Raw genomic sequence first — 110,864 nt, 5'->3', positions numbered from 1 at the left:
GACCGGCTGCGGCTGCTGCGGTGGCGCCGGCTGCGGCGGGATCGGCTGCGCGGCAGCGGGGCGCGCAGGAGCCTCCTCGTGGCGCACCGGACGCAGGTGTGCGTGGGCGGCCAGCTCCCGGGCGGCGACCGCCGCCCACGACTCCTCGCGCGGCGGCTCCCGATGCACGGGCGCGCTCGGAGCCTGCCCGTGGCCGTCGTCGTCCCCGGCCCACCCGACGGGCTGGCCGGCCCGGGCCCGTGGGCGCCGCAGCATCGAGTCGGCGCGGGCGCGCAGCTCGCGGGGCCGGAACGGCTTGACGAGGTAGTCGTCCGCACCGGCCTCGAAGCCCTGCACGACGTCGATCTCGTCGGCGAGCGCGGTGATCATGATCAGGTAGGTGTTGCTGAACTCGCGCAGCCGCTTGGCCGCAGCGAACCCGTCCATGCCGGGCATGTTCACGTCCAGCGTCGTGATGAGCGGGTTGTGGGCCCGGACGGCCTCGACGCCCTCCATGCCGTTCTCCGCCACGACCGTCGTGAACCCGGACTGGGTCAGCACGATGTCGATGAGGTCCCGGACATCGGGGTCGTCCTCGATGATGACCGCTGTCCAGACGTCCCCCTGCATGAGCAGGAGCCTAGCAACGGCGGACCCCTCGGTCCCGCAGTCCGGCGGTCCGGCAGTCCCTCAGCCCGCCGTCACCAGCTGGGAGGCGCGTTCCGGCCAGAACTGGCCCGCCGGCGGGCCACCGTTGCACTCGCCGTCGCTCTCGCCGGGTGGCTTGATCCACAGGTACGCGTCCAGCCGGGTGCCGTCGTCGACGTACCCCGGCCGCTGCCCCAGCGCCTGCCCGGGCGGGTTGCACCAGTCCTCGGGGGAGCCCACGCCGTTGCGCCCGCTGTCGACGACGTAGCTGGCGCCTCCGGTGAGCCGGCTGAGCCGCTCCGCCCAGGCGACCTCGGCCGCGTCGGTCTGGTAGTTCGCGACGTTGGTGGCGAATCCGCGCACCTCGTCGACCCCCACCTGGCGCAGCAGCTCGGCGAGCTCGCGGGCGGGCACCCAGCCCGAGTGGCCGCCGTCCAGGTACGTCGTCACGCCGGCCTCGACGAGGACGTCGACCGCCTGCGACAGCAGCGCCACCCGCTCCTCGCGCCGGTCGCACTCGACGGCGGCCGCGAGCGCGTCCGGCTCGAGCACCACCACGGCCCGGTCGGCCCCGCCGGCCGCGGTGGCGACCTCCCGCACCCACGGGAGGTACGCCTCGGCGTCGAGCCCACCGGCCGAGAAGCCGCCGGTGCAGTCACGGTCGGGCACGCCGTAGACGACGAGGACGGGGACCCGTCCGGCTTCGTCGGCGGACTCGACGACCTCGGCGACGTAGCCGCCGACCTCCCCGGGCGGGTGCTCCTCCGGCGTCAGCCAGATGCCGGCCGGGACCGAGGCCAGCTCGGCGAAGGCCTCCGCCTCGGCGGTCCGGCCGTCGGCGCGCGCCTGGGCCGCCGCCTGGGCGGCACGCGACCCGGGGTCGGCGTACTGCGGCCGCTCGGCGAAGACGTTCCGCTCCTGGGCGCCCGGCTGGAACGGCCCGACCTCGAGGCCGCGCGCGGCGAGGACGGCGAGGAGCACGAGCACGGCGGCCGTCGCGGCGACGACCGCCACGAGGCCCGCGCGACGCGGGCGCCGGGGCCGCTGCGGCTCGAACGCGGCGTCGGACGGCACGCGGTCATTGTGCCGGGGCGGGCGTGAGCGATGCTGGGACCGTGCCGACCTTCGTGCTCGCCTCCGCCTCCCCCGCCCGCCTGACGACCCTGCGCAACGCCGGCCTCGACCCGGTGGTGATCGTCTCCGGCGTCGACGAGTCCCAGGTGACCGACGTGCCTCCGGCCGAGCTCGCCCTCCAGCTCGCCGAGCTGAAGTGTGCGGCGGTCGCCGGGCGCGCCGAGGTCCCCGCCGGCGCGCTGGTGCTGGGGTGCGACTCGGTGCTCGAGCTCGACGGCGAGGCGCTCGGGAAGCCGGCCGACGCCGAGGAGGCGGTCGAGCGGTGGCGGGCCATGCGCGGACGCAGCGGGGTGCTGCGCACCGGTCACTCGCTGCGCGACACCGCGAGCGGCCGGGTCGCCGCCGCGACGGCCTCCACGACCGTCCACTTCGCCGACGTCGGCGACGACGAGGTGGCGGCGTACGTTGCGACGGGCGAGCCCCTGCACGTCGCGGGCGCCTTCACCGTCGACGGGCTCGGCGGCGCCTTCGTGACCGGGATCGAGGGCGACCACCACAACGTGGTCGGGGTCAGCCTCCCGCTGCTGAGGGACCTCGTGGCGGAGCTGGGGCACTCGTGGACGGGTCTCTGGGCTCGCTGACCGGACCACCCGGCAGCTGGACACCGTCGAGGTCGGCCGGCTCCCCCGCCCCGGGGTGGTCGGGCTCCGGGAGCCGCGGCGGCCCGGCCGGGTCGTACATCTGCGTGAGGTGGATCGGCCTGCGGAAGATGAACCGCCGGAAGAGGTAGAACCGGAGCACCAGGCCGAGGACCAGCCCGATCACGTTCGCGGCGACGTTGTCGGAGACCGGGTCGTCGAGACCGAGCACGTTCCGGCTGAACCACAGGCAGGCGACCGGGATCGTCATGGTGATGACGTTGATGGCGACGAACGCCGTCCGCCCGCCGTCGGCCTGTGCCGGCGGACGGTCGCGGAAGGCCCAGGTGCGGCTGCCGCGGTAGCTGATGACCATGCCGACGGTGTTGGCGATGACGTAGGCCAGGATCGGCTGGTCGGGCAGCAGGGCGTGCTCGCCGGTGTTGAAGCCGTGCACGAGCAGGTTGAACAGGAAGAGGGCGACGACCGTCGCCACGCCGCCCACGGCGATGAACCGACCGGCCTCACCGAGGAAGCGCCGGTTCGACATGGCTCTCAGGCTAACGAATCCCCGCCCGGGCGGTCACTCCACGGGTAGGCCGAGGCCGCGGGCGATGAGCATCCGCTGCACCTCCGAGGTGCCCTCGCCGACCTCGAGGACCTTGGCGTCGCGGTAGAACCGGGCCACCGGGTACTCCTCCATGAACCCGTAGCCGCCGAAGACCTGGGTCGCGATCCTGGTCGCGGTCACCGCCGACTCGGTCGAGTAGAGCTTGGCCACCGCCGCCGCCTGCTTGAACTCCCGGTACGACGCACCGCCGTCGGCCATCGCGTCCTTGATCGCCGCGGCCCGGTAGGTGAGCATCCGGCTGGCGTGGAGCATCACCTCGAGGTCGGCGACCTGGAACGCCACGCCCTGCTTGCGGCCGATCGGGCCGCCGAAGGTCTGCCGCTCCCCGGCGTAGGCCACCGCCATGTCCAGGCAGGCCTGGATGCAGCCGACCGAGAGCGCCGAGATCGCCACCCGTCCGTCGTCGAGGGTGGCGAGGAACTGGGCGTAACCACGACCCCGCTCGCCGAGCAGGTGGTCGGCCGGGACCCGCGCGTCCTCGAAGGACAGCGGGTGCGTGTCCGAGGCGTGCCAGCCCAGCTTGTCGTAGGCCTTCTCCGCGGTGAACCCGGGCGTCCCCGCCGGCACCATGATCGCCGAGATCTCGGGCTTCCCACCCTCCCGCGTCCCGGTGCGCGCGGTGACCGTCACGAGCGAGGTGATCGACGACCCCGAGTTGGTGATGAACTGCTTCGCGCCGTTGACCACCCACTCGTCGTCGACCAGCTCGGCCCGGGTGCGGGTCGCCCCGGCGTCGGAGCCGGCCCCGGGCTCGGTGAGGCCGAAGCCGGCGAGCCGCTCGCCGGCGACCAGGGCCGGGAGCCAGCGCTCCTTCTGCGCGGGTGTGCCGTAGGTGAGGATCGGGTTGATGCCCAGGCCGACGGCCGCCTGCAGGGTGATCCCCATCGACTGGTCGACCCGCCCGATCTCCTCGATCGCGACGCAGAGGCTGGTGAAGTCCCCGTCCTCGCCGGCGCCGCCGTACTCCTCCGGCGCGGTGAGGCCGAAGAGGCCGAGCTGCCCCATCCGCCGCACCACGTCCACAGGGAAGTGGTGCTCGCGGTCCCACGCCGCGGCATGGGGCGCGATCTCCGCCTCCGCGAACTCCCGGACGCTCCGGCGGAACTCCTCGTGCTCTCGCGACAGCTCGAACGACGTCATGGCGCGATGCTAGCCGGAGTGGTTAACGGTTGTTAACCACTCCGGGGCCGTCGAGCCGGGTCCCGGCGTCTCGCGGTCGGGACCACCCGGTCGGTCCGCTTCGCGGGGCGATAGCCTGCCCGGCGTTCTGTCAGTACGACTGTCACGACCACCAGGAGTGCGCACGGTGCCGGAGAGCAAGCCCCTCACGAAGGTCCTCATCGCGAATCGCGGCGAGATCGCAGTGCGCGTCATCCGCGCCTGCCGCGACGCCGGCATCGGCAGCGTCGCCGTCTACGCCGAGCCCGACCGCGACGCGATGCACGTGCGCCTCGCCGACGAGGCGCACTCGCTCGGCGGCGCGACGCCGGCCGACTCCTACCTCGACATCGCCAAGATCATCGCGGTGGCGGAGAAGGCCGGCGCGGACTCGGTCCACCCCGGCTACGGCTTCCTGGCCGAGAACGCCGACTTCGCCCAGGCGGTCATCGACGCCGGGCTCACCTGGATCGGCCCGCCGCCGGCGGCGATCGAGGCCCTCGGCGACAAGGCCAAGGCCAAGCACATCGCCGACAAGGCGAAGGCCCCGCTGGCGCCGGGCACCAAGGACCCGGTCAAGGACGCCGACGAGGTCGTCGAGTTCGCCAAGGCCAACGGGCTGCCGGTCGCCATCAAGGCGGTCTTCGGCGGCGGCGGCCGTGGCCTCAAGGTGGCGCGCACCCTCGAGGAGATCCCCGACGCCTACGAGTCCGCGGTCCGCGAGGCGGTCACCGCCTTCGGCCGCGGTGAGTGCCTCGTGGAGAAGTTCCTCGACAAGCCGCGCCACGTCGAGACCCAGTGCCTGGCCGACCAGCACGGCAACGTCGTGGTCGTCTCCACCCGGGACTGCTCGCTGCAGCGCCGCAACCAGAAGCTGGTCGAGGAGGCGCCCGCGCCGTTCCTGACCGACGAGCAGCTGAGCGAGCTCTACGAGTCCTCCAAGCGCATCCTCAAGGAGGCCGGCTACTACGGGGCCGGCACCTGTGAGTTCCTGGTCGCCCAGGACGGCACCATCTCCTTCCTCGAGGTCAACACCCGGCTGCAGGTCGAGCACTGCGTCTCCGAGGAGGTCACCGGCATCGACCTCGTCCGCGAGATGTTCCGCATCGCCGCCGGTGAGGAGCTCGGGTACGACGACCCGGAGATCCGCGGCCACTCCATCGAGTTCCGCATCAACGCCGAGGACGGCGGCCGCAACTTCATGCCCGCCCCCGGCACCCTGTCCGCGTGGAGCCCGCCGAGCGGCCCCGGCGTGCGCCTCGACGGCGGCTACGAGAACGGCGAGACCATCCCCGGCTCGTTCGACTCCCTCATCGCCAAGCTCATCGTCACCGGCCGCGACCGCACGCAGGCGCTCGAGCGCTCGCGACGGGCGCTGGCGGAGTTCGTGGTCGACGGCATGCCGACGGTCATCCCCTTCCACCGCGCGGTCGTGTCCGACCCGGCGTACGTCGGTGCCTCGAACCCGTCCGGCGAGGGCTCCTTCGACGTCTACACCCAGTGGATCGAGACCGAGTTCGACAACCAGATCGAGCCCTACTCCGGGGACGTCGCCGAGGCCGAGGAGGCCGAGGAGCGCCAGAGCGTGGTGGTCGAGGTCGGCGGCAAGCGTCTGGAGGTCGTCCTGCCCGGCGGCCTCGGCGGCATCGCCGCCGCCGGTGGTGCCGGCGGCGCGAAGAAGCCGAAGCGCAAGAAGGGCGGCGGCAGCGGCGCCGCCGCCAGCGGCGACGCGGTCACCAGCCCGATGCAGGGCACCGTCGTCAAGGTCGTCGTCGAGGAGGGCCAGGAGGTCGCCGAGGGCGACACCGTGGTCGTCATCGAGGCAATGAAGATGGAGCAGCCCCTCAAGGCCCACAAGGCCGGCACCGTCACCGGCCTGCAGGCCGAGGTGGGCGCGACCGTCACCAACGGCGCGGTCATCTGCGAGGTCAAGGGCTGACGCAACCTTTCGAGGCCGCCGGGCGTCAACACCACATGACCATGACCCGTGCAGCAACGACCGCCGCGGCGGCACTCCTCGGTGGGGTGCTGGCCGCCACGACGGCGGCGCCGGCCGGCGCCGCCGTCGACGCCATCAAGGACCCGGCCGGCGACGCGAAGACCCAGTTCACCTCCGGCGACGTCACGAAGGTGCGGGTCAAGCACGCACCGAGGGCGCTCCGCCTGGCTGTGGTCCACGCCGAGGACAGCGGCCTCGCCGACGTCTACCGGTTCAACGTCGACACCGACGCCTCCTCCCCCGGCCCGGAGTGGGTCGTCTCGACCGGCACCGAGGTGGAGGAGTGGCGGGTCCTGCGCGCCGACGGCTGGGCGGGCGCCCAGGGTGAGGTCGTGTGCCGGGCCGGCAACGACATCGACTGGGACGCGCAGCGGATGCGGCTCGTCGTCCCCCGGGGGTGCCTGGGCTACCCCGACCGCCTGCGGGTCAACCTGGTGACCGCGAACGACTACCCCGGCACGCCGGTCGACCACGCGCCGGGCAAGCGTCGGTTCGGCCCCTGGGTCACCAGCGGCTGAGGCCGGGTGGCGCGACGGGGCCCGTGCGGACGGGCCGCCGGTCCCCTGGCTAGCGTGGCTCCGTGACCACCCCGCTCCTGCGTGACCCTGCCCACCGGGTGAGCCCTCGAGCCCGGCTGATGTGGCAGGTGACCGCGCTCGTGGAGGGCGGCGTGACGCTCGTCGTGCTGCTCCTCGTCGGCCTGGCCGTCGACGCGGTCGACGTGCGCTGGTGGATGGTCGCGGCGTTCGTCGCCGCGGTCGCGGCGTGGGTGCTCGTCGTGCCGCAGTGGCGCTACGTCGTGCACCGCTGGGAGGTGACCGACTCGGCGGTCTACACCCAGACCGGCTGGTGGGCGCGCGAGCGCCGGATCGCGCCGATGTCGCGCATCCAGACCGTCGACCACGCCGAAGGGGCGATCGCACGGCTCTTCGGCCTCGCGACCGTCACGGTGACCACCGCGTCCGCCGCCGGCGCCCTCACCATCGACGGCCTCGACCGCGAGCGCGCCCGCGCCCTGGTGGCCGAGCTCACGGTCAAGGCGGACGCCGTCGAGGGGGACGCCACGTGAGCGGACCGGGCACCCCAGCAGCGGACGGAGAGCCGCAGGAGGACCCGCCGCAGCCGCCGGAGGCGCCACAGGCGCAGTGGCAGCGGCTGGACCGCCGGATGCTCCTGGTCCAGCCGGTCCAGGAGACGATCAAGTTCCTGCCGGTGCTGCTCGGGCTCCTCGTGGCGGGCACCGCCTCCGGCGGACGCGGCTGGCAGGCCCTCGGGCTGCTCGTCCCCGTCGTCCTCGGCGTGCTGAAGTACCTCACGACCCGCTACCGGATCGGCGACGGCCGGATCGAGCTGCGGCGTGGGCTGCTGGCACGGCACGTCCTCACCGCCTCCGTCGACCGGGTCCGGACCGTCGACCTGACCGCCTCGGTGGTCCACCGGCTGCTCGGGCTGGTCACCGTGCGGATCGGCACCGGCACGACCTCGACCAGCGACGACGAGCGGCTCGACCTCGACGGTCTTCCCGTGGCCCGCGCCCAGGCCCTCCGCGTCCAGCTCCTCCGTGCGGCGCCCGCCGCCGCGCCGTCCGCCGAGGAGGCCCCGCCCGCCGCCCCGGTGGTCGTCCTGGACCCGACGTGGGCCCGGTTCGCACCCCTGACCTCGACCGGTCTCGCGATCACCGCCGCCCTGGTCGGTGTCCTCACGCAGCTCGCCGACGGCTTCGGCCGGCTGCGGGTCGACGACGACGACCTGTCCTCGTGGGGCGACCGCGTCGCGGGGCTCTCGGTGCCGCTCGCCGCGCTCGTGGCGGTGCTGGCGCTGGCGCTGGCGACCTCGGCGCTGGCGGTGGGCGGTTACCTCGTCGCCAACTGGGGCTTCACGCTCGTGCACCGGGACCGCGCCTGGCACCTGCGCCGTGGGCTGCTGACCACCCGGGAGACCAGCATCGACGACGAGCGCCTCTCCGGCGTGACCCTCGGGGAGCCGCTCGGGCTGCGCGCCGCCGGGGGCGGCCGGCTCTCGGCGATCGCCACCGGGCTGGACGGCCAGCAGGACCCCGCGCTGGTCCCGCCCGCGCCCCGGGCCGTGGTCGCGGAGGTCGCCCGATCCGTGCTCGGCGTCAGCGGTCCGGTCGACGCACCGCTCGTCCGCCACGGCCGTGCGGCGTCGCGGCGGCGCTGGACCCGGGCGCTGGGGCCCGCGCTCCTCGGCGCCGGCGCCTTCGCCGTGGTCGCCGTCACCCGGTCACCGTGGTGGTGGGTCGGCGCGTGCGCGCTGCCCGTCGCCGCTGCGCTGCTCGCGTTCGACCGGGTCCGCGCGCTGGGGCACCGGCTCGTCGACGGGTACGTCGTCAGCCGCTCCGGCAGCCTCTACCGCCGCCGTGACGTGCTGGCCACCGGCGACGTCATCGGCTGGACCTTCCGCGCCACCTGGTTCCAGCGCCGCACCGGCCTGGCGACGCTCGTCGCCACCACCGCCGGCGGACGCCAGTCGGTGACCGTCCTGGACGTACCCGAGGAGCAGGGCACCACCCTGGCCGCCGAGGCGGTCCCCGGCCTGGTCGAGCAGTTCCTCGAGCCCTCGGCCGTCTCGCCGTGAGGATCGCCGCAGCGAAGGCACCGGCCGCCCCCTAGCCTGTCGGCCATGTTCTCCAAGGTGCTGGTGGCCAACCGCGGCGAGATCGCGGTCCGTGCCTTCCGCGCGGCCTACGAGGTCGGCGCGCGCACGGTCGCGGTGTTCCCCTACGAGGACCGGTGGTCCGAGCACCGGTTGAAGGCCGACGAGGCCTACGAGATCGGCGAGCGCGGACACCCCGTCCGCGCCTACCTCGACCCGCAGGCGATCGTCGACACGGCGGTGCGGGCCGGCGCCGACGCCGTCTACCCGGGCTACGGCTTCCTCTCGGAGAACCCGGCGCTGGCCGAGGCCTGCGCGGAGGCCGGGATCACCTTCATCGGGCCCAGCTCGGAGGTGCTCGAGCTCACCGGCAACAAGGCGCGCGCGATCGCGGCGGCCAAGGCGGCGGGCGTGCCGACGCTGGCCAGCGTCGAGCCGTCGACCGACGTCGACGCGCTCGTCGCCTCGGCCGAGGCACTGCCGTACCCGCTGTTCGTCAAGGCCGTCGCCGGCGGCGGCGGCCGCGGCATGCGGCGCGTCGAGCGGCCCGGGGACCTCCGCGAGGCCGTGGAGACCTGCATGCGCGAGGGCGAGGCCGCCTTCGGCGACCCGACGGTCTTCATCGAGCAGGCCGTGGTCGACCCGCGCCACATCGAGGTGCAGATCCTCGCCGACGGCGAGGGCAACGTGATCCACCTCTTCGAGCGCGACTGCTCGGTGCAGCGGCGTCACCAGAAGGTCGTCGAGATCGCGCCCGCGCCGAACCTGGACCCGGAGCTGCGGGACCGGATCTGCGCCGACGCGGTGCGGTTCGCCCGGGAGATCGGCTACCGCAACGCCGGCACCGTGGAGTTCCTGCTCGACCCCCAGGGCAACTACGTCTTCATCGAGATGAACCCGCGCATCCAGGTCGAGCACACCGTGACCGAGGAGGTCACCGACGTCGACCTGGTGCAGTCCCAGATGCGGATCGCGGCCGGGGAGACCCTCGCCGACCTCGGCCTCTCGCAGGAGGGCATCGTGCTGCGCGGGGCGGCGCTGCAGTGCCGGATCACCACCGAGGACCCCGCCAACGGGTTCCGGCCCGACACCGGCGTCATCACGACGTACCGCTCCCCCGGCGGCGGCGGCATCCGCCTCGACGGCGGCACCGTCTACACCGGTGCGGAGGTCTCCGCCCACTTCGACTCCATGCTCGCCAAGCTGACCTGCCGCGGCCGCACCTTCGAGAAGGCCGTCGAGAAGGCCCGCCGCGCAGTGGCGGAGTTCCGCATCCGCGGCGTGTCCACCAACATCCCCTTCCTGCAGGCGGTGCTGGACGACCCCGACTTCGCCTCCGGCCGGGTGACCACGTCGTTCATCGAGACCCACCCGCAGCTGCTCAAGGCACGCGGCAGCGGTGACCGCAGCAGCAAGCTGCTGGCCTACCTCGCCGACGTGACCGTCAACCAGCCGCACGGCCGGGCTCCGGTCTCGGTGGTCCCCGCGAGCAAGCTGCCGGCGACCGACCTCGACGCCCCCGCACCCGACGGCTCCCGCCAGCTGCTGCTCAGCGAGGGGCCGGAGGGGTTCGCGCGGCTGCTGCGCGAGCAGATCGGCGTCGCGGTCACCGACACCACCTTCCGTGACGCCCACCAGTCGCTGCTGGCCACCCGCGTGCGCACGTGCGACATGCTCGCGGTCGCGCCGCACGTCGCCCGTACGACGCCGCAGCTGTGGTCGCTCGAGGCGTGGGGCGGCGCGACGTACGACGTGGCGCTGCGCTTCCTGGGCGAGGACCCGTGGGAGCGGCTGGCGGCGCTGCGGGAGGCCGTCCCGAACGTCTGCCTGCAGATGCTCCTCCGAGGCCGCAACACCGTCGGGTACACGCCGTACCCGACCGCGGTGACCGACGCCTTCGTGCAGGAGGCGGCCGCCACCGGCATCGACGTCTTCCGCATCTTCGACGCCCTCAACGACGTCGAGCAGATGCGCCCCGCGATCGAGGCGGTGCGCGCGACCGGCACGACCGTCGCCGAGGTCGCGCTGTGCTACACCGGCGACCTCTCCGACCCTGGCGAGCGGCTCTACACCCTCGACTACTACCTGCGCCTCGCCGAGCGGATCGTGGAGGCCGGCGCGCACGTGCTCGCGATCAAGGACATGGCGGGGCTGCTGCGCGCCCCCGCCGCGCGCACCCTGGTCACCGCGCTGCGCGACCGGTTCGACCTGCCGGTCCACCTGCACACCCACGACACCACCGGTGGCCAGCTCGCCACCCTGACCGCGGCGATCGAGGCAGGTGTCGACGCCGTCGACGCCGCGACCGCCTCGATGGCGGGGACGACGTCGCAGCCGCCGTTGTCGGCGCTGGTGGCGGCGACCGACCACTCCGGACGGGAGACGGGGCTGTCCCTGGCGGCCGTCAACGCGCTCGAGCCCTACTGGGAGGCCGTCCGCCGGGTCTACGCGCCGTTCGAGTCCGGCCTGCCGGCCCCGACCGGCCGGGTCTACCGCCACGAGATCCCCGGCGGGCAGCTCTCCAACCTCCGCCAGCAGGCCATCGCGCTGGGCCTCGGCGAGAAGTTCGAGCAGGTCGAGGACACCTACGCGGCGGCCAACGACATCCTGGGCAACGTCGTCAAGGTGACGCCGTCCTCGAAGGTGGTGGGCGACCTGGCCCTCTCGCTGGTCGGCCAGGGCGTCGACCCCGCCGAGTTCGCCGACGACCCGGGCCGGTTCGACATCCCCGACTCGGTCATCGGCTTCCTCAACGGCGAGCTCGGCGACCCGCCGGGCGGCTGGCCCGAGCCGTTCCGCACCAAGGCGCTGGCCGGACGCACCTGGCAGGCCCCGGACGAGGACCTGACCGAGGAGCAGCGCAGCACGCTCGCCACCGCCGGCGACACGCGGCGCCGGGCGCTCAACGAGCTGCTCTTCCCCGGGCCGACCCGGGAGTTCCTCGAGCTGCGCGAGCGGTACGGCGATGTCTCGGTCATCCCCACCGTGGAGTACCTCTACGGCCTGCAGCCCGGCGAGGAGCACCAGGTCGAGCTGGCCGAGGGGATCCGGTTGATCCTGGGTCTCCAGGCGATCAGCGAGCCCGACGAGCGCGGCTTCCGCACCGTCATGGCGACCGTGAACGGCCAGCTCAGGCCGGTCTCGGTGCGCGACCGGTCCGTCGCCTCGGAGGTGGCCGCCGCGGAGCGTGCCGACACCGGCCGCCCCGGCCACGTCGCCGCGCCGTTCCAGGGCGTGGTGACCGTGGTGGTCGCCGAGGGCGACCAGGTGGCGGCGGGTGACACGGTGGCGACGATCGAGGCGATGAAGATGGAGGCCTCCATCACCGCGCCGGTCGCCGGCCGGGTCGAGCGGATCGCCCTGGGCGGCACCCAGGCCGTCGAGGGCGGCGACCTGGTGCTGGTGCTCGCCTGAGCACGAGCACAGCCGGGGCGTCCGGCACGTCGGGGGCGACGAGCGTCCCCGTCGTCGCCGGTGTCGTCGCTGCGGTCGTCGGGTTCAGCAGCTCCTTCGTCGTCGTCCTCGCCGGTCTCGCGGCCGTCGGGGCGTCCCCGGCCGAGGCCGCGTCGGGGCTGGTCGCGCTCTGCGTCACGCAGGCGCTGGCGATGCTGTGGCTCAGCGTCCGGCACCGCACCCCGCTGACCCTGGCCTGGTCCACGCCGGGCGCGGCGCTCCTGGTGACGACCGGCGTGGTCGAGGGTGGCTGGCCGGCCGCCGTCGGCGCGTTCCTCGTCAGCGCGCTGCTCATCGCCCTCACCGGGCTGCTCCCGTGGCTTGGCGACGTGGTGGGCCGGATTCCCGCGTCCCTGGCGGGGGCGATGCTCGCCGGCGTCCTGCTGCCGCTGTGCCTGGCGCCGGTCACCGCCCTCGCCGACTCCCCCACACTGGTCGGCCCGGTGGTCGGGACGTGGCTCGTGGGCCAGGTCCTCTTCCGGCGCTGGGCGGTGCCCGCCTCGCTCGCCGTGGCCCTGCTCGTCGTCCTGCTCGAGGCGGGCGACGCGGTGGACGTGGCCGAGCTCGCCCCCACCCTCGCGTGGACCACGCCGGCGTGGACCCTGCCCGCGGTCGTCTCGATCGCCGTACCGCTCTACGTGGTCACCATGGCTTCCCAGAACGTCCCCGGCGTCGCGGTGATGACCGGCCACGGGTACGCCGTGCCGTGGCGCGAGGCGATGGGCGTCACGGGCGTCGGGACCCTGGTCGCGGCGCCGTTCGGCGGCCACGCCGTCAACCTGGCCGCGATCACCGCCGCGATGGCGGCCGGCCCGCTGGCCGGGCCGGAGCGGTCCCGTCGATGGCTGGCGAGCGTCAGCGCCTCGGGCACCTACCTCGTCCTCGCGGCCGGCGCGTCGGCGCTCACCGCGGTCGTGGTGGCGGCGCCCGGCGACATCGTGCAGGCCGCCGCCGGGCTGGCGCTCGTCGGCACCCTGGCCTCCTCGCTGTCCGGCGCGCTCGCCGAGGAGGACGGTCGCGAGGCCGCCGCCGTCTGCTTCCTGGTCGCGGCCTCCGGGGTCACCGTCCTCGGCGTCGGCTCCGCCTTCTGGGCGCTCCTCGCCGGCCTCGCGCTCCGCCCGCTCCTGGGTGCGAGGAACTGAGGCACGATCCGCGGGTTTCAGGCGCTGGTCCCCTGGGCAGCACGAAGGCAGCACGAGACAGCACGGCGCCGGCCGCGCACCACCGGAGGAGGCACGGTGCCCGACCACGTCGAGGATCTCGCGGTCCTGCGTGAGCAGAGCGACGTCCTGTTGCAGCAGACGGCCGGCGCACAGCAAGCGGTCGGGCCGGTCGAGGGCGCCGACGCCACCGGCGAGGTGGTGGTCCACCTCGACGCGGACGGCCGGCTCCGGGCCGTCCAGGTCGGCTTCACCTGGGACCGTCGCCTGACCGGCGCCAGGCTGCCCGGCGCCGTGCTCGAGGCTTTCGCCGGAGCCAGGACCGCCCGCCTGGAGGCGTACGCCGCGGCGGTGGCCGAGGCAGCCGACGGCCCCGCACCACGCGCGCGGCCCGGTCGCCACGGTTCGCTCTTCGTCGACGCCTTCCGGGACCGGCTCGCGGCCGCCGGCGAGACCCGAGCGCGGCCGGCGCGCTCGTGGAGCAGATGCTCGCCGACGTCCGGGAGGGCCTCGACGAGGCCAACCGGCTCCTCGACGACCACGCCTCGGTCCGGCACCAGGGCCGGAGCCGTTCGGGGCACGCCCGAGCGACCGTCAGCTCGGGCGGCGAGCTGCTCGACGTCGAGCTCGACCAGCGGTGGCTGCCCAAGGCCCACCCCGCGAACCTCGGTCGGGAGATCACCGACGCGGTGCTCGACGCGGTCGGGCGCTCGCGTCGACTGGGTCCCGTGGGGCCTCGGCTGGGCCGTGGACAAGTTCATGGCGCTCTGGGACGTGGCGATGGAGAAGATGGGCCAGTTCTGGGACAAGGTCGGGGAGTTCGTCTCCTACATCGGGGCGCCGTGGGACCTCAACGCCGCCGCGGACGACTGGGTCGGCGTCGGCGGCCCGGTCGCGGCGCGCGCCACCGAGGCCGACCGGTCGCAGAGCGAGGTGGACTACCAGTGGAAGGGTCGCGCCGCCGACCGGTACGCCTTCGCCCTCTCGGCGCAGCAGAAGGCGCTCACCGCGGTGCAGAGCAAGCTCACGGCGCCGATGGGCCCGGCGCTGAGCAGCCTGGCCACCGCGCTCTACATCTTCTTCGGCGCCGTGATCGCCGCGATCGCCATCCTCGTGGTCGCGATCGTCACCGCCACGGGCGAGGCGATCAGCATCCTGGGGCTCCCCGCGGTGCCGCCGACCGTCCTCACCGGCGCGGCCGCCGCCATCGCCGCCATCTCGGCGGCCATCCTCAACCTGCGTGGCGCGGCGAGCAGTGCCCAGGACGTGTTCTCCCAGGTCGCGTCCGAGACCGGGGACTTCGGCGCGCAGGGCTGGCCGGCCGCGGTCATCGGCTGATGCCGGAGACCCGTGACCCGGTCCGCACCGCCACCGGCCGCGCCGCGCTGGCGTCGGCGGCCGGCCACGCGGCCGTGGCCGCCGTCGGTGCGGTCGCGGCCGCCGACAGCACCTCGGACCGCCCGCTCTTCGTGCTCCTCACGGCGCTCGGCGCCGCCGGGGCCGTTGCGGCGCTGCTCGTCCGGCTGGGCGCCCGCAGCGCCTCGGCCGGCGGCCGGGGCGCCCTGGGCAGCGCCGCCGTCCTCCTCATCGGGTCGGTCGCGCTGGTCGTGGCGATCACGCTCCGTGAGCAGGGTTTGGCCGTGGCGGTGATCGGTGTCCTGCTCGTCGCCACGAACGGCGTGCTGCTCCTGCGGGCGGCCCGGGGTCCCGCCCCAGGGACCGGCGGGGACCTCAGCCGGCGGCCGGCTTGAAGGTGAGGTACGTCGACCGCAGTCCGAGCGCTGAGCGGAAGGCGTCGCCCGACACCGTCACGGTGCCGCTCGAGCCGGTGAGCCGCAGGGTCCGCACCCGGCCGCCCCACTGGCCGTTCCCGTCCCGAGCCACGACCTCGATCCGCTGCAACCTGCCGACGCCGGGCCAGGTCCGCTCGAGGCGGGCGGTCTCGACCTCGGTCGTCCAGGTGTGGACGGGGTTGCCGGCCCAGCCGTCGTAGGGGTCCTCCTGCGCCGTCAGGTAGGGCACCGAGCCGGCCGAGGTCCAGCCGCCGCTGCTCGAGGCGAACTGGGTGAACGCCGCCCGTCCGTCCACGGTGAGGATCTGACGCCGGGTGGCGTCGACGGCGGCGTTGGAGGCCGGGTGCTCGGCGGCGTACCCGCCGTAGACCTGGCACGACGTCGTGTCGCAGAGCTGGTAGTCCGTCGAGCGCGGGTGCGCTCGCTCGTGGGAGGCGTAGGTCCGGGCCGCGACCGCCTGTGCGCGCACGGCGGCCGGGCTCCAGGTCGCGGGGATCTCGAGCGGCACCACGCCCTTGAGGTAGCTCTCGAGGGTGAGGTCGTTGACCGTGTCCACGCCGCCGGGCACGACCGCTGCCCGGAGCCGGCCGCGGTAGGGGCGCAGCCCGCTCGGTGTCACGAGCGTGATCGGCGCACCACCGGCGTAGAACTCGCCCTCCCCCGCCAGGTCGCGCCAGCCGCGCCACTTGCGGGCGTGGTACGAGACGCGCAGGTCACCGTCGGGGGCGCGCTTGATCCGCCACCGCTTCGCGCCGTTGTCCGGGAGCAGGGTGCGCTCGCCGGTGGTGAGGTCGGTGATGCCGAGCCGGGTGCGCGGGAGCACCTCGACGTCGTCGGTGGTGTCGGCCGAGATCTGGACGGTCACCCGCCCCTTGCTCACGCCCCACCGGGTGCCCGGGTAGTAGAACTTCACGATCCGGCGGTGGCTCAGGCCCTGGCGCGCCGCGCCCTCGGCGCCGTACTGCGACATCCCGTGGCCGTGGCCGTAGCCGCGGCCGGTGATGGTCACGGTGTCGGCGCGGGCGACGCGCCAGCGGTCGGTCGAGGTGCTGGCGGAGGCGGCGCCTGCGGACACCCCGGTGAGCACCGGGACCACGAGGGCGCACGCCGCCACGGTCCGGAGCAGGCGCATGCACCAATGGCACCACCTGTCACAGGGCGCCGCAAGGTTGATCGTTGAACTACAGTGCTGTAGTTCGCGTCAGTGCCGGTAGTGCGGCTGCGACTGGGCGTTGAAGGCCCGCATCCGGACCTTGCGTGCGGAGGCGACGAGCGGGTCGTCGACGCGAAAGACCTCGAGCCCGCGCGTGATGTCGTGGCTGTAGACGCGCCCGTTGTACCAGTACGACGACCACGATCCACCGAGCACCAGCTCGGTGTCGCTGATCGCGCCTCGGTCGAAGTGGGCGATCTCGACGGGGTTCGCCGAGTCGGTGAAGTCGAAGACCGAGGTGCCGCCCTGGTACCACGCCTGCACCATGATGTCGCGGCCCTCCACGGGCACGAGGGAGCCGTTGTGGGCCACGCAGTTCTCGGTGAGGTCTTGGGCGCGCGGCATCTTGTAGTAGCTGCGGAAGACGAGCTGGCGGCCGACGATGTCGTAGATGCCGTTGGCCCCGCGCGTCGGGCCGAGCAGCGGGTTGCAGGTCGGGGCGGAGCCGCCGCCGAGCTCGTCGGTGAAGACGAGCTTGGTGCCGGCGTTGTTGAAGGTGGCGGAGTGCCAGAACGCGAAGTTCTGCTGGTCCTGCACCCGGTCGATCACCCGAGGGCGGGCCCGCCGGCTGATGTCGAGCAGGACGCCGTCACCCATGCAGGCCCCGGCGGCGAGGTCCTTGGCCGGGTACGCCGTGACGTCGTGGCAGCCGGTCGTCTCGCTCGAGCCCAGCGGGGCGGTCGTGCCGGCGTTGCCGCCGTCCGGGAACAGCACCGGCGTCGCGACCACCCTCGCCCGGGCCGGCCGTGCGACGGGGATCTTCACGACGCTGATGCTGTCGTGCGGCGGGCGGCAGTCGGGCTGGTCCGAGGCCGGGCCGTAGGAGGAGACGTAGACGAAGACGTTCCGGCCGTTGTCGGACGGCGCCAGGGTGTGGGTGTGCGACCCGCACGCGGTCTCGACCGCGGCGACGTACCGAGGTCGGGCCGGACGGGAGATGTCGAAGACCCGGATGCCCTCCCAGCTGGACTTCTCCGAGGCCGGCTGCGCCTGGCTGCGGCAGGAGTCGTCGCTGCGGCTGGAGTCGACCGAGAGCACCAGGAGCCGGCCGTGCACGGACACGTCGTTCTGGGCCCCGGGACAGACGACCTGCGCCACCCGGCGCGGCTTGCCGGGCCGCTTGATGTCGTAGACGGTGAAGCCGAGGTAGTTGCCGCCGAAGGCGTGACGCCCGCGGAAGGCGAGATCGGTGCCGTAGGCGCCCTCCTCGGCGAACGACCCGGCCGGAGGGACCGAGCCGACCAGCCGCATGTCCGGCGATCGGTCGACCTCGCCCGACGCCGCGGCCGCGGTCACGCCGTCCATGCGGGCGAGGAGCTGGCCGGGCAGGTGGCACCCGTCGGCGAAGTTGTCGCCCGCCGAGGCGAGCCGCCGGGCCTCCGTCGGCGAGCAGGTCGTCGGCACGACCTCGCCGCTCGCCGCGCCCTGCCCGAGCACCAGCCCGGAGGCGAGGAGGGTGGCTGCCGCCGTGGCGGCGAGGGTGGTACGAGCGGGACGCAGGTAGCGCACGGGGGTTGCCTTCCGAGGGAGCAGTGACCGGTGCAACCCGGCTCCGACCCGTAGGTTACGCCGGATTGTGGTCTCCTTGGCGCATGAGCACGCGGCGCGGATGGGTGGTCTGTGCGCTGCTCGCCCCTCTCGTCGGGTGCTCGTCGACCGCGGGGTCCTACTCCACGCCCGACCCGGCCGCCCCAGCGGCGACGGCGGCTACGGCGGCGGCCGACGCGCCGTCGGCCGAGGTGGTCGAGGTGCAGCCGGGAGGACCGGGCGAGCCGTCGTCCACCGCAGTGGTGCTGCCCGAGGAGCGCTGGAACCACGACGACCTGGCCTTCGTGCAGATGATGCTCGTCCACCACCGTCAGGCCCTCGACCTGGCCGCGCTCGCGCCGGCCCGCGCCGCGGATCCTCGGGTGCGTGCCCTCGCCGGGCGCATCGAGGCGGCGCAGGCGCCCGAGATCCTCGTCATGGCGTCCTGGCTGCGCGCCCGCGGCGTCGACGTGCCGCAGCCGGGCGAGGACCCGCGGCAGTACGACCACGCGGAGCACGGTCACCGGGGCATGGTCGGCATGCTCGGGCCCGAGCAGCTGCAGGCGCTCGAGCAGGCCCGAGGTGCCGGCTTCGACCGGCTCTTCCTCGAGGGGATGATCGAGCACCACCTCGGCGCCGTCGCGATGGCCGCCGACGTCCGCCGGCACGGCACCAGCCTGCGCGTGGGCGAGCTGGCGCAGGACGTCGAGGCCGGCCAGGCAGCGGAGGTCACCCGCATGGAGGCTCTGCTCGCCTCCCCCGCCTGACGAGTCGGGACCTGTGACGGTCGAATCGGGACCTGTGACGGTCGAATCGGGACCTGTGACCGTTCAATCGGCCGATTGAACCGTCGAAACCCCCGACTGAACGGTCAGGGGTCCCGACTCAACGGTGGTCAGAAGCGGTGGTCAGAAGCGGTGGTCAGAAGCGGTGGAGCCGCCGCGCCGCCTCGGCCAGCGAGCCGGACATCGACGGGTACACCGTGAACGCCTGGGCGAGCTGGTCGGCGGTGAGCGACTCCGCCACCGCCACCGACACCGGGTGGATCAGCTCGCTGGCCCTCGGGCCGACGACCACGCCACCGACGACGATGCCCGTGCCGGGCCGGCACAGCAGCTTCACGAAGCCGTCCCGGACGCCCTGCATCTTGGCCCGCGGGTTGCCCGAGAGCGGGAGCATGACGACCTCGGCCTGCATCTCGCCGGCGTCCACGGCCTCCTGCGACCAGCCCACGGTGGCGATCTCCGGGGCGGTGAAGACGTTCGAGGAGACCTTCTTCAGGTCCAGCGGGTGCACGGTGTCGCCGAGGAAGTGCCACATCGCGATCCGCCCCTGCATCGCGGCCACCGAGGCCAGCATCAGCACGCCGGTGCAGTCGCCGGCGGCGTACACGCCCCGGGCGGAGGTGCGCGAGACCCGGTCGACGTTGACGAAGCCGCTGTCCTTGAGGATGACGCCGGCCTCCTCCAGGCCCATCCCAGCGGTGTTGGGCACCGAGCCGAGGGCGAGGATGCAGTGCGAGGCCTCGACGGTCCGGCCGTCGGTGAGCGCGACCCGCACCGTGTCACCGTGCCGGGTGACCGACTCCATGCGGGACTTCGAGAGCACCGTCATGCCGCGTCGGCGGAGCACGTCCTCGAGCACCGCGGCCGCGTCGGCGTCCTCACCGGGCAGCACCCGGTCGCGCGACGAGACCAGCGTGACCGGGATGCCGAGGTTGAGGTAGGCACTCGCGAACTCGGCGCCGGTGACGCCGGAGCCCACGACCACCAGCTCGGTGGGCACCTCGGTGAGGTCGTAGACCTGCTCCCAGGTGAGGATCCGCTCCCCGTCGGGCTGGGCCGTCGGCAGCGTGCGAGGCGCCGCGCCGGTGGCGACCAGCACGGCGTCGCCCTCGATGACCTGCTCGGAGCCGTCCGCGGCCCGGGCCACGACGCGCCCGGGTCCGTCGAGCCGACCGACCGCCTCGACCACGTCGACGCCGTCCTTGGCCAGCCGCCGGGCGATGTCCTCGGACTGGTCGGCCGCGAGCTGCTTGACCCGCTGGTTCACCCGGGCCAGGTCGACCCGGATGGACGTCGCCGCGTCGCCCTCGTCGTCCTGGAAGACCACGCCGAGCTCGGCGGCGCCCGAAAGGTCGCTCATCACCTCCGCGGTCGCGATGAGGGTCTTGCTCGGCACACAGTCGGTGAGGACGGCCGAGCCGCCCACGCCGTCCCGGTCGACGACCGTGACGCGTGCCCCCAGCTGGGCGGCCACGTGGGCCGCCTCGTAGCCGCCGGGCCCTCCTCCGACGATGACGACGCGATCGGTGCTCACGGCGACTGCTCCTCTCAGGTCACTGGGTCTCGACTCGCCGGACCGCGACTTCGTTCCTCAGTCGCGCCGGCGGCTCGACCTGGTCGAGCCACACCGCCCGCTCGTTCCTCGCGCGCGGCTGCTCGACTCAGAAGTTGATCATGTGGCCGGCGATGCCGTGCACCGCTTCCTTCACGGCCTCCGACAGCGTCGGGTGGGCGAAGATGTTGCGGGCGACCTCGTCGGCCGTCAGGTCCCACTGCTGGGCCAGGGTGAGCGCCGGCAGCTGCTCGGTGACGTCGGGGCCGATCATGTGGGCGCCGAGGATCTCGTTGTGCTCGGCGTCGGCGACGATCTTGACGAAGCCGACCGCGTCGCCGAGGCCCTGCGCCTTGCCGTTGGCCGAGAACGGGAAGGTCGCCGTCTTGACGTCGTAGCCCTTCTCCTTGGCCTGCTGCTCGCTGTAGCCGAAGGAGCCGATCTGGGGCTGGCAGTACGTCGCCCGCGGGATCATGTCGAAGTCGATCTCCATCGTCTCCGCACCCGCGATCGTCTCGGCCGCCACGATGCCCATCGCCTCGGCGGCGTGGGCCAGCATCATCTTGCCCGTGACGTCGCCGATGGCGTAGACGTTCTCGACGTTGGTCCGCCCGCGGCCGTCGACCGCGATCGCCCCGCGCTCGGTCAGCTCGACACCGATCGCGTCGAGGCCGTACCCCTCGGTGCGCGGCTGGAAGCCGATCGCCTGCAGCACCTTGTCGGCCTCGAGCACCTGCTGCTCGCCGTCCTTGGAGACGGTGACCTTCACCTTGTCGCCGGAGTCGTCGATGCTCTCGACCTTGGTGGAGAGCAGCACCTTGACGCCGAGCTTCTTGTAGTGCTTCAGCAGCTCCTTGGAGACGTCGGCGTCCTCGGTGGGGACCATCCGGTCGAGGAACTCCACGATCGTCACGTCGACGCCGAAGTTCTTCATCACGTAGGCGAACTCGACGCCGATGGCGCCCGAGCCGGCGATGACGATGGAGCCGGGCAGCTCGTCGGTGAGGATCTGCTCCTCGTAGGTCACGACCCGCTCGGAGAGCTCGGTCCCGGGGATCAGCCGGGTCTGCGCGCCGGTGGCGACGATGAGGTGGTCGAAGGTGTAGGAGGTGGTCTCGCCGTCCTTGGCCACGTCGATCGAGGTGGCGGAGGTCAGCGTGCCCCAGCCGTCGATCTCGGTGATCTTGTTCTTCTTCATGAGGAAGTGGACGCCCTTGACGATGCCCGCGGAGACCTGGCGGCTGCGCTTGTGGGTGGGTCCGAACGCCATGGTGGCGTCGCCCTCGATCCCGAACTTCTCCTTCTCGTGCGCCAGCACGTGGGCCAGCTCGGCGTTCTTGAGCAGCGCCTTGGACGGGATGCACCCGACGTTCAGGCAGACGCCGCCCCAGTACTTCTCCTCCACCACCGCGACCGACTTGCCGAGCTGTGCGGCGCGGATCGCTGCGACGTAGCCACCGGGACCGGCACCGAGGACGAGGACATCGAAGTGTGAGCTCACGACGGCCAGCCTAGTTCCGTCGCACGGGCCACCCCAACTGGGGCAGCGGACCGGCACTACCCTGCCCTCGTGACGCTTCACCCCACGCCGCTGCTCGCTGCGCTCGCACCGCCGCAGGGACCCCGATGACGCTCTACGCCGCCTACGGGACCAACCTCGATCCCGCCCGGATGGGCGAGCGGTGCCCGCACTCGCCGATGCGGACCACCGGCTGGCTGACCGGCTGGCGGCTGACCTTCGGTGGCGAGGAGCACGGCTGGGACGGCGCGCTGTCGACGATCGTGCAGGACCCCCTCGAGCAGGTCTTCGTCGCGGTCTACGACGTCACCCGCGAGGACGAGCAGCAGCTCGACGGGTGGGAGGCGGCCGACTCGGGCCTCTACCGGAAGACGAAGGTGCGGGTCTCGACCATGGACGGCGAGGTCGTGGTGTGGACCTACGTCCTCGACGCCTACGAGGGCGGCCTGCCCTCCGCCTCGTACCTCGGCGTGCTGGCAGATGCGGCCGAGGCGGCGGACGCACCCGCCGACTACGTCGCGGCGCTGCGCCGCCGCCCGTGCCGCTCGACCGGTCTCTGACCACCGCCCCGCGGCGACCAGAACCCACGGACGCCCGACCACCAGGCGTCGTCGCACCGACGCGCGGGTGATGCACAGGTGACGCGGGGATGACACAGGGGCGAGCCCCCGCGGGCACCGCAGCCGCGGCCGACGTAGGCTCGGCCCCTGTGAACCACGAGCAGCCTTCCGACCCCTACGCGCTCGCCCAGGAGGCGGCCGGGGTCCTCGCGGACCGCACCGGCGTGGAGCGCCACGACCTGGCGCTGGTGCTCGGCTCGGGCTGGCTGCCCGCCGTCGACGCGCTCGGTGAGGTCACCGCGGAGATCGCCACCACGGACCTGCCGGGCTTCACCGCCGCGGCGGTCGCCGGCCACTCCGGACGGATCCGCTCGCTCCGGGTCGGCGACCCTTCGACAGGACAGAGCAAGCACGTGCTCGCCTTCCTCTCCCGCACGCACTACTACGAGGGCCGCGGCGTGGCCGCGGTCGTGCACGGCGTCCGCACGGCGGCCGCCGCCGGCTGCTCGACGGTCGTCCTCACCAACGGCTGCGGCGGCCTCAAGGAGGGCTGGACGCCGGGGACCCCGGTGCTGATCTCCGACCACATCAACCTGACCGGCCGCTCCCCCATCGTCGGGCCGACCTTCGTCGACCTCACCGACCTCTACTCGGGCCGGCTCCGGGCGCTGTGCCGTGAGGTGGACCCCACGCTCGACGAGGGCGTCTACGTCCAGTTCCCCGGACCGCACTACGAGACGCCGGCCGAGATCGGCATGGCCCGGGCCATCGGTGGCCACCTGGTGGGCATGAGCACCACACTGGAGGCGATCGCTGCCCGTGAGGCGGGCATGGAGGTGCTCGGCATCAGCCTGGTGACGAACCTGGCGGCGGGGATCAGCGGCGAGCCGCTCAACCACGAGGAGGTCCTCGACGCCGGTCGCGCCGCGGCCTCGCGCATGGGCGAGCTCCTCGGCCGGATCGTCCCGAGGATCTGACATGCCCCACGCAGCCGACGACACCCGGAAGGCGCTCATCGACGCGGCAGCGCGCGCCTTCGCCGAGCACGGGATCCACGCGGCCTCGCTGCTCGAGATCACCCGTCAGGCCGGGCAGCGCAACCGTGGAGCGGTGCACTACCACTTCGGCAGCCGCGAGGGCATGCTGACCGCCGTCCTCGAGCGGCACGCCGACGAGCTCGGCCGGCGCGAGCTCGAGCTGCTCGCGGTGGCCGCGGAACGACCCGACGACGACGTCGCCTCGGTGATCGAGGCGATCGTGCGGCCGGTGACCGAGATGGCCGAGTCCGGATGGCGGGGACGCTGCTACATCGTCATCGTCGGCGAGCTCGTCCAGCAGGACATCACGCCGCTGGGACCGGAGGTGGAGGCCGCCCTGGCGCGCACGGGTGGCTACGAGCTCTTCGACCTGTTGCGGAGCCGGCTCGTCCCGCTGGGCATGGACGAGGCCCTCGAGCGGGAGCGGCTGGCCCTCCTGGTGGCGTTCATCATGCGCTCGATCGCTGATCGGGCGCGGGCCGGCGAGCTGCCTCCCCGGGGCCGCGACGAGCTGCCCACCGAGCGGTTCATCTGCAACCTCGTGCAGATGGCCACCGCGATGCTCACCGCGCCGCTGCCCGCCGGCGGCTAGCCTTCCGGCGTGCCCCGCATCAGCGCCGGCTCGCTGGAGGAGCACCGGGCCGCCCTCCGGCGCCGGATCTTCGACGCCTTCGCCGAGCTCGTCGGCGAGCGCGGCTACGACGCCGTCTCCATGGCCGCGCTCGCCGAGCGCGCCGGGCTGGGCCGCACCACGATCTACCACCACTTCCCGGACAAGGCCGCGGTCGTCGTGGGCTTCGCCAGCCACGAGACCGAGCGGTACGTCGAGCGGTTGCGCGCCGCGCTCGGGGACACCAGCGACCCCGCCGAGCAGCTGCGCACCTACGTGCGCCACCACCTGGCCGCCGGCGACGAGCTCCACGTCGAGCTCACGGGCCCACGGGTGGTGGCGTCCCTGTCGCCGGACGCCCGCCAGCAGATCCGGGCTCACGTGCTGGCCGTCGAGGAGGTCCTGCGCGCGATCGTCGTGGACGGCGCGGCCGCCGGCCGGTTCGTGGTGGAGGACGTCCACGGCACCGTGGCGCTGGTCCACGCGTGCCTGGGCCCGCGGCACCTCCCTGCGGGCACGATCGAGGCGTTCGTGCTCCGCGCGGTCGGCGCCACGGGCCCGGCCACGACTACCGCTTGATCCGCAGCCGGAGGTTGTCCGCCGTGCGCAGGTACGTGTCGGACCCCCGGTAGACAGCCCGCACCCGGTAGCTGCCCTTCCGGAGCTTCGGCACCGTGACCTTCGCTCGGCCGTCCACGAGGGCGCGGGTCCTGGTGACGACCGGCCTCCCGTTGCGGACGACCCTCACCTTCACCTTCCCCGTGACGTCGCCGTGGTCACCGGAGTAGACTGCCTGCAGCTTGCCGCTCCGGTGGGTGGTCGGCTTCTTCGTCCACCGCACGGTGGAGGTGGGAGCGACCTTCGCCGGCGCGAGGGTGGCCCAGTCGATCCGGACCGGCGTCTCGGTGTCCTGGGTGGTGTTGGAGTGGGTGTGCGCCTGCCAGGTGTAGAGCGCGTACGCCGTGCCGCGCTCCAGCTTCTCCGCGGGTGCGGTGAGCGAGACGGTGAAGGATCCGTCGGGCATCTGCGCCGGGGTCACCCAGGCCGCGGCCGCGAAGGCGCCCTGGTCGTCCTGGGAGTCGGTGTCGGGCAGCCCGCCGGCGGGAGCCAGACCGACGTAGACACCGGCGTCGCCGGGGTTGGTGACCGCCCGGAACCCGGTGCCCGAGGCGCGCAGCGTCAGCCCCCGGTCGGCGGAGGACGCCGTCGTCTCGTACGTGAGCGACGGCCCTGCCTGCGAGCCGGCCTCCGACGCCTGGGCGGTGAAGGGTGCGGGCGCCTTCTTCGCGTCGCTGCCGGACCCGGACGCATAGAAGTGCGCGCGCACCCCGGAGGTCAGCTGCGCGAGGAAGTCGGGGTGCCAGGACCGACCGTCGACCGGCTGGTCCGCGGGGATGCCGAGCGCCGCAGAGGCGGCGCCGGGCGCCAGCACACCGGCCCAGTCCGGCGTCGCGGTCGTGCTGCCGAGGCCGCCGGCGAAGGTCCACGGAGAGGCGTCGAAGGTCGTGACGGTCACCCGCGTGGGCGCGGTCTCCTCGGCGGGGTTGCCGCGGGCCGCGACGTTCGAGGCGGAGACCACGGCGGTCACGACGCCCTCGCCCTGCCGGTCGACGGTGACCGTCGGGTCGGCGATCGTGACCGTGTAGAAGGTGGTGCCCAGGAGACCGAAGGAGCCGGACACGGACCCGTCGAAGGTCACCGAAGCCACGCCGGTCGACGCGTCGACCGTCCCCACACCGGCCGGGAACGTCACCACGCCGTCGGCGGCCTCGGTGGCGCCGTCGGTGAGCACGTGGTCCGACAGGTGGTCGTCGAACTGCTGGGAGACCTCCCAGGTGAGGGCCGGCGCGGACGCGGCCTGGGCCGGGGCGCCGCCGGCCACCACGGCGAGGCCGGAGGCGGCGGTCACGGTCGCTGCCGCGGCGGCGACCCATCGGGTGGGACGGTTCATCTGTTCCTCTTCTCTCGGGCGACGCGGTCGCGTCGGGGATCGGGGAGCAGCAGCACGAGTGCTGCGGCGAGCAGGAGGGCGCCGCCCAACCACCAGGAGGCCAGCCACCAGGAGGCCAGCCACCAGGAGGCCAGCCAGCGGTCGGCGTCGACCGGCGCGGAGGCCCCGGTCGAGCCCGTCGCGACGAGCTGGACGCTGGCGGGCACGGTGGCACCCGGGGCGAGCGCGGGCGGCTCCGCAACAGGCGGCGCGGCCCGGTGGGACACGCGCGGACGCGAGGCCGGCGGTGGAGGCGTCGTGACCACCGGGACGGCCGGGGCCGGCGTGGCCGCCGGAGCAGCCGGCGGGGCGACCACCGGGTTGGCGACCACCGGCGGGTTCCCGCCCGCGCCGGCGTCCGGCGCGGGGTCCGGGGAGGCGTCGCCGCCGGCCCCCGCGTGGTAGGCCACCGAGAGCATGGACGGCACCTTGAGCCGGTCGGTCGAGGAGCCGCTGGAGAACCAGAACGCCGCGGTCCCGAGCCGGTGCATGTACCGGACGAAGGACGGCGGGAAGGAGCCGGCCCACTCCCCGTCGGTGACCTGGCCGGGAGTGTCCACGACCACCCCGCGGTACGCCGGGCGGGCGGTCGACCCGCCGGACTCGGACACCTCGACCTCCGGCAGGTCGGCGAGCGTGACCACCTGCGGCGGCACCGGCGCCCACGACGAGGGGTCGTCGGGCGAGGAGGCGTACCCGCGGACGGTGGCGGTGAGGGTGCCCCGCCCGTCGGCCACCTCCAGGACCGGGTCGGAGACGTGGAACATCGACATCCCGGAGTAGTAGAGGACCGTGAGGTCGCCGTCCCACTCGACGTGCGCGGTCCCGCTGGCCGGGTCGATGCGGCCCTCACCACCGGCGATGGCGAAGCGGAGACCACTGGTCGTGCCGCTCGCCGGCGGGCCCAGCGGCTTCCCTGCGGCATCGGTCGACAGGCCCGCCCACGTCGCTCCTCGCCAGCGGGCCCCGTCCCACTTCTGGATCCGCACGGCGCCCGCCCGCTGACGCCACTGCGACCGGGGAATGGTGGAGCCGCCGCGGCCCGGGTCGGGCACCAGGCCTGCGGAGAGGAAGTTGTACGTGCCCGGCGCGTGCGCGCGGTTGCTGGACTCGGCGTTGATGCCCCACCGCAGGACCGCGGTGTCGACCGGCACCGAGGTGTCGGCGGTGGGTTCGGCGGTGGGTTCGGCGGTGGGTTCGGCGGTGGGTTCGGCGACGTCGACAGCACCCGCGGGCCCGGCGACCGCGCCGCCGAGGAGCAGGGCGGCGGCGCCGGCGACCAGGCCGACCACCAGGTCACGCCGCACGGCGCACCCCCCGCCGGACGGTCCGACGGGCCACCGCCACGAGGAGCACCAGTCCGGAGGCACCGGCGAAGACGAGCCCCGCCCGTTCGCCCGCCGTGCGGCCGGCGCTGCGGACGGCGACCGGCCGCGGCGCCGCGGTCGTGACGGCGAACCGCACGGACGGTGCGCCCTCGACCCCGTGCACCCGCAGCTCGTGGGTGCCGGCCTCGGTCGCGTCCGGGAGCGCGAGCAACCCGGCGATGCCACCGTCGGCGCCGACGAGGAAGGGCCCGGCCCCGGCTGCGCCGTCGTCGAGCACCACGGTCACCTGCCGACCCGGAGGCAGCCCGGTGGCGGTGAACGGCAGGACGTTGCCGGCGGCGGCCGAGGCGCGGTCCACCTCGAGCGTGGCGGCGGGGTCGGAGCCTGGACCGGCCGGCGTCCGCGCGTCGGCCGGCGCGTCCGTCGAGCCCCCTGTCCCGTCGTCCGTCGCGTCGTCCGTCGCGTCGTCCGTCGCGTCGTCCGTCGAGCCGCCGGTCGACGGGTCCGCCGCGCCGGTCGTGGGCGCTGCGGTCGCCGCCGGGCCCGCGGTCGGCCCGGCGGCCGCGCCGGCCCCGAGCGGGGCGACGCGCACGGGGGTGAACGTCTCGTTCGCAGCGTTGTCGACGCCGTGGGCGCCGACGGTGATGATGCCGCAGGTGAGCCTGCGGCAGTCGATGGTGCGGACCTCGTCGTCGCGGTCGTAGGCACGGAAGGTCGCCCCGGGCACCACCAGGGTCGTCGACCAGGCGCCGGTGGGCGACATGGTGCCGCCGTTGGCGGAGCCGGCGGTGTCCGAGCCGGGGAAGGCCACGAACTTCTGGAAGCCCTGGTTGTCGCGCGCCTCGCTGTCCGGGACGTACCAGTAGTCCTCGCCCGTGGCCCCGCCCTGGCTCGGGCGCCAGCCCTCGCCCACAGCGCCGAAGAAGACGTAGATCCCGCCGTGGCCGCCCCGCACCGACTGGAAGCCCGTGCCCGAGACGGTGAGGGTGGTGGCGTAGGTCGGGTCGACGACGGGGGCGCCGGCCGGGTTGGTGACGCTCACGCCGGCCGCCGCGTGGGCAGGCGCAGCGGGGACGACCAGCACGCCGGTGGCGGCGAGCAGCAGGGCGGGGATCAGCCGGAGCACGGGACCTCCTCGGTAGCGGGAACGGCGGTCGGACCCGGTCGCGGGTCGCGCACCGGGACGACGACCAGGTGGCCGGCGTGGTCGAGCACCTCCACCGGGTGGGCGTAGACGTCGCTGAGCAGCTCGCCGGTGAGCACGTCGGCCGGGGTGCCGATCGCGCGGACCCGCCCGCCGGCGAGCACGCAGACCCGGTCGGCGTACGCCGCGGCGAGCGAGAGGTCGTGCAGGACGACGACGGCCGCCGCGCCGGCCGCGACCTCCTGCCGCACCACCCGCAGGAGGGCCTCCTGGTGACGGATGTCGAGCGCGGCCGTCGGCTCGTCGAGCAGCAGCACCGGCGTCTCCTGGGCCAGCAGCCGCGCGAAGGACGTCCGTGCCTGCTCGCCGCCGGAGAGGGTCGGGAAGAGGCGCTCGGCCAGGGGCGAGACGTCGGCGCGGACCATCGCCGCGCCCACCACCCGGTCGTCGTCGGCGGCCCGGACCGAGCGGTGCCACGGCGAGCGCCCCATCCGGACGACGTCGGCGACCCGGAAGCCGAAGGCCAGGCCCTGCTTCTGCAGCTGCACCGCCCGGAGGCGGGCGAGCTCCCGGGCGGAGTGGTCGGCGACCGGGCGGCCGGCCACCTCCAGCACTCCCGTCGCCGGCACGACGTCGCCGGAGAGGACGCCGAGCAGGGTGGACTTCCCGGCCCCGTTCGGACCGACCAGGGCGAGCAGCTCCCCCGCTCGGACGTCGAGGTCCACGTCCGTGAGGACGGCCGCACCGCCGAGCTCGACGGTGAGGCCGCGGGCGACGAGCGCGGCCGTGGACCCGCTGGCCACGCCCACGCCCGTCACGCCCGCGCCCGTCACGCCCAGCCCCCCGCCGTACGACGGGCGCGGCGCAGCAGCCAGAAGAAGAACGGTCCGCCCACCAGCGAGGTGAGCATCCCGATCGGCAGGTCGGCGTAGGCGATGGCGGTCCGCGCCCACAGGTCGGCGAGCACGAGGAGCACCGCTCCGCCGAGCGCGCTCGCGGGCACCAGCAGCCGGTGGCCGGGCCCCGCGACGAGCCGGACCAGGTGCGGCACGACGAGCCCGACGAACGCGATGATCCCGCAGAACGCGACGGCCGCGGCGGTGAGCAGGGCGACCACCACGATCACCCCGAGACGGAGCCGCTCGACGTCGACGCCGACGTGGCGCGCGGCCCGGTCGCCGAGGGCGAGCAGGTCGAGCCGCGGGGCGAGGAGGAGGGCGGCGAGGATGCCGCCGAGCGCGAGCGGCGCGACGACGGAGACCTGCTCCCAGCGGGAGCCGTTGAGGCTGCCGAGCTGCCAGAAGACGATCTCCTCGCGGGACTGGGTGTCGCCGAGGAACATCAGGAAGGCGAGGCCGGCGCCCGCGACGGCGTTCAGCGCGATGCCGGTGAGCACGAGCGTCACGACCTCGGTGCGTCCTCCGTCGCGCGACATGAGGTAGACGAGGAGCGTGGCGACGAGGCCGCCGAGGAAGGCGCAGGCCGCGACCGTCCACGTGCCGGCGAACGCGAGGCCGAGCACGATCACCGTGGCCGCGCCGAGGGCGGCGCCGGAGGAGACGCCCACGACACCGGGCTCGGCGAGGGGGTTGCCGAAGACCCCCTGCATCAGCGCCCCGGCGGTGGCGAGCGCCGAGCCGGCGAGCGCCGCCATGACCACGCGCGGGAACCGGACCTGCCACAGGGTGCTCTCGCCCTGCGGGTGCGCGGGCAGCGGCCCCCACTCGAGGCCGAGCCGGTGCAGGACCGCCCCGACGACCTCCGACGGCGGGACGTCGAGCTGCCCGTGGCCGGCGCCGAGGACGAGGGCCCCCGCGAGCGCCACGGCGAGCCCACCGAGCAGACCGAGCCGGGTGGCCGATGCGCGCAGGCCGAGCCGCGCCCCCGTCGGGGCCGGTACCACCGCGGTCACGACACGGCTCCCGGCGCGTACGTCGCCACGGCGAGCGCGTCGAGGACCGCCGCCGTGGCCGGGCCGAAGCCCAGGATCGCGGCGTCGTCCATGGCCACGAACCGCCGGTTGCGACCGGCGGGCGTCTCGGCGAGCGCGGGCAGCCGCTCCAGCAGGCCGTCGACGCCGCCGGCCGAGTCGAGCCCGCCGGTCATCATCAGGACCAGGTCGGGCTGGGCGGCGACCAGGCCCTCGTCGGTGAGCGGCTTCATCCCGCTCCAGCCGATCTCCTCGGCCACGTCATAGCCGCCGACGGCCTCGATGAGGGAGTCGGCCCCGGAGCCCTCGCCGAACATGTAGTAGACCCCGGACTGCCCCCGGACGTAGAGGAAGACCATCCGCAGCCGCTCGCGCTCGTCGGCCGGCGCCACCTCGGCGATCCGGGCCGTCACGTCCGCGACCTCGGCCTGCGTGCGCCGGACGAGCTCCTCACCCTCGTCGGGCACGCCCAGCGCCTCGGCGACGCCCCGGACCAGGGCACCGACGTTGTCCAGCCCGCGGTGAGGGTCGAGCACGACGACCGGGATGCCCGCGTCGCGCACCTGCAGGACGACGTCCCAGGGCCCGAGCGAGGTGTCGGTGATGAGCAGCGTCGGGTCGAGCTCGAGGATCGCCTCGGCGGAGAGGTCGTGGCCACCCTGGGTGACCAGGGGCAGCTCGCGCAGTCCCTCGGCCTGCGTGGAGATGTCGCGCCCGACGAGACGGTCGGCGAGGCCGAGCTCGGCCACCGTCCGCGCCAGCGTGCCGTGCACGTCCAGGGCCAGCACCCGGCTCGCGTCCGCCACGGTGACCCGCGTGCCCTGTGCGTCGGTCAGGGTGACCGGCAGCTCCTGCCGCGGCGCCTCCGCGACCGGGTCGACCGCGTCGTCGGCCTCCACGACGACCTCGCCCCGCCAGTCCCGGGCGTCGGCCAGCGGCTCGACCTCGGCGAGCGGGGGCGGCGTCGTCGGGGACCGCGTCGCGGTGTCCGCGCCGACGGCGCGCTCGCCCGTCGTGATGCCGCAACCGGCGAGCAGGGCGGCCGCGAGGACGGCAGGGAGGAGGGCCGCTACGGGGCGGTGACTCGGACGCACGGGTGGACAGTAGCGCATAGTTAGGCAAGCCTTACCTACAATTCGGCTCGTGTCGACAGGTTGTCGACATCTTTTTGACAGGCTGTCCAGAAGGCAGTTGCATGGTGCCCAGCTGCTTGGCGCCGCTCCCCCACACCACCCGGAGAACCCTGATGACCGTGCTCGACGCCACGACCACCCCCGCCCTCTCCGTCGCGATGCGCGAGGGCTCCCGCGCCGAGCACGAGGCGGCGGAGGGCTCGGTCTTCATGGCCGAGCTGCTCGACGGCCGCATCTCCGAGCAGGGGTACGCCGCCTACCTGCGGCGGCTCCGCGTCGTCTACGCCGCGATGGAGACGGTCGTCCGCGACCGTGCCGACGACCCACTGGTGGCGGCCGTCCACGACCCCGCACTGGAGCGCCTGGCCGCGATCGACGCCGACCTCGACCACTGGGCCCCCGGCGCACCGCACGAGCTCGCGCCCGAGGAGTCGCCCGCCGCCACGGCGTACCGCGCCCGGCTGGAGTCTGCACCCTGGGGCGGCGCCCTCGTCGCCCACCACTACACGCGCTACCTGGGCGACCTCTCCGGCGGCCAGGCCATCGGCCGCACGCTGGACCGGACGTTCGGGCTCGGCGGCGCCGGCACGGCGTTCTACGCCTTCCCGGCGATCCCGAAGCCGAAGCCCTACAAGGACGCCTACCGCGCGCGGCTCGACTCCCTGACGCTCGCGCCGACGGAGGTCGCGCGGGTCGTCGAGGAGGTGAAGGTAGCGTTCCGGCTGAACCAGGACCTCTTCACCGAGCTCGGAGACGACATCGATGCCCTTCGCCGCACCTGACGCCTCCGGCACCCGCGCATGAAGGTCCTGCTCACCGGGGCCGCCGGCAGCATCGGACGGGTCGTCGCCGTGGGGCTCGCCGACCGCGGGCACGAGGTGGTCGGCGTCGACCGGCTGCCGCAGCCCTCGGGTGAGGACGGGCCCTGGTACACCCTGGACTGCGCCGACGCCGACGCGGTGGACGCGGTCCTCGCCGAGCAGCCCGTCGACGCGGTGGTCCACCTCGCCGGCCACCCGGGCGAGGCGAGCCTGCCGGACTCCCTGGAGTCCCACGTGGTCACGACCGCCGCGCTGCTCGACGCCATGGTCGCCCACGACGTGCGGCGCCTGGTCTACGCCTCCTCCAACCACGCCGTCGGCCGCACGCCGCGCCGTGACCTGGTCGGCGTCGACGCCTACCCCCGCCCCGACACCTTCTACGGCGTCTCGAAGGTCGCGGCCGAGGCCCTGATGGGTCTCTACACCGACCGGTACGGCATCGACGCCGTCGCCTGCCGGATCGGCTCCTTCCTCCCGGAGCCGGAGACCGTCCGGCACCTCTCGACCTGGCTCTCGCACGACGACTGCGTGCGGATGGTGGAGGCCTCGCTCACCGCGACGGCACCCGGCTTCGCCGTCCTCTACGGCATCTCCGCGAACACCCGCGCCTGGTGGGACCTCGAGCCCGGGCGCGCCCTGGGGTACGAGCCGCAGGACGACGCCGAGGCGTGGGCGGACCGGATCCCACCCTCCCCCGAGGACGACTGGGACGCCGCGCACGTCGGCGGACCGTACGCGACCGCCACCTTCGAGCGCCCCGCCCTCGACCGGCCCTGACCGAACCAGCCACCGCTCGACGCTCACCACCCACCGCGCGGCTGGTTGAGGAAGTTCGGCTAGGAACCGTCGGCGCTTGGAGGGGAGGTCTTTGCTAGGGACATGACCTCTACCGTGACGCAGCAGCGCACCCTCGGCACCGCCTCGCCGCTCACCGTCTCCGCACTCGGCCTCGGCTGCATGGGGATGTCGGAGTTCTACGGCACCGCGGACGAGCAGACGGCGACCGAGACCATCCACCGCGCGCTCGACCTGGGCGTGACCTTCCTCGACACCGCCGACATGTACGGCCCCTTCACCAACGAGCGGCTGGTCGGCGCGGCGATCGCGGGCCGCCGCGACGAGGTCCAGCTGGCGACGAAGTTCGGCAACGAACGGCGTCCCGACGGCACGCGGGTGGGCATCAACGGTCGACCGGAGTACGTCCGCGCCGCCTGCGACGCCTCCCTCTCCCGGCTCGGGGTCGACCACATCGACCTCTACTACCAGCACCGCGTGGACCGCTCGGTCCCGATCGAGGAGACCGTCGGTGCGATGGCCGAGCTGGTCGAGGCCGGCAAGGTGCGCCACCTCGGCCTCTCCGAGGCGTCGGCCGCCACGATCCGCCGCGCCCACGCCACCCACCCCGTCACCGCGCTGCAGTCGGAGTACTCGCTGTTCACCCGCGACATCGAGGACGAGATCCTCCCGACGCTGCGCGAGCTCGGGATCGGCCTGGTCCCCTACTCCCCGCTCGGCCGCGGCATCCTCACCGGCGCCATCACGTCCGAGGAGTCCCTCGCCGAGGGCGACTCGCGCCGTACGCCGTACTTCCCGCGGCTCAACGGCGAGGGCCTGCGCGCCAACCTCCGTCTCGTGGACCGGGTGCGGGAGATCGCGGCGGAGAAGGACTGCACGCCCGGCCAGCTCGCCCTGGCCTGGGTGCTCGCCCAGGGGGACGACGTGGCACCGATCCCGGGCACGAAGCGGGTGCGGTACCTGGAGGAGAACGTCGGCGCGGTCGACGTCGCGCTCACCGGGGACGACCTGCGCCGCCTGGAGGAGGCGGTGCCCCGCGACGCGGTGGTCGGCGCCCGGTACGGCGACATGTCCTCGATCGACGCCTGACCCGGTCGCCGGACCGCCCTCGTAGGGTGGCCCGGTGACGAACACCGACGTTCCCGCACTGCTCGCGTCCGCCCGCGCCTGGATCGCCGAGGACCCCGACCCCCGTACCCGGGACGAGCTCTCCCGGGTCGTGGCCGCGGTCGAGGCGGGCGGCGACCCGACCGACCTGGCCGACCGGTTCGCGGGCACGCTGGAGTTCGGTACCGCCGGCCTGCGGGGTGCGATCGGCGCCGGCCCGAACCGGATGAACCGCGTCGTCGTCACCCGGGCCGCGGCCGGGCTGGCGGCGTACCTGCGCGAGACCGGGGCGACCGGTCCGGTCGTCATCGGTTACGACGCCCGCCACGACAGCGATGTCTACGCCCGTGACACCGCCGAGGTGATGACCGGCGCGGGGATCGGCGCCCACGTGCTGCCGCGGCCGCTGCCCACGCCGCTGCTCGCCTTCGCCATCCGCGAGCTCGGGTGCTCGGCGGGGGTGATGGTGACCGCCAGCCACAACCCTCCGCAGGACAACGGCTACAAGGTCTACCTGGGCGACGGCAGCCAGATCGTCCCACCCGCGGACGAGGAGATCGCCCGGCGGATCGCGGCGGTCGGCCCGGTCGGCGACGTGCCGCGCGGTCCTGCCGGCAAGGTGCTCGACGAGGGCATCGTCGACCGCTACCTCGACACCGTGGCCGGGTTGGCCGCCGACGGACCACGAGACCTCGCGGTCGTCTACACCCCCCTCCACGGGGTCGGCGGCGACGCGGTGGCCCGCGTGCTGGAGGCCGCCGGCTTCGCCGAGCCCCGGGTGGTGGTCCAGCAGGAGGAGCCGGACCCCGACTTCCCGACCGTCGCCTTCCCCAACCCCGAGGAGCCCGGGGCGATGGACCTGGCCATGGCGCTGGCCGAGCGGCACGGCGCGGACCTCGTGGTCGCCAACGACCCCGACGCCGACCGCTGCGCCGCGGCGGTCCCCGGCCCGCACGGCTGGCGGATGCTGCGCGGCGACGAGGTCGGCGCGCTGCTGGCGCACGCCCTCCTCACCTCGGGCAAGGAGGGGACCTACGCCACCTCCATCGTCTCCTCGTCCCTGCTCGGCCGGATGGCGGCCGCGCACGGCCAGCCGTACGCCGAGACGCTGACCGGCTTCAAGTGGATCGGCCGGGTGGAGGGCCTCGCCTTCGGCTACGAGGAGGCCCTCGGCTACTGCGTCGACCCCGAGCACGTCCGGGACAAGGACGGCGTCTCGGCGCTGCTCCTGCTGTGCGAGCTGGCCGCCGCGGCGAAGGCGGAGGGTCGCGGGCTCACCGACGTGCTCGACGAGATCGCCCTCGAGCACGGGCTGCACGCGACCGACCAGCTCTCGGTGCGGGTCACCGACCTCGCCGACATCGACGCGGCCATGGAGCGGCTCCGCGCGCAGCCGCCCGCCTCGCTGGGCGGCTTCGCGGTCGAGCACGTCGACGACCTCGCCGCCGGGTCGGCGGACCTCCCGCCGACCGAGGGACTGCGCTACCGGCTCGCGGAGCGGGCGCGCGTCGTCGTACGCCCCAGCGGGACCGAGCCGAAGCTCAAGTGCTACCTCGAGGTGGTCGTGGACGTGGACCCGGCCGATGGCGTCGACGCCGCCCGGATCCACGCCGCCGGCCGCCTGGACGCGCTGCGCGCCGACATCAAGGCGGCCGCCGGCATCTGAGCCGGGCGAACCTATGCTGGTGCGGTGAGTGCCCTCTCCCCCACCGCTGTCGCCCGCACCATCGACCACACCCTGCTCAAGCCGGAGGCCACCCGCGCCGACGTGGAGGCGCTCGTGGCCGAGGCGGTCGAGCTCGGCACGTACTCGGTCTGCGTCTCGCCGTCGATGCTGCCGCTCGACGTGCCGGAGGGCAGCGGGCTGAAGGTGGCGGTCGTGTGCGGCTTCCCGAGCGGGAAGCACACCTCCGCCGTCAAGGCGGCCGAGGCCGCCGAGTCGGTGCGGCTCGGCGCCGACGAGATCGACATGGTCATCGACGTGGGCGCCGCGAAGGAGGGCCGCTTCGAGGCGGTCGGTCGGGACGTCGCCGCGGTCCGCGAGGCGGCACCGGCCCCGACCGTGCTCAAGGTGATCATCGAGTCGGCCGCGCTGACCGACGAGGAGGTCGTCGGGGTCTGCCGTGCGGCCGCTGCCGCCGGCGCGGACTTCGTCAAGACCTCGACCGGGTTCCACCCCGCGGGCGGGGCCAGCGAGCACGCCGTGCGGCTGATGGCCGAGACCGTCGGCCCCGACGTGCAGGTCAAGGCGTCCGGCGGCGTCCGGACCCTCGAGCAGGCCCGCACCATGCTGGGCGCCGGCGCCACGCGGCTCGGCGTCTCCGGCAGCCGGGCACTCCTGGGCGACACCGCCTCGGGGACCGGCGGCTACTGACCCGCCTCACACCTCGGCGGAGGTCGCCGAGAGCCGCTCGAGCGCGACGTCGACGGCCGCCGGGTCGGTCGCGACCCGGGGCGCGATCCGGACGTGGCGCACCGCACCGTCCTCGCCGGCCACCAGGAGCGTGGAGAGGCCGAGCTCTCCCTCGGGCCGGTCGGCACATCCGCTGAGCCCCTCGGCCACCCCCGCGGCGTCGGAGCGGAAGACCCCGCCGGCCTGGGCCTCCAGCTCGGCGCAGGCCTGCTCGAGCGTGCCGTCCTCGGAGGCGACGACCACGAGTCCGTCCGCCACTGCCCATTCGCAGCCGCCGACGCCCTCCTCGGGCGCACCCTCGGTGGACCAGCCCAGGCCGGTCAGGACATCGGCGGGGATGACCTCGGCGCAGCTGCCCTGCTCCGGCTCGCCACCAGGCGACGGCTCGTCGGTGAGCGCCCCGGACGTCGCCGGTGCGTCGGCCGGCTCGGCGGCGTCGTCCGCGCCGCAGGCCGACCACGCCGCCGCACCCAGGAGTGCGGTCGCCAGGAGGCCCCACGGGCGGCGCGCACCGGCGGCGCGAGGGCGAAGGTCGAGCACGCGGTCGTTCTTCCCCCAGGTGCCGGCGATGAAACGACGGCTCGACCAGGTCGGCTCGCGTGACCGACGGACGACCGTCGGTGAGCGTTCGGGTGGGTACCGGGCGTCCATGAGCACCGAGAAGTCCGCGTCCCTGTCCGAGCTCGCCGGTGGGCGGGTGCGCCTGCTGGGCCAGTGGGTGGTCGGCCTGCGCCGCACCACCGACGAGGACGGCCGCACCGGCGAGCCGTTCGCGGTCTCGCGCCGGTGCCGGCACCAGCTGGCCGACCTGAGCAAGGGCCACGTCGACGAGGACGGCTGCCTGGTCTGCCCGTGGCACCAGAGCCGGTACGACGTGAGCAGCGGGAAGATGGTCGAGGGTCCCAAGGGCTTCCTCGCCTACCACGGCCCGGCACGGGGCTACCGCCAGTTCGTCGCGGCGTACTCGAAGGTGCTGCGGCTGCGGGTGGGGCGCGCGCGGGTCACCGGCGACCGCGTCGAGGTCGACTGACGGCCGACCGGGGCCGCACGGCAGAATGGCGCGGTGCGCGCGCAGGTGATCGTCCTCGCCGGGCCCTCGGGTTCGGGGAAGTCGCGGCTCGCCGCACGGATGGGGCTGCCGGTGCTCCGGCTCGACGACTTCTACAAGTCCGGGGGCGACCCCACGCTCCCCGTGCTCACCTCCGGCGCCAACGCGGGGATGGTCGACTGGGACCACGCGGAGTCCTGGCTGCCCGAGGACGCCCTGGCGGCGCTGGCGGCGCTGTGCCGGGAGGGCCGCGCCGAGGTGCCGATCTACGACATCGCGCATGACGGGCGGCGCGGGTGGCAGGTGCTCGACCTGGCGGGGTCGCCGCTGTTCGTCGCCGAGGGGATCTTCGCGCCGGACGTCGTGCGTCCCGCCCGGGAGGCCGGGCTGGTCGCCGCGGCGTACTGCATCCGACGGTCCGCGCTGCGGACCTTCTGGCTGCGCCTCCACCGCGACCTGCGCGAGCACCGGAAACCGCCGCTGGTGCTGGTCAGGCGCGGGCTCGCCCTGCTGCGCGCCCAGCGCGACGTCGTCGCCGAGGCGGTGGCGAAGGGGTGCGAGCCGGTGGGGCCGGAGGAGGCGCTCGCCCGGGTGCGTCGGCTGCAGGCCGGCACCCCACGGTGAGCCCGCTGCCGTGGGGTGCCCTGCGCCAGCCCGACCGGTTCTCCTGCGGCGCGTCGGTGCTGGTGGTGGCGCGGATGCTCCGCGAGGAGCAGTACGCCGCGGCGACGGCGCCGCGGTTCGACGCCGAGGTGCTGGCGACGCACCGCCGGGTGACCCGGCCGTGGCTGCGCCGGCGACCGCAGCTGCCGTGGCCGCGGTTCCTCGGCACGCCACCGTGGGCGGTCGCGCGCGAGCTGACGGCGCTCACGGGCCAGCGGCACCGGGTACGGCCGGCGAGCCGCTCCCGGGTGGCGTCGGCCCCGATGCCGTACGCGCTCTTCGTGGGCGACCGGCTGCTCCCCCGCCACGTCCTGCTGGTGCTCGGGACGGACGGGGGCTTGCTGTCCCTCTACGACCCGACCACCGGCGGTGTCCGGGCGGGGCACGGCCGGTGGGCCCGGCCGTGGTTCGTGGTCAGCGCTGCGGGTCCGCGGCCTGCGCCGCCAGCTCGGCGTACGCGGGCTTGATGACCTGGGTGATCAGGTCGTAGCGCTGGTCGAACGGGAGGAACGCCGACTTCATCGCGTTGACCGCGAACCACTCGAGGTCGCGCGCGCCGTAGCCGAAGGCCTCGACCAGCGACCAGAGCTCGGCGGTCATCGAGGTGCCGCTCATCAGCCGGTTGTCGGTGTTGACCGTCACGCGGAACCGCAGCTGCTTGAGCAGCCCGATCGGGTGGTCGGCGATCGAGGGGGCGGCCCCGGTCTGGACGTTCGACGCGGGGCACATCTCCAGGGGGATGCGCCGGTCGCGGACGTACGCCGCCAGCCGGCCGAGCTCGACGTCGCCGGTCTCGGAGACGGTGATGTCGTCGATGATCCGCACGCCGTGACCGAGCCGGTCGGCGCCGCACCACTGGATGGCCTGCCAGATGGACGGCAGCCCGAAGGCCTCGCCGGCGTGGATGGTGAAGTGGCTGTTCTCCCGCTGGAGGTACTCGAACGCGTCGAGGTGGCGGGTCGGCGGGTAGCCGGCTTCCGCACCGGCGATGTCGAAGCCGGCGACGCCGCGGTCGCGCCAGGCGACGGCGAGCTCGGCGATCTCCATGGAACGCGCCTGGTGGCGCATGGCGGTGAGCAGCTGGCGGACGACGATCCGGTCGCCGGCGGCGGCGCAGCCCTCGTCGAAGCCCTGCTGGACCGCGGCGACGACCTCGTCGAGGGTGAGCCCGCCCGCGACGTGCTGCTCCGGGGCGTAGCGGACCTCGGCGTAGACGACCCCGTCGGCGACGAGGTCCTCCACGCACTCCCGCGCCACCCTGGTGAGGGCGGCGCCGGTCTGCATGACGGCGACGGTGTGGTCGAAGGTCTCGAGGTAGCGCGGCAGGGATCCTGAGCTCGCCGACTCGGCGAACCACCGGCCGAGGGCCTCGGCGTCGCCGTCGACGGGCAGCCGGTGGCCGCACTCGGCGGCGAGCTCGAGGACGGTCTGCGGCCGCAGGCCGCCGTCGAGGTGGTCGTGGAGGAGGACCTTCGGGGCCCGACGTACCTGCTCCTCGGTCAGCGGGACGGGGGCACTATCTTGCATGGCGTCCATCCAAGCACTCCCTCCCTCGCCTTCAAGGAGTCCCCATGCGCACGTTCTCCAGCTTCGAGGAGGTCGCCGAGGCGGCCGGCACCGACATCGGCTCGACCGACTGGGTGGAGGTCGACCAGGAGCGGGTGGACCTGTTCGCCGAGGCGACCGGCGACCACCAGTGGATCCACGTCGACGTGGAGCGGGCCAAGGACGGCCCCTTCGGCGGCACGATCGCCCACGGCTACCTGACCCTCTCGCTCGTCCCGTGGCTGGGTTCGCAGGTCTTCGCGCTCGACACCCCCGGGGCGAAGCTCAACTACGGGGTCAACAAGGTGCGCTTCCCGAATCCGCTGCACGTCGGCAAGCGGATCCGCGGCCACGTGGCCTTCGGGGACGTCACCGACATCCCCGCCGGCAAGCAGGCCATCATCAAGTACACCGTCGAGATCGAGGGCGAGTCCAAGCCGGCCTGCGTCGCCGAGACCGTCGTGCTGCTGCTCGCCGGCTGACATCCGCCCGGGGGCTCGCTCTGCTACCCGTCGGGATGGCCCACGGATCCGCGCGCACGATCAGCTGGGCACCCGGATCCCCCGCCACCCGGTGACGTCGCACTGGCCGTGCTCGCCACTTCCGGTGGCGACGACCGAACCGTCCACCCGCACTCCGAGCGTGTGCCTCGATCCGGCAGCCACCGCGACGATCTCTCGCCAGGCGGCCACCTCACACTGGCCAGCATCGTTGCTGCCCACGGCCACGACTCGGCCAGCCGAGGTGACGGCGACCGTGTGATGGCTGCCGGCGGCCACCGCCACGACGTCGCTCCACGCGCCGACGTCACAGGCACCGGCCGTCCGGTCCCCCACCGCGAGGACGCGTCGATCCTTGGTGAGCCCGACCGTGTGGAGGTACCCGGCGGCGACGGCGGCACCGCACGCCACGAACCCACCGAGCACTGCCCACGGCGATCACGGTCCCGTCCGCCCTGAGGCCCACCGAGTGCCAGTCACCACACGCGAGCGCGACGATCTCACGCCACTCGTCTACCTCGCATGCCCCTTCTCCGGGCCGCCCCACCGCCGAGACGGTGCCGTCCGCACGCAGTCCCAGGGTGCGGCGCCACCCCGCGGCGACTGCGATCACCGCGCGCCACGAGCTGACCTCGCACTGCCCGTCACCGTTCCAGCCCGTGGCCACCACGGTGCCGTCGGACCGGAGCCCGACGCTGTGGGATCGTCCGGTGTTCGAGGCGGTGTGCACGTTGCCTGCCGCCACGCCGATGACGTCGCGCCAGCCCTCGGTGCGGCACTCACCGGCTGGTGAGGTGCCGGCAGCGACGACGGTGCCGTCCCCGCACAGCCCCAGCGAGTGGCGCGGCCCGGCGGCGATGGCCTGAGTAGTCACCGACGAAGCATGGCGAGCGCCGACGATCCCGACAAGCTCGATGGTCTCTGGCGCCTCGGCCCAGTCCTCGGGCAGCGGTGCCGGCTGCAGCCAGGCGACCTTCTGCGGCGCCTCACCGGTGCCGTGGTCCATCCCGGGGAACCTGTCGTACGGCACCGGTGTCCGCTCGTGAGCACGCAGGAAGTCCAGGCACGCGTTCGTCGCCACCTTGGAGAGCCAGGCCCGGATGTTGCTCCCCTGGGCGAACCTCTCCCCCGACTTCCAGGCACGCAGCAGCGCCTCCTGCACGAGATCCTCGGCCTCGTCGTACGAGCCGAGCATGCGGTAGCAATGCACCCGGAGCTCGTGGCGCAGTGGCTCGGACAGGTCGGTGAACTCCGCGGCGTCCTCGGCGGTCAGCGGGTGACGGTGAGCAGGTCTCCGGGCTGACAACCGAGCGCATCGCAGACGGCGGTCAGGGTGCTGAAGCGGATGGCGCGGACGTGCCCGTTCTTCAGCTTGGACAGGTTCACGATCGAGACACCGACGCGGTCGGCGAGCTCGGTCAAGGTCATGCCCCGCTCCTCGAGGAGCGCGTCGAGGTGCACCACCACCCGGTGGGCCTCTGGGGTGCCCCGGTCGCTCATACGGTCTGGTCCGCCTCCTCCTGGAGCAGCACCGCTCGTCGGAGGAGCCGAGCCGTGGTGAGCACGCCGAACGAGACCACGACGAGCGCGACAGAGACGCCCGGCTGGAACAGCGGGTAGGTCCAGGTCTGGCGCGGCACCACCGCGTCGAGGACGACTCCGCGGCCTGCAGCGGCGAGGAAGGGCCAGAGAGCGGACATGACCAGCATGAACCAGCCGAGCCGCTGCACGCGGCGGGCGAAGGCGACGGTGAACGGTCCGCTCCGTCGCCCGACCCGGATCGCCGCGCGGAGCAGGACGAGGGAGCCGACACCGAAGACGAGGTCGCCGACGGGCTGGAGCGCTGACGCGGTTTTCTGGAAGAGGGTCGGATCGTCGATGCAGACCCTCACCTCCTCGGCGATCACCGAACCGACGTCCCGCCGGATGTCTCTCTGCGAGACGCCGGTCGAGCTCGGGACCGCCTCGTTGCTCACCAGCGCACACGCAGTCGGGTCGCCGATCGTCGCGATCGAGATGTCGGCCCGCCCGTCCACGACGACCCCGACGACCCCGATGACGGCGAAGAGGAGCAGGAAGGCCACGAGCACGAAGAGCAGGAACGAGACGATGGTCTCGATCGGACCGAAGGGGTCGGGTCGGCGCTGCGACGACGGCATCCGCACCCTCCTTCCCATAACGTTTGTCGTTGTTAACGACAGACGTTAAGCCACCGGAGGCTCGTCCGCCAGAGGGCGAGACCGGCGATCAGCACCCGTGCGCGACGTACGGCACCGATGGGTACCGCCCCGGTGACGCCGCCCCACCTGGCCGGCGGGAACCGAGGAGGATGCATGAGCGAGCAGCACCCCGACGCCCCCGCAGAGGGCGCCACGACCCCTGCCGGCGAGCCGGACCCCGAACGCCAGGAGGTGGCCGAGCTCCAGGACCGGCTCGACGCCGAGGCCGACGGCGACGGGCTGGCAGCGGAGGCCGGCAAGGGCGAGGAGACCGGTCTCGCGGAGGGCTGAGGGCCCGGCCTGGGCCTCAGCCGACGTGCGGGCAGGACGGCCGCGGCGGCCGGGCCCGCACCCTAGGGGCGACCGACAGGGCCACGCCCTGGGTCGCCGACGGAGCCGGCACCCCGGAGCACCAGCACCCCGTAGCCGACGAAGACCACCGAGATCCCCGCTGCCGCGAGGTCTCCGGGACCGTCTGCGCTCAGGATCGCGGTGAAGTCGGCGAGGGCGTGGACGAGGACGAGCGGCGCCAGCCAGGAGAACCTGAGCTGGAAGGCCGCGAGCGCGAATCCGTAGCACCCGGACGCGAGGACGTTGAGGAGGATGTCGGAGGCGCCGCGGCTCGTAGTGGCGAACGCGGAGAGGTGCTGCAGGCCGAACAGTGCCGCAGTGGTCACCACCGCCGCACCCGGACGGAAGGAACGCCGCATCCGCTCCAGGACCACCCCGCGGCTGACGAGCTCCTCGTTCACCCCGACCAGGAGCAGGGTGAGCGCCCAGAGCCCGAACCCGGGCGGCTCTTCGGCGAGCCCGGCGGGAAGCAGCCACCACAGCGCCTCTGCCAGAGGCACGAGCAGCAGCAGTGCCGCCGTCCGGCCTCGCCAGACGGTCGTCAGACCGATGCGCCGCCACAGACCGAAGTAGGTGACGAGCGCCGCGGCGAACACGACGCAGAGCGCATTGGCGAAGAGGCCGGCGTACCAGCCGGCGATGCCGAGGAGATCTGCGAGTGCGAGCGCGAGGAGGATCACGCCGAAGCGGGCGAGGTGCACCGCGGTCCCGAAGGCGAGCGCGCGACGTTGCTCTCCGGTGACGGGCACCCGACCAGTCTCGGTGCGTCACGTGACACGACGACCCACTCGGCGCGTCGATCCCGGGCGCGCCGGCTGAACACGACGTGACGAGCCGCGCCCGAACCGGCCCGGACCTCAGGTGTCGGCTGCGCGCTCCACGAGCAGGGCCTGGAAGCGGTGGAGCGCGGGAACCGCCGCGGCGAGTGCCCGACGGTCGTCCTCAGCCAGGCGCGAGAGCAGCTCCTCGAGCACGCCCTGCCGGTGCTCCGCCCACGCGGCCAGGCGCTCATGGGCCGCCGGGGTCAGGTGCAGCTCGGCCACCCGCCGATCCCGCCGCCGCTGGCGCCGGTCGAGCAGCGCGGCAGCCTCGAGGTCGCGCACGAGCGTCGACACCGTGTTCGGCGCGAGCTGGAGCTCGTCGGCCGCCTCGGCGACGGCGACCCCGGGACGTCGCTCCACCAGCCGCAGCACGTCCACCTGCGCATCGGGGAGGCGGGGCAACGCGTACCCCACCGCGACCGCTCGGCGCAGCAACCGGAACATCGGCCCCACCGCTGGCGGGAGCGCCCGCGCCAGGTCGTCGGCGCGCGCAGAGATGGTCACCGCCGCAGGCTATCGGCGTGACGGACCACTCACCGGACACATCTGTCACAGAGGTTATGGTGAGGGTCGCCTAAGCAAGGTTCGCCTTACCTAAACTGCATCGCCGCCAAGGAGCTGCCATGACCCACCGCTCATCACTGCCCGCCCTCCCCGGCCTCGCCGGCCTCCTCGTCGCAGGCCTGGCGCTCACCGCATGTGGCGAGGACGCCGAGGCGGCCAAGGTCGACGGGCCCTCGATCACCGTCGAGCACGCGCAGGGCGAGACCGAGGTGCCGCTCGACCCCTCGAAGGTCGTCGTCTACGACATGGGCGTCCTCGACACGATCGACACGCTGGGGGGCGAGGTGGCCGGCGTCCCGCAGGACTTCCTCCCGGACTTCCTCGCGGAGTACGCCGGCGAGGAGTACCTGGACGCGGGCACCCTCTTCGAGCCCGACTACGAGGCGGTCAACGCTGCCGAGCCGGATCTCATCATCGTGGCCGGCCGCTCGGCCGAGGCGTACGGCGAGCTCAGCGAGATCGCACCGACCATCGACCTCACCCTGGACGCGGACGACTACCTCGGCAGCTTCGAGGAGCAGACCGAGACCCTCGGTGAGATCTTCGAGAAGGAGGAGGAGGCACGCCAGGCGCTGGACGCGCTCGAGGCCAAGACCGAGGAGGTCCGCGCCGAGACCGCGGACGCCGGCGACGGTCTCTTCCTGCTGACCACGGGCGGCGAGATCTCGGCGTACGGCGCCGGCTCACGCTTCGGCAACATCATCCACGACGTGCTCGGCGTCGAGCCCGCCGACACCGACATCGAGGCCGACACCCACGGCGAGGCGGTCTCCTTCGAGTACGTCGCCGAGACCGACCCCGCGTGGCTCTTCGTCCTGGACCGCGACGTGGCCACCGGTGAGAGCGAGGGCGGCGCCGCACAGGCGGTGCTCGACAACGAGCTCGTGGCGGGGACCCGGGCCTGGCAGGACGACCAGGTCGTCTACCTCGACCCGGCTCGTTGGTACGTCGTCGGCTCCGGCCTCTCCACGGTCGACGCGATGGTCACCGAGATCCAGGAGGCCGTGCGCTGATGGCCGGGAAGGCGTGGGCGTCACCGCGGGCCGCCGCCGCGGTGGCCGCGGTGCTCGCCCTCGCCGTGACCAGCCTCTTCGTCGGGGTCGCCGACCTGCGCCCGTGGCACCTGCTCGACGGCGGCCCCGAGGGCGACGCCGGACGGCTGCTCGCGGTGAGCCGGCTGCCACGGACGCTCGCGATCGTGCTGACCGGCATGGCTCTCGGCGTCGTCGGCCTGATCATGCAGATGCTGTCACGGAACCGGTTCGTGGAGCCCTCCACGGCCGGCACGGTGGAGTTCGCCGGCCTCGGCATCCTGCTCGCCACCATCCTGGCGCCCGCCGCGTCGCTACTCACCAAGATGGCGGTCGCCACGCTCTGCGCCCTGGTCGGGACGGCCGTCTTCCTTCGTCTGCTCCGCGCCATCCCGGCCCGGTCGGCGCTGGTCGTCCCCCTGGTCGGCCTGACGCTCGGCGGCGTCGTGGCTGCGGTCTGCACGTTCCTCGCCTTCCGCCACGACCTCCTGCAGTCCCTCGGCTCGTGGATGAACGGCGACTTCTCCGGCGTCGTCCGCGGCCGCTACGAGCTGCTGTGGCTGGTCGGCGCGCTGACCGTGGCCGCCTATGTCGTCGCGGACCGGTTCACCGTCGTGGGCATGGGCCAGGAGCTGGCCACCAACCTCGGGGTCGACCACGGCCGCGTGCTCGCCCTCGGCCTGGCCATCGTCTCGGTGACGACGGCGGTGACGGTCGTGACCGTGGGTGCCATCCCCTTCCTGGGCCTCGTGGTGCCGAACATCGCCGCCCTGATCGTGGGTGACAACCTGCGCCGGTCGATCCCGTGGGTCGCCCTCCTCGGCGCAGGCATGGTGCTGGCCTGCGACGTGGTGGGGCGCGTGGTCCGCCAGCCCTATGAGATCCCCGTGGGGACGGTCGTCGGCGTCGTCGGCAGCGTGCTCTTCCTCTACCTGCTCCTGCGCCGGCCGGTGCCCCGTGTCGCCTGACGTGGCAGCCGGGCCGGTCGCCGGGCCGGTCGCCGGGCCGGTCGCCACTCCCCCAGCCCTGCGCCCCGCCCAGCCACGTCGGCCGCGCCCGGCGTACCGCCTGACGGGCCTCGCCATCCTCACCCTCACGGCCTGCGCGCTCTTCCTCGTGCTCGACGTCGAGGGGAGCTGGTCCTTCGTGCTCGAGCGACGGATCACCACGCTCGCCGCCATGACCCTCGTCGGGTACGCCGTGGCGGTCTCGACCGTGCTCTTCCAGACCATCACCCACAACCGCATCCTCACCCCGGGGATCATGGGGTTCGACGCGCTCTACGTGCTGCTCCAGTCGGTGCTCGTCATCGCCCTCGGCTCGCACACGAGCGGCACGTTCGACGGCCCGCTGCGGTGGGCGCTCGAGGTCGGGCTGATGGTCGGCGCGAGCGCCCTGCTCTTCCGCTGGCTCTTCCTCGGCCAGCGGCGGGACCTGTACCTGCTGGTCCTGGCCGGCGTCGTCCTCGGCACCCTCTTCCGCAGCCTCTCCGCGTTCGTGCAGCGACTGCTCGACCCCAACCAGTTCGTGGTCCTGCAGCAGCGCCTCTTCGCCAGCTTCACCGGCGTGGACGAGGAGCTGCTCGGCCTCTCCGCCGCCCTCGTGGCGGCCGTGTCCGTCGTGGCCTGGTCCCTGCGACGCAGCTTCGACGTGCTCGCGCTCGGCCGCGAGGCCGCGACCAGCCTCGGGGTCGACCACCGCCGCACCGTCGGCCTCGTGCTCGTGCTGGTGGCCACGCTCGTCGCCGTGTCCACGGCGCTCGTCGGTCCGGTGACCTTCTTCGGACTGCTCGTGGCGAACCTGGCGTACGCCGTCGTCGGCACTCCGCGGCACCGCTGGACCCTTCCGGCGGCGGCGCTGCTCGGGGTCCTGGCGCTCGTGGGCGGCCAGACGCTGCTGGAGCACGTACTGGGCCTGGCGACGCCGGTCAGCGTCGTCATCGAGTTCCTCGGGGGGCTGACGCTCCTCGTCCTGCTGGTGAGAGGAGCACGCACGTGATCGAGGTCGCCGGCGTGACCAAGTCCTACGGCGCCGTCCGGGTGGTCGACGACGTCTCGTTGCGGGTCCCGGTCGGCGGCATGACGTCGCTGATCGGGCCCAACGGGGCGGGCAAGTCCACCCTGCTGTCGATGGTCGCCCGCCTGCTGCCCGTCGACTCCGGGCGGATCACGGTCGACGGCATCGACGTCAACCGCGCCTCCTCCGCGGAGGTCGCGCGGCGGCTGGCGATCCTGCGCCAGGACAACCACGTGCCGCTGCGGCTGACCGTCCGCGAGCTCGTGGCCTTCGGCCGCCACCCGCACAGCCGGGGACGCACCGGTCCGGCCGACGCCGAGCACGTCGCGCGGGCGCTGCGGCACGTGAGCCTGCTCGACCTGGCCGACCGCTACCTCGACGAGCTCTCCGGCGGGCAGCGGCAGCGGGCGTTCGTGGCGATGGTGCTCTGCCAGGACACCGACTACGTGCTGCTCGACGAGCCGCTGAACAACTTGGACATGAAGCAGTCCGTCGAGGTGATGCGGCTGCTGCGGCGGGCGGTCGACGAGCTGGGCAAGACGGTGGTCCTCGTGCTCCACGACATCAACGTCGCCTCGGCGCACTCCGACCGGATCGTCGCCATGCGCGCGGGCCGGGTGGCCGCTGACGGCACCCCTCGTGAGGTGCTGTCCCCGGACGTGCTCCGCGACGTCTACGACCTCGACATCGACGTGCACGAGGTGGGTGGCCACCGCTTCGGCCTCTACTGGACCTGACCAACGGGGCCGTCGGACCACGACCGACGGCACGAGGCACGACGGGCCCGGCCGTCCGCAGCAGCGGTCGGCCGGGCCCGTGCCCTGAGGATGTCTCAGGAGGCGATCAGCGGAGGTCGAACCGGTCGAGCTCCATGACCTTGGTCCACGCGGCGACGAAGTCGGTCACGAACTTCTCGCGTGCGTCACCGCTGGCGTAGACCTCGGCGAGCGCCCGCAGCTGGGAGTTGGAGCCGAAGATGAGGTCCACCGCGGTGGCGGTCCACTTCAGCTCGCCCGTCGCGGCGTCGCGGATGTCGTAGACGTTCTCCTCCGACTCCGAGGCCTTCCACTGCGTGCCGGGGGCCAGCAGGTTCACGAAGAAGTCGTTGCTGAGCACGCCCGGACGGTCGGTGAGCACCCCGTGCTGGACCCCACCGACGTTGTTGCCGAGCGCGCGGAGGCCCCCGACGAGGACGGTCATCTCCGGCGCCGTCAGGTCGAGCATGTAGGCCCGCTCGACCAGGAGGACCTCGGGCTGCTGCTTCTCGCCGGACCGCAGGTAGTTGCGGAAGCCGTCGGCACGCGGCTCGAGCACGCGGAAGGACTCCACGTCGGTCTGCTCCTGCGTCGCGTCGGTGCGGCCGGCCCGGAACGGGACGGTCACCTCGACGCCGGCGTCCCGCGCCGCCTTCTCCACCGCAGCGGAGCCGGCCAGGACGATCAGGTCGGCCAGGGAGACCTGGGCGCCGCCGCGGGCGTTGAACTCGCCCTGGATCCCCTCGAGCTTCGCGAGCACCGCCGCGAGCTGCTCGGGCTGGTTGGCGGCCCAGCTGCGCTGCGGCTCGAGGCGGATGCGTGCGCCGTTGGCGCCACCGCGCTTGTCGGTGGAGCGGAACGACGCGGCCGAGGCCCACGCGGTCGAGACCAGCTCGGAGACGGACAGACCGGAGTCGAGCACCGCCGACTTCAGCGCGGCGACGTCGGCGTCACCGATCAGCTCCCCCTGCACCGGGGGAACCGGGTCCTGCCACAGCTGCGGCTCGGGGACCCAGGGGCCGAGGTAGCGCTCGATGGGGCCCATGTCGCGGTGGAGCAGCTTGTACCAGGCCTTGGCGAAGGCCTGCGAGAACTCGTTCGGGTTCTCCAGGAAGCGGCGCGAGATCTTCTCGTACTCCGGGTCGAAGCGCAGCGCGAGGTCACTGGTCAGCATCGTGGGCTTGCGCTTCGGCGAGTCCGCGGTCGGGCCGGGGACGATCTCCTCGGCGTCCTTGGCGACCCACTGCCACGCGCCCGCGGGGCTCTTCTCCAGCTCCCACTCGTACCTGAAGAGGAACTTGAAGAAGTCGTTGCTCCACCGGGTGGGCGTGGAGGTCCAAGTGACCTCCAGGCCGGAGGTGATCGCGTCGGCGCCCTTGCCCGAGCCGAACCCGCTCTTCCAGCCCAGGCCCTGCTCCTCGATCGGCGCGGCCTCCGGCTCCGGGCCGACCAGGTCGGCGTCACCGGCGCCGTGGGTCTTGCCGAAGGTGTGCCCACCGGCGATGAGGGCGACGGTCTCCTCGTCGTTCATCGCCATCCGGGCGAAGGTCGTGCGGATGTCGCGGGCCGAGGCCAGCGGGTCCGGGTTCCCGTTCGGGCCCTCGGGGTTGACGTAGATGAGGCCCATCTGCACCGCACCGAGGGTCTCGTCGAGCTCGCGGTCGCCGGCGTACCGCTCGTCGCCCAGCCAGGTGTCCTCGGGGCCCCAGATGATCTCCTCCGGCTCCCAGATGTCCTCGCGGCCGAAGCCGAAGCCGAAGGTCTGGAAGCCCATGTCCTCCAGCGCGACCGTGCCGGCGTAGACCAGCAGGTCGGCCCAGGAGATCTTCTGGCCGTGCTTCTGCTTGACCGGCCACAGCAGGCGGCGGGCCTTGTCGATGTTGGCGTTGTCGGGCCAGCTGTTGAGCGGGGCGAAGCGCTGGGAGCCCTCGCCCGCGCCGCCACGGCCGTCGAAGATCCGGTAGGTGCCGGCGGCGTGCCAGCTCATCCGGATGAAGAGGCCGCCGTAGTGGCCGAAGTCGGCCGGCCACCAGTCCTGCGAGGCGTTGAGGACCTCGACGATGTCGCGCCGCAGCTCCTGCAGGTCGAGCTTCTTGAACTCCTCGGAGTAGTCGAAGTCCGGACCCAGCGGGTTGCTCTTGGAGGAGTGTGCGTGCAACGGGGACAGGTCGAGGCTGTTGGGCCACCAGTCCTTGTTGGTGTGCGGACGGCGGTTGGTCGCCGGCGTCGGCGAGTCGATCGCGGGGTTCTCGCTCTCGCTGCCGTGGGCAGCGGCGGAGTCGTGCATGACCGGGCAGCCGCCCTCGGCCTTCCGGTCCACCCCCTGCGGGCTGACGGGGGCGTTCTCGTCCTGGGTCATCTACTTCCTTCCGGTGGCGGTGCGGTTCGGGGAGTCAGACAGTGGTGGTGCGGGCGGCCGCGCAACCGGGGCAGGTGCCCCAGTACACGACCTCCGCCTCCTCGACCGTGAAGCCGTGGTCCTCGGAGGCGGTGAGGCAGGGAGCGTGGCCGACGGCGCAGTCGACGTCGGCGATGGCGCCGCAGGAGCGGCACACGACGTGGTGGTGGTTGTCGCCCACGCGCGTCTCGTAGCGAGCGGTCGCGCCGGCCGGCTGGATGCGGCGGACCAGGCCCGCGCCGGTGAGGGCGCGCAGCACGTCGTACACCGCCTGGTGCGAGACCTTCTCCAGCTCGTCGCGGACCAGCTGGATCAGCGACTCGGTGTCGAGGTGCGGGTGCTCGTGGACCGCGGCGAGCACGGCCAGCCGCGGACGCGTCACCCGCAGCGACGCCTCGCGCAGCATCGTCGTGAAGTCGGGCGCCGGCATGGGCGCCATCATGCACGGTTTCCTTGAACAGTTCAAGACTGCGGTGGTGTGCGGCCTGCCGGTGCGGAGTTGTCAGGGCCCCGCACCCGGACCACCCTGGGCGCATGCACCGACACGAGCCGAGCGACGACGAGATGTTCGAGCCGTCCAGCTGGGAGGAGCGGTACGCCGGCGAGGCGCAGGTCTGGAGCGGCCGCCCCAACCCGCAGCTGGTCGCCGAGGCGTCCGCCCTCACCCCCGGCACGGCTCTCGACGTCGGCTGCGGCGAGGGCGGCGACGTCATCTGGCTGGCTCAGCAGGGATGGACCGTGACCGGCGCCGACTTCTCCGTCAACGGCCTCGCCCGCGCCGCCCGGCACGCCGAGCAGGCGGGGGTCGCCGACCGCACCGACTGGTGGCAGGTCGATGCCCGGACCTTCGACCCGGCGGGCCGCTCCTACGACCTGGTCACCACCCACTTCCTGCACCCGCCGGACGGCGGGATGGTGGAGGTGACGCGCCGGCTGGCCGGTGCCGTCGCGCCGGGCGGGCACCTGCTCGTCGTCGGCCACGCACCGTCGGAGCTGTCCAACCAGCACTCCGAGAGCCGGCACCGTGCGATGTTCGTCGCCGAGGAGCTGCTGCCGGCGCTGCCGGAGGACTTCGAGGCGCTCGTGGTCGAGCAGCGGCCGCGCACCGTCACCCGCGACGGGCTGACGGTCGAGATCGACGACTCGACCCTGCTCGCGCGCCGCCGCCCCGCGGCTCAGCAGGCGTAGGAGCTCCTGGCCAGCGGCGCCCCGGACCGCACCTGGCGCCCGCGGTCGAGCGACCAGGCGCGCTGCCAGTCCGAGTCCACCTGTGCCCCGGCCATCTCCGCCCGCTCCCCCACCAGGCTCAGCCGCGGCACGAGCCGGGTCCCGAGCTGGGCGCGCGCGTCCTTCACCGTGGCGACGGGCTGGCCGTCACGGAACCAGGTGACGTGCCGACGGCCCACCTCGACGGCCATGTTGAACGGCGTCTCGGCCAGGCGCACGTCCCCGAGGGTCCGCCGCCAGACCGCGCCCCGCGGCTGCGACCGCACGCCGACACCGAGCCCCGGCGTACCCATGGTGACGTCCGCGACGACGATGCTGCGCGGCGAGCAGGCGGTCACCGGCGCGCCCGGCGGCACCAGCTCGAGGAGGAAGCGGTACGGGCGACCGGCGCCCTCCCACACGTGGCCCTGCAGGCGGAACTCCCACCGGCCGCGGACCTGCGTGTTGCGGCGCAGGGTCGCCGTGGTGGTGCCGAGGTCACCGACGCCGCCGTGCTTCAGCTTGCTCTGCAGCACCAGCCCCCCGTTGAAGGGCACGGCGCGTCCGGTGCCGTCGGAGGTGTCGCGCCAGCCCCCGCGCAGGCGGGTGCCCTTCGAGGGCGGGGCGTCGAGGTCCTGCCCGCGCTCCCAGGCGAAGTCGAACAGGGAGGCGCCCCACCCGTGGCGCTCGCTGGCCGTGGGGCGCAGCGGGCTGCGGGCGGCGACCCGCTGGCCGGGTGCCGGCGCCACCGGGCGTGCGGCGGCCTCGCGGGAGAGGTCGAGCCCGAGCAGGTCCCCCAGGTCCGGCAGGCCGAGGACCGAGAAGTACGCCGGGAACGACGGGTACCAGCCGATCGCGCTGCGCCCCCGGGTCCACCGCTCCTGCCGCGCCCGGAGCACCCGCTGCCCGAGCAACGGCGCCTCGACGCGGAACCGCGCGTGGCCCTCGGCGTCCGTGACGCCGGTGTCGATCGTCCGCCACCCGCTTCCGCCGACCCGCTCCTGCAGGTGCACGGTGCGGCCGGGCAGCGGCGGCGGGGTCCCGAGCGCCGACCGCACCGCCGGGGTGGTGTCCGCGACGACCGTGAAGGGCAGCAGCGGGGCGATGGCGTGGAACGGCAGGTCCGCGTCGCGGCCCGCCAGGCTGAGGGTGATCTCCTGCGGTCGGGCGTTGAAGAGGTAGGACGAGGTGGCCAGCCTCCCGGCGGCGACCCGGTAGCTGATCTTGAACATCGACGGCGCCGGGAAGACGAAGTCGAAGTCGCCCCGCGCGTCGGTGCGGAACGACGTGCCGGGGACGTCCAGCCACCGGTCGCCGGGGCGGTTCATGTGCGACTGCAGGTGCACCGCCCGGCGCCCCGTGCGACCGATGTTCCCGCGGAACCGGACCGCCTGGCCGGCCACGTGCACCGTCGGCGTCACCGACAGCGACCGGGCCGCCAGCCGCGCCGCCGCCGGTTCCTCGGCGTACGCCGGAGCGGTGGCGTGGGCGAGCACCGGGAGGAGGGCACCCAGCAGAGCCCCCAGGGTGGACGCCACGAGGGCGCGTCGAACGTGCGGCCGGAGCCTCCGGCGGGCCGAGAGTGTCACCGCGCGATCCTCTCCGGCGGCGGCGCTGCACGCTGTCGATCGCGGGGAGTGTGACCGAACGGACGACCGGGCGGATGGCCCAGCCGGCGACCCGAACCGCCCAGTGGACGACCCAGTGGACGACCGGGCCGACAGGTCAGCCGACCGCCGTCGGGGTCAGCAGCTGGTCGACCGGGGCGAAGTCGTCGGTGAGCACCGGCGAGTCGCCCACCCAGCCGGCCAGGTCCCCGTCGGCGCGCACCTGCCAGCCGGTCCCGCGGGCGTCCAGCGCCGCCTGGACCGCGTCGACGTCGATCGACCGGTCCGAGGCGACCGCCACCAGGTTCCCCCCGTCGGTCCTGCGGAACGCGCCGGGACGGGCGAGGAGGGCGACGTGCTCGAAGGCGTCGGCGAAGGTGGCCACCTCAGCCCGCGCGAAGGCCAGCGGCCCGTGGTCGATGAGGTTGGCGACGTACACGCCGTCGGGGCGCAGCACCCGCCGCACCTCGCCGATCGCCTCGCGGGTGGTCAGGTGCCACGGCACGCTCACGCCCCCGAACGCGTCGCCCACCACCAGGTCGCGACTGTCGGTCGGGAGCCGGTCGAGACCGAGCCGGCCGTCCTCCACCCGCACCTGGAGGTCCGGACCGGTCTCGAGCTCCAGCTGCTCGCGGTCGATCGCGACCACGCCGGGGTCGATCTCCGAGACCAGGCTCTCGCTGCCGGGGCGGACCTCGGCGAGGTAGCGCGGGAAGGTCAGCCCGCCGCCGCCGAGGTGGTACGCCGCCAGCGGCGCGCCCGCGGGCCAGGCGGTGTCGACGACCGAGGCGATGGCCTGGACGTACTCGAACTCGAGGTGGGTCGGGTCCTCGAGGTCCACGTAGGAGTGGCGCAGCCCGTCCATGACGAGGACCCGGCCGTCGGGCCGTTCCTCGTCGGCCACCACGCGGGCGCAGTGGTAGCGGGTCTCGACGTCGCAGCCGCCCGGCGCGACGAGCGCCGTCAACCCGGCCAGACCGGTCGCCCCGACCAGCAGCGCCACGGTCGGGGCGGCCGCGCGCCAGCCGCGCAGGCGCAGCTCGACGAGGACCGCGGCGGCCACGAGCAGCGCGCCGAGCCCGACGAGGATGCCGCTGACCGGCACCGTCGAGACCAGGACGAAGCCGGTGAGCACGGTGCCGACGATCGACCCGGCCGTGCCGATGCCGGACAGGCGCCCGACGACCGTCCCGGTCAGCTCGAGCGTCGTCAGCGCCAGCTTGGTGACCATCGGCGTGACCGCCGAGAGCAGCGCCCCGGGGACACCGATGGTGAGCACGGTCGCCGGCATCAGCAGCCCGCCCGAGCCGGTCTCGGCGGCGCCCCGGACGAGGAAGGGCGTGGCGGCGGCCACGACGCCGGAGAGGCCCAGCAGCGGCGCCAGCGCACGCCGTGGGTCGACCAGGTCGGCCGCCCGGCCGCCCGCCCACGAGCCCACGGCGATCGCGGTCAGGGCGAGGCCGATGACCAGGGTGCTGGTCTCGAGGGTGAGCCCGAGGTACGGCGCGAGCAGCCGCAGCGCGACCAGCTCGACGACGAGCACCCCGGCCGAGGAGCCGAAGACCAGCGCGGCCGACTCGCGGGGCCCCGGCACCCCGGGACGCACTCGATCGGCCACCGGGTCAGCCCACCCGGTCGATGACGAGCGGGCCGGGCGCCACCTCGGTGCCGGCCGGCGCCACGTCGTACCCGCCGTCGAGGGAGGCCAGGGCCCGCTCGAAGCGGTGCTCGTCGTCGGTGAGCAGGGTCAGCAGCGGCTGGCCCTCGGTCACCGGGTCGCCCGGGCGGGCGTGCCAGACGACGCCGGCGCCCGCCTGCACGGGGTCCTCCTTGCGGGCGCGGCCCGCGCCGAGCCGCCAGGCGGCCATGCCGACCGCCATCGCGTCGAGCCGGGCGAGGACGCCGGTCGAGGGGGCGACGACGACGTGCTGCTCCCGCGCGGTGGGCAGCGGGGCGTCGGGGTCCCCGCCCTGGGCGCGGATCATCGCCTTCCAGGCGTCCATCGCCGAGCCGTCGGCCAGCCGGTCGGCCGGGTCGACGTCGGTGACCCCGGCGCCGGTCAGCATCTCCCGGGCCAGCGCCAGGGTGAGCTCCACGACGTCCGCCGGCCCCCCACCGGCGAGCACCTCGACCGACTCGGCGACCTCCACGGCGTTGCCGGCGGTCAGCCCGAGCGGCGTGCTCATGTCGGTGAGCAGGGCGGTGGTGCGGACGCCGGCGTCGGTCCCGAGCGCGACCATGGTCTCGGCGAGCTCGCGGGCGCGCTCGGCGTCCTTCATGAACGCACCGGTGCCGACCTTGACGTCGAGCACCAGGGCGCCGGTGCCCTCGGCGATCTTCTTGCTCATGATCGAGGAGGCGATGAGCGGGATCGCCTCGACGGTGCCGGTGACGTCGCGCAGGGCGTAGAGCTTCTTGTCGGCCGGCGCGAGCCCGTCGCCGGCGGCACAGATGACCGCGCCGACGGTGTCGAGCTGCTCGAGCACCTCGGCGTTCGACAGCGAGGCCCGCCAGCCGGGGATCGACTCGAGCTTGTCGAGCGTCCCCCCGGTGTGGCCGAGCCCGCGGCCGGAGAGCTGCGGCACGGCGACCCCGCAGGCAGCGACCAGCGGCGCCAGCGGAAGCGTGATCTTGTCGCCGACCCCGCCGGTGGAGTGCTTGTCGGCGGTGGGCCGGGACAGCGAGGAGAAGTCCATCCGCTCCCCCGACGCGATCATCGCGGCCGTCCAGCGGGCGATCTCCGACCGCTCCATGCCGTTGAGCAGGATCGCCATGGCCAGCGCCGACATCTGCTCGTCGGCGACCTCTCCTCGCGTGTACGCGTCGACGACCCAGTCGATCTGGCTGTCGCTGAGCGCCCCGCCGTCGCGCTTGGCGACGATCACCTCGACCGCATCATGCACGTTCCCCACCTCCGACGCGCACCCTACGGAACCCTCGGAGCACGAAGGTCTCCCGGCTCTCCGGCTCGCCGACCAGTGCCAGGCCGGGGAACCGCTCCAGCAGGGCGGTCAGCGACTCCACGAGCTCCATGCGGGCGAGCGGGGCGCCCAGGCAGAAGTGCACGCCCGCGCCGAAGGCGACGTGCGGGTTGGGGTCCCGCGCGAGGTCCATCTCGTCGGGGCGGTCGAAGGCCGCCGGGTCGCGGTTGGCCGCGCCGAGCAGCGCCGCGACCTTCCGTCCCTCCTCGACGACCACGCCGCCGACCTCGACGTCCTCGGTCGCGGTCCGCTCGAAGAGCTGCAGCGCGGAGTCGAAGCGGAGCATCTCCTCGACGGCGAGCGCGACGGTCTCCGCGTCCAGCGCTGCCGGCCGCAGGCCTCGTCGCAGCATCGCCACCATGCCGTTCCCGAAGACGTTGACCGACGCCTCATGGCCGGCGTTGAGCAGCAGGACGACGGCGGCCACGACCTCGTCGTCGGAGAGGTCGGTCGCCGCGAGGTCGCTGATCAGGTCGGTCCGTGGGGCCGCGCGGCGCTCCCGGACCAGCTCGCGGACCAGCCCGGCGAAGTCCGTCGCCGCGGCCACGGCCTCGTCGACGACGGCTTGCGCCGGCGACACCTCGTACATCCGGACGATCGCCTGCGACCAGTCCCGCAGGTCGTGGGTGTGGGTCGCCGGGACACCGAGGAGGTCGGCGATCACGAGCACCGGGAGCGGCTCGGCGTACTCCCCGATCACGTCGAAGCCGGCGGGGTCCACCTCGTCGAGCAGCTGGGCCGACAGCTCCCGGACCCGGGGCCGCAGCCGCTCGACGTGGCCGCGGTTGAACGCACCGGCGACCATCCGCCGCATCCGGGTGTGGACGGGTGGCTCGTTCTCCATCATCTGGTTGCGGTGCAGGGCGTTGAACGGCTCGAGGTACGCCGCCGGCTCCCTGTCCCGCCAGATCCGCCCGAGCCGGCGGTCCCTCAGCACCGCGCCCACGGCCGCATGGCCGAAGGCCAGGACGGTGCCGCTCGGCTGGTGCTCGGCCACCGGGTGGGCGGCGCGCTCCGCCGCGAAGACCGGGTAGGGGTCGGCGACCACCGAGGGGTCCGTGAGGTCGATCGAGGTCGCGGGCCTCTCGGGGGCGGGATCCACGTCAGCTCCTTGCTCGGGCGGGGCGCACGCCGGACAGCGCACACACGACAGGCCCCGGACCGGTCGTCGACCGGTCCGGGGCCGTCCATTGTCGCCCCTGCCCCTCAGGGAGTCTTCGGCGCGCCACCCCGTCCGTCGCCGTGCCGCCAGAAGTTCGCCTCCGGCGCCGAGCCCTTGAACGACCTGTCCCCGCTGCGCGTGCACGTCGCCGGCTTGGTCCCCCGGTCACAGGTCTCCTTCCACACCAGGCCGCGGAAGGTGTAGCCGTGGAAGCCACGCTCGCAGTAGGCGTACGCCTTCGGCGGCACCTTGAAGGAGATGCCCGACGTCTCGGTCGTGCTGGTGCTGTACGACACCGAGCCCGTGACACTGCCCTTGAGCTTGGCGAAGATCGCCCGCGCCTCGGTCTCCACCGTGACGCTGGTGCCGAACTGCCAGGTCGTCGTCTTCGAGTGCTCGCACGTGGCGTTTTCCGGCACCGTCGCGCTCTCGTTGTGGAAACGGGCGCGGTAGTCGATCCGCACCTTGTCCTTGATCGAGTAGAGCTTCGCGCAGTTGCGCCAACCGATGCCGCCGTGGGCCTTCCACTTCGTGCACCGCTTCTTGCGCAGCGGCTCAGCGGCCTTCTTCGCCGCCGCGGGCTCGGCGGCCGCGTCGGCACCGGTGCCGGTGGGCGCCGCCGTGGCGGTGCCGGCACCGGCGGCGAGCCCGACACAGAGGGCGAGGACCAGCATCGCGGCCAGCGCCGCCGCCGAGGACGCCGACTTCTGGAGGAGTGAGGGAGACATGGCGGGAACTGTAAAGTAAAAAAACCCGCGTGGGCAGTCCCCTGGCCAGCCCCGGTCAGCCCCTCGGTCAGCCCCTCGTCAGCGCAGGTCGTCGGCGCCGAACGCGTCCGGGAGCACCTCGGCCATCCGCTTGAGCCCCGACACCGTCCACAGCTCGAGCTCGGGACCGCCGTTCTCCCACAGCAGCTGGCGGCACCGGCCGCACGGCATGATGACCGCGCCCTCACCGTCGACGCAGACGAAGTGGGTGAGCCGCCCGCCACCGGTGCGGTGCAGCTGGCTGACCAGCCCGCACTCGGCGCACAACGCCACGCCGTACGCCGCGTTCTCCACGTTGCAGCCCGAGACGACGCGGCCGTCTTCGACCCGCGCCGCCGCCCCGACGCGGTAGCCCGAGTACGGCGCGTAGGCGAGCCGCATCGCCTCGACCGCCTCGGCGCGCAGGGCAGCCCAGGCGGGGTCGTCGTCGAGCCCGCCCGCCGCTCGGTCACTCACCGGCAGGTCGGCCACTAGCCGACCGAGCCCTTGCGATAGACCTGGCCGTCGGCTGCCGGCATCCGTAGTCGTTGCGAGGCGAAGGCCAGGACCAGCAGCGTGATGACGTACGGCGTCATCTGGCTGAAGTCACCGGGGACGGAGTCGATGGAGAGGTAGACCAGCCCCGCCGCCAGGGCCCCGGCGACGGCGAAGACGCCGGCCCCGATCCGCTTGGCCCGCAGCTGCCAGACGGCGACACCGACGGCGAGCACGGCGACCGCCAGGAGCAGGGCGTGCACCGAGTCGCCACCACCGCGCAGTCCGAGCGTCTCGGTGTAGCCGAACAGGCCCGAACCGGCCAGCACGCCGCCGGGTCGCCAGTTGCCGAAGATCATCGCGGCGAGGCCGATGTAACCGCGGCCGCCCGTCTGGCCGTCCCGGTAGTTGCTGGCGGCGACCAGCGCCAGGAAGCCACCGGCCAGCCCGGCCAGCCCACCCGAGATGAGCACGGCGGTGAACTTGTAGCGGAGCACCGCGACGCCCAGCGACTCTGCGGTCGAGGGGCTCTCGCCGCACGAACGCAGCCGAAGGCCGAACGTCGTGCGCCACAGCACGACGTAGCTGCCGACGAAGAGGAGCAGCGCGAGGAGCACCAGGAACGAGACGTTGGTGGTGACCGCCCGCAGCGCGGCAGCCACCTGGGAGACGAAGAACAGGTCGCGCTCCTCCACGCCACGGAGCCCGTCGCTGACCGGCCCGATCGTCAGGCTGCCGACGTCAGGGAGCTTCGGCGACTGCGTCGACCCGCCTCCGGGCAGGCCGGTGAAGGTGAGACCCGCGAGGTACTGCACCGCACCGAGGGCGATGATGTTGATCGCGACGCCCGAGATGATGTGGTCGACACCGAACCCCACGGTGGCGACCGCGTGGATCAGGCCACCGATGGCGCCCATCAGCACCGCACCGGCGACACCGGCCCAGGCGCCGTAGTGGTAGCCGAAGAAGCCGGCCCCGTAGGTGCCGAGGATCATCATCCCCTCGAGGCCGATGTTGACCACGCCGGCGCGCTCGGACCAGAGCCCGCCGAGCCCCGCCAGGGCGATCGGGACGGTGGCGATGAGGGTGGCGCGGAGCGTGCCGGCCGAGGCGAGCGCCTCGACACCGGTGACCAGCTGGAGCAGCGCCAGGACGAAGATCACCGCGGCGACGATGACGACCCACGCCCACGGCGAGAGGCGGCCGCTCGCCCGGCGGGCCCGCAGGACCCGCGAGCGCAGGCCGCCGGTCGCGCGGTCGCGTGAGGCGGGGGACGTCGTGCGCGTGCTCATGCGTGGGCCTCCTCGTTGTCGCCGGACGGCCGGTCGAGCGCGGCGGCCACCGCCTTCTGCTCCATGCGCACGCGGTAGCGCCGCACGAGCTCGTAGGAGATGACGACCGCCAGGACGATCACGCCCTGGGTGATCGCCACGATGTCGCTGGAGACGCCGACCAGGATCTGCAGCGGGTTCGACTGCTCGTCGAGGAAGGCGAAGAGCAACGCGCCCAGCGCGATCCCCACCGGGTGGTTGCGGCCGAGGAGGGCGATCGCGATGCCGGCGAACCCGAGCCCGGACTGGAAGGTCGAGCCGTAGCTGTAGGCGTCGCCGAAGAGGATGGGCAGGCCCACGAGCCCGGCGACCGCACCGGACAGCAGCATCGCGACGATGATCATCCGCCGCACGCTGATCCCGCTGGCCACGGCGGCCGTCGCCGAGTCGCCGGTCGCCCGCAGGTCGAAGCCGAACCGGGTGCGCCCCAGCACGAACCAGTAGAGGAACCCCGCCAGGGCGGCGATGACCACGAAGCCGTAGATCTCCACCCCGGCCGAGCCGCCGATGGAGATACCGCCGATCCGGGCGCCCTCGGGGATCTCGGCCGTGCCGACGATGTTGCTGCCCGGCTCGCGGACCGCGACCCGGCGCAGCAGGTAGGCCACCAGACCGGTGGAGATGGCGTTCAGCATGATCGTGGAGATGACCTCGCTGACCCCGCGGGTCGCGCGCAGGACACCTGCGATGCCTGCCCACGCGGCACCGACGAGCATCGCGACCACGATCGCGAGCGCCGTGCCGAGGTAGCCCGGCAACCAGGCCTCGCCGGCCACCACGGCGGCGGCGAACGCCGCGATCCGGTACTGCCCGTCGACACCGATGTTGAACAGGTTCATCCGGAACCCGATGGCCACCGCGAGGCCCGAGAGGTAGAGGACTGCGCCGTTGTTGACGATGTTGGCGACGTTCCGCGGCTCGGGCGGGGTCAGTATCGTCGACCACACCTCCCCGGCGGGGTCACCGGCGACGACGAGCACCACGCTGGTGATGAGGAACGCCGCGACCAGCGCCAGTGCCGGCGCGGCCAGGCCCAGCAGCAACCGCGCGGGCCGGCCGCTCACGCGACACCCTCCGCGCCGGCGCCGGTCATGGCGGAGCCGAGGCGCTCGGGCGTGACGTCCGAGGGGTCGAACTCACCGACGAGGCGGCCTCGCAGGATCACCTGGATCCGGTCCGAGAGGCCGATCAGCTCGTCGAGGTCGGCGGAGATGAGCAGCACGGCAAGGCCCTCTCGACGGGCGGCGCGGATGTGGTCCCAGATCGCGGCCTGGGCGCCCACGTCGACGCCACGGGTGGGGTGGGCGGCGATGAGCAGCACGGGGTCGCCGCTCATCTCGCGGCCGACGATCAGCTTCTGCTGGTTGCCGCCGGAGAGCGCACGGGCCACGGTGTCCGGTCCCGGCGTGCGGACGTCGTACTCCTCGATGATCCGCAGGGTGTCCTGGCGCGCGGCGCGACGGTCGATGAGCCCGCGGCGGGCGCTCGGCGGGCGGGTCTGGTGGCCGAGCACCCGGTTCTCCCACAGGGGCGAGTCGAGCAGCAGCCCGTGCCGGTGCCGGTCCTCGGGGATGTACCCGATCCCGGCCTCGCGGCGAGCGCCGGTGCCCAGGGCGGTGAGGTCGGCTCCCGCGAGCTCGATGGTGCCGGTCGCACCGGACCGCATGCCCATCAGCGACTCCACGAGCTCGGCCTGGCCGTTGCCCTCGACCCCCGCGAGGCCCAGCACCTCGCCCCGGTGGATGTCGAAGGAGACGCCGTCGACGAGCGGCCGGCCACCGGCGCCGGGGAGCCGGAGGTCACGGACCCGCAGCAGCACCTCGTCGGTGACGGTGGAGCGCTCGGAGGACGGCGACGGCAGCTCCGAGCCCACCATGAGCTCGGCGAGCTCGCGAGCGGTGACGTCGGCCGGGTCGACGGTCGCGACCGTCGTGCCGCGGCGGATGACGGTGATGGTGTCGGCGACGCCGAGCACCTCGTCGAGCTTGTGGGAGATGAAGATGACGGAGAGTCCCTCGGACTTGAGGCCCCGGAGGTTCTCGAAGAGCTCGTCGACCTCCTGCGGCACCAGCACCGCGGTCGGCTCGTCGAGGATGACGACCCGGGCACCGCGGTAGAGCACCTTGAGGATCTCGATCCGCTGTCGGTCGCCGACGCCGAGCTCCTCGACCAGGACGTCGGGGTCCACGTCCAGTCCGTAGGCCTCCGACAACCGGCGGATCTCGGCTCGCGCCGCGCCGCCGATGCCGTGCAGCTTCTCCGCGCCGAGCACGACGTTCTCGAGCACCGTGAGGTTGTCGGCGAGCATGAAGTGCTGGAAGACCATGCCCACGCCCTGGGCGATCGCGTCCGCCGGCGAGGAGAGCCGGACCTGCTTCCCGCCGATCTCGATCGTCCCCGAGTCGGGCGCCTGCACGCCGTAGAGGATCTTCATCAGCGTCGACTTGCCGGCGCCGTTCTCGCCGACGATCGCGTGGATGGTGCCCACCTCGACGTCGATGTTGACGTCGTCGTTGGCGATCACGCCGGGGAAGCGTTTGCCGATCCCCCGCAGCCGGACGGCCGGCGCGCGGCCGGCTCCTTCGGGGGCTGCGGTCGCTGCGCTGTCACTCACGCGGGGGCACCTCTCGAGGTCGGTCGATGTCGAGCGAACGCCGGGGCCGCGTGCCCGGTGCGGGCGCGCGACCCCGGCCGGGTCGGTCGAGGCGCCGCGACGCGGCGCCCACGATCACGGGGTCGTCGGGACCTCGATCTCGCCGTCCACGATCTGCTGCTTGTACTCCTCGAGCTCGGACGTGATGTCGTCGATCATGCCCCCGCTGGTGGAGTAGCCCACCCCGTCGACGCTGAGGTCGTAGCGGGTGACGCCCGAGGGCACGTCGCCCTCGGCGACGGCGGCGAGGTACTCGTAGACCGCCACGTCGACGTTCTTGAGCATCGAGGTGATGATGACGTCGCGGACCGAGACGTCAGCGGTCTGGTACTGGTCGGAGTCCACACCGATCGCCATCGCGTCGGAGTCGGACGCCGCCTCGAAGACACCGCCACCGGAACCACCGGCCGCGTGGAAGACCACGTCCGCGCCACCGTCGTACATGCCCTGGGCGGCCGTCTTGCCCTTCGCCGGGTCGGCGAAGCCGCTGAAGTCCGGCGGCTGGGTGAGGTAGGCGGTCTCGACGGTGATGTCGGGGTTGACCGCCTCGGCGCCGGCGATGTACCCGGCCTCGAACTTCTGGATGAGCGGGGTCTCGACGCCGCCGATGAAGCCGATGGTGTCGGTCTCGCTCTTCAGGGCCGCGGCGGCACCGACGAGGAAGGAGCCCTGCTCCTCGGCGAAGACCAGGTTGGCGATGTTGTCGGCCTGCGCGGCCTCGTCGTCGATGATCGCGAAGTTGACGTCGGGGTACTCCTCGGCGACCTTGGCGACCGAGGGCGAGTAGGCGAACCCGACCGCGATGACCGGGTTGTAGCCCGCGTCCGCGAAGGTGCGCAGCCGCTCCTCGCGGGCGGATTCCGCCTCGCCGTCGTCGGCCTCGGACTCCTGCGGCTCGAAGCCGAACTCCTCCACCGCGCGGTCCAGGCCCTTGGCCGCGGAGTCGTTGAAGGACTGGTCGCCACGGCCCCCGACGTCGTAGGCCAGGCCGACCTTGAGGTCGGACCCGCCGTCGCCCGGGTCACCGCCGGTGGTGGGCTCGTCGTCGCTGCCACAGGCCGCGGTGGTCAGGGACAGGACTCCGGCGGTCAGCAGTGCTGCGAACCTGGTGCTGCGTCGCAAGACGCCTCCTCGATGTGCTCTGGGTGGCGCGCCCGTGGACCGGACGCATGACCACGGCGAACCTTAGTCGCCGGAGCCTCCCGGCAGCGCCACGTGACGAAGTTGTTACCCAACGGTTCCCATGGCCGGGCCGCCGGTGCGCACCGCGGCCGCCGCCGCGCCGGCGAGCACCCGCGCTCCCACGGCCACCGCCCGCTCGTCGATCCGCAGGTTGCCCTGGTGCAGGTCGTAGGTCGGCCCGCCGGGCGTCCGCGTCCCGAGCCGGCCCATGGCGCCGGGGACCCGGTCCAGGAACCAGCCGAAGTCCTCACCGCCGAGGCTCTGCTGGGTGAGCACGTGGCCCTCCTCCCCCACGACGTCCTCCACGGCTCCGGTCAGCACCGCGAGGGACGCGGCGTCGTTGACCACCGGGGGCACACCGCGCCGGTAGTCGACGTGGGCGTGGACGCCGTACGGCGCGACGACCTGCTCGATGAGGACCGGCACCAGCTTCTCGGCATCGGCCCAGGCGATCGCGTCGAGCATCCGGACGGTCCCGCCGATCTGGCCGGTGTTCGGGATGACGTTGTGCGCCGAGCCCGACTGCACCATGCCCCAGACCACGCTGACCCCGGCGCGGGGGTCGAGCCGGCGCGACAGGATCGCCGGCAGCTCGGTGACGACCTTGCCCAGCGCGTAGGTGAGGTCCTCGGTCAGGTGCGGCCGGGAGGTGTGCCCGCCCGAGCCGGTCAGGGTGATGTCGAGGTGGTCGGCGGCACCGGTGATCGGTCCCTCGCGCAGCCCCACGTGGCCGACGTCGAGGCTCGGGTCGCAGTGCAGGCCGAAGACCCGACCGACCCCGTCGAGGGCCCCGTGCTCCAGCAGGGAGAGCGCCCCACCCGGCATCACCTCCTCGGCCGGCTGGAAGAGCAGGCGCACCCGCCCCTCGAGCAGGCCGGCGCGGTGGAGGGCGCCGAGGGCCGTGGCCGCTCCGACGAGGCAGGTGGTGTGGACGTCGTGCCCGCACGCATGGGCGACGCCGTCGACCGTGCTGGCCCACGGGTCGCCGGTGGTGTCGGGCACGGGGAGGGCGTCCAGGTCGGCCCGCAGGGCGACGAGCGGCGCTGCGAGGTCGTCGCCGAGGTCCGCGACGAGCCCGGAGCGCGGCATCCGGGTCACCGACCAGCCCGCCGCGGCGACCCGCTCGGCGACCAGGTCGGTCGTCCGCCTCTCGTGCCAGGACAGCTCGGGGTGGGCGTGGAGGTCGCGCCGGAGGTCGACGAGCTCGACCTCGTGCTGCTCGACGACCTCGCGGATCAGCTCGTTCACGTGAGGGGACCTGGACATCAGGGGGACCACGGTAGTTCACCCGGCCCACGCACGGGCGGGCCCCGGCCGTCGGCCGAGGCCCGCTCGCGGTGCGGCGCCTCCCGGGGTGCCGCTCGGTCAGCGCCGGAAGCGCATGACCTTGCCATTCGGCGGGCCGTCCTCGCCCGGCATCACGTTGGTCGTGGCCCACAGGCGGGAGCCCTTGATCTCGAGCGCGGCCGGCATCGCCGCCGTGCGGAGCAGCTGCGGGGTCTCGCTGCCGGCGGCGACCTTCAGGATCCGGCCGGTGAAGAGCTCGCTGACGTAGAGGTCGCCGTTCGGCGCCACTGCCACGCCCGTGGTGCTCACGAAGCCTCCGGCCACCTTGGTCGTCTCGCCGGTCCCGGGGTCCATCCGGTAGACCGCGCCGTTGGCACCGAGGCTGCCGTCCTCCGGTCCCCCGGGAAGGCTGCTGACGTACAGCTGACCGTCCCGGCCGACCTCGACGTCGGTGGGCACGCCCTCGAGCGCCACGGTGTGGCCCACCACGCACTCCGGCAGGTCCAGGGCCTCGGCCGCCTCGGCCGAGACGGGCACCTCGACGGCGGGCAGCGCCCCGACCGGGGTGACCTCGCCGCCTCGGATCTTGAAGATCGCGTTCGCCCCGGCGTCGGCGACGTAGACCGTGCTGCCGGACCGGGCGGTGGCGTACGGGTGCGTCTCGACCACTCCGGGGTAGGGCTGGAGGTACGGCGGCACCTCGCAGTCCTCGGGCAGGTCCGAGAAGCCGTAGGTGACGTCCCCGTCCGGGTTCGTCGCCTCCTCGGCCGCCCCGATGTCGCCGAGGGTGCTGACCTTGCCCTTGCGGAGCTGGCGGACGATGCCGCCCTCGTTCTCGCCCCAGGAGACGGCGAAGGTCACGGTCGGGCCCGTGACGTCGAGCGCGCCGATCTCCCGGCCCTCGGACGCCCTGGCCACGACCTTGGGAGCCTTGCCCTTCTTCACCCTCAGGATGGTGGCCGGGGCGTCCGGACCCATCGGGAAGTTCTGGGAGACGTACGCCGCGCCGTTGTTGCCGACCGCGAGGCTGAGCGGCATCACGAGCCTGTTGGCGACGACCTGAGCGTCGGCGGAGCGCGCCGGTGCGGTGGGAGCGGCCAGGGCGGCGGTCGCCGGGGCGAGGAGAGCGAGGGCCGCGAGCGAGGCGGCGGTGGTGCGGTTCATGGGCAGTCCTTCTCCGGTGGATGAGGACCCGATCCTGACCCGGCCCCAGTCCCGAGGACATGGGTCAGGTGTCCCATCTTCGAAGGACCCGGACGGGTCATCCCGGGACAGGGGCTCTCGCCCACCGGAGCACCGCTCAGCCGTCCCGCCCGCCGTCGTACGCCGCGAGGATCCGGTCGGCCGCCACCGTCGCGGGCAGCTCGCCGGCGAGCACCGCGGCCCGGACCTCCTCGCGCACGGCGCGGACCGCCGGCGAGTGCCGCAGCCGCTGGTCGAGCTCGTCGCGGACCATCGCCCAGGTGAAGTCCAGCTGCTGCTCGGCCCGCTTGCGGGCCAGCCCGTCGCGACCGAGGTGGTCGCGGTGGGCGAGGACGCGGTCCCACAGGTCGTCCACGCCGACGTCGGTGAGGCCCGAGCAGGTCACCACCGGCGGCGACCACTCCTCCATCCCGCGCACCAGGCGCAGCGCGCCGGCGAGGTCCCGCGCGGCCACGCGGGCCTCGCCCTCGCGGTCGCCGTCGGCCTTGTTGACCGCGATGACGTCGGCGATCTCGAGGATGCCCTTCTTGATGCCCTGCAGCTGGTCGCCGGTGCGGGCGAGGGTGAGGAAGAGGAAGGTGTCGACCATCCCCGCGACGGTGACCTCCGACTGGCCGACGCCGACCGTCTCGACCAGCACCACGTCGTACGACGCCGCCTCGAGCACCGCCATCGCCTGCACCGTCGCCCGGGCCACGCCGCCGAGCGTGCCGGCGCTCGGCGAGGGCCGGATGAACGCGGCGGGGTCCGAGGCGAGCCGGCCCATCCGGGTCTTGTCGCCGAGGACGGACCCGCCGGTGCGCACCGAGGACGGGTCCACCGCCAGCACGCCGACCCGGTGCCCGGCCGCGGTGAGGCGGCTGCCGAGCGACTCGATGAAGGTGGACTTCCCGACGCCGGGGACTCCCGAGATGCCGACCCGGACGACCTCCCGGCCCGCCCGTCGGTCGAGCCTGTCGAGGCCGGCCAGCTCGGTCAGGAGCTCGCGGGCGAGCGCCCGGTGCTGGGGTCGCGAGGACTCCACGAGCGTGATCGCCTGCGACACCGCGGCCCGCCGACCGGCACGGACGCCCTCGACGAGGGTGGGGACGTCAGGTGGCATCAGTGACCGAGCTGCTCCCGCAGCCGCGCGAGCAGGTCCAGCGCCGACTCGGCGATGACGGTGCCCGGCAGGAACACCGCAGCGGCGCCCATCTCCAGCAGCGTCGGAACGTCGTCGGGCGGGATCACGCCTCCGATCACCATCATGATGTCGGACCGGCCCTGCTCGGCGAGCGCGTCGCGCAGCGCCGGCAGGAGCGCGAGGTGGCCGGCGGCGAGCGAGGAGACCCCGACGATGTGGACGTCGGCGTCGACCGCCTGCTGGGCGACCTCCTCGGGCGTGGAGAAGAGCGGCCCCACGTCGACGTCGAAGCCCATGTCGGCGAAGGCGGAGACGATCACCTTCTGGCCCCGGTCGTGGCCGTCCTGGCCCATCTTCGCGACCAGGATGCGCGGGCGGCGGCCCTCGGCCTCCTCGAACTCCGCGGTGGCGTCGAGGACCTGCTGCACCAGGGTGCCGCCCTCGCCGGCGCCGGACTCGTCGCGGTACACGCCGCTGATGGTACGGATGACGGCCTGGTGGCGGCCGTAGACCTTCTCCAGCGCCTCGGAGATCTCCCCGACGGTCGCCTTGGCACGGGCGGCGTCCACCGCGAGGGCGAGCAGGTTGCCCTCGAGGCTTCCTCCGCTGGTCGAGCTTGTCGAGACCCCCCGCTCGGCGCTGTTCGTGAGCGCCTCGAGCGCGCGGCGCACGGCGTCGTCGTCGCGCTCGGCCCGGAGCCGCTCCAGCTTGGCGACCTGCTGGCGGTAGACGTCGTCGTTGTCGACCTTGAGGACGTCGAGCTTGTCCTCGGCCGCGAGGCGGTAGGTGTTGACACCGATGACCTTCTGCACCCCGGAGTCGATCCGGGCCTGGGTGCGGGCCGCGGCCTCCTCGATGCGCATCTTCGGGATGCCCTGCTCGATGGCCTTGGCCATGCCGCCGGCCTGCTCGGCCTCCTGGATGTGCGCCCACGCCCGCTCGGCGATGTCGTGGGTCAGCCGCTCGACGTAGTAGGAGCCGGCCCACGGGTCGATGGTCCCGGTCGTGCCGCTCTCCTGCTGCAGCAGGAGCTGGGTGTTGCGAGCGATGCGTGCGGAGAAGTCGGTCGGCAGCGCGATCGCCTCGTCGAGGGCGTTGGTGTGCAGCGACTGGGTGTGGCCCTGGGTGGAGGCCATCGCCTCGATGCAGGTGCGCTGGACGTTGTTGAAGACGTCCTGCGCGGTCAGGGACCAGCCGGAGGTCTGCGAGTGGGTGCGCAGGCTGAGCGACTTCGGGTTCTGCGGGTCGAACTGGCGCACCAGGCGCGACCAGAGCGCGCGGGCGGCGCGCATCTTGGCGACCTCCATGTAGAAGTTCATGCCGATCGCCCAGAAGAAGCTCAGCCGCGGCGCGAACTGGTCGATCGTCAACCCGCTGTCGAGCCCGGCGCGGATGTACTCGACCCCGTCGGCGAGCGTGTAGGCGAGCTCCAGGTCGGCCGTCGCCCCGGCCTCCTGCATGTGGTAGCCGGAGATCGAGATCGAGTTGAACCGCGGCATCCGCTGGCTGGTGAAGGCGAAGATGTCGGAGATGATCCGCATCGACGGCGCCGGCGGGTAGATGTAGGTGTTGCGGACCATGAACTCCTTGAGGATGTCGTTCTGGATGGTCCCTGCGAGCTGCTCCGGCTGCACCCCCTGCTCCTCGGCAGCAGCGATGTAGAGCGCCAGCACCGGCAGCACCGCGCCGTTCATGGTCATCGACACCGACATCTCGTCCAGCGGGATGCCGTCGAAGAGGGTCCGGGTGTCGTAGATCGAGTCGATCGCCACGCCGGCCATGCCGACGTCGCCGCGCACGCGCGGGTGGTCGGAGTCGTACCCGCGGTGGGTCGCCAGGTCGAAGGCGACGCTGAGCCCCTTCTGGCCGGCCGCGAGGTTGCGGCGGTAGAAGGCGTTGGACTCCTCGGCCGTCGAGAAGCCGGCGTACTGCCGGATGGTCCACGGCTGCGTGGTGTACATCGTCGGGTACGGCCCGCGCAGGAACGGGCTGAGCCCCGGGAAGGTGTCCAGCGCGTCGAGGCCCTCGAGGTCGGCCGCGGTGTAGGCGGGCTTGATCTCGATGCCCTCCGGCGAGGTCCACGCCTCGCCGCTCGCCCGGCTGGTCTCGCTGGTCTCGGTCGTCTCGCTGGTCTCGGTCGTCTCGCTGGTCGAGCCTGTCGAGACCAACGGCAGGCCGGCGAAGCTCTTCGGGACGGTCACGTCAGCTGCTCCCTCGTGCGGGTGAGGAACGCGAGGGCGTCGACGCCCATCGCGCAGAAGTCGTCGACCACCTCGTGGACCTCGGTGGTCGAGCTCGCCGAGACCCCGGCGATGACGACGTACCGGGCGCCGGCCTCGCGGAGCCCGGCCACGGCCTGCTCGCCCCACTCGGCGTACGTCGGGTCGGCCCCGGCCAGGCACACGACCGGGCTCCGGCCGTTGGCGTCGTACGCCGCGACGAGCTCGTCGACGTCGGTCGTCGGGCCGGCGACGTCCACGGCGATGCCGCCGGCCGCGAGCAGGTTCGTCGCGAAGGTCGCCCGCGCCGTGTGGCTCGCCACCGGGCCGAGCGTCGCGAGGAAGACGTGCTGGGCGACCGGCGCGTCGCGCAGCTCCTCGAAGGCGGCGCCGTACCGGCGCACCGCGTCCGCGGCCGGGTCGGGCTGCCGCTGGGGCAGCTCCTCGGCGAGGTTCGGGAACTCGCTGAGCCCCGTGATCGGCCGCTTGCGGGTGGCGATCTGGCGCTCCCGGCGGTCGACGGTCTCGGCGACCATGTCGGCGAACGGCTCGCCGTCGTCGAGGCGGCCGAGCACCTCCCAGCCGGCGCGGGCGAGGTCGTCGGTGAGCCGCTCCACGGCGTAGGAGCCGCCGGCCGGGTCGGCGACCTTCGCGACGTGGGACTCCTCGATCAGCAGGTGCGAGGTGTTGCGCGCGATCCGGCGACCGAAGGCGTCCGGGCGGCCCAGCGGGCTGTCGAACGGCAACACCGTGACCGCCTCGGCGCCGCCCGTGCCGGCCGCGAAGGCGGCGACGGTGGTGCGGAGCATGTTGACCCACGGGTCGTACTTGCTCATCATCGGCCGGCTGGTCACCGCGTGCTGGCGCTGCTCGGCCGGCGCGGCCCCGCTCAGCTCGAGCACCCGGGCCCACAACCGGCGCGCCGCACGGAGCTTCGCGATCGTGGGGAACTGCTCGTCGGTCGCCGCGTACCGGAACTCCAGCAGCCCGGCCGCCTCCTCGATGCCGATGCCCGCGCCGGTGAGCACGCGCAGGACCCGGGCGGCCACCCACAGCGAGTAGCCCAGCTCCTGGGCGTCGGACGCGCCGAGGTCGTGGGCGGCGGTCGCGTCGACGACCACGCCGAGCACGCCCTTCTCCAGCGCCAGCCGGGCCACGGCGAGGACGGCCTCCTCGTCGGCCAGCCCGTCCACGCCGAGGTTGGTGCCGGGCGCCGGCTCCGTGTCGCCGAGGTGGGCCAGGAACGCCTCCGCCACCGCCACCGGGGCGGTCGGTGCGTCGAGGACGACCGGCGCGAGGTCGAGCAGCACGCCCTCCAGGAGGGCGGTCAGGTCCGTGTCGGCGGCGGCCTCGACCCACAGTGACGCCACGCCGCCGTCGAGGTCGGCCAGTGCCGCCTCGTTGCCCTCCTTCGCGGGTGCGCCGACGGCGCGGAGGTGGGCCCGGACGTCCCACGGACCGCTGCGGGTGGGGCGACCCGCCGTCGCGAGGCCGTCGAGCAGGGCGGGCGTGCCGAGCGGGGTGACCTCGATGCCGTCCAGCGTGGTGCGGGTCAGCCTGTCCCACACGGCCGTGTCGGGATCGTCCTCCTTGAGGCGGCGCGACTTGCGCAGCACGGCGGCCGCCGCGTGCTCCCAGTCGGCCACCGTCCAGCGGTCGGCCGGATCGGCCAGCTCCAGCGTGCCCTGCTCGGGCTCGAGCCCGGCCGGCTCGTCGAGGCCGCCCTCGACCTCTCCGGCAACAGTCCCCTTGTCCATGGTCGGCACCCTAGGGAGCCGCTCACGCCGCGGCTAGGCAGTGTGACGTTTTCGACCCGGTTCGCCCAGAGGTCCGCTGGTCGTCACCTGCTGTTGCCCCGGGCGGCCGACGGTGGCCAGGTGCGGATCGCGATGGTGACCGAGACCTACTACCCCGCCGTCGACGGGACCACCACGACCGTCAAGGCGGTCGTCGACCGGCTCGTCGACCAGGGCCACGAGGTGCGGCTGGTCGCGCCGGCCCCCGGCCTGGCCGACTACCGCGGCTGCCGCGTGGACCGGGTCGGGCCCCACGACCGGCCCGGCGCCCAGGTCCGGGCGGCCCTCGACGCCTTCCGCCCCGACGTCGTCCACGTCACCTCCCCGGGCCGGCTCGGGCGCAAGGCGCTCAAGCATGCGAGCGCCACCGGCCTCCCGAGCCTCGTGGTCCAGCAGTCGGTCGTGCCGGGCGCCTCGCTCGAGCGCTGGCGCCGCACGGTCGCCGACCGCGCCGACCGGCTCCTCGTCACCTCCGGCTGGCTGGCCGAGCGGCTCGCCGCGGACGGCACCCGGGCCGATGTCTGGTCGCCGGGCGTCGACACGCGGGCCTTCACCCCGGCCCTGCGCGACAGCTGGCTGCACGACCGCTGGGCGCGGGCACGCTCGCCCCAGGGACCGCTCGTGGTCGTGGGGTACGTCGGCAGCCTGCACCGCCGCCACGGCGTACGACGCCTGGCCAGCCTGACCGAGGTCCCCGGCATCCGGCCGGTGCTCGTCGGCGACGGCCCGCAGCGCGACTGGCTGCGCCGCCGGCTTCCCGGCGCGGTGCTCACCGGGGCGCTCGGGCCGGGCGACCTGGCCGTCGCGATGGCCAGCCTCGACGTGCTCGTCCACCCGGGCGAGGAGGAGTCGTGCTGCCACGTCCTGCGCGAGGCCGCCGCGAGCGGCGTACCCGTCGTGGCACCGCGGGCCGGCGGCGCCCGCGAGGTCGTGCGGCCGTTGGAGACCGGCCTGCTGCACGAGCCGGGCGACCCCCTCGGCCCGGCGCGGGCCGTGGCCGTGCTCGCCGGCGACAGGCACCGGGCACTGCTGGGCGAGCGGGCACGGGAGCTCTCGACGGCACGCTCGTGGACCGACGCGGTCGACGAGCTCGTCGAGCAGCACCTGCTCCCGCTCGTCGGCGCCCGTCGCCGCACCGCCGCCTGACCCGCCGGTTGGCAACCGGGTATTTGTCACACCCGGCCGCCGCCCGCGGGGGCACGGTGGGCGGTAGCGTGGCCTCTCGTGGCAACCCCGACCCTCGTCAAGGGGGCGCGCGCGACGCGCTCCACGGTGGCGCTCAAGCTCGTCATGGCCGTGAGCGGCCTCGTCTTCATCGGTTACGTGCTCGCGCACATGTACGGAAACCTGAAGGCGTTCGGCGGGCACGACGCCTTCAACGACTACGCCCACCACCTGCGGGAGTTCGGCGAACCGCTGCTGCCCTACGAGGGCTTCCTCTGGGTGATGCGCGTGCTGCTCATCGTCGCCCTGGTGGCCCACGTGGCCTCAGCGGTGGCGCTGTGGAAGCGCGCGTCGTCGGCGCGCACGGTGAAGTACGCCGTGAAGAAGAACGCGCACTCCTCCCTCTCCTCGCGCACCATGCGCTGGGGCGGGCTGGCGCTGCTGCTGTTCATCGCCTGGCACCTGCTGAACTTCACGGTGCCGAAGGTCAACCCCGCCGGCGGCGAGACCGACGACCCCTTCAACCTCATGGTGGACACCTTCGACGTGTGGTGGATGACGCTCATCTACCTGCTCGCGATGCTGGCCCTCGCCATGCACCTGCACCACGGGACCTTCAGCGCCCTGCAGACCCTCGGCCTCACCAACACCGCCTCCTCGCGGGCCCGCGCCAAGCAGGCCGGCTGGGTGCTCGCGGTCGTGGTCGCCGGCGGTTTCTCGCTGGTCCCCCTGTCCGTCCTCGCCGGCATCATCGAGAAGTAAGGGAACGCCACCATGGCCGCCCACGACGGCTCCTCGCCGCTCAACCAGCCCTCCCACCAGGTCTCCGACGACGCCCGCGGCTACTACACGCCGGGCGAGCCGCTGGTCGACCCGGTCGCGCCCGTCGGCCCGATCGAGCGCCGGTGGAGCCAGCGCAAGTTCGACAACCGCCTGGTCAACCCCGCCAACCGCCGCAAGCTCGACGTGATCATCGTGGGCACCGGCCTGGCCGGTGGCTCGGCCGCCGCGACCATGGGCGAGCAGGGCTACAACGTCAAGGTCTTCTGCTACCAGGACTCCCCCCGCCGCGCGCACTCGATCGCGGCCCAGGGCGGCATCAACGCGGCGAAGAACTACAAGGAGGACGGCGACTCGATCCACCGCCTCTTCTACGACACCGTCAAGGGCGGTGACTACCGCTCCCGCGAGTCGAACGTCTACCGCCTCGCCGAGGTCAGCGCGAACATCATCGACCAGTGCGTCGCGCAGGGCGTGCCGTTCGCCCGCGAGTACGGCGGCCTGCTCGACAACCGCTCCTTCGGCGGCGTGCAGGTCTCCCGGACCTTCTACGCCCGCGGCCAGACCGGCCAGCAGCTGCTCATCGGCGCCTACCAGGCACTGGAGCGCCAGGTGGCGGCCGGCACCGTCACCCAGTACACCCGCCACGAGATGCTCGAGCTGGTCATGGTCGACGGCAAGGCGCGCGGCATCATCGCGCGCAACATGGTGACCGGCGAGATCGAGACGCACCTCGCCGACGTCGTGGTCCTCGCCTCCGGCGGCTACGGCAACGTCTTCTACCTCTCCACCAACGCGATGGGGTCGAACGTCACCGCGACGTGGCGCGCGCACCGCAAGGGCGCCTACATGGCCAACCCCTGCTACACGCAGATCCACCCCACCTGCATCCCCGTCTCCGGCCAGCACCAGTCGAAGCTGACGCTGATGTCGGAGTCGCTGCGCAACGACGGCCGGATCTGGGTGCCGAAGCGCAAGGAGGACTGCGACAAGGACCCGCGGGACATCCCCGAGGAGGACCGCGACTACTACCTGGAGCGGATCTACCCCTCCTTCGGCAACCTGGTCCCCCGCGACATCGCCTCCCGCCAGGCGAAGAACGTCTGCGACGAGGGTCGCGGCGTCGGCCCGATGGTCGGCGACTTCCGCCGGGGCGTCTACCTCGACTTCGCCGACGCGATCAAGCGTCTCGGCCGCTCGGCCGTCGAGGCCAAGTACGGCAACCTCTTCGACATGTACGCCCGGATCACCGGCGAGGACCCGTACGAGACCCCGATGCGGATCTACCCCGCGGTCCACTACGTCATGGGCGGGCTGTGGGTCGACTACCACCTGCAGTCCACGATCCCCGGCCTCTTCGTGACCGGTGAGGCGAACTTCTCCGACCACGGCGCCAACCGCCTGGGCGCCTCCGCGCTGATGCAGGGCCTGGCCGACGGCTACTTCGTCCTGCCGAACACCATCCGCGAGTACCTCGCCGACGGCCCGTTCGAGCGCATCGACGAGTCGCACCCGGCCGTGGCCGAGGCCCGGGCGAGCGTCGAGGAGCGGATCCAGAAGTTCCTCTCCATCAACGGCACCCGCTCCGCCGACAGCTTCCACCGCGAGCTCGGCAACATCATGTGGGAGTACTGCGGCATGGAGCGCTCGGAGGAGGGCCTGCGCAAGGCGATCGACATGATCCGCGAGCTCAAGGCCGCCTTCTGGTCCGACCTGCGGGTGCTGGGCACCAACGAGAGCATCAACCAGAGCCTGGAGAAGGCCGGCCGGGTCGCTGACTTCATCGAGCTCGGCGAGCTGATGTGCATCGACGCGCTGAACCGCCGGGAGTCCTGCGGCGGCCACTTCCGCGCCGAGTCGCAGACCGAGGACGGCGAGGCGCTGCGCCACGACGACGAGTTCGCCTACGTCGCGGCGTGGGAGTGGGGCGGCGAGGACGGCCAGCCCGTGCTGCACAAGGAAGACCTGATCTACACGGCCATCGAGATGAAGCAGCGGAGCTACAAGTGAGACTGACCCTCAACATCTGGCGCCAGCCGGACGCGGCTTCGCCCGGAGCCCTGCAGAAGTACGAGCTCGACGAGGTCTCCGAGGACATGAGCTTCCTCGAGATGCTCGACGTGCTCAACGAGAACCTCAACGCCCAGGGCGAGGAGCCGATCGCCTTCGACCACGACTGCCGTGAGGGCATCTGTGGCACCTGCGGGCTGATGATCAACGGCGAGGCGCACGGCCCGGAGGTCACCACGACCTGCCAGCTGCACATGCGCTCGTTCAAGGACGGCGACGAGATCACCGTCGAGCCGTGGCGCTCCGACGTGTTCCCGGTGCTGCGCGACCTCCTCGTCGACCGCTCCGCCTTCGACCGGATCATCCAGGCCGGCGGCTACGTGTCGGTCAACACCGGCGCCGCCCCCGAGGCGCACGCCGTGCCGGTCGAGAAGAAGAAGGCCGACCGCTCCTTCGACGCCGCCACCTGCATCGCGTGCGGAGCCTGCGTCGCGGCCTGCCCCAACGGCTCGGCGTCGCTCTTCATGGGCGCCAAGCTCACCCACCTCGGCGAGCTGCCGCAGGGCCAGCCGGAGCGCTACGACCGCGTCGTCAACATGGTCGCCCAGCACGACCACGAGGGCTTCGGCGGCTGCACCAACATCGGCGAGTGCACCGCCGCGTGCCCCAAGGAGATCCCGCTCGACGTGATCTCCCAGCTCAACAAGGACCTGCGTACCGCGTTGAAGCAGGGCCGCTGAGGCTGAGCCGCCGTTGACGGAGTCCCCGGTTCCCCGGGGACTCCGTCGGCGCCGCCTCACCGCCGCACGCGGACGTCGATCTCCTCCGCGAGCTGGCCGGCCGGGAGCAGGAACGGCGTGCTGGGGACGACGAGGTCCGGAGCCGCACCCTTGCGGTCCACCCGCACCCCGGCCGGTCGCCCGCTGTGCACCTCAGCACCGTGCAGCGTGAAGCCGGGTGACTCGATCCGGTCGGCGTCGATGATCGCCACCCACCCCCACAGACCACCGCGGTCGCCGTCCAGCCGCGCGAGACCGGACGCGGGGGCAGGCGCCCCGTCACCGGCGCGCCACGAGCGCCGCGACACCGAGGTGGACCGCGGCGGGGAGGACGATCGCGGGCACGGCCGTAGCCTGCCACGCGGTCGCCTCGCCTGCCGCCGGAGTGCCCCGATCGCAGGCCGGGCTAGCCCCCGACCGTCGACGTCCGCTGCTCGTCGGCGTGCCGCAGCGCCCGGAGCCCGAGCCGGCCGAGGACGAGGCCGATCGCCACGTTGACCACGATCAACACCGTGTGCGCGACCCAGTAGCCCGTCGGGCGGTCCTCCCCCTCGGCGTACGCCGCCCACAGGTTGCGCGTGAACATCGCGTACGTCAGGAGGTTCCAGACCGCCACCCCGAGCAGCAGCCAGGCGTGCCGCCGTTCCAGCCTCATGCCGACCTCACCGATCTCTCCGATCTCTTCCTCCTCACCCAGGCGACCAGCCCCAGGGCGGTCGCGCCACCGGCCGCGAACGGCGCGACCACAGCCCCCGCCCGGCGGTGCTGGCGGAGCAGCTCCTCGGGCGTCGGCGTCCGCGGGCCCTGCACCGCGCCGGGCGGCAGGCGACGTCGCCGCGCCGCGACCGCCGCGGGTGAGGTGTACGCGAACGCAGCCGAGTACAGCACGATCCGGGAGAAGTAGTTGATCCAGACCACGAGGATGAGCGCGATGCCGAACGCCTGGAAGGCCGGCTGGTTCTTCGTGGCCGCCAGCAGGTAGCTCGAGAGCTGCTTGAGCACCTCGAAGGCCAGCGCGCCCAGCAGCGCCCCGCGCCACAGGGACGACCGCGGCAGGTGCGGGCGGGCGAGCATCCGGAAGGCCACGTAGAACAGCACGGCGTTGGCGACGATGCCGAAGCCCACGGTGAGCAGCCTGACCAGCCAGCTGCGCCCGACGTCGAGCTGCGCCCACAGCAGGAGGTCCTCGGCGAACCGGCCCACGAAGCTGGTGAGCACGACGGCGACGAACAGCAGCGTCCCGATGACCGGCAGGGTCATCAGGTCCCGCAGCTTGCCGCCGAGGAAGCCGAGCCACTCGGTCTCCGGCACCTGGAAGACCGCTTGGAGGGCGGCCCGCATCGCCGAGAGCCAGCCCAGGCCGGTGTAGAGGACGGCCGCCAGGCTCAGCAGCGCGGCCCACCCGGAGAAGGTGCGGATGTCCTGCAGCGAGAGCTGCCCCTCCTCCTGGCCGATGATGCTGGGCAGGACCGACGTGATGACAGTCCGGAGGTGGACGTTGGCGTCCGGCCACACCTCGGAGACGAGACCGACGACGAAGAAGGAGAGCGCGAGCAGCGGGAAGAACGCGAGGAAGGCGTAGTAGGTCATCGCACCGGCCTGCTGGGAGGCGCGGACCGATCCGTAGTGCTCCTGCACCCGCACCAGGCGGTCGACGAACGGCCGACGACGGCGCACGCCGGCGACACCGCCGGCGATCCGGTCCATCATCGACATGCCCGCCCGGTACCCACCACCCCCGCGACCTGCGCAGACAGCGGACGGATCGGGTGGACGGACCGGGGGCGGTCGAGCCGGGTCAGGGGCCGGTGAGGGGGAACGCCCGGTCGGCCTGCCAGCCCTGCACCTCGTGGTGGACGTAGAGGTGGAACTCCTCGACCACGAACTCGCAGTCGAAGCCGCCGAGGTCCTCGAAGGCCCGGTCGAGCCGCTCCTCCGCGAGGTGGTGGGCGACGGTGACGTGCGGGTGGTACGGGAAGCTGAGGTCGACCGCCAGCGGTCCCCGGCGCAGCGCCGCCGCGAGCTGCTCGCACTGCGAGATGCCCTCGACGAGGGAGACGAAGACGACCGGCGAGACGGGGCGGAACGTGCCGGTCCCCCGCAGGTGGACGCGGTACGGCGCCCGCCCGGCCGCCACCGCGTCGAGGTGCTCGACGACGCCCGGCACCTCCTCCTCGCGCAGCTCGGTCGGCGGCACCAACGTGATGTGGGTCGGGATCATCGTCGCCGTCGCGTCACCCAGGCTGCTCCGGTAGTCCTGCAGCTGGGTGCCCCAGGGCTCAGGGATCGCGACGGCGACCCCGATCGTCGGCATGCCTCGACCCTACTGGCCGGCCGCCACGAAGCCCACGCGCTGGTAGACGTCGCCCAGCGTCGCCTCCGCCACCGCACCCGCCGTCTCCGCGCCCCGGCGCAGCACGTCGTCGAGGTGCGCCCGGTCGTCGAGGAGGGCCAGCGTGCGGTCGCGGAACGGCGTCACGAAGTCGACGACGATCTCGGCCAGCTCCTTCTTCAGGTCGCCGTAGCCGCGACCGGCGTACTGCTCCTCCAGGGCCTCGATGTCGGTGCCGGTGAGCGCGGAGTGGATGGTGAGCAGGTTGCTGATCCCCGGTTTCTCGTCGACGTCGAACCGGATCTCGGACCCTGAGTCGGTCACGGCCGAGCGCACCTTCTTGGCGCTGACCTTGGGGTCGTCGAGCATGTCGATGATGCCGCTGGGCGCGGACGACGACTTGGACATCTTCCGGGTCGGGTCCTGCAGGTCCGCGATCTTCCCGGTCGCCTTGAGGATGTAGGGCTCCGGCAGCCGGAAGGTCTTCTGGTAGCGGCTGTTGAACCGCTGGGCCAGGTCGCGGGTGAGCTCGAGGTGCTGGCGCTGGTCCTCGCCCACCGGCACGTAGTGGGGCCGGTAGAGCAGGATGTCGGCGGCCTGGAGGACGGGGTAGGTGAAGAGGCCGACGCTCGCGGCCCCCTCCCCCTGCTTGGCCGACTTGTCCTTGAACTGCGTCATCCGCCGCGCCTCGCCGAAGCCGGTGAGGCACTGCAGCACCCAGCCCAGCTGCGCGTGGGCGGGCACCTGGGACTGGACGAAGATCGCCGCCCGGTCCGGGTCCACACCGGCGGCGAGCAGCTGCGCCGCGGCCCGCAGGGTGCGCTCGCGGAGGACCTTCGGGTCCTGCTCGACGGTGATCGCGTGCAGGTCGGCGATGAAGAAGAACGGCTGGTGGTCCTCCTGCAGGGTCACCCATTGCCGCAGTGCGCCGAGGTAGTTGCCGAAGTGGAACGAGTCGGCCGTCGGCTGGATGCCGGAGAGCACGCGCGGGCGGGAGGTGGACATGGGGACCATCCTCCCCGACACGGGGTACGGGTCGTGCATGTGGTTCGACTCCTGGTCCGATGTCCTTCGCGTGGTCCTCGTGGGCGCCGCGGCCTACGCCTTCGTCGTGCTGGCCCTGCGCACCTCCGGCAAGCGCACGCTCACCAAGCTCAACGCCTTCGACCTGGTGGTCACGGTCGCCTTCGGTTCGACGCTCGCCACGATCTTCCTCAGCAGCGAGGTGGCGTGGGTCGAGGGCGCCACGGCCCTCGCGCTGCTCTGCGCGCTGCAGTACGTCGTCGCGAAGGTCACGTCGTGGTTCCCGGTCACCCGCCGCGCCCTCACCGCGGGCCCCACGCTGCTCCTGCGTGACGGCGAGCCGCTGATGGACACGATGCGCCAGCAGCGGGTCAACCTCGACGAGCTCCGGCAGGCGGTGCGGGCGACCGGCACCGGCAGCCTCGCGAAGGTCGCGGCCGTCGTGCTCGAGAGCGACGGCACCATGAGCGTCATCTCCAGCGAGAAGATGGGTGACGGATCGGCACTGGAAGGCGTGCCTCAGGTCGCGCGCTGAACCCGGCGGTGCTCGGCCCGCTGGTCCGCCGCCGACCACAGCAGGATGGCGACGCCGAGCACGGAGAGCCCTGCGCCGACGAGCGCCGGCGCCCGGTAGCCGAGGCCGGCGGCGATGACCAGCCCACCCAACCAGGCTCCCATCGCGTTGGCGATGTTGAGGGCGGCGTGGTTCATCGCCGCACCCAGCGTCACCGCGTCGCCGGCGACGTCCATCAGCCGCACCTGCAGGTTGGTCACCAGCACCGACCCGAGGGCCGTGATGGTGAAGACGACCGGCAGCAGCCACCAGCCCAGCGGCGCCACGGCCCAGAAGACCACCATGACGACGGCCGACCCGATGCCTGACCAGATCAACGAGCGGAAGACCGACCAGGCGGCCAGCTCACCGCCCAGCCAGGTGCCGGCGACCATGCCGAGACCGAAGGCGAGCAGGAAGAAGGGCACCGCTCCGCGACCGAGTCCCCCGACGTCGGTGACCGTCGTGGCGATGTAGGAGTACACGGCGAACATGCCGCCGAAGCCGACCGCCCCCGCAGCCATCGTCAGCCACACCTGGCGCCGGCGGAAGAAGTCGCGGGCCTCGCGTCGCCCGGTGGTCTCCTTGTCGCCGGGCACGGACGGGACGAAGGCCAGCACGAGCGCCATCGTGAGCGCCGCCAACGCCGCGGTGATGAGGTACGCCGCGCGCCAGCCGAGGTTCTGCCCCACCCAGGTGGCTGCCGGGACGCCGACCACGTTGGCGACGCTGAGGCCGAGCATCACGCTGGCGATCGCTCGTCCGCGCCGCTCCGGCGCTGCCAGGCTGGCGGCGACGAGGCTGGCCACACCGAAGTACGCGCCGTGGGGCAGGCCGTCGAGGAACCGTGCCACGACGAGCATCCCGTAGCCGGTGGCGACCGCGCTGAGCAGGTTGAACACGGCGTAGGCGCCCATCAGCCCGACCAGGAGTCCACGGCGGGGCAGACGGGCGGCGAAGAAGGAGAGGATCGGCACACCGACCACCACGCCGAGCGCGTACGCCGAGATGACGTGGCCGGCCTGGGGCTCCGACACCCCGATGCCCTCCGCGATCTGCGGCAGCAGCCCCATGGTGACGAACTCGGTGGTGCCGATGGCGAAGCCACCCACGGCGAGTGCGAGCACGGCCAGCACCAGCGGCCGACCACTGGGGCGATGGTCGACGGGAGCGGGGGCGGCGGTCGCGGTCATGGGGCCTTCCGGTCGGGTGCGGACCCATCGTCCAACTGCGCCCCGCCCGCTGCCTATTCCGAGGTCCGGCGCGGCGTGGTGCGGCTCACCCGCCCCTCAGCAGACGGTGGCGAGAGCCTCCAACGCGCGGTCGAGCTCGCGCTGCCCCTCCTCGACGGCGACCTCGTCGACCCGGGTGCCGTCGGCGGCCTGCCGAGCCTCGACGAGCAGCCCGTCGACCGCCTCCCGGGCGCGCTGGACCTGGGTCTGCGCCTCACCCTCGAGCTGCTGCGCGGCGCCGTCGAGCACCCCGGCCAGCGCGCGCAGCTCCCGCTCGGCCGCCTGCGGGTTGGCGCCGATGTCCTTCGCCACCTGGCGGACGCGGTCCTCGGCGTCGGCCACCGCCTGCTGAGCGACGGCACAGCCTGCCTGGCCAGCGGCGTCGCGGGCAATCTCCTCCGCCTCCGCGCAGCCGGGAAGGGCCAGCACGGTGAGCAGGGCGGCGGTCGACATCAGGGGGCGCACACCGGTGGAACCTACCGGCTGTCCGGTCGCGGCCGGACCCCTCACCCGGCGAGGTGCCCCCACGTCCGTGACAGCTCGGACCACGGGCCGACGGCGGCGACCGCCCCGTTGGCGAGGACCACGACCCGGTCGGCCCGGGCCAGCGCCGAGCGCTTCGACGTCGCACCGACGACCGTCGTGCCGCGGCGCCGCAGGGCCTCCCACAGCTCCACCTCCGTCGCCGCGTCCAGCGCGCTCGAGACGTCGTCGGCCAGCAGCAGCTCGGCGTCGGTCGCCAGGGCGCGGGCCAGGGCCAGCCGCTGGACCTGCCCCCCGGAGAGCCGTACGCCGCGGTGCCCGACGAGGGCGTGCGGCCCCCCGGCCTCGTCGACGTCGGTGTGCAGCCGGGCGTCGGTCACCGCCGTGTCGAGCCCGCGGTCGGTGGCGTGGTCGAGCAGGACGTTGTCGGCGAAGCTGCCCGAGAGCACGCGGGGCACCTGGGCCACGTGCGCCACCTGCCCCGGCCGCAGGAAGACCTCGGCGTCCTCGACCTCCGCGCCGTTCCAGCGGATCGACCCGGTGTGGTCGACCAGGCCGGCGAGCGCGGCCAGCAGGCTGCTCTTGCCCGACCCCACCTGGCCGAGCAGCAGGACCAGCTCGCCGGAGGAGACGGTGAGGTCGACACCGGCCACCCCGAGCGTCCCGTCGTCGTGGACGGCGCCCACGTCCCGCAGCTCGAGGGTGCGCAGGGGCTCCCGCGGCGCGGGCTCCGGCGCGGGGGCGGTGCCCTGCACCAGGTCGACCCCGGACGGCAGCGTCATCAGGTCGGCTCCGCCGGCCAACCGGCTGGTGGCCCGCTGCCAGGAGCGCGTGCCCGGGGCCTCGGTGATGACCGATCCGGCCACCCGGCCGAACCAGTCGAAGCCGTTGACCGCCGAGGCGACGAGCAGCGCGGTGGCCAGCCCCCAACCACCCGCCACCAGCACCGCCCACGCCGCGACCACGCCGCACTGCACGACCACGACGGGCACGCCGTCGAGGGCCGCCTGGACCCGGTGCTCGCGGACGGCGGCGTCGACGCGGCCGGAGTCGACCCGTCCGAGGTGGCGGCGGACGGCCGGTGTCGCCGCGGCGAGCTTGACGGTGCGCACGCAGTCGAGGACGGAGACCAGCGACCGGCCGAAGGAGGCGCGGGCGCGCGAGGCCTCGGCGGCCGAGCGCCCGGCGACCGGGCGTCCCGCCGAGGAGGCGAGGGCCGAGGCGACCATGACGGCGAGCAGGACACCACCGGCCAGGAGGCTCCTGGCCGCGAGGGTGGTGACCACGACGATGACCAGGCCGTTGCCCAGGTCGACCCACCGGTCGGCGTACCGCGCGTAGCGGTCCGCGTCCATGGTGCGGGCGACCACCTCGCCCGGCGGCGTGCGGTGCAGCCGCCGCTGGCGGGTCTGGCCCACCAGCACCGACAGGCGGGTGCGGAGCAGCACCGCGACCCACCAGTGGGGGTATCGCAGGAAGGCGGCCGTGATGGCGAGCGGCGCCGTGAGCAGGCTGACCACCACCACCGCGGTGAGGGCCAGCGGCGTGCCGCCGTCGGAGAGGTCGGCGACGATCCGGCCCCACGCCCAGCCGGTCAGCGTCCCGAACGCGCCCGTCACCGAGGCCACCAGGAAGAGCGCCGCGCCGGCGAGGCCCCAGCCGGGGTGGATGCCGAGGGCGTGGGCGATGCCGCGGGTCAGGCTGGGCCCGTCGCCGGGCTCCGGCCGCACCGGGGGCGGCCCGCTCCGGCGGGCCCCGCCGACGGCGGCCGGCCCGTCGGGGGCGCCGTCGGTGGCCGCCCCGCCGGCGGCCGGGAGCGCGCTGGTCTCCCGCACGGCGTCCGCGTCGCCCGAGCGCAGCAGCTCCCGGAAGGGTCCCGGCACCGCCGCGAGCTCCTCGTGCGGACCCTGCTGGACCACCCGGCCGTGGTCGAGCACCGCGACCAGGTCGGCGCGCTGCACCGTGCCGAGCCGGTGGGCGACCAGCAGCCCGGTGCGCCGGGCGAGAAGGCGGTCGGCCGCGCGGACGACGAGCTCCTCCGTGACCGGGTCCATCCGGGCGGTGGCCTCGTCGAGGACGACCACACGGACGTCGCGGACCAGCAGCCGCGCGAAGGCCACGAGCTGCTCCTCGCCGGCGGAGAGGGTGGTGCCGCCCGGCCCCAGCCTGGTCTCCAGCCCGTCGGGCAGGCCGGCGACCCACGCCTCGAGCCCCAGCTCGGCCACGGCCCGGGCCACCCGTCCGGGCTCCACGTCGATGAAGAGGGCGATGTTCTCGGCGAGCGTGCCGGCGAGGATCTCGGTGCGCTGGGTCACCACGCCCACCGCTGCGCGCAGCTGCTGCAGGTCGAGGTCGAGCACGTCGACCCCGCCGACGAGCACCGAGCCCGGCTCCGGCTCGACGGCTCGGGACACCAGCGCCGCGAGCGTCGACTTCCCGGACCCGGTGCGGCCGACGAGGGCACACGTGCGGTCGGCCGGGACGAGCACGTCGACCCCCTCGAGCGCGAACCGCCCCTCCTCGTAGGCGAAGTGCAAGTCCCGGAACCACACCTCGAGCGGCCCGTCCGGCACGGGCAGGCCGCCCTCCGGCTCCGGTGGCGCCTCGAGCAGCTGGCGCAGGCGCACCAGGGCGCCCAGCCCGGCCTGCAGGTCGGGCAGGTGCTGGGCGAGGTTGTTGACTTGGCCGACGAAGGTCGAGGTGACCAGGAAGAGCGTGACCAGCTGCGCGACGGACATGCCCTCGGTGGCCGTCAGCGCCACGCCGGCCACGACGACGGCGACGAGCAGTCCGTGGAGCAGCAGGCCGGCCCGCCGGACCAGCCTCGTCTCCGCCTCCAGCACCGAGCCCAGCCGGCGGTGGACCTCGGCGGAGAGCGCCGCGACCCGACGTACGACGTGGGCCTGGCCGAGGCTGGTGCGCAGGTCGTCCCGGCCGGCGATGCCCTCCTCCAGCGCAGCGGCGTGGTCGGTCCAGGCGACCTCCTCGAGGACCTTCCGGCGCGAGATCTCCGGCAGCAGCGGCCGGACCGCGACCACCGCCACCGCGGTCACCGCAGGCAGGAGCAGCCAGGCCGGCCACCAGGTGAGCCCGGCGACGACCCACATCGGCAGGGTGGCGAAGAGGGTGCGCATCGCGTCCCACACCTGCCGACGGACGAGGACGCCCACCTCGTAGGTGTCGTCGTCGACCCGGTCGAGCACCTCGCCGACGGCCTGGTCGTGCAGCCGCCCGAGTGGTTGCCGCAGGGCGGCGTCGACCAGGTCGGCGCGGAGCCGCCCCTCGGCCCGGTCCGCGACCCCCGCCCAGACGACCCGGCCGGCGGAGTCGAGCGCGGCCGCGCCGACGACGCAGGCGGCGAGGAGCAGCACCAGCTCGACGGTGGGGTCGGCGGCCAGCCGACCGGCCACCACGGTGCCCAGCGCCTGCCCCACCGCAGCCACGAAGAGCGCCACCAACGCCGCCAGCGCCACGCCCGAGCGCAGCCGTCGCCAGTCGACGACCCGGGAGGGGTCGGGCGGGCCCGGCGGCCCGGTGCCCGGGTCGGCTCCGCCTGCCGGGCGGGCGCGGTCGGCGGTTGCGCTGGTCACGGTCATCGACGACGACGCTAGACGTCGCCACCGACCTCCTCATCTGCTTTTCCGGGCGGGCGTGGACGCACCACGGCCCACCGCCGGTGCGGCGGTGGGCCGTGGCTGCCGTGCGGTCGCCCGCCGGTGGGTCAGAGCGAGGCGAGGGCCTCGTTCAGGGTGCGCGAGGGCCGCATGACGGCGTCGGCCTTGGCGTCGTCGGGCCGGTAGTAACCGCCGATGTCGGCCGGCTTGCCCTGGACGCCGTTGAGCTCGGAGACGATCTGCTCCTCCTGGGCGGAGAGCTTCTCGGCGAGCGGACCGAACGCGGCGGCGAGGTCGGCGTCGTCGGACTGCTGCGCCAGCTCCTGGGCCCAGTAGAGCGCCAGGTAGAAGTGCGAGCCGCGGTTGTCGATGCCACCCACCCGGCGGGTCGGCGACTTGTCCTGCTCCAGGAACGTCCCCGTCGCTCGGTCCAGGGTGTCGGCGAGCACCTGGGCGCGCGCGTTGTCGGCGTACCCCGCCAGGTGCTCGAAGGACGCGGCCAGCGCGAAGAACTCGCCGAGGCTGTCCCAGCGCAGGTAGTTCTCCTTGACCAGCTGCTGCACGTGCTTCGGCGCCGAGCCGCCGGCGCCGGTCTCGAAGAGGCCACCGCCGTTCATCAGCGGCACGACGGACAGCATCTTCGCCGAGGTGCCGAGCTCCAGGATCGGGAAGAGGTCGGTGTTGTAGTCGCGCAGCACGTTGCCGGTCACCGAGATGGTGTCCTCGCCGCGGCGGATCCGCTCCAACGAGTACGCCGTCGCCTCGGCCGGCGCCATGATCTCGATGGTCAGGCCCTCGGTGTCGTGCTCGGGCAGGTACTCCTTGACCTTGGCGATGAGGTTCGCGTCGTGGGCGCGGGTCTCGTCGAGCCAGAACACCGCGGGGACGCCGGTGGCGCGGGCCCGGGTGACGGCGAGCTTGACCCAGTCACGGATCGGCTCGTCCTTGGTCTGGCAGGCGCGCCAGATGTCACCGGGCTGCACGTCGTGCTCGGTCAGCACCTCGCCACCCGAGGTGACGACGCGGACGGTGCCGGCCGCGGGGATCTCGAAGGTCTTGTCGTGGGAGCCGTACTCCTCGGCGGCCTTGGCCATCAGGCCGACGTTGGGGACGGAGCCCATCGTGGCCGGGTCGAAGGCGCCGTGGGCGCGGCAGTCGTCGATGACGGTCTGGTAGACGCCTGCGTAGGAGGAGTCCGGGATGACCGCGAGGGTGTCGTGCTCCTCGCCGTCGGGGCCCCACATGTGGCCGGAGGTGCGGATCATCGCCGGCATCGAGGCGTCGATGATGACGTCGCTCGGCACGTGCAGGTTCGTGATGCCCTTGTCGGAGTCGACCATCGCGAGCGCCGGCCCGTCGGCCAGGCCCTGCTGCACGGCCGCCTTGATCGCCTCGCCATCGGGGAGCGACTCGACCGCGCTGAGCAGCGCGCCGAGGCCGTCGTTCGGGGAGATGCCCGCGGCCCGCAGCTGCTCGCCGTACTGCTCGAAGAGGGTCGGGAAGAAGGCCTGCACCACGTGGCCGAAGATGATCGGGTCGCTGACCTTCATCATCGTGGCCTTGAGGTGGGCGGAGAAGAGGACCCCTTCCGCCTTGGCGCGGGCGACCTGCTCGGTCAGGAAGCGGCGCAGCGCCGCGACGTCCATGTAGGTGGCGTCGACGACCTCGCCGGCCAGCACCTTGACGTCGTCCTTGAGGACGGTGGTGGAACCGTCGGCGGCCACCAGCTCGATGCGCAGCGTGTCGTCGGACTCCACGACGACCGACTTCTCGTTGGAGCGGAAGTCACGCTCGCCCATGGTGGCGACGTTGGTCTTCGAGTCGCTGCTCCAGGCACCCATCCGGTGCGGGTGCGCCTTGGCGTAGTTCTTGACCGACGACGGCGCGCGGCGGTCGGAGTTGCCCTCGCGCAGGACGGGGTTGACCGCGGAGCCCTTGACCTTGTCGAACTTGGCGCGGGCGTCCTTCTCGGCCTCGGTCTGCGGGTTCTCCGGGTAGTCCGGGATGTCGTGTCCCTGCTCCTGCAGCTCCTTGACCGCGGCCTTCAGCTGCGGGATGGAGGCGGAGATGTTGGGCAGCTTGATGATGTTCGCCTCGGGCTTGGTCGCCAGCTCGCCGAGCTCGGCCAGCGCGTCGTCGACGAGGCCGAACTGGGCCAGGATGCGGCCGGAGAGCGAGATGTCGCGCGTCTCCACCTCGACGCCGGCCTTCGCGGCGTACGCCTGGATGATCGGCAGGAACGAGTACGTCGCGAGCAGCGGCGCCTCGTCCGTGTGCGTGTAGATGATCGTGGCCATGGACGGCAGCTCCTGGGGTCGCTCGAGTGGGAGGTCGCTGAGGTTTCTTGACGTCAAGATACCTGACCGTGCGGTCCCGTCCACCCTCGCACGTCGCCGGGCGTCCCGACCCGCCTCACCGGTGGGCCCGCTCCACCGACCGACGCTCGACCGCACCCGGCTCCAACGGGGAGGTGACCTCCAGGACCAAGGAGTCCACGTCCAGCTCCACGACCGCGGCCACGTCCTCGACGATCCCGGGGGCGAGCGCGAGCCGCCAGGAGTCGCCGTACCGGGGCTCGGCGGGCATCGCCAAGCCGGCCTGCGCTCCGTCGACCCCGGCTTCCCAGACCCCCTCCGTGCCGAACCACCACACGTGGCCGTCCCGGTCCTGCGCATAGGCCTCGCCGTCGATGACGCTCACCTCGACACCGGCGACCTCGTCGGTCCCCTCGGCCTGTGCGGGGTCGAACGGGAACCAGGGGTTGTCGATGCCCTCGACGAAGTCGTCCGGATCCGGCGACGGCGTGGGGACGACCAACCCGTCGATGCCGGTCGGCGGGCTGGCGGGCGGCCCGGTCGCGCACCCGGTCGCAGTCAGCACGACCGCGACGAGCGCGGACAGGAGCGGGCCGGCTGGACGCACGGCCCCATCCTGCCCGGCCCACCGAGCGCTGCTAGCGTCGGAGGGTCCCCGTCTCGACAAGGAGTCCTCGTGAGCTCTACCCCTCTCAAGGTGGCCGTCACCGGCGCCGCTGGCCAGATCGGCTACAGCCTGCTCTTCCGCCTCGCGAGCGGTGCGCTCGCCGGCGACCGACCGATCGAGCTGCGGCTGCTGGAGATCACCCCCGCCCTGAAGGCGCTCGAGGGCGTCGTCATGGAGCTCGACGACTGCGCCTTCCCCGGCCTGGCCGGCGTGGAGATCGGCGACGACGCCGAGAAGATCTTCGACGGCGTCAACCTCGCCCTGCTCGTCGGCGCGCGCCCCCGCGGCCCCGGCATGGAGCGCGGCGACCTGCTCGAGGCGAACGGCGCGATCTTCACCACGCAGGGCAAGGCCCTCAACAAGGTGGCCGCCGACGACGTGCGCATCGGCGTGACCGGCAACCCGGCCAACACCAACGCGCTCATCGCGATGACCAACGCCCCCGACATCCCGCAGGAGCGGTTCTCGGCGCTGACCCGCCTCGACCACAACCGCGCGATCTCGCAGCTGGCGGCGAAGACCGGCGCCCCGGTCACCGAGATCACCAAGATGACGATCTGGGGCAACCACTCCGCGACCCAGTACCCCGACCTCTTCCACGCCGAGATCGGCGGCCGCAACGCCGCCGAGGTCGTGGGCGACCAGGCCTGGATCGAGAACGACTTCATCCCCACCGTCGCCAAGCGCGGCGCCGCGATCATCGACGCCCGTGGCTCCTCCTCGGCCGCCTCGGCCGCGTCGGCGACCATCGACGCCGCCCGCGACTGGCTCTTCGGCTCCGCCGAGGGCGACTGGGTGTCGATGGCCGTGCGCTCCGACGGCTCCTACGACGTGCCCGAGGGCCTCATCTCGTCCTTCCCCGTCACCACGCGCGACGGCGACTGGGAGATCGTCCAGGGCCTGGAGATCGACGAGTTCTCCCGCGGCCGCATCGACGCCTCGACCGCGGAGCTCGCCGACGAGCGGTCGGCCGTCACGGAGCTCGGCCTGATCTGAGGCCGGGCCGGCGCGCCGGCGTCCCCGATCACGCCCGAGGGCCCACCACAACCGTTCACTTGAACGGAAGTGGTGGGCCCTCCTGCGTCGTACCGCGGGAAGGGCCCACCACAGCTCGACAGATGAACGATCCGGGTGGTGGCGCAGGGCGGGGCCCGCGGCTCAGACCGGTTGCTCGGGGATGGTGCCGGCGAGGAAGAGCAACGCCGACGCGACGAGCACCAGGACCAGGACGTCGACGATCCGGTGGCGCACGGCCAGCATGCCGGCGTCCCGGTGCGGCAGCGCCGCACGGACGAGCGAGGCCGCCAGCAACGCACCTGCGACGATCCTGATGCCGACCCGCCAGTCACCGGCCACGACCACGCCGATCCCGACGGTGGTGGCGAGGAGGACGACGAGGTAGAACCCGCCACCGATCGTCCGCGGGTAGCGGCGGTCCTCGACCTGGTCGAGCTCGGCGGCGACCTCGGCGGCCACCTCGTCCTCCGAGGGCAGCTCCGGCTCGTCCCCGCTCTCGGCCGCGCCCTCGGGCCCGCTACCGGGTCCGCGGTCGACCACGGCGCTCAGGCCGACGCCGAGGCGCCGGCCAGCGTCCGCTCGGCCATCGTCACGACGTTGCTCAGCAGCATCGCCCGGGTCATCGGACCGACCCCGCCGGGGTTCGGGGAGACCCAGCCGGCCTTCTCCCACACGTCGGCCGCGACGTCACCGGCGATCTTGCCGTCGACGCGGGAGACGCCGACGTCGAGCACCGCGGCGCCCGGCTTCACCATGTCCGCGGTGATGATCCCGGGCACCCCGGCGGCCGCGACGACGACGTCGGCCCGGCGGGTGTGCGCGGCGAGGTCCCGGGTGCCGGTGTGGCACAGCGTCGCCGTGGCGTTCTCCGTACGGCGTGTCAGCAGCAGCCCCATCGGGCGCCCGACGGTCAGCCCGCGGCCCACGACGACCACCTCGGCACCGGCGAGCTCGATCCCGTGGCGGCGCAGCAGCTCGAGGCAGCCGACCGGCGTGCACGGGAGCGACCCCTCCTCGCCGAGCACCAGGCGACCGAGACTGACCGGGTGCAGGCCGTCGACGTCCTTGTCGGGGTCGACCCGGGAGAGGAGCGCCACCTCGTCGAGGCCGGTGGGCTGCTGGATGAGGAACCCGGTGCAGGCGGGGTCGGCGTTGAGCCGGTCGACCGCCTCCTCGACCTCGGCCTGGGTGGCCGTGGCCGGCAGGTCGACGCGGATGGACTCGATGCCGATCTCGGCGCAGTCCTTGTGCTTGGCGCCGACGTACCAGTGCGAGCCGGGGTCGTCCCCGACCAGCACCGTGCCGAGGCCCGGCACGACGCCGCGCGCGCGCAGCGCCTCGACGCGCTCGCGCAGCTCGCCCTTGATCGCCTTGAGGGTGGCGCTGCCGTCCAGCTTCTGTGCCGTCATCGTGCTCATCCTGTCTCTCTCGCTGTCTGCTCGCACCTCACCGGGTCTCGACCCGCGCGTCGCGACCTCGTTCCTCGGTCGCGGCGCTTGCTCGACCTGCCCGCTGGATCCCGGCGGCGGAGCCGCCGAGATCAGTGGGCAAAGTGCCGGGTGCCGGTGAAGTACATCGTGACGCCGGCCGCCCGTGCCGCCTCCACGGTGAGCTCGTCGCGCACCGATCCGCCGGGCTGGACGATCGCCGCGACGCCGGCGTCCATGAGGATCTGCGGTCCGTCCTCGAACGGGAAGAACGCGTCGGACGCCGCGACGGCGCCGCGGGCCCGCTCACCCGCGCGGGAGACCGCGAGGCGGCAGGAGTCCACCCGGTTGACCTGGCCCATGCCGACCCCGACCGACGCGCCGTCCTTGGCGAGCAGGATGGCGTTCGACTTCACCGCGCGGCAGGCCCGCCAGGCGAAGGCGAGGTCGGCGAGGACCTGCTCCGACGCCGGCTCGCCGGCCGCCAGGGTCCACGTCGAGGGGTCGTCGCCCTCGGCGTCGATGCGGTCCGCGACCTGCACCAGGAGCCCTCCGCTCACCGGCCGGCTCTCGGTCCGCGGTCCGTCCGCCGGGTCGGCGCAGCGCAGGATGCGGATGTTCTTCTTGCCCTGCAGGACCTCCACGGCGCCGTGCTCGTAGCCGGGCGCCACGATCACCTCGGTGAAGACCTCGGCCACCTGCTCGGCCATGGCGACGGACACGGGCCGGTTGACCGCGATGACGCCGCCGAAGGCCGAGACCGGGTCGCACTCGTGCGCGCGCCGGTGCGCCTCGGCGACGTCGTCACCGACGGCGATCCCGCACGGGTTGGCGTGCTTGATGATCGCGACGGCCGGCCGGTCGAAGTCGTACGCCGCGCGGCGGGCCGCGTCGGTGTCGACGTAGTTGTTGTAGGACATCTCCTTGCCGTGGAGCTGCTCGGCCTCGGCGAGCCCGCCCCGGCCGTCGGTGTAGAGCGCCGCCCGCTGGTGGGGGTTCTCGCCGTAGCGGAGCACGGCCCGGCGCTCCCACGCGGCGCCGGCGAAGGCCGGGAAGCCGGTGCCCTCCGAGGTGTCGGTGAGGACGCTGCCCATCCAGGACGCCACGGCGACGTCGTACGCCGCGGTGTGGGCGAAGGCCTCGGCCGCGAGGCGCTGCCGCTCGGCCAGCGTGAAGCCGCCCTGGTCCGCGGCGGCCAGCACGTCGGCGTACCGGGCGGGGCTGGTGACGATGGCGACCGAGGGGTGGTTCTTGGCCGCGGCGCGCACCATCGACGGGCCGCCGATGTCGATCTGCTCGACGCACTCGTCGGGACTGGCGCCCGAGGCGACCGTCTGCTCGAACGGGTAGAGGTTGCACACCACGAGGTCGAAGGGCTCGACCTCGAGCTCGGCCAGCTGCCGCACGTGGTCGTCGAGGCGCCGGTCGGCGAGGATTCCCGCGTGCACCCGCGGGTGGAGGGTCTTGACCCGGCCGTCGAGGCACTCGGGGAAGCCGGTCAGCTCCTCCACCCGGGTCACGGGCAGCCCGAGCTCCTCGATCCGGCGGGCCGAGCCGCCGGTGGAGACGAGGGCGACGCCGGCCTCGTGGAGGCCGCGGACCAGCTCGTCGAGGCCGGACTTGTCGAAGACGGAGACCAGCGCACGCTGGATCGGGACACGGTGGTCGGACACGTGGGTCACTCCTGCTCGGCGTGGAGGAGCACCCAGGCGGACGATGCTCCCGGCGTCACTCCCCGGTGGTTGCCCACCTGCGCCAGTCGTGTGGGGCTCATCCTACGACCGTCCGGCCGCCCCGTCGGGCCCGCCCAGCCGCACCCGGCGCCCCTCGACCCGGAAGCCCTCGCGCGCCATCCGGCCGACGGTCTCGACGAGCATGGCTCGCTCGGCGACCTTGATCCGCTCGTGCAGCGTCTCGACCGAGTCGTCGTCCTCGACCGGCACCGCGCGCTGGGCGACGATCGCGCCGGTGTCCACCCCGGCGTCCACCACGAAGAGGGTGGCGCCGGTGACCTTCACGCCGTACGCCAGCGCGTCGGCGGGCCCCTGCATGCCGGGGAACGACGGCGACAGCGCCGGGTGGGTGTTGACGGTGCGCCCGCCGAACCGGTCGAGGAAGTCAGCGCCGACCAGCTTCATGAAGCCGGCCAGCACGACGAGGTCCGGCTCGAAGGCGGCCACCCGGTCGGCCAGCGCCCGGTCCCAGTGGTCCCGGCTCGTGAACTGCCCGACCTTCGTGACGAACGTCGGGACGCCGTGCCGCTCGGCGCGGGCGAGCCCCTCGATCCCGTCGCGGTCGGCGCCGACGGCGACCACGGCGGCGCCGTACGTCGGGTCGGCGGAGGCGTCGAGGAGCGCCTGCAGGTTGGTGCCCGAGCCGGACACGAGGACGACGAGGCGGGCGGGTCCGGGCACGGGCGGAAGCCTACTGAGCCGCCTCGCTCCCCCGCCGCTGCCACCACGTCGTCGCCACCGCACCGACGAGGCCACCGACACCGAAGGCACTCACGGCGTGCACGACGACCTCCAGCTCGAAGGGCCCGACCTCGCGCATCCGGCCCGGGCCCACCGCTCCCCCGGCCAGGGCCGCGAGCAGCCCGAAGGCGAGGCCGGCCAGGACGCCCGCCACCAGGGCGCGGGCGACCGCCTCGCCCCAGCCCCCCGCCGGACGGGCCCGGTGGTCGCGCGCCAGCGCCACCGCGGCCACGACGACCGGGACCACCGCGACCGCCGCCGCCCAGGTGGAGGGCTGACGGTCGTCGGGCAGCGCCGCCAGGAGCGGGAACATCGGCAGCGGGCCGATCGCCACGACCGAGGGCGACACGACGGTGCCCACGCCGACCGTGAAGCCGGGGCCGAGCAGGTAGGACCCGGCGAAGACCACCGCGTTGGGCACCACGAGCAAGGAGAGCAGGACGAGCAGGGTCGCGGCGCCTGCATCGGTGTGCAGCTGGGAGAGGACGTTCGCCGCGGTGCCGAGGTCCAGCAGGAGCGCGCCGAGCAGCGCCGCCCCGGAGACGAGGAGCCAGCCGGCCAGGATGCCGCGGCACGCCGGCAGGGCCAGCCGGAGCGGGACCGGCAGGCGCCCGGCCCAGATGGCCGCCCGGCCGGAGCCGACCGCGACCGCGGGCGCACCGAGGACCAGGCAGAGCAGCACCGCCCAGACCACCACCCGGCCGGTGCCGACCCCCGAGTCCGGCGCCGTGGCCACCGCCGAGGTCAGGACCGCCACGACGACGTACCCGGCGGTGAGCAGGGCCGCCGCGACCGGCACGGTCCAGTCGCGCTCGCCGTCGGCGATCCGGTCCGCGTCGGGGCCGTGGCCGGAGACCGCGTCGCCGACGCGCAGGCCCAGCCGCCACACCGCCCAGGCACACACCAGCGTGATGCCGAGCGGTACGGCGGTGAGGACCGCGCCCTGGACCCGGACCCCCGAGCCGTGGCCCAGGAGCCAGCCGGTCGCGCCGACGCGCAGCCCGTCGCTCGCGGTGCCGTGGGCACCTGCGTCGGAGAGGAACCAGCCGACGACGCCGAGGGCGAGGCAGACCAGCAGGGTCCCGGCCGCCGCGGCGGCGCCGCCGAAGGTCGCGACGAGCACGAGGGGGCGGCGGTGGGCCGGGTCGGCGCCGGGGCCGGTCCGGGTGCCGGCCGTGGCGTCCCGGGCGGTCGAGGGCGGCAGCAGGGAGGTCATGACCCTCCCGATGATGACGGCCGGTCCTGGAGTCGCCGGGGCGCCACGCCGCGAAGTACCGTGGAGGGGCCATGCTGCCCCTGCCCCGCCTCGCGCACTCCGACGACGCGCGGGCGACCGACGAGTTCGACGCGTTCTACAAGCACACCCGCGAGCGGCTGCTCGTGCAGACGTGGGCGCTGACCGGCGACCTCACGGCGGCCCGCAGCGCGGTGCGCCACACCTTCGTCGTGGCATGGCACCACTGGCCCAAGGTGGCCCGCGGCGGCGACCCCGAGGCATGGGCGCGTCCGCATGCCTGGTCCTACGCGCAGCGGCGGCACACCGCCCGGCTCGGCCACCGGGACAAGGACCTGGCCCCGGAGGTGCGCGCCACCCTCGACGCCCTCGCGGACCTGCCGCTGGTCCAGCGGCGACTGCTGGTGCTCTCGGCCGTCGCACCCGTCCCGCTGGAGGAGATGGCCCGCGAGGTGGGCCTCCCGGCGGCCGCCGCCGAGCGCGAGCTGCAGCAAGCCGCCACCCGGTTCTCCGCGGCGCGGGAGGTGGGCCGGGCCGACATCGGGCTGCTGCTGGCCCCGCTGGCCGCCGCCGCCGCCGACGTGCGCTGGCCCCGGCCCTCCATCGTGCGCCGTTCGGGCTCGGCCCGGCGCCGGGCCCACACGACCGCCGGGGTCGTCGCGACGGTCGCTGCGCTGGTGGTGAGCGGTGCCGTGGTCAGCGACGGCGCAGGGGTCCGGCCGACCCTGGACCGGGCCACCATGCCGGCCGCCCAGCAGTCGACCCCCACCGAGCAGCCCGCCGAGCCGGTCCCCCCGCTCGCCACCGAGGCGCTGCTCACCGCCGGGCAGGTGGGGTCGAACGTCGACGGACGGCGCTGGCGGATCCGTTCGACCGACGGCAACACCGAGGGCGACGGCCGGGTCCTGCCCTGCCAGGCCGACCGGTACGCCGACCCCGCCGGCCGCGCGGCACTGCTGCGGACCTTCGAAGCCACGGCGGGGGGCGGCCCGCGCCGGACCGCCGGCCAGCTGGCGGAGTCCTCCCGCAGCGACCGGGCGGCCCGCCGTACCTACCGCCGGGCGCTCGGGTGGTACGCCTCCTGCGACGAGGGCCGCACCCAGCTGCTCGGCACCCGCCGGGTCGACCGGGTCGGTGACGAGGCCACGCTCTTCACGCTCCGCGACTGGGGTCGCCCCGTCCGCACGACCGTGGTCGGCGTGGCCCGCACGGGCCGGGTCACCACCACCACCACCTACCAGGTCCGCGGCGACGCCCGGCCCGACGTCGGCGGCGGCGCCCGCCTGCTGGCCGATGCGGTCGACGCCCTGTGCGCCATGCCCGACGCCGGTTCCTGCGCCGGGCGGCCGACCGCCCGGCCGGTCCGCCCGCTGCCGGTCGGCGAGGTGCCCAGCCTCCTCTCGGAGGTCGACCTGCCCCCGGTCCGCGACGTCCGGCGCCCGTGGACCGGCACCCCGGCGGTCCGCGCGCACCAGAACCCGGCTGCCACGCCGTGCGACCGCACCTCGTTCCGCGGCGGCGGCACCAGTCGCGACGTCACCCGGACCTTCGTCGTGCTGGAGGCCGGCCTTCCGCCGGAGTTCGGGCTCTCCGAGACGGCTGCGGCCCTCCCCGCCCGCAAGGGGCAGGCCTTCGTCGACGCGGTCCGCCGCAAGATGGACCGCTGCGCCGACGACGACCTCACCACCGAGGTCCGCCGGCTCGCGCAGACCGACGGCCGGCGCGAGGACCTGGGCGTCTGGGCGGTCTCCACCGAGGTCTCCGAGGACACCACCGTGCGCTACCTGGTCGCCATCGCACGCGCCGACGACGCGGTCGCCCAGCTCGGCTTCGTCCCGGCCGGCGCCAGGACCATGTCGGACTCCGACTTCATCGGCCTCGCCCGCCGCGCCCTGGAGCGCCTGCACGAGCACCCCGCGCCCCGCCGCGGCTGAGCCTCGCCGGCCCGGCGGCCAAGCTCCCCCGTTCCCGCGTGCAACCGTGTGCCCGACGGGGGCGTATCCCTCCTGACCGGCCCGCACGGGCCGGCGCAGGAGAGCAAGCGAGACGAGGAACGAGTCGATGGACGAACGCGAGTTCGACGACTTCTACACCGCGTCGTTCCAGAGGATCACCGGTCAGGTGTACGCCATGATCGGGGACCGGGACGAGGCGCAGGAGTGCGTCCAGGAGGCCTTCGTGCGGGCCTGGGCGCACCGCCGGAAGCTGGAGCGCGCCGAGCACCCCGAGGCGTGGGTGCGCACGACGGCCTACCGCCTCGCGGTCAGCCGCTGGCGGCGTACGACGCGTGGCCGGCGGCCCGCGGACCGGGCCCTGTCGGCGCCGACACAGACCGCCGCCCCGAGCGAGGCGCACGTCGCCCTCGTGGCCGCCCTGAAGCAGCTGCCGGAGGCCCAGCGCCAGGCGTTGGTGCTCCACCACATCGCCGACCTGCCCGTGCAGGCGGTGGCCCGGGAGACCGGCGTGCCCGAGGGCACCGTGAAGGCCCGGCTCAGCCGCGGCCGCACGGCGCTGGCCGCGCTGCTCTCCGACGACCCCGGCTGCACCGACTACCAGGAGGGAGCGAGCCGTGCGTGACCCCATCCGAGACCTCGAGAGCTTCCGCCCGGAAGGAACCCCCGTGAACCCCATGCCCGCCTCCGAGGTGCGCCGCCGCGGCGACCGGATGCGGCGCCGCAACACCGCCCTGGCCACCGTGGGCGGCGCCGTCGCCGCGCTGGCCGTCGTCGCCGTGCCGCTCGCCGTCGTCAACGGCGACGAGCCCGACCGTGAGATCCAGCCGGCCCCCTCGGTCGAGTGGCGCCAAGAGGTCCCCGAGGGCTTCCCGCTCGGCGCCGGCCTCGGCGGTCAGGCGATCGACGAGCCGGCACTGGACGCGGCAACCCCCTGCGGGACGCCGTTCTGGACCGACACCGGCACCGTCGACGTGGCGCGCGAGTCGCGCGGCGACGGAGTCGAGAGCCGCTCGGGACGGACCCTGGCCCTCTACCCCGACGCCGACGCCGCTGCGCAGGCCGTCGACGACATCCGCGGGGCCGTCGCGGATTGCCCCGAGCAGCCCGTCACGGACGACACCACCCGGGTGACGGAGGTCCTCGACCGCGACCTCGCGACGGAGGAGTCGTTCGTCGTCGTCGACCGGGTGCGGTTCGACGACGGCAGCTGGGCCGACCTGACGACCACCCAGGTCGCCCGGACCGGCAACGCCGTCCTGCTCGACCAGGGCTTCGGGTCGGCCGCCGAGGACCAGGCCGTGGAGTTCAACCTCGCAAACCAGCTCGAGCGTGCGGCAGAGCCGCTGGCCGAGCTGTGCATCTTCGCGGCCGACCCGTGCGACGTCGACGACGCCCCCGGCGAGGACACCGGGGGCGACGACACCGGAGGCGAGGAGGCTCCGGCCGCCGCGACGCTGCCGGACGACTTCCCGCTGGCCGCGGGGTACCCGACCTCGGACGAGGGTGAGGGCTTCGGCCTCGAGGGCCCGAGCCGGGCGCTGGAGCCGCTGGTGCCGCAGGCGTGCGGCGCCACGGCGCCGGTCCCGCCCCACGTCGACCTGCTCCGCGCCAGCTGGACGGCGCCGGAGGACTACCGGCAGCGGCAGCTCGTCGCCTTCGCCGACGAGGAGGCCGCCGAGGCGTACCGCCGCTCGGTGCTGGCGGTCTTCGAGGGCTGCATCGGCGGCGTCACCACCGGCCCCGACCGCCGGCTGACCCAGGTGATCACCGACGTCTCCGACCTCGGCGACGCGGCCGGCGGTGCGGTGACCCGCTACGAGTCGGGCGGCTCGCCGATACCCGGCATGAGCACCGTGCTGGTCGTCCGGGTCGGGCGCACCGTCCTGCTGGCTACCGCTGACGACGAGGGGGGCGCCGGTCCGAACGTGGGCGGCCAGGTGCAGGACGCGTTCAACCGGATCGTCGAGGAGAGCACGGTCGTGCTGGAGGCGATGGCGGGCCTGTGAGCAGCCGGGGGTGAGGCGGTCAGGGGCCGGTCCGGCAGGATCGGCCCCATGACCGTCGCCCGCTCGCTGCTCCTCTTCGCCGTCGCCGCCCTCGCCGAGATCGGCGGCGCCTGGCTGGTCTGGCAGGGCGTCCGCGAGCACCGGGGCTGGCTGTGGGCCGGCCTCGGTGTCGTCGCGCTCGGCCTCTACGGGTTCGTCGCCACGCTGCAGCCGGACGCGAACTTCGGCCGGATCCTCGCGGCGTACGGCGGGGTGTTCGTCGCCGGCTCGCTGGCCTGGGGCATGGCGGTCGATGGCTTCCGCCCGGACCGGTACGACGTCACCGGTGCGGCGATCTGCCTGGTCGGCGTCGCGGTGATCATGTACTCCCCGCGCGCCTGACCAGACGACGAAGGCCCCCGGCAGCGCCGGGGGCCTTCGTCGTGGTTGCTGCCGTGGGACCCAGCAGTGGGCCCGGCGGGCTCACAGACCCTTGAGGATCTCCCGCATGAGCTCGGCGGTCTCCGACGGCGTCTTGCCGACCTTGACGCCGACGGCCTCGAGGGCCTCCTTCTTGGCCTGCGCGGTGCCGGACGAGCCGGACACGATTGCACCGGCGTGGCCCATCGTCTTGCCCTCGGGGGCGGTGAAGCCCGCGACGTACCCGACGACCGGCTTGGTGACGTTGTCCTTGATGAAGGCCGCCGCCCGCTCCTCGGCGTCGCCGCCGATCTCGCCGATCATCACGATCGCCTTGGTCTCCGGGTCCGCCTCGAACGCCGCGAGGGCGTCGATGTGGGTGGTGCCGATGACCGGGTCGCCGCCGATGCCGATGGCGGTCGAGAAGCCGAAGTCCCGCAGCTCGTACATCATCTGGTAGGTCAGCGTGCCCGACTTCGACACCAGGCCGACCGGGCCCTTCCCCGCGATGGTGTGCGGGGTGATGCCGGCCAGCGACTCCCCGGGCGTGATGATCCCCGGGCAGTTGGGACCGATCATGCGGGTCTGCTTGCCCTGCAGGTAGGACCACACCTCGGCGGTGTCCTGCACGGGCACGCCCTCGGTGATCACGACGAGCAGGCCGATGCCGGCGTCGATGGCCTCGATGCAGGCGTCCTTGGTGAACGCCGGCGGCACGAAGACGACCGACACGTCGGCGCCGGTCTCCTTCATGGCCTCCTCGACGGTGCCGAAGACCGGCAGCTCCTTGCCCGCGAGCTCGACGGTGGTGCCGGCCTTGCGCGCGTTGACGCCGCCGACGATGGTGGAACCGGCCTCGAGCATGAGGGTGGTGTGCTTGGAGCCCATCCCACCGGTCATGCCCTGGACGATGATCTTGCTGTCCTTGTTCAGGTAGATCGACATTGTTGGTCTTCCTCGTCCTTCGTCGGCGTTCTCAGGCGTTGGCCAGCTCGGCGGCCTTGTCGGCCGCGCCGTCCATCGTGTCGACCTGCGTCACCAGGGGGTGGTTCAGCTCGTCCAGGATCCGGCGGCCCTCCTCCACGTTGTTGCCGTCGAGGCGGACGACCAGGGGCTTGGTGGCCTCGTCGCCGAGGATCTCCAGGGCGCCCTTGATGCCGTTGGCGACCTCGTCGCAGGCGGTGATGCCGCCGAAGACGTTGACGAAGACGCTCTTGACCTGCGGGTCGTTGAGGATCACGTCGAGGCCGTCGGCCATCACCTGGGCGTTCGCCCCGCCACCGATGTCGAGGAAGTTGGCGGGCTTGACGCCACCGTGCTTCTCGCCGGCGTAGGCGACCACGTCGAGGGTCGACATGACCAGGCCCGCGCCGTTGCCGATGATGCCGACCTGGCCGTCGAGCTTGACGTAGTTGAGACCCTTGTCCTTGGCCTTCGACTCCAGCGCGTCGGCCTCCTCGCGGATCTCGAACTCCGCGTGGTGGGGGTGGCGCACCTCGGAGGCGTTCTCGTCGAGCGACATCTTCCCGTCGAGCGCCTCGAGCTTGTCGTCCTCGAGCCGTGCGAGCGGGTTCACCTCGACCAGCGTGGCGTCCTCCTCGACGAAGGCCCGGTAGAGCGCCTGGATCATCGTCACGGCCTGCTCGAAGACGGCCTCGGGGAACTTGGCCTCGGTGGCGATCGCGCGCGCCTTCGCCTCGTCGACGCCGGTGCCCGGGTCGATCGGGATCTGCTTGACCGCGTCGGGGTTGGTCTTGGCGACCTCCTCGATCTCCACGCCGCCCTCGACCGAGGCGATGCAGAGGTACTGGCGGTTGGCGCGGTCGAGCATGAAGGAGAAGTAGTACTCCTCCTGCGGCGGCGTGGCCGGCGTGACGAGCACGCGGTTGACCGTCAGCCCCTTGATCTCCATGCCGAGGATGTTCGAGGCGTGCTCGAAGGCCTCGTCGGCGGTCTTGGCGAGCTTCACGCCGCCGGCCTTGCCACGGCCGCCGGCCTTGACCTGGGCCTTGATGACGGTCACGCCGCCCATCTCCTCGGCAGCGGCCTTGGCGGCCTCGGCGGTCTCCGCCACCACCCCGAGTGTCGTCGTGACTCCGTGCTTGGCGAAGAGCTCCTTCGCCTGGTACTCCATCAGGTCCACTGAATCCACCAGTCCTCGTCATGGGTCCGGGCTGTCTCGAACGGCGCGCAGGTGCGCGCGGCGGCCCGGGAAGGTCTCCGCGGCACCCTAGTCCGGCGGCAGCACCGATGACGAGGGCGGGCACCGCCGACGTGATGGACGACACGGCCGGTTCGACTACGCCGATCGGCGCACGTCAGGCACCCTCGAGGACACGTGTCGTCCACATGCCGGTCCAGCCCGATTTCAAGGGCCGTGACACGTCCGTTACAGTCTGGGCTCGCCCCTTGCGGGCCCGGAAGCGCACCTGCAGCCGACAGCAACGGAGTCACCGTCCATGGGGAACCACCGAGCGGAACGTCGCGGCCCTCGCCGCAGCCACTCGGGGACCCCGCAGATGTCCTCTACCCGGTCCGGCGCCGGCGCAAACCGCGTCCTCACCGCGACGCCCTCCACCGCTGACGACGCCACGACCGTCTTCCGCGACCACGACGTGACCGTGGAGATCCCGCTGGTCCGCGCCCAGCCGGGCAAGCGGAAGGCGGTCAAGCAGACCACCGCGCGCGCTCCGCGGCTGCGGGCGCTGCCCTCCGCGCCGGTCCTCCTCGGCGCCGCCGCCCTCGCCGTCTCCATCGGCGGCACCGTGGCCGCGAACGAGGGCACCCCCGTCGTCGAGGCGCCGAAGGTGCAGCAGGCCAGCGCCCTCGGCGGCGCCAGCGGCACCAGCAGCGTCGACACCTACGACCGCGGTGCCACCGTGAGTCGCGACTCCCGCCGCGACGCGGTCGCCGACACGGCCGACGCCGAGCTGGTCGCCGAGGCGTCGAAGCAGATGCGCCAGCGCAACACCACCCTGGCCCAGTTCGCGAAGGACGCCGAGGCGCACGCCCAGCAGATCGCCAAGAACCAGTGGGTGCTCCCGCTGCAGGGCTACCGGCTCACCGCCCGCTTCGGCGACTACGGCCTGTGGGCCAGCTACCACACCGGCCTCGACTTCGCCGCTCCCACCGGCACCCCGCTCGTCGCCATGGCGAACGCGGTCGTGACGAGCGTCGGGTACGACGGCGCCTACGGCAACAAGACGGTGCTGACCCTCGAGGACGGCACCGAGCTGTGGTACTGCCACCAGAACTCGATGACGGTCTCCGAGGGCGACGTCGTCCGCGCGGGCGAGGTCATCGGCAGCGTCGGCTCCACCGGCAACGTCACCGGGCCGCACCTGCACCTCGAGGTCCGGCCGGGCGCGGGCGACCCGACGGACCCGTACGCCGCGCTCATGGTCCACGGTCTGACGCCCTGACGGTCCCCACCGTGGGCGGGCATGTCACCGGGTCTCGACACGCCGGTCGCGACCTCGTTCCTCGGTCGCGCGGCTTGCTCGACCACCAACAGCGAGTCCGCTGACGCGTCCTCGCTAGAGCTTCTCCACCGGCGCGTAGCGCAGCAGCAGCCGCTTCACGCCCTCGGAGCCGAAGTCGATCGAGGCGACGGCCTTCTCGGCGACGCCCTCGAGCGCCACGACGGTGCCCATGCCGAAGGAGTCGTGGAGCACCCGGTCGCCGGGCTCCAGCGACGGCACCTCCCGAGCCGGCTTGGACTTGGCGGCCGCGTCGGCCCGGAGTGCGGCCGAGGAGAAGTTCCGGCGCCCGGCCGCGGTGGGCTGGCCCAACCGCGCGCTGCCGGAGAGGTCGGGACGGCTCCAGGAGGTCTGGGCCGCCGCGGTGCGGCGCCAGTCGACGAGGTCGACGGGGAGCTCGTCGAGGAACCGTGAGCCGGGGTTGTGCGCCGGCGCACCCCACGCCGAGCGGACGACCGCTCGGGAGATGTAGAGCCGCTCGCGGGCGCGGGTGAGACCGACGTACGCCAGCCGCCGCTCCTCCTCCAGCTCGGGCTGGTCGCCCAGGGCCCGCGCGTGCGGGAAGACGCCGTCCTCGAGGCCGGTGAGGAAGACGACCGGGAACTCCAGCCCCTTGGCGGTGTGCAGCGTCATCAGCGTGACGACGCCCTCGTCGGACTCCGGGATCGAGTCGGTGTCGGCGACGAGCGCGACCCGCTCGAGGAAGTCCGAGAGCCCCGGTGCCACCGTGCCGGCGTCGACGTCGGAGGGGTCGGCCGACGGTCCGGCGACCGGGTCGTCGGAGAACTCGCGGGCGACCGCCACGAGCTCGGCGAGGTTCTCCACCCGGGTGGCGTCCTGCGGGTCGTCGGAGTCCTCCAGCTCGGCGAGGTAGCCCGACCGCGCCAGAACCGACTCGAGCACGACGTCGGCGCGCTCGCCGGCGTCGACCATCGACTGCAGCTCCTCCACCATGGCCACGAAGGAGCGGATGCAGCTCAAGGACCGCGTCGCCAGGCCGGGGGCCTCCTCGGCACGCCGCAGCGCCTCCCAGAAGGTGATCCGCTCGCGCTCGGCCAGGGCGGTGACACAGGCCACGGCCCGGTCGCCGATCCCCCGCTTCGGCGTGTTCAGGATGCGTCGCAGGCTGACCTGATCGTCGGCGTTGGCGAGCATGCGGAGGTAGGCGAGCGCGTCCCGCACCTCGCGCCGCTCGTAGAAGCGCACTCCCCCGACCACCTTGTACGGCTGGCCGGTGCGGATGAACACCTCCTCGAAGACACGCGACTGCGCGTTGGTGCGGTAGAAGACCGCGACGTCGGCGGGGCGTACGCCGTGCTCGTCGACGAGGTCGTCGATCTCCTGGGAGACGAAGCGCGCCTCGTCGTGCTCGTCGTCGGCGACGTACCCGACGATGCGGGCGCCGTCCCCCGCGTCGGACCACAGCCGCTTGGGCTTGCGACCCTTGTTGTGCCCGATGACGGCGTTCGCGGCGTTCAGGATGGTCTGGGTCGAGCGGTAGTTCTGCTCGAGGAGGATCGAGGTGGCGTCCGGGAAGTCCTGCTCGAAGTCGAGGATGTTGCGGATGTTGGCGCCGCGGAAGGCGTAGATCGACTGGTCGGCGTCACCGACGACCATCAGCTCGGCGGGGTCGACGCGCTCGCCGCCTGCGCCGGTCTCCTCGCGCTGCACCGCGCAGAGCTGGTGGATCAGGGCGTACTGGGCGTGGTTGGTGTCCTGGTACTCGTCGACCAGCACGTGGCGGAACCGGCGGCGGTAGGCCTCCCGCACCTCCGGGAACGCCTGGAAGAGGTGGACGGTGGTCATGATCAGGTCGTCGAAGTCGAGGGCGTTGGCCTCGCGCAGCCGCCGCTGGTAGAGCTCGTAGACCGCGGCATAGGTCTCCTCGAGCTTGTTGCGGGCGTCGCGCTTGACCTCGTCGACGTCGCGCAGCTCGTTCTTGTGGTTGCTGACCCAGTGCAGCAGCGCGCCCGGCTGGTACCGCTTCGGGTCCAGGTCGAGGTCCTTGCAGACCAGCTGCATGAGCCGCTTCTGGTCGGCCGCGTCGTAGATGGAGAAATTGGACTTGTAGCCCAGCCCCGACCCGTTGAGGGCCGTGATCTCCTTGCGGAGGATCCGCACGCACGCCGAGTGGAACGTGCTCACCCACATGATCCGGGCCCGCTTGCCGACGAGCTCCTCGACGCGCTCCTTCATCTCCGCGGCGGCCTTGTTGGTGAAGGTGATCGCCAGGACCGACCCCGGGTGCGCCTGCCGCTCCTGGATCAGCCACGCGATCCGCCGCGTGAGCACGCGGGTCTTGCCGGACCCGGCCCCCGCGACGACCAGCAGCGGCGCACCGGCGTGCACGACGGCCGCTCGCTGCGGCTCGTTGAGCCCGTCGAGCAGCTCCTCGCGGCTCGGCCCCCGGCGCTGCGTGCGGGGCTCGGGCTCGGGCTGGTCTGCGGCGGCCAGGAGGTGCTCGAAGCCGGGAAGGGAGGGGGTGCTCATGCTGCGGCCCAGCCTACGTGCGCCCGCCGACCCCGGTGGCCCGGCTCGGATGTAACGCGACGTTCCCCACTGTTCCCGCACGTTGCAGCGTGCAGCAACAGCGGCCAACCTGTCGTTACATGAGTGGCGACCCTGCTTCCGTCCCACGAGCCTCCACAGGAGCCGGGCCGGCGGACTCGTCCACAACCGCCCGATGACGGACCCCCCGTCCGCCCGCACGGCACGACGTTAGGGGCATGCATCCCGCCATCGCCGCCGCCTTCCGACGACCGCCCCACCTGGTGCGACGGCGCACCGTTCTCGCGGCCGGGATGACCGAGCGGGAGGTCGACCGGCTGGTGCGGACCGGCTCGTGGGTGGCGGTCCGCCGGGGCGTGTACGCCGAGCGTGAGCGCGTGGCCGCCCTCGCGACCCGGTCGGAGCGTCAACGGCTGCACGATGATGCCGCAGCCCTCGCCACACGGCTCCACCATGTCCGCAGCCACGAGAGCGCAGCCGTGGTGTGGGGCATGGCCATTCCGCTGCCCGCGACACCGGTCACCCACCTGACGGTGCCGGTGCCCGGAGATGCGCGCTCACGACCGCAGCGCAGCCGGTTCCGGCACGGGGTCAAGCATCATCTGGCACCGTACGGCCCCGTCGACCGGCCCACCACGGTCGACGGAGTGCCCGTGCTCGGGATGGCCCGGACCGCCGTCGACGTCGCCCGGGAGCACGGGTTGCTGGTCGGCGTCACGGCTGTCGACGCTGCGCTGCGGGCCGGCGTGTCCGCCACCGAGGTGTGGGACGTCGTGGCAAGGATGCGGTCATGGCCGTGCGTGAACGTCGTGCGGCAGGCCATCGAGCTGAGCGATCCGGGCTCCGAGTCGGTCGGGGAGTCGCTGGCACGGCTCCTCGTCGAGGAGCTGGGCCGTGGACGCCCGGAAACCCAGTTCGGACTGGCCGACGACGGTCGCGTGGCCTTCGTGGACCTTCGGCTGGGCAGGCACCTGATCGAGTTCGATGGTCGTCAGAAGTACGGGCGCGATGGCGGTGACGGGCGTGCGCCCGAGGACGTCGTCTGGGAGGAGAAGCGTCGGCAGGACTGGCTCTGCGGCCACAAGCTGGGCATGAGCCGGCTGGTCTGGGACGACGTCTGGGGTCGGGGGCGGGACGCTGCACGCGTGCGGCTCGAACGAGAGGTGGCCGACACCGACGCCCGGTTCGGGACCGACATCAGCGACCTGGCGCCGTACCGCGTACGGCAGCGGCGGCCGCCGCCGGCGGCATGACCGCGCTGCGGTGATGTAACGCGACGTTCGCCGCTGTTCCGGCACGCCGCAACGTGCAGGAACAGTGGCGAACTTGTCGTTACATCGGTCCGGGGCCGAGTCAGACGTGGGCGGGCGCCCAGAAGACGGCGAGCGCGATGTTGAGCACGGTGAGGACCAGGAGGCCGGCCCACAGGCCCTGCGGGATGCGCTCCTTGCGGATGTTGGCCATCACCAGCGCGAGGATGACCAGGCCGACGACGAGCTTGGCGCCGATCTTGGCGTGGTTGAGGTCCCCGTCGCCCGCCTCGAGCACGCCGACCAGCGCGAGGCCCGCGAGGACCGCGGTGCCGGCGCCGTCGCGCATGGCGGCGTTGACCTGCTTGAAGGGCTCGCGAGCCTGGACCAGCAGGCCGCCGAGCAGTGCTGCGAAGCCGAGGATGTGGACGAAGAGCAGGATGAGACGCACGGTGTCCATGGCCGGACCCTAGAGCACCCCGGCCTCGCTCAGGACTTCAGGCTCGGGTCGCCGCGCTCGGCGCCCTCCGGCCGGTCCTGCTGGCCGAAGAAGTACTCGAGCAGGAAGAGCACCAGGCCGACCGCGACCAGGCCGGCGCACCACAGCAGCGACGTCGGGTCGTCGTAGACCGACCACGCGAGGATCGCGATGTTGCCGACCAGCCCGAGGAGGAGCAGCGGGGTGCTGGCACGGAAGGTGCGCTCGGTCTCGTCCTGCCCTCGGAGCTTGAGGCACGCGACGATGACGAGCGCGTAGATGAAGAGGAGGAAGAGCACGGTCACCAACGCGAGCCGCTCGACCAGTGGTGTGTCCTGGACCTCTGGCGCGTAGGTCCCGACGACCAACAGCAGCCCGACGACGAGACCGCTGAAGAGCAGACCGACCCAGGGGCTGCGCCGGGTGGCGTGGATCTTGGCGAAGACGCCGGGGACGACGTCCTCGTTGGCCATGCCGTAGAGGATGCGGGGCTGGGTCACCACGGCGACGAGCGTGGTGTTGGTGATCGCGATCATCGCGATGACGGCGAAGAGGATGCTCATGAGGCCGGTGTCGACGGGCAGGATCCCGGCCTCGACCACCTCGAGGAGCGCCGCATCCGAGTCGGCGAGCCGGTCCGTGGGGACCGTGAGGGCCGCCGCAACGGAGACGAGCACGTAGATCACGCCCGCGACCGCCATGCCGCCGATGAGCGACCGCGGGAACGAGCGCTGCGGGTCGACCGTCTCCTCGGCGACGTTCGCGGTGTTCTCGAACCCGGTCATCGCGAAGAACGACAGCGCGACGCCCGCCAGGATGGCGAGCGACCAGTGGTCGCCGCCGGTGTCGAACTCGGTCAGGGTGCCGAACTCCGCGTTGCCCTCGGCGATGTGCCAGATCCCGATCACCAGCACGATGACCAGTCCGACGATCTCGACGAAGGCCATCAGCATGTTGACCACGACGGACTGCGTGATGCCGATGAAGTTCACGATGGTCAGCGCGAGGATGAACAGCAGCGTGACCGCCAGCGCAGGGGGGCCCTCCCACAGCCTGGCGAAGTAGACGGCGAACCCGCTCGCCAACGAGCCGGCCGCCGCGAAGCTCGCGGACAGGAAGGAGACGGTGATCAGGAAGGTCAGTGCCTTGTTGCCGAACGCCTTGTTGACGTAGAGGGCCGCGCCCGCCGCCTTGGGGTACTTGGTCACCAGCTCGGCGTACGCCGAGCCGGTGATCGCCGCGATCGTCACGCCGACCGCGAAGGCGATCCAGAAGGCACCGCCGACGGCCGCGGCCACCAGCCCGATGAGCACGTAGATGCCCGAGCCGAGCACGTCGCCCAGGGTGTAGAAGAAGAGCTGGCGTCCGGTGATCGAGCGCTTGAGCTCGTCGTCCGCCGCCGGCTGGTGCTCGATGGTGTCGTGGGCCATCGTCCGACCTCGTTCCGGGAGTGGGGTGACGAGCAGATACCCCTCCCCCCTACGGGCGAAACGACCGGCTCACAGCAGGCGTCGGTCCGACGCCCACCGGGTCAGCTCGTGGCGTGAGGACAGCTGCAGCTTCCGCAGCACGCTGGACATGTGCGTCTCGACGGTCTTGATCGAGATGAACAGCTCCTTGGCCACCTCCTTGTAGGCGTACCCCCGCGCGATCAGCCGCATCACCTCGCGCTCGCGCTCCGTGAGCCGGTCGAGGTCCTCGTCGACCGCGGCGACCTCGATGGAGCCGGAGAACGCGTCGAGGACGAAGCCCGCGAGCCGGGGCGAGAAGACCGCGTCGCCCTCGGCCACCCGGCCGATCGCGGCGACCAGCTCGGGCCCGGTGATCGTCTTCGTGACGTAGCCGCGGGCACCGCCGCGGATGGTGCCGATGACGTCCTCGGCGGCGTCGCTGACCGACAGCGCCAGGAACCTCGGCGACCCCGACGACCCGATGGTCGGGGACGACGCGACCCGCCGCATCACCTCGACACCGCCGCCACCCGGGAGGTGGACGTCGAGGAGCACGACGTCCGGGCCGTACGACGAGATCGCCGCGACCGCCTCGTCGACGTCGGCGGCCTCCGCCACGACGTCGACCACGCCCGCACCCACCCCCTCGAGCTCCGCGCGGACCCCGCGGCGGAACATCGCGTGGTCGTCGACGACCACGACGCTGACGGTCCCGGCGGGCTCGGCCGCCGACGGCTGGTCAACCATCCTTCTCCTCCTGTCGCGGCAGGTGCAGCCGCACCTCCGTCCCCTCACCGGCCCGGGACCGGATCTCGGCCGATCCGTGGTGCCGCTCCATGCGCCCCACGATGCTGTGCCGGACGCCGTGCCGGTCCGTCGGCGTCTGCTCCGGGTCGAAGCCCCGGCCGCGGTCGCGCACGAAGACGTCGACCGCGCCGGCCGACACCTCGGCGTACACGTCGACGTGGCCGGTCCCCGCGTGCTTGGCCGCGTTGGTCACCGCCTCCCGGGTCGCTGCCACGAGCGCGCTCCGGGAGCCGGTGACGGGACAGTCGCCGACCGTGACCACCTCGACGGACACCCCGTGCGCGTCCTCGATCTCGGCGGCGACGCCTCGCAGCGCCGAGGCGAGGGTCTGCTCGTCGGCCGGGCCCTGCGAGTAGAGCCACCCGCGGAGGTCCCTCTCCTGCGCCCGCGCGAGCCGCGCCACGATGCCCGGGTCGGCGGCGTTCTTCTGGATGAGCGCCAGCGTCTGCAGCACGGAGTCGTGCAGGTGGGCCGCGACGTCCGCCCGCTCCTGGGTCCGCACCCGCTCGGCGCGCTCGGAGGCCAGGTCGGCCGCCAGGCGGACCACGAACGGGCCCGCCACGAGCGCGATGCCGAGCACGCCGAGCCCGACGGCGACCAGCGCGCCGCGGGCCTGCTCCAGCGACCCGCTGCCGAACCCGACGACGAAGTACGCCGAGATGACCAGCGCGAGGCCCAGGCAGACCCGCAGGTACGACGCCCACCCGCCGCTCCCGACCACCATCCGCACCGGGCCGGCCCGGCCGGTCCGGTCCAGCCAGCGCTCCCGCTGCACCTCGTCGGCTTGCCGCCACAGCAGCGCGACCCCGACGCCGGCCAGCACCAGGGGCCACAGCACCGCGCTGCTGCCCAGGGCGGCCTGCACGGTGAGCAGTCCGCCGAGCCCGAGCGCCGCCAGCGCGACGGCGGGCCCGACGTCGACGAGGCGCCGGACCCGGCCGGGACGCCGACCGGTGCGGGTGGCGCTCTCCAGGCCCGGTGCCTGGACCTCCACCCTCGTGTCGGCGGGCAGCACCAGCCACAGGGCCGCGTAGAGCACCACGCCGAGGCCACCGAAGGTCGTGGTCAGCAGGAAGGCGGCGCGCACCCACATGGCCGGCACCGCGAGGTGGCGGGCGAGGCCCGCGGCCACGCCGCCGACGACCGGCTCGGTGGTGTCGCGGTAGGCGCGGCGGACGTCGTCGTCCGACTGCGTGGCGGTCTGGGCACTCATCTCCCACCCATCGTCGCACCCGGCGGCCGCCGCAGCACCGGGGCTGACCCCCGGCGCGACCCTGAGTGACGACCGGGGGACGCCGGCGGGCCTCGGGGACGCCGGTCAGGGGTCTCCCCGATGGTCAGGGCGTCCCCCCGGCGGCAGGCTGGGGACCGTGAGCACCACACCACCAGACGCCCCTGCCGAGCCCGACGCCGCGCGCGGCCCCGGGCCGGACCACGACGGACCCCGCGTCGGACGCGACGAGGTCCGCGACCTCGGCCGCCTCCGCCGCAGCACCACCGACCGGAAGGTCGCCGGCGTCGCCGGTGGCCTGGCTCGCCACCTCGACGTCGACCCCGTCCTCCTGCGGGTGGTCTTCGTCGTGCTCGTCTTCTTCGGCGGTGCGGGCCTGGTCCTCTACGGCGCCGTCTGGCTGCTGGTGCCCGAGGACGACGACACCGACGCCCCCTTCCACCTCGACGACCGGACCCGCACGGTGGCGCTGACCGTGGTCGGCGTCGTGGCGCTGCTCGCCGTGGTCGGGGACTCGTGGGGGGTGTTCGGCTTCCCGTGGCCACTCGCGGTCGTCGCCCTGCTGGCGCTCCTCCTGCTCAACCGATCGGGCCGGCGCAAGCCGTCGGCCCCGTCGGCCCCGGTGGAGCCGCCGGGCTCGTGGCAGCCCGCCGGCGCGGCCGCCGGGCCGGCGCCCGCGCC

General features: G+C 73.5%; 103 protein-coding genes and 1 riboswitch. Of the genes, 42 read left to right on the top strand and 61 right to left on the bottom strand.

Annotation, left to right across the window (positions count from 1 at the left end; translation table 11 throughout):
• Both ACSMHG_RS08485 and ACSMHG_RS08480 read right to left on the bottom strand, forming a co-directional pair.
• The coding region (locus ACSMHG_RS08485) for a response regulator transcription factor (protein WP_435743660.1) at nucleotides 1–609 on the bottom strand (609 nt) is incomplete at its 3' end.
• A 60-nt stretch (nucleotides 610–669) separates the two neighbouring features.
• Nucleotides 670–1,701: a glycoside hydrolase family 6 protein gene (locus ACSMHG_RS08480; protein ID WP_435743658.1), complete on the bottom strand. Its 1,032-nt coding sequence runs from the start codon at nucleotides 1,699–1,701 to the stop codon at nucleotides 670–672.
• Between the two features lie 41 nt (nucleotides 1,702–1,742).
• Between ACSMHG_RS08480 and ACSMHG_RS08475 the strand changes: the two genes are divergently transcribed.
• A complete protein-coding gene (locus ACSMHG_RS08475; protein ID WP_435743656.1) occupies nucleotides 1,743–2,342 on the top strand; it encodes a Maf family protein in 600 nt (199 codons plus the stop codon).
• Here ACSMHG_RS08475 and ACSMHG_RS08470 read toward each other — a convergent pair.
• Together ACSMHG_RS08470 and ACSMHG_RS08465 are read right to left on the bottom strand one after the other, a co-directional pair.
• A complete protein-coding gene (locus ACSMHG_RS08470; RefSeq protein WP_435743654.1) occupies nucleotides 2,272–2,889 on the bottom strand; it encodes a GtrA family protein in 618 nt (205 codons plus the stop codon). The two genes, ACSMHG_RS08475 and ACSMHG_RS08470, sit on opposite strands and share 71 nt — an antisense overlap.
• 33 nt (nucleotides 2,890–2,922) lie before the next feature.
• Nucleotides 2,923–4,110, bottom strand: a complete 1,188-nt coding sequence (locus tag ACSMHG_RS08465) for an acyl-CoA dehydrogenase family protein (protein WP_435743652.1) — start codon at nucleotides 4,108–4,110, stop codon at nucleotides 2,923–2,925.
• Between the two features lie 166 nt (nucleotides 4,111–4,276).
• Here ACSMHG_RS08465 and ACSMHG_RS08460 point away from each other — a divergent pair, with 166 nt between their 5' ends.
• The 8 genes from ACSMHG_RS08460 (at nucleotide 4,277) to ACSMHG_RS08425 (ending at nucleotide 15,107) form a co-directional block, all read left to right on the top strand.
• Nucleotides 4,277–6,067 (top strand): acetyl/propionyl/methylcrotonyl-CoA carboxylase subunit alpha, encoded by a 1,791-nt coding sequence (locus tag ACSMHG_RS08460; RefSeq protein ID WP_435743650.1) that lies wholly within the window; start codon nucleotides 4,277–4,279, stop codon nucleotides 6,065–6,067.
• A 41-nt stretch (nucleotides 6,068–6,108) separates the two neighbouring features.
• Nucleotides 6,109–6,645 (top strand): hypothetical protein, encoded by a 537-nt coding sequence (locus tag ACSMHG_RS08455; protein ID WP_435743648.1) that lies wholly within the window; start codon nucleotides 6,109–6,111, stop codon nucleotides 6,643–6,645.
• 62 nt (nucleotides 6,646–6,707) lie between these two features.
• A complete protein-coding gene (locus ACSMHG_RS08450) occupies nucleotides 6,708–7,196 on the top strand; it encodes a PH domain-containing protein (protein WP_435743646.1) in 489 nt (162 codons plus the stop codon).
• Complete coding sequence (locus ACSMHG_RS08445; RefSeq protein ID WP_435743644.1) at nucleotides 7,193–8,725, top strand: PH domain-containing protein; 1,533 nt, start codon at nucleotides 7,193–7,195, stop codon at nucleotides 8,723–8,725. Before ACSMHG_RS08450 ends, ACSMHG_RS08445 begins: the two co-directional genes overlap by 4 nt.
• A gap of 45 nt (nucleotides 8,726–8,770) precedes the next feature.
• Nucleotides 8,771–12,157, top strand: coding sequence for a pyruvate carboxylase (locus tag ACSMHG_RS08440; RefSeq protein WP_435743642.1), 3,387 nt, complete (start codon nucleotides 8,771–8,773; stop codon nucleotides 12,155–12,157).
• A complete protein-coding gene (locus ACSMHG_RS08435; RefSeq protein WP_435743666.1) occupies nucleotides 12,154–13,338 on the top strand; it encodes a benzoate/H(+) symporter BenE family transporter in 1,185 nt (394 codons plus the stop codon). Before ACSMHG_RS08440 ends, ACSMHG_RS08435 begins: the two co-directional genes overlap by 4 nt.
• A gap of 96 nt (nucleotides 13,339–13,434) precedes the next feature.
• The gene (locus ACSMHG_RS08430) at nucleotides 13,435–14,694 is read left to right on the top strand and encodes a hypothetical protein (protein WP_435743640.1); all 1,260 of its coding nucleotides are present in this window, start codon (nucleotides 13,435–13,437) and stop codon (nucleotides 14,692–14,694) included.
• Nucleotides 14,694–15,107, top strand: coding sequence for a hypothetical protein (locus tag ACSMHG_RS08425; RefSeq protein WP_435743638.1), 414 nt, complete (start codon nucleotides 14,694–14,696; stop codon nucleotides 15,105–15,107). The genes ACSMHG_RS08430 and ACSMHG_RS08425 overlap by 1 nt, the downstream gene beginning before the upstream one ends.
• On the opposite strand, the gene ACSMHG_RS08420 is transcribed toward ACSMHG_RS08425, so the two are convergent.
• Together ACSMHG_RS08420 and ACSMHG_RS08415 are read right to left on the bottom strand one after the other, a co-directional pair.
• Nucleotides 15,088–16,281, bottom strand: a complete 1,194-nt coding sequence (locus ACSMHG_RS08420) for a SpoIID/LytB domain-containing protein (RefSeq protein WP_435743636.1) — start codon at nucleotides 16,279–16,281, stop codon at nucleotides 15,088–15,090. The genes ACSMHG_RS08425 and ACSMHG_RS08420 overlap by 20 nt on opposite strands.
• Before the next feature lie 69 nt (nucleotides 16,282–16,350).
• Nucleotides 16,351–17,871, bottom strand: coding sequence for an LVIVD repeat-containing protein (locus ACSMHG_RS08415; protein WP_435743634.1), 1,521 nt, complete (start codon nucleotides 17,869–17,871; stop codon nucleotides 16,351–16,353).
• Between the two features lie 83 nt (nucleotides 17,872–17,954).
• Here ACSMHG_RS08415 and ACSMHG_RS08410 point away from each other — a divergent pair, with 83 nt between their 5' ends.
• A complete protein-coding gene (locus ACSMHG_RS08410; RefSeq protein ID WP_435743632.1) occupies nucleotides 17,955–18,656 on the top strand; it encodes a DUF305 domain-containing protein in 702 nt (233 codons plus the stop codon).
• Between the two features lie 154 nt (nucleotides 18,657–18,810).
• Here the strand turns inward: ACSMHG_RS08410 and ACSMHG_RS08405 are convergent, their stop codons facing one another.
• Both ACSMHG_RS08405 and lpdA read right to left on the bottom strand, forming a co-directional pair.
• Complete coding sequence (locus tag ACSMHG_RS08405; RefSeq protein ID WP_435743664.1) at nucleotides 18,811–20,226, bottom strand: NAD(P)H-quinone dehydrogenase; 1,416 nt, start codon at nucleotides 20,224–20,226, stop codon at nucleotides 18,811–18,813.
• A gap of 109 nt (nucleotides 20,227–20,335) precedes the next feature.
• Nucleotides 20,336–21,727: a dihydrolipoyl dehydrogenase gene (gene lpdA, locus ACSMHG_RS08400; protein WP_435743630.1), complete on the bottom strand. Its 1,392-nt coding sequence runs from the start codon at nucleotides 21,725–21,727 to the stop codon at nucleotides 20,336–20,338.
• Between the two features lie 125 nt (nucleotides 21,728–21,852).
• Here lpdA and ACSMHG_RS08395 point away from each other — a divergent pair, with 125 nt between their 5' ends.
• From ACSMHG_RS08395 to ACSMHG_RS08380, 4 genes are all read left to right on the top strand, one after another.
• Nucleotides 21,853–22,305, top strand: coding sequence for a gamma-glutamylcyclotransferase (locus tag ACSMHG_RS08395; RefSeq protein ID WP_435743628.1), 453 nt, complete (start codon nucleotides 21,853–21,855; stop codon nucleotides 22,303–22,305).
• A 149-nt stretch (nucleotides 22,306–22,454) separates the two neighbouring features.
• A complete protein-coding gene (locus tag ACSMHG_RS08390) occupies nucleotides 22,455–23,282 on the top strand; it encodes a purine-nucleoside phosphorylase (protein ID WP_435743626.1) in 828 nt (275 codons plus the stop codon).
• Between the two features lies 1 nt (nucleotide 23,283).
• Complete coding sequence (locus ACSMHG_RS08385; RefSeq protein ID WP_435743624.1) at nucleotides 23,284–23,934, top strand: TetR/AcrR family transcriptional regulator; 651 nt, start codon at nucleotides 23,284–23,286, stop codon at nucleotides 23,932–23,934.
• A gap of 9 nt (nucleotides 23,935–23,943) precedes the next feature.
• The gene (locus ACSMHG_RS08380) at nucleotides 23,944–24,531 is read left to right on the top strand and encodes a TetR/AcrR family transcriptional regulator (protein WP_435743622.1); all 588 of its coding nucleotides are present in this window, start codon (nucleotides 23,944–23,946) and stop codon (nucleotides 24,529–24,531) included.
• Here the strand turns inward: ACSMHG_RS08380 and ACSMHG_RS08375 are convergent.
• The 6 genes from ACSMHG_RS08375 to ACSMHG_RS08350 are packed head-to-tail and all read right to left on the bottom strand — an operon-like array spanning nucleotide 24,521 to nucleotide 31,438.
• Entirely contained in the window at nucleotides 24,521–25,903 is a 1,383-nt protein-coding gene (locus ACSMHG_RS08375) for an HtaA domain-containing protein (protein WP_435743620.1), read from the bottom strand. The two genes, ACSMHG_RS08380 and ACSMHG_RS08375, sit on opposite strands and share 11 nt — an antisense overlap.
• Complete coding sequence (locus ACSMHG_RS08370) at nucleotides 25,900–27,249, bottom strand: hypothetical protein (protein WP_435743618.1); 1,350 nt, start codon at nucleotides 27,247–27,249, stop codon at nucleotides 25,900–25,902. Before ACSMHG_RS08370 ends, ACSMHG_RS08375 begins: the two co-directional genes overlap by 4 nt.
• On the bottom strand, nucleotides 27,239–28,396 hold the full coding sequence (locus tag ACSMHG_RS08365; protein ID WP_435743616.1) for a hypothetical protein: 1,158 nt from the start codon (nucleotides 28,394–28,396) through the stop codon (nucleotides 27,239–27,241). The genes ACSMHG_RS08370 and ACSMHG_RS08365 overlap by 11 nt, the downstream gene beginning before the upstream one ends.
• A complete protein-coding gene (locus ACSMHG_RS08360) occupies nucleotides 28,384–29,232 on the bottom strand; it encodes a heme ABC transporter ATP-binding protein (protein ID WP_435743614.1) in 849 nt (282 codons plus the stop codon). The genes ACSMHG_RS08365 and ACSMHG_RS08360 overlap by 13 nt, the downstream gene beginning before the upstream one ends.
• Before the next feature lie 11 nt (nucleotides 29,233–29,243).
• Nucleotides 29,244–30,326, bottom strand: coding sequence for a FecCD family ABC transporter permease (locus tag ACSMHG_RS08355; RefSeq protein ID WP_435743612.1), 1,083 nt, complete (start codon nucleotides 30,324–30,326; stop codon nucleotides 29,244–29,246).
• Nucleotides 30,323–31,438, bottom strand: a complete 1,116-nt coding sequence (locus ACSMHG_RS08350) for a heme/hemin ABC transporter substrate-binding protein (RefSeq protein ID WP_435743610.1) — start codon at nucleotides 31,436–31,438, stop codon at nucleotides 30,323–30,325. Before ACSMHG_RS08350 ends, ACSMHG_RS08355 begins: the two co-directional genes overlap by 4 nt.
• Nucleotides 31,439–31,590: 152 nt before the next feature.
• On the opposite strand from ACSMHG_RS08350, the gene ACSMHG_RS08345 reads away from it, so the two are divergent.
• The 5 genes from ACSMHG_RS08345 to deoC all read left to right on the top strand — a co-directional run bounded on the left by ACSMHG_RS08345 (nucleotide 31,591) and on the right by deoC (nucleotide 36,574).
• Nucleotides 31,591–32,259 (top strand): biliverdin-producing heme oxygenase, encoded by a 669-nt coding sequence (locus ACSMHG_RS08345; RefSeq protein ID WP_435743608.1) that lies wholly within the window; start codon nucleotides 31,591–31,593, stop codon nucleotides 32,257–32,259.
• 18 nt (nucleotides 32,260–32,277) lie between these two features.
• Nucleotides 32,278–33,075: an NAD-dependent epimerase/dehydratase family protein gene (locus ACSMHG_RS08340; RefSeq protein WP_435743606.1), complete on the top strand. Its 798-nt coding sequence runs from the start codon at nucleotides 32,278–32,280 to the stop codon at nucleotides 33,073–33,075.
• Nucleotides 33,076–33,177: 102 nt separating this feature from the next.
• On the top strand, nucleotides 33,178–34,182 hold the full coding sequence (locus tag ACSMHG_RS08335) for an aldo/keto reductase (RefSeq protein ID WP_435743604.1): 1,005 nt from the start codon (nucleotides 33,178–33,180) through the stop codon (nucleotides 34,180–34,182).
• A gap of 34 nt (nucleotides 34,183–34,216) precedes the next feature.
• Nucleotides 34,217–35,866 carry a phospho-sugar mutase gene (locus tag ACSMHG_RS08330; protein WP_435743602.1) on the top strand — a complete coding sequence of 550 codons (1,650 nt, stop codon included), beginning with the start codon at nucleotides 34,217–34,219 and terminating at the stop codon, nucleotides 35,864–35,866.
• 24 nt (nucleotides 35,867–35,890) lie between these two features.
• The gene (deoC, locus tag ACSMHG_RS08325; RefSeq protein WP_435743600.1) at nucleotides 35,891–36,574 is read left to right on the top strand and encodes a deoxyribose-phosphate aldolase; all 684 of its coding nucleotides are present in this window, start codon (nucleotides 35,891–35,893) and stop codon (nucleotides 36,572–36,574) included.
• A 6-nt stretch (nucleotides 36,575–36,580) separates the two neighbouring features.
• Here deoC and ACSMHG_RS08320 read toward each other — a convergent pair whose 3' ends face one another.
• Nucleotides 36,581–37,153, bottom strand: a complete 573-nt coding sequence (locus ACSMHG_RS08320) for a hypothetical protein (RefSeq protein WP_435743598.1) — start codon at nucleotides 37,151–37,153, stop codon at nucleotides 36,581–36,583.
• Nucleotides 37,154–37,262: 109 nt separating this feature from the next.
• Between ACSMHG_RS08320 and ACSMHG_RS08315 the strand changes: the two genes are divergently transcribed.
• The 3 genes from ACSMHG_RS08315 to ACSMHG_RS08305 are packed head-to-tail and all read left to right on the top strand — an operon-like array spanning nucleotide 37,263 to nucleotide 38,791.
• Nucleotides 37,263–37,643, top strand: coding sequence for a Rieske (2Fe-2S) protein (locus ACSMHG_RS08315; RefSeq protein WP_435743596.1), 381 nt, complete (start codon nucleotides 37,263–37,265; stop codon nucleotides 37,641–37,643).
• A 33-nt stretch (nucleotides 37,644–37,676) separates the two neighbouring features.
• A complete protein-coding gene (locus tag ACSMHG_RS08310) occupies nucleotides 37,677–38,285 on the top strand; it encodes a nucleoside/nucleotide kinase family protein (protein WP_435743594.1) in 609 nt (202 codons plus the stop codon).
• Entirely contained in the window at nucleotides 38,282–38,791 is a 510-nt protein-coding gene (locus ACSMHG_RS08305; protein WP_435743592.1) for a hypothetical protein, read from the top strand. Before ACSMHG_RS08310 ends, ACSMHG_RS08305 begins: the two co-directional genes overlap by 4 nt.
• Here ACSMHG_RS08305 and ACSMHG_RS08300 read toward each other — a convergent pair.
• Nucleotides 38,739–39,860, bottom strand: a complete 1,122-nt coding sequence (locus tag ACSMHG_RS08300) for an adenosine deaminase (protein ID WP_435743590.1) — start codon at nucleotides 39,858–39,860, stop codon at nucleotides 38,739–38,741. The genes ACSMHG_RS08305 and ACSMHG_RS08300 overlap by 53 nt on opposite strands.
• A 35-nt stretch (nucleotides 39,861–39,895) precedes the next feature.
• On the opposite strand from ACSMHG_RS08300, the gene ACSMHG_RS08295 reads away from it, so the two are divergent.
• A complete protein-coding gene (locus ACSMHG_RS08295) occupies nucleotides 39,896–40,351 on the top strand; it encodes a MaoC family dehydratase (protein WP_435743588.1) in 456 nt (151 codons plus the stop codon).
• 60 nt (nucleotides 40,352–40,411) lie between these two features.
• On the opposite strand, the gene ACSMHG_RS08290 is transcribed toward ACSMHG_RS08295, so the two are convergent.
• The 4 genes from ACSMHG_RS08290 to ACSMHG_RS08275 are packed head-to-tail and all read right to left on the bottom strand — an operon-like array spanning nucleotide 40,412 to nucleotide 42,528.
• Complete coding sequence (locus tag ACSMHG_RS08290) at nucleotides 40,412–40,780, bottom strand: RCC1 domain-containing protein (protein WP_435743586.1); 369 nt, start codon at nucleotides 40,778–40,780, stop codon at nucleotides 40,412–40,414.
• A complete protein-coding gene (locus tag ACSMHG_RS08285) occupies nucleotides 40,677–41,579 on the bottom strand; it encodes a sigma factor (RefSeq protein WP_435743584.1) in 903 nt (300 codons plus the stop codon). Before ACSMHG_RS08285 ends, ACSMHG_RS08290 begins: the two co-directional genes overlap by 104 nt.
• Before the next feature lie 59 nt (nucleotides 41,580–41,638).
• The gene (locus tag ACSMHG_RS08280; protein ID WP_435743582.1) at nucleotides 41,639–41,869 is read right to left on the bottom strand and encodes a helix-turn-helix domain-containing protein; all 231 of its coding nucleotides are present in this window, start codon (nucleotides 41,867–41,869) and stop codon (nucleotides 41,639–41,641) included.
• Nucleotides 41,866–42,528, bottom strand: a complete 663-nt coding sequence (locus ACSMHG_RS08275) for a DUF2975 domain-containing protein (protein ID WP_435743580.1) — start codon at nucleotides 42,526–42,528, stop codon at nucleotides 41,866–41,868. Before ACSMHG_RS08275 ends, ACSMHG_RS08280 begins: the two co-directional genes overlap by 4 nt.
• A gap of 174 nt (nucleotides 42,529–42,702) precedes the next feature.
• Between ACSMHG_RS08275 and ACSMHG_RS08270 the strand changes: the two genes are divergently transcribed.
• Nucleotides 42,703–42,879 (top strand): hypothetical protein, encoded by a 177-nt coding sequence (locus ACSMHG_RS08270; protein WP_435743578.1) that lies wholly within the window; start codon nucleotides 42,703–42,705, stop codon nucleotides 42,877–42,879.
• A 62-nt stretch (nucleotides 42,880–42,941) separates the two neighbouring features.
• On the opposite strand, the gene ACSMHG_RS08265 is transcribed toward ACSMHG_RS08270, so the two are convergent.
• Nucleotides 42,942–43,688: a CPBP family intramembrane glutamic endopeptidase gene (locus tag ACSMHG_RS08265; protein ID WP_435743576.1), complete on the bottom strand. Its 747-nt coding sequence runs from the start codon at nucleotides 43,686–43,688 to the stop codon at nucleotides 42,942–42,944.
• Nucleotides 43,689–43,796: 108 nt separating this feature from the next.
• Nucleotides 43,797–44,264 carry a MarR family winged helix-turn-helix transcriptional regulator gene (locus ACSMHG_RS08260; RefSeq protein WP_435743574.1) on the bottom strand — a complete coding sequence of 156 codons (468 nt, stop codon included), beginning with the start codon at nucleotides 44,262–44,264 and terminating at the stop codon, nucleotides 43,797–43,799.
• A 119-nt stretch (nucleotides 44,265–44,383) separates the two neighbouring features.
• Between ACSMHG_RS08260 and ACSMHG_RS08255 the strand changes: the two genes are divergently transcribed.
• Genes ACSMHG_RS08255 through ACSMHG_RS08240 form a run of 4 tightly spaced genes read left to right on the top strand, consistent with a single transcriptional unit; the run spans nucleotide 44,384 to nucleotide 48,108 of the window.
• Nucleotides 44,384–45,337, top strand: coding sequence for a siderophore ABC transporter substrate-binding protein (locus tag ACSMHG_RS08255; RefSeq protein ID WP_435743572.1), 954 nt, complete (start codon nucleotides 44,384–44,386; stop codon nucleotides 45,335–45,337).
• Nucleotides 45,337–46,323, top strand: a complete 987-nt coding sequence (locus tag ACSMHG_RS08250; protein WP_435743570.1) for an ABC transporter permease — start codon at nucleotides 45,337–45,339, stop codon at nucleotides 46,321–46,323. The genes ACSMHG_RS08255 and ACSMHG_RS08250 overlap by 1 nt, the downstream gene beginning before the upstream one ends.
• A 1-nt stretch (nucleotide 46,324) precedes the next feature.
• A complete protein-coding gene (locus tag ACSMHG_RS08245) occupies nucleotides 46,325–47,353 on the top strand; it encodes an iron chelate uptake ABC transporter family permease subunit (protein ID WP_435743568.1) in 1,029 nt (342 codons plus the stop codon).
• Nucleotides 47,350–48,108: an iron ABC transporter ATP-binding protein gene (locus ACSMHG_RS08240; RefSeq protein ID WP_435743566.1), complete on the top strand. Its 759-nt coding sequence runs from the start codon at nucleotides 47,350–47,352 to the stop codon at nucleotides 48,106–48,108. The genes ACSMHG_RS08245 and ACSMHG_RS08240 overlap by 4 nt, the downstream gene beginning before the upstream one ends.
• 106 nt (nucleotides 48,109–48,214) lie before the next feature.
• On the opposite strand, the gene katG is transcribed toward ACSMHG_RS08240, so the two are convergent.
• Nucleotides 48,215–50,485 carry a catalase/peroxidase HPI gene (gene katG / locus ACSMHG_RS08235; protein WP_435743564.1) on the bottom strand — a complete coding sequence of 757 codons (2,271 nt, stop codon included), beginning with the start codon at nucleotides 50,483–50,485 and terminating at the stop codon, nucleotides 48,215–48,217.
• A 34-nt stretch (nucleotides 50,486–50,519) separates the two neighbouring features.
• The gene (locus ACSMHG_RS08230; RefSeq protein WP_435743562.1) at nucleotides 50,520–50,966 is read right to left on the bottom strand and encodes a Fur family transcriptional regulator; all 447 of its coding nucleotides are present in this window, start codon (nucleotides 50,964–50,966) and stop codon (nucleotides 50,520–50,522) included.
• A gap of 92 nt (nucleotides 50,967–51,058) precedes the next feature.
• On the opposite strand from ACSMHG_RS08230, the gene ACSMHG_RS08225 reads away from it, so the two are divergent.
• Nucleotides 51,059–51,712 (top strand): class I SAM-dependent methyltransferase, encoded by a 654-nt coding sequence (locus ACSMHG_RS08225; protein ID WP_435743560.1) that lies wholly within the window; start codon nucleotides 51,059–51,061, stop codon nucleotides 51,710–51,712.
• Here ACSMHG_RS08225 and ACSMHG_RS08220 read toward each other — a convergent pair.
• The 15 genes from ACSMHG_RS08220 to ACSMHG_RS08150 all read right to left on the bottom strand — a co-directional run bounded on the left by ACSMHG_RS08220 (nucleotide 51,700) and on the right by ACSMHG_RS08150 (nucleotide 71,476).
• Nucleotides 51,700–53,268: a hypothetical protein gene (locus ACSMHG_RS08220; RefSeq protein WP_435743558.1), complete on the bottom strand. Its 1,569-nt coding sequence runs from the start codon at nucleotides 53,266–53,268 to the stop codon at nucleotides 51,700–51,702. The two genes, ACSMHG_RS08225 and ACSMHG_RS08220, sit on opposite strands and share 13 nt — an antisense overlap.
• A 187-nt stretch (nucleotides 53,269–53,455) precedes the next feature.
• Nucleotides 53,456–54,955, bottom strand: a complete 1,500-nt coding sequence (locus tag ACSMHG_RS08215) for a fused MFS/spermidine synthase (RefSeq protein WP_435743556.1) — start codon at nucleotides 54,953–54,955, stop codon at nucleotides 53,456–53,458.
• A gap of 4 nt (nucleotides 54,956–54,959) precedes the next feature.
• Entirely contained in the window at nucleotides 54,960–56,249 is a 1,290-nt protein-coding gene (locus tag ACSMHG_RS08210; RefSeq protein WP_435743554.1) for a thymidine phosphorylase, read from the bottom strand.
• Nucleotides 56,233–57,420, bottom strand: a complete 1,188-nt coding sequence (locus tag ACSMHG_RS08205; RefSeq protein WP_435743552.1) for a cytochrome P450 — start codon at nucleotides 57,418–57,420, stop codon at nucleotides 56,233–56,235. The genes ACSMHG_RS08210 and ACSMHG_RS08205 overlap by 17 nt, the downstream gene beginning before the upstream one ends.
• Before the next feature lie 104 nt (nucleotides 57,421–57,524).
• Nucleotides 57,525–58,208 carry a hypothetical protein gene (locus ACSMHG_RS08200; protein ID WP_435743550.1) on the bottom strand — a complete coding sequence of 228 codons (684 nt, stop codon included), beginning with the start codon at nucleotides 58,206–58,208 and terminating at the stop codon, nucleotides 57,525–57,527.
• A 78-nt stretch (nucleotides 58,209–58,286) separates the two neighbouring features.
• Nucleotides 58,287–58,703 carry a cytidine deaminase gene (locus ACSMHG_RS08195; protein ID WP_435743548.1) on the bottom strand — a complete coding sequence of 139 codons (417 nt, stop codon included), beginning with the start codon at nucleotides 58,701–58,703 and terminating at the stop codon, nucleotides 58,287–58,289.
• Between the two features lie 14 nt (nucleotides 58,704–58,717).
• The gene (locus ACSMHG_RS08190; protein ID WP_435743546.1) at nucleotides 58,718–60,013 is read right to left on the bottom strand and encodes an ABC transporter permease; all 1,296 of its coding nucleotides are present in this window, start codon (nucleotides 60,011–60,013) and stop codon (nucleotides 58,718–58,720) included.
• Nucleotides 60,010–61,116, bottom strand: coding sequence for an ABC transporter permease (locus ACSMHG_RS08185; RefSeq protein WP_435743544.1), 1,107 nt, complete (start codon nucleotides 61,114–61,116; stop codon nucleotides 60,010–60,012). The genes ACSMHG_RS08190 and ACSMHG_RS08185 overlap by 4 nt, the downstream gene beginning before the upstream one ends.
• Complete coding sequence (locus ACSMHG_RS08180; RefSeq protein ID WP_435743542.1) at nucleotides 61,113–62,666, bottom strand: ABC transporter ATP-binding protein; 1,554 nt, start codon at nucleotides 62,664–62,666, stop codon at nucleotides 61,113–61,115. Before ACSMHG_RS08180 ends, ACSMHG_RS08185 begins: the two co-directional genes overlap by 4 nt.
• 114 nt (nucleotides 62,667–62,780) lie before the next feature.
• Nucleotides 62,781–63,827 (bottom strand): BMP family lipoprotein, encoded by a 1,047-nt coding sequence (locus tag ACSMHG_RS08175; RefSeq protein ID WP_435743540.1) that lies wholly within the window; start codon nucleotides 63,825–63,827, stop codon nucleotides 62,781–62,783.
• Between the two features lie 105 nt (nucleotides 63,828–63,932).
• Nucleotides 63,933–65,153: an amidohydrolase gene (locus tag ACSMHG_RS08170; RefSeq protein WP_435743538.1), complete on the bottom strand. Its 1,221-nt coding sequence runs from the start codon at nucleotides 65,151–65,153 to the stop codon at nucleotides 63,933–63,935.
• A 99-nt stretch (nucleotides 65,154–65,252) separates the two neighbouring features.
• A complete protein-coding gene (locus ACSMHG_RS08165; protein ID WP_435743536.1) occupies nucleotides 65,253–66,338 on the bottom strand; it encodes a ScyD/ScyE family protein in 1,086 nt (361 codons plus the stop codon).
• A gap of 136 nt (nucleotides 66,339–66,474) precedes the next feature.
• Nucleotides 66,475–67,479: a methylmalonyl Co-A mutase-associated GTPase MeaB gene (meaB, locus tag ACSMHG_RS08160; protein ID WP_435743534.1), complete on the bottom strand. Its 1,005-nt coding sequence runs from the start codon at nucleotides 67,477–67,479 to the stop codon at nucleotides 66,475–66,477.
• Nucleotides 67,479–69,701: a methylmalonyl-CoA mutase gene (scpA, locus tag ACSMHG_RS08155; RefSeq protein WP_435743532.1), complete on the bottom strand. Its 2,223-nt coding sequence runs from the start codon at nucleotides 69,699–69,701 to the stop codon at nucleotides 67,479–67,481. Before scpA ends, meaB begins: the two co-directional genes overlap by 1 nt.
• On the bottom strand, nucleotides 69,698–71,476 hold the full coding sequence (locus ACSMHG_RS08150; protein WP_435743530.1) for a methylmalonyl-CoA mutase family protein: 1,779 nt from the start codon (nucleotides 71,474–71,476) through the stop codon (nucleotides 69,698–69,700). Before ACSMHG_RS08150 ends, scpA begins: the two co-directional genes overlap by 4 nt.
• A 120-nt stretch (nucleotides 71,477–71,596) precedes the next feature.
• On the opposite strand from ACSMHG_RS08150, the gene ACSMHG_RS08145 reads away from it, so the two are divergent.
• From ACSMHG_RS08145 to ACSMHG_RS08130, 4 genes are all read left to right on the top strand, one after another.
• Nucleotides 71,597–72,661 (top strand): glycosyltransferase, encoded by a 1,065-nt coding sequence (locus ACSMHG_RS08145; protein ID WP_435743528.1) that lies wholly within the window; start codon nucleotides 71,597–71,599, stop codon nucleotides 72,659–72,661.
• A gap of 78 nt (nucleotides 72,662–72,739) precedes the next feature.
• Complete coding sequence (locus ACSMHG_RS08140; protein WP_435743526.1) at nucleotides 72,740–73,441, top strand: succinate dehydrogenase cytochrome b subunit; 702 nt, start codon at nucleotides 72,740–72,742, stop codon at nucleotides 73,439–73,441.
• A 12-nt stretch (nucleotides 73,442–73,453) separates the two neighbouring features.
• Entirely contained in the window at nucleotides 73,454–75,469 is a 2,016-nt protein-coding gene (locus ACSMHG_RS08135) for a fumarate reductase/succinate dehydrogenase flavoprotein subunit (RefSeq protein ID WP_435743524.1), read from the top strand.
• A complete protein-coding gene (locus tag ACSMHG_RS08130; protein ID WP_435743522.1) occupies nucleotides 75,466–76,209 on the top strand; it encodes a succinate dehydrogenase/fumarate reductase iron-sulfur subunit in 744 nt (247 codons plus the stop codon). Before ACSMHG_RS08135 ends, ACSMHG_RS08130 begins: the two co-directional genes overlap by 4 nt.
• A 56-nt stretch (nucleotides 76,210–76,265) precedes the next feature.
• On the opposite strand, the gene ACSMHG_RS08125 is transcribed toward ACSMHG_RS08130, so the two are convergent.
• From ACSMHG_RS08125 to trpS, 5 genes are all read right to left on the bottom strand, one after another.
• On the bottom strand, nucleotides 76,266–76,460 hold the full coding sequence (locus tag ACSMHG_RS08125) for a hypothetical protein (protein ID WP_435743520.1): 195 nt from the start codon (nucleotides 76,458–76,460) through the stop codon (nucleotides 76,266–76,268).
• Between the two features lie 194 nt (nucleotides 76,461–76,654).
• Nucleotides 76,655–76,903 (bottom strand): SCO4848 family membrane protein, encoded by a 249-nt coding sequence (locus tag ACSMHG_RS08120; protein WP_435743518.1) that lies wholly within the window; start codon nucleotides 76,901–76,903, stop codon nucleotides 76,655–76,657.
• The gene (locus ACSMHG_RS08115) at nucleotides 76,900–77,964 is read right to left on the bottom strand and encodes a YihY/virulence factor BrkB family protein (RefSeq protein ID WP_435743516.1); all 1,065 of its coding nucleotides are present in this window, start codon (nucleotides 77,962–77,964) and stop codon (nucleotides 76,900–76,902) included. The genes ACSMHG_RS08120 and ACSMHG_RS08115 overlap by 4 nt, the downstream gene beginning before the upstream one ends.
• A gap of 82 nt (nucleotides 77,965–78,046) precedes the next feature.
• Entirely contained in the window at nucleotides 78,047–78,562 is a 516-nt protein-coding gene (locus tag ACSMHG_RS08110) for a 2'-5' RNA ligase family protein (RefSeq protein WP_435743514.1), read from the bottom strand.
• Between the two features lie 9 nt (nucleotides 78,563–78,571).
• Complete coding sequence (gene trpS, locus ACSMHG_RS08105; RefSeq protein WP_435743512.1) at nucleotides 78,572–79,585, bottom strand: tryptophan--tRNA ligase; 1,014 nt, start codon at nucleotides 79,583–79,585, stop codon at nucleotides 78,572–78,574.
• On the opposite strand from trpS, the gene ACSMHG_RS08100 reads away from it, so the two are divergent.
• The gene (locus ACSMHG_RS08100) at nucleotides 79,584–80,138 is read left to right on the top strand and encodes a DUF421 domain-containing protein (protein WP_435743510.1); all 555 of its coding nucleotides are present in this window, start codon (nucleotides 79,584–79,586) and stop codon (nucleotides 80,136–80,138) included. The two genes, trpS and ACSMHG_RS08100, sit on opposite strands and share 2 nt — an antisense overlap.
• Here the strand turns inward: ACSMHG_RS08100 and ACSMHG_RS08095 are convergent.
• The 5 genes from ACSMHG_RS08095 to ACSMHG_RS08075 all read right to left on the bottom strand — a co-directional run bounded on the left by ACSMHG_RS08095 (nucleotide 80,123) and on the right by ACSMHG_RS08075 (nucleotide 88,407).
• Nucleotides 80,123–81,349, bottom strand: a complete 1,227-nt coding sequence (locus tag ACSMHG_RS08095) for an MFS transporter (protein WP_435743508.1) — start codon at nucleotides 81,347–81,349, stop codon at nucleotides 80,123–80,125. The genes ACSMHG_RS08100 and ACSMHG_RS08095 overlap by 16 nt on opposite strands.
• Nucleotides 81,350–81,445: 96 nt before the next feature.
• Nucleotides 81,446–81,853, bottom strand: coding sequence for a hypothetical protein (locus ACSMHG_RS08090; RefSeq protein WP_435743506.1), 408 nt, complete (start codon nucleotides 81,851–81,853; stop codon nucleotides 81,446–81,448).
• 41 nt (nucleotides 81,854–81,894) lie between these two features.
• Nucleotides 81,895–85,467 (bottom strand): ATP-binding cassette domain-containing protein, encoded by a 3,573-nt coding sequence (locus ACSMHG_RS08085; RefSeq protein WP_435743504.1) that lies wholly within the window; start codon nucleotides 85,465–85,467, stop codon nucleotides 81,895–81,897.
• 125 nt (nucleotides 85,468–85,592) lie between these two features.
• Nucleotides 85,593–87,782, bottom strand: coding sequence for an NADP-dependent isocitrate dehydrogenase (locus ACSMHG_RS08080; RefSeq protein WP_435743502.1), 2,190 nt, complete (start codon nucleotides 87,780–87,782; stop codon nucleotides 85,593–85,595).
• 115 nt (nucleotides 87,783–87,897) lie between these two features.
• Nucleotides 87,898–88,407, bottom strand: a complete 510-nt coding sequence (locus tag ACSMHG_RS08075) for a hypothetical protein (RefSeq protein WP_435743500.1) — start codon at nucleotides 88,405–88,407, stop codon at nucleotides 87,898–87,900.
• A gap of 69 nt (nucleotides 88,408–88,476) precedes the next feature.
• Here ACSMHG_RS08075 and ACSMHG_RS08070 point away from each other — a divergent pair, with 69 nt between their 5' ends.
• Nucleotides 88,477–89,463 (top strand): malate dehydrogenase, encoded by a 987-nt coding sequence (locus ACSMHG_RS08070; RefSeq protein WP_435743498.1) that lies wholly within the window; start codon nucleotides 88,477–88,479, stop codon nucleotides 89,461–89,463.
• 162 nt (nucleotides 89,464–89,625) lie between these two features.
• On the opposite strand, the gene ACSMHG_RS08065 is transcribed toward ACSMHG_RS08070, so the two are convergent.
• From ACSMHG_RS08065 to ACSMHG_RS08045, 5 genes are all read right to left on the bottom strand, one after another.
• Entirely contained in the window at nucleotides 89,626–90,024 is a 399-nt protein-coding gene (locus ACSMHG_RS08065; RefSeq protein ID WP_435743496.1) for a DUF3017 domain-containing protein, read from the bottom strand.
• 5 nt (nucleotides 90,025–90,029) lie between these two features.
• Complete coding sequence (locus tag ACSMHG_RS08060; protein WP_435743494.1) at nucleotides 90,030–90,893, bottom strand: bifunctional methylenetetrahydrofolate dehydrogenase/methenyltetrahydrofolate cyclohydrolase; 864 nt, start codon at nucleotides 90,891–90,893, stop codon at nucleotides 90,030–90,032.
• A gap of 131 nt (nucleotides 90,894–91,024) precedes the next feature.
• Complete coding sequence (gene purH / locus ACSMHG_RS08055; RefSeq protein ID WP_435743492.1) at nucleotides 91,025–92,584, bottom strand: bifunctional phosphoribosylaminoimidazolecarboxamide formyltransferase/IMP cyclohydrolase; 1,560 nt, start codon at nucleotides 92,582–92,584, stop codon at nucleotides 91,025–91,027.
• A 23-nt stretch (nucleotides 92,585–92,607) separates the two neighbouring features.
• Nucleotides 92,608–92,684, bottom strand: a riboswitch (ZMP/ZTP riboswitch).
• A 2-nt stretch (nucleotides 92,685–92,686) separates the two neighbouring features.
• A complete protein-coding gene (gene purN, locus ACSMHG_RS08050; protein ID WP_435743490.1) occupies nucleotides 92,687–93,325 on the bottom strand; it encodes a phosphoribosylglycinamide formyltransferase in 639 nt (212 codons plus the stop codon).
• Nucleotides 93,326–93,335: 10 nt separating this feature from the next.
• Nucleotides 93,336–94,601: a cell division protein PerM gene (locus ACSMHG_RS08045; RefSeq protein WP_435743488.1), complete on the bottom strand. Its 1,266-nt coding sequence runs from the start codon at nucleotides 94,599–94,601 to the stop codon at nucleotides 93,336–93,338.
• Between the two features lie 71 nt (nucleotides 94,602–94,672).
• Here ACSMHG_RS08045 and ACSMHG_RS08040 point away from each other — a divergent pair, with 71 nt between their 5' ends.
• The 4 genes from ACSMHG_RS08040 (at nucleotide 94,673) to ACSMHG_RS08025 (ending at nucleotide 98,961) form a co-directional block, all read left to right on the top strand.
• Nucleotides 94,673–96,553, top strand: a complete 1,881-nt coding sequence (locus ACSMHG_RS08040) for a hypothetical protein (protein WP_435743486.1) — start codon at nucleotides 94,673–94,675, stop codon at nucleotides 96,551–96,553.
• Between the two features lie 127 nt (nucleotides 96,554–96,680).
• Nucleotides 96,681–97,196 (top strand): RNA polymerase sigma factor, encoded by a 516-nt coding sequence (locus ACSMHG_RS08035; protein WP_435743484.1) that lies wholly within the window; start codon nucleotides 96,681–96,683, stop codon nucleotides 97,194–97,196.
• A gap of 43 nt (nucleotides 97,197–97,239) precedes the next feature.
• Complete coding sequence (locus ACSMHG_RS08030; protein ID WP_435743482.1) at nucleotides 97,240–98,580, top strand: hypothetical protein; 1,341 nt, start codon at nucleotides 97,240–97,242, stop codon at nucleotides 98,578–98,580.
• Nucleotides 98,581–98,628: 48 nt separating this feature from the next.
• Nucleotides 98,629–98,961 (top strand): YnfA family protein, encoded by a 333-nt coding sequence (locus tag ACSMHG_RS08025; protein WP_435743480.1) that lies wholly within the window; start codon nucleotides 98,629–98,631, stop codon nucleotides 98,959–98,961.
• Nucleotides 98,962–99,042: 81 nt separating this feature from the next.
• On the opposite strand, the gene sucD is transcribed toward ACSMHG_RS08025, so the two are convergent.
• Together sucD and sucC are read right to left on the bottom strand one after the other, a co-directional pair.
• On the bottom strand, nucleotides 99,043–99,924 hold the full coding sequence (gene sucD, locus ACSMHG_RS08020) for a succinate--CoA ligase subunit alpha (RefSeq protein ID WP_435743478.1): 882 nt from the start codon (nucleotides 99,922–99,924) through the stop codon (nucleotides 99,043–99,045).
• Nucleotides 99,925–99,955: 31 nt separating this feature from the next.
• A complete protein-coding gene (gene sucC, locus ACSMHG_RS08015; RefSeq protein ID WP_435743662.1) occupies nucleotides 99,956–101,122 on the bottom strand; it encodes an ADP-forming succinate--CoA ligase subunit beta in 1,167 nt (388 codons plus the stop codon).
• A 376-nt stretch (nucleotides 101,123–101,498) separates the two neighbouring features.
• On the opposite strand from sucC, the gene ACSMHG_RS08010 reads away from it, so the two are divergent.
• Nucleotides 101,499–102,401: a M23 family metallopeptidase gene (locus ACSMHG_RS08010; RefSeq protein WP_435743476.1), complete on the top strand. Its 903-nt coding sequence runs from the start codon at nucleotides 101,499–101,501 to the stop codon at nucleotides 102,399–102,401.
• Between the two features lie 114 nt (nucleotides 102,402–102,515).
• On the opposite strand, the gene pcrA is transcribed toward ACSMHG_RS08010, so the two are convergent.
• On the bottom strand, nucleotides 102,516–104,948 hold the full coding sequence (pcrA, locus tag ACSMHG_RS08005; protein ID WP_435743474.1) for a DNA helicase PcrA: 2,433 nt from the start codon (nucleotides 104,946–104,948) through the stop codon (nucleotides 102,516–102,518).
• Nucleotides 104,949–105,184: 236 nt separating this feature from the next.
• Between pcrA and ACSMHG_RS08000 the strand changes: the two genes are divergently transcribed.
• Complete coding sequence (locus ACSMHG_RS08000; protein WP_435743472.1) at nucleotides 105,185–106,219, top strand: type IV toxin-antitoxin system AbiEi family antitoxin domain-containing protein; 1,035 nt, start codon at nucleotides 105,185–105,187, stop codon at nucleotides 106,217–106,219.
• 100 nt (nucleotides 106,220–106,319) lie between these two features.
• On the opposite strand, the gene ACSMHG_RS07995 is transcribed toward ACSMHG_RS08000, so the two are convergent.
• The 4 genes from ACSMHG_RS07995 to ACSMHG_RS07980 all read right to left on the bottom strand — a co-directional run bounded on the left by ACSMHG_RS07995 (nucleotide 106,320) and on the right by ACSMHG_RS07980 (nucleotide 110,165).
• On the bottom strand, nucleotides 106,320–106,676 hold the full coding sequence (locus tag ACSMHG_RS07995; protein WP_435743470.1) for a hypothetical protein: 357 nt from the start codon (nucleotides 106,674–106,676) through the stop codon (nucleotides 106,320–106,322).
• A 29-nt stretch (nucleotides 106,677–106,705) separates the two neighbouring features.
• Nucleotides 106,706–108,124 carry an APC family permease gene (locus tag ACSMHG_RS07990; protein WP_435743468.1) on the bottom strand — a complete coding sequence of 473 codons (1,419 nt, stop codon included), beginning with the start codon at nucleotides 108,122–108,124 and terminating at the stop codon, nucleotides 106,706–106,708.
• Nucleotides 108,125–108,193: 69 nt separating this feature from the next.
• Nucleotides 108,194–108,892: a LuxR C-terminal-related transcriptional regulator gene (locus ACSMHG_RS07985; RefSeq protein WP_435743466.1), complete on the bottom strand. Its 699-nt coding sequence runs from the start codon at nucleotides 108,890–108,892 to the stop codon at nucleotides 108,194–108,196.
• Nucleotides 108,885–110,165: an ATP-binding protein gene (locus tag ACSMHG_RS07980; RefSeq protein ID WP_435743464.1), complete on the bottom strand. Its 1,281-nt coding sequence runs from the start codon at nucleotides 110,163–110,165 to the stop codon at nucleotides 108,885–108,887. Before ACSMHG_RS07980 ends, ACSMHG_RS07985 begins: the two co-directional genes overlap by 8 nt.
• A gap of 157 nt (nucleotides 110,166–110,322) precedes the next feature.
• Here ACSMHG_RS07980 and ACSMHG_RS07975 point away from each other — a divergent pair.
• The coding region (locus ACSMHG_RS07975; RefSeq protein ID WP_435743462.1) for a PspC domain-containing protein at nucleotides 110,323–110,864 on the top strand (542 nt) is incomplete at its 3' end.

The organism is Nocardioides ureilyticus (assembly GCF_051280745.1).
Taxonomy (GTDB): Bacteria; Actinomycetota; Actinomycetes; order Propionibacteriales; family Nocardioidaceae; genus Nocardioides.
The sequence above is the reverse complement of the archived record's forward strand: the minus strand, read 5'-3'. Positions and strand labels throughout refer to the sequence as shown.

Excerpts from the sequence above, each read along its gene's own strand:
- ACSMHG_RS08420 (WP_435743636.1), bottom strand. The coding sequence starts at position 16,281 with ATGCGCCTGCTCCGGACCGTGGCGGCGTGCGCCCTCGTGGTCCCGGTG.
- ACSMHG_RS08035 (WP_435743484.1), top strand. The coding sequence starts at position 96,681 with ATGGACGAACGCGAGTTCGACGACTTCTACACCGCGTCGTTCCAGAGG.
- ACSMHG_RS08010 (WP_435743476.1), top strand. The coding sequence starts at position 101,499 with ATGTCCTCTACCCGGTCCGGCGCCGGCGCAAACCGCGTCCTCACCGCG.
- ACSMHG_RS08060 (WP_435743494.1), bottom strand. The coding sequence starts at position 90,893 with ATGACGGCACAGAAGCTGGACGGCAGCGCCACCCTCAAGGCGATCAAG.
- ACSMHG_RS08395 (WP_435743628.1), top strand. The coding sequence starts at position 21,853 with ATGACGCTCTACGCCGCCTACGGGACCAACCTCGATCCCGCCCGGATG.
- ACSMHG_RS08335 (WP_435743604.1), top strand. The coding sequence starts at position 33,178 with ATGACCTCTACCGTGACGCAGCAGCGCACCCTCGGCACCGCCTCGCCG.
- ACSMHG_RS08200 (WP_435743550.1), bottom strand. The coding sequence starts at position 58,208 with ATGTCTCCCTCACTCCTCCAGAAGTCGGCGTCCTCGGCGGCGGCGCTG.
- katG (WP_435743564.1), bottom strand. The coding sequence starts at position 50,485 with ATGACCCAGGACGAGAACGCCCCCGTCAGCCCGCAGGGGGTGGACCGG.
- ACSMHG_RS08115 (WP_435743516.1), bottom strand. The coding sequence starts at position 77,964 with ATGTCGATGATGGACCGGATCGCCGGCGGTGTCGCCGGCGTGCGCCGT.
- ACSMHG_RS08275 (WP_435743580.1), bottom strand. The coding sequence starts at position 42,528 with ATGCCGTCGTCGCAGCGCCGACCCGACCCCTTCGGTCCGATCGAGACC.
- ACSMHG_RS08270 (WP_435743578.1), top strand. The coding sequence starts at position 42,703 with ATGAGCGAGCAGCACCCCGACGCCCCCGCAGAGGGCGCCACGACCCCT.
- sucD (WP_435743478.1), bottom strand. The coding sequence starts at position 99,924 with ATGTCGATCTACCTGAACAAGGACAGCAAGATCATCGTCCAGGGCATG.
- ACSMHG_RS08280 (WP_435743582.1), bottom strand. The coding sequence starts at position 41,869 with ATGAGCGACCGGGGCACCCCAGAGGCCCACCGGGTGGTGGTGCACCTC.
- ACSMHG_RS08080 (WP_435743502.1), bottom strand. The coding sequence starts at position 87,782 with ATGGCCACGATCATCTACACGCACACGGACGAGGCGCCGCTGCTCGCG.
- ACSMHG_RS07995 (WP_435743470.1), bottom strand. The coding sequence starts at position 106,676 with ATGGACACCGTGCGTCTCATCCTGCTCTTCGTCCACATCCTCGGCTTC.
- ACSMHG_RS08385 (WP_435743624.1), top strand. The coding sequence starts at position 23,284 with ATGCCCCACGCAGCCGACGACACCCGGAAGGCGCTCATCGACGCGGCA.
- ACSMHG_RS08120 (WP_435743518.1), bottom strand. The coding sequence starts at position 76,903 with ATGAGGCTGGAACGGCGGCACGCCTGGCTGCTGCTCGGGGTGGCGGTC.
- ACSMHG_RS08440 (WP_435743642.1), top strand. The coding sequence starts at position 8,771 with ATGTTCTCCAAGGTGCTGGTGGCCAACCGCGGCGAGATCGCGGTCCGT.
- trpS (WP_435743512.1), bottom strand. The coding sequence starts at position 79,585 with ATGTCCACCTCCCGCCCGCGCGTGCTCTCCGGCATCCAGCCGACGGCC.
- ACSMHG_RS08255 (WP_435743572.1), top strand. The coding sequence starts at position 44,384 with ATGACCCACCGCTCATCACTGCCCGCCCTCCCCGGCCTCGCCGGCCTC.
- ACSMHG_RS08135 (WP_435743524.1), top strand. The coding sequence starts at position 73,454 with ATGGCCGCCCACGACGGCTCCTCGCCGCTCAACCAGCCCTCCCACCAG.
- ACSMHG_RS08100 (WP_435743510.1), top strand. The coding sequence starts at position 79,584 with ATGGGGACCATCCTCCCCGACACGGGGTACGGGTCGTGCATGTGGTTC.
- ACSMHG_RS08345 (WP_435743608.1), top strand. The coding sequence starts at position 31,591 with ATGACCGTGCTCGACGCCACGACCACCCCCGCCCTCTCCGTCGCGATG.
- ACSMHG_RS07980 (WP_435743464.1), bottom strand. The coding sequence starts at position 110,165 with ATGAGTGCCCAGACCGCCACGCAGTCGGACGACGACGTCCGCCGCGCC.
- ACSMHG_RS08225 (WP_435743560.1), top strand. The coding sequence starts at position 51,059 with ATGCACCGACACGAGCCGAGCGACGACGAGATGTTCGAGCCGTCCAGC.
- ACSMHG_RS08025 (WP_435743480.1), top strand. The coding sequence starts at position 98,629 with ATGACCGTCGCCCGCTCGCTGCTCCTCTTCGCCGTCGCCGCCCTCGCC.
- ACSMHG_RS08410 (WP_435743632.1), top strand. The coding sequence starts at position 17,955 with ATGAGCACGCGGCGCGGATGGGTGGTCTGTGCGCTGCTCGCCCCTCTC.
- ACSMHG_RS08165 (WP_435743536.1), bottom strand. The coding sequence starts at position 66,338 with ATGAACCGCACCACCGCCGCCTCGCTCGCGGCCCTCGCTCTCCTCGCC.
- ACSMHG_RS08040 (WP_435743486.1), top strand. The coding sequence starts at position 94,673 with ATGCTGCCCCTGCCCCGCCTCGCGCACTCCGACGACGCGCGGGCGACC.
- pcrA (WP_435743474.1), bottom strand. The coding sequence starts at position 104,948 with ATGAGCACCCCCTCCCTTCCCGGCTTCGAGCACCTCCTGGCCGCCGCA.
- ACSMHG_RS08315 (WP_435743596.1), top strand. The coding sequence starts at position 37,263 with ATGAGCACCGAGAAGTCCGCGTCCCTGTCCGAGCTCGCCGGTGGGCGG.
- ACSMHG_RS08170 (WP_435743538.1), bottom strand. The coding sequence starts at position 65,153 with ATGTCCAGGTCCCCTCACGTGAACGAGCTGATCCGCGAGGTCGTCGAG.
- ACSMHG_RS08465 (WP_435743652.1), bottom strand. The coding sequence starts at position 4,110 with ATGACGTCGTTCGAGCTGTCGCGAGAGCACGAGGAGTTCCGCCGGAGC.
- ACSMHG_RS08455 (WP_435743648.1), top strand. The coding sequence starts at position 6,109 with ATGACCCGTGCAGCAACGACCGCCGCGGCGGCACTCCTCGGTGGGGTG.
- ACSMHG_RS08000 (WP_435743472.1), top strand. The coding sequence starts at position 105,185 with ATGCATCCCGCCATCGCCGCCGCCTTCCGACGACCGCCCCACCTGGTG.
- ACSMHG_RS07990 (WP_435743468.1), bottom strand. The coding sequence starts at position 108,124 with ATGGCCCACGACACCATCGAGCACCAGCCGGCGGCGGACGACGAGCTC.
- ACSMHG_RS08470 (WP_435743654.1), bottom strand. The coding sequence starts at position 2,889 with ATGTCGAACCGGCGCTTCCTCGGTGAGGCCGGTCGGTTCATCGCCGTG.
- ACSMHG_RS08190 (WP_435743546.1), bottom strand. The coding sequence starts at position 60,013 with ATGAGCACGCGCACGACGTCCCCCGCCTCACGCGACCGCGCGACCGGC.
- ACSMHG_RS08295 (WP_435743588.1), top strand. The coding sequence starts at position 39,896 with ATGCGCACGTTCTCCAGCTTCGAGGAGGTCGCCGAGGCGGCCGGCACC.
- ACSMHG_RS08375 (WP_435743620.1), bottom strand. The coding sequence starts at position 25,903 with ATGAACCGTCCCACCCGATGGGTCGCCGCCGCGGCAGCGACCGTGACC.
- ACSMHG_RS08425 (WP_435743638.1), top strand. The coding sequence starts at position 14,694 with ATGCCGGAGACCCGTGACCCGGTCCGCACCGCCACCGGCCGCGCCGCG.
- ACSMHG_RS08250 (WP_435743570.1), top strand. The coding sequence starts at position 45,337 with ATGGCCGGGAAGGCGTGGGCGTCACCGCGGGCCGCCGCCGCGGTGGCC.
- ACSMHG_RS08110 (WP_435743514.1), bottom strand. The coding sequence starts at position 78,562 with ATGCCGACGATCGGGGTCGCCGTCGCGATCCCTGAGCCCTGGGGCACC.
- ACSMHG_RS07985 (WP_435743466.1), bottom strand. The coding sequence starts at position 108,892 with ATGGTTGACCAGCCGTCGGCGGCCGAGCCCGCCGGGACCGTCAGCGTC.
- ACSMHG_RS08095 (WP_435743508.1), bottom strand. The coding sequence starts at position 81,349 with ATGACCGCGACCGCCGCCCCCGCTCCCGTCGACCATCGCCCCAGTGGT.
- ACSMHG_RS08340 (WP_435743606.1), top strand. The coding sequence starts at position 32,278 with ATGAAGGTCCTGCTCACCGGGGCCGCCGGCAGCATCGGACGGGTCGTC.
- meaB (WP_435743534.1), bottom strand. The coding sequence starts at position 67,479 with ATGCCACCTGACGTCCCCACCCTCGTCGAGGGCGTCCGTGCCGGTCGG.
- ACSMHG_RS08045 (WP_435743488.1), bottom strand. The coding sequence starts at position 94,601 with ATGACCTCCCTGCTGCCGCCCTCGACCGCCCGGGACGCCACGGCCGGC.
- ACSMHG_RS08150 (WP_435743530.1), bottom strand. The coding sequence starts at position 71,476 with ATGGACAAGGGGACTGTTGCCGGAGAGGTCGAGGGCGGCCTCGACGAG.
- ACSMHG_RS08300 (WP_435743590.1), bottom strand. The coding sequence starts at position 39,860 with ATGGACGCCATGCAAGATAGTGCCCCCGTCCCGCTGACCGAGGAGCAG.
- ACSMHG_RS08085 (WP_435743504.1), bottom strand. The coding sequence starts at position 85,467 with ATGACCGTGACCAGCGCAACCGCCGACCGCGCCCGCCCGGCAGGCGGA.
- ACSMHG_RS08230 (WP_435743562.1), bottom strand. The coding sequence starts at position 50,966 with ATGATGGCGCCCATGCCGGCGCCCGACTTCACGACGATGCTGCGCGAG.